118 protein-coding genes, 2 tRNA genes and 1 pseudogene (1 of these 121 only partly in view) are annotated in these 110,865 nt (G+C 68.7%); 62 read left to right on the forward strand and 59 right to left on the reverse strand.

Annotated elements, in window-relative coordinates; all coding sequences use genetic code 11:
* Positions 1–66: 66 nt before the first annotated feature.
* The 3 genes from QNO11_RS10860 to QNO11_RS10870 form a co-directional block, all read right to left on the reverse strand.
* Positions 67–564: an HNH endonuclease gene (locus tag QNO11_RS10860; protein WP_257508263.1), complete on the reverse strand. Its 498-nt coding sequence runs from the start codon at positions 562–564 to the stop codon at positions 67–69.
* A 299-nt stretch (positions 565–863) separates the two neighbouring features.
* Positions 864–1,787, reverse strand: a complete 924-nt coding sequence (locus tag QNO11_RS10865) for a M23 family metallopeptidase (RefSeq protein WP_257508262.1) — start codon at positions 1,785–1,787, stop codon at positions 864–866.
* A 230-nt stretch (positions 1,788–2,017) separates the two neighbouring features.
* Positions 2,018–2,719 carry an iron-dependent transcriptional repressor DtxR gene (locus QNO11_RS10870; RefSeq protein ID WP_257508261.1) on the reverse strand — a complete coding sequence of 234 codons (702 nt, stop codon included), beginning with the start codon at positions 2,717–2,719 and terminating at the stop codon, positions 2,018–2,020.
* A gap of 109 nt (positions 2,720–2,828) precedes the next feature.
* On the opposite strand from QNO11_RS10870, the gene serC reads away from it, so the two are divergent.
* A complete protein-coding gene (gene serC / locus QNO11_RS10875; RefSeq protein ID WP_257508260.1) occupies positions 2,829–3,941 on the forward strand; it encodes a phosphoserine transaminase in 1,113 nt (370 codons plus the stop codon).
* A 156-nt stretch (positions 3,942–4,097) separates the two neighbouring features.
* Here serC and QNO11_RS10880 read toward each other — a convergent pair whose 3' ends face one another.
* Positions 4,098–4,730 carry a TetR/AcrR family transcriptional regulator gene (locus QNO11_RS10880; protein ID WP_257508259.1) on the reverse strand — a complete coding sequence of 211 codons (633 nt, stop codon included), beginning with the start codon at positions 4,728–4,730 and terminating at the stop codon, positions 4,098–4,100.
* Between the two features lie 173 nt (positions 4,731–4,903).
* Here QNO11_RS10880 and QNO11_RS10885 point away from each other — a divergent pair, with 173 nt between their 5' ends.
* The 6 genes from QNO11_RS10885 to QNO11_RS10910 all read left to right on the forward strand — a co-directional run bounded on the left by QNO11_RS10885 (position 4,904) and on the right by QNO11_RS10910 (position 12,615).
* Positions 4,904–6,559 (forward strand): ABC transporter substrate-binding protein, encoded by a 1,656-nt coding sequence (locus QNO11_RS10885; RefSeq protein WP_257508258.1) that lies wholly within the window; start codon positions 4,904–4,906, stop codon positions 6,557–6,559.
* Positions 6,560–6,632: 73 nt separating this feature from the next.
* Positions 6,633–7,496 carry an ABC transporter ATP-binding protein gene (locus QNO11_RS10890; RefSeq protein WP_257508257.1) on the forward strand — a complete coding sequence of 288 codons (864 nt, stop codon included), beginning with the start codon at positions 6,633–6,635 and terminating at the stop codon, positions 7,494–7,496.
* A complete protein-coding gene (locus QNO11_RS10895) occupies positions 7,493–8,296 on the forward strand; it encodes an ABC transporter ATP-binding protein (RefSeq protein ID WP_257508256.1) in 804 nt (267 codons plus the stop codon). Before QNO11_RS10890 ends, QNO11_RS10895 begins: the two co-directional genes overlap by 4 nt.
* Complete coding sequence (locus QNO11_RS10900) at positions 8,293–9,276, forward strand: ABC transporter permease (RefSeq protein WP_257508255.1); 984 nt, start codon at positions 8,293–8,295, stop codon at positions 9,274–9,276. The genes QNO11_RS10895 and QNO11_RS10900 overlap by 4 nt, the downstream gene beginning before the upstream one ends.
* Position 9,277: 1 nt before the next feature.
* Positions 9,278–10,312 (forward strand): ABC transporter permease, encoded by a 1,035-nt coding sequence (locus QNO11_RS10905; RefSeq protein WP_374113800.1) that lies wholly within the window; start codon positions 9,278–9,280, stop codon positions 10,310–10,312.
* On the forward strand, positions 10,309–12,615 hold the full coding sequence (locus QNO11_RS10910) for an exo-beta-d-1,3/1,6-glucosidase (protein ID WP_257508254.1): 2,307 nt from the start codon (positions 10,309–10,311) through the stop codon (positions 12,613–12,615). The genes QNO11_RS10905 and QNO11_RS10910 overlap by 4 nt, the downstream gene beginning before the upstream one ends.
* A gap of 293 nt (positions 12,616–12,908) precedes the next feature.
* Here QNO11_RS10910 and QNO11_RS10915 read toward each other — a convergent pair whose 3' ends face one another.
* Positions 12,909–13,595: a DUF3027 domain-containing protein gene (locus QNO11_RS10915; protein ID WP_257508253.1), complete on the reverse strand. Its 687-nt coding sequence runs from the start codon at positions 13,593–13,595 to the stop codon at positions 12,909–12,911.
* Positions 13,579–13,962: a cold-shock protein gene (locus tag QNO11_RS10920; protein WP_257508252.1), complete on the reverse strand. Its 384-nt coding sequence runs from the start codon at positions 13,960–13,962 to the stop codon at positions 13,579–13,581. Before QNO11_RS10920 ends, QNO11_RS10915 begins: the two co-directional genes overlap by 17 nt.
* Positions 13,963–14,065: 103 nt before the next feature.
* On the opposite strand from QNO11_RS10920, the gene QNO11_RS10925 reads away from it, so the two are divergent.
* Positions 14,066–14,332, forward strand: a complete 267-nt coding sequence (locus QNO11_RS10925; protein WP_257508251.1) for a multidrug ABC transporter ATPase — start codon at positions 14,066–14,068, stop codon at positions 14,330–14,332.
* 1 nt (position 14,333) lies between these two features.
* Positions 14,334–16,088 carry a helicase-associated domain-containing protein gene (locus tag QNO11_RS10930; protein WP_257508250.1) on the forward strand — a complete coding sequence of 585 codons (1,755 nt, stop codon included), beginning with the start codon at positions 14,334–14,336 and terminating at the stop codon, positions 16,086–16,088.
* Between the two features lie 10 nt (positions 16,089–16,098).
* Here QNO11_RS10930 and QNO11_RS10935 read toward each other — a convergent pair whose 3' ends face one another.
* Positions 16,099–16,386, reverse strand: a complete 288-nt coding sequence (locus tag QNO11_RS10935; protein WP_257508249.1) for a DivIVA domain-containing protein — start codon at positions 16,384–16,386, stop codon at positions 16,099–16,101.
* A gap of 69 nt (positions 16,387–16,455) precedes the next feature.
* Here QNO11_RS10935 and QNO11_RS10940 point away from each other — a divergent pair, with 69 nt between their 5' ends.
* The gene (locus QNO11_RS10940; protein WP_257508248.1) at positions 16,456–18,114 is read left to right on the forward strand and encodes a DNA repair helicase XPB; all 1,659 of its coding nucleotides are present in this window, start codon (positions 16,456–16,458) and stop codon (positions 18,112–18,114) included.
* A 225-nt stretch (positions 18,115–18,339) separates the two neighbouring features.
* Here the strand turns inward: QNO11_RS10940 and QNO11_RS10945 are convergent, their stop codons facing one another.
* The 5 genes from QNO11_RS10945 to QNO11_RS10965 form a co-directional block, all read right to left on the reverse strand.
* Entirely contained in the window at positions 18,340–20,067 is a 1,728-nt protein-coding gene (locus QNO11_RS10945; protein WP_257508247.1) for a sugar phosphorylase, read from the reverse strand.
* Positions 20,068–20,080: 13 nt separating this feature from the next.
* A complete protein-coding gene (locus QNO11_RS10950; protein WP_257508246.1) occupies positions 20,081–21,001 on the reverse strand; it encodes a carbohydrate ABC transporter permease in 921 nt (306 codons plus the stop codon).
* The gene (locus tag QNO11_RS10955) at positions 20,998–22,014 is read right to left on the reverse strand and encodes a carbohydrate ABC transporter permease (protein WP_257508245.1); all 1,017 of its coding nucleotides are present in this window, start codon (positions 22,012–22,014) and stop codon (positions 20,998–21,000) included. Before QNO11_RS10955 ends, QNO11_RS10950 begins: the two co-directional genes overlap by 4 nt.
* The gene (locus tag QNO11_RS10960) at positions 22,011–23,405 is read right to left on the reverse strand and encodes an ABC transporter substrate-binding protein (RefSeq protein WP_257508244.1); all 1,395 of its coding nucleotides are present in this window, start codon (positions 23,403–23,405) and stop codon (positions 22,011–22,013) included. Before QNO11_RS10960 ends, QNO11_RS10955 begins: the two co-directional genes overlap by 4 nt.
* Before the next feature lie 301 nt (positions 23,406–23,706).
* Complete coding sequence (locus QNO11_RS10965; RefSeq protein ID WP_257508243.1) at positions 23,707–24,627, reverse strand: alpha/beta fold hydrolase; 921 nt, start codon at positions 24,625–24,627, stop codon at positions 23,707–23,709.
* A 111-nt stretch (positions 24,628–24,738) separates the two neighbouring features.
* Between QNO11_RS10965 and QNO11_RS10970 the strand changes: the two genes are divergently transcribed.
* The 4 genes from QNO11_RS10970 to QNO11_RS10985 all read left to right on the forward strand — a co-directional run bounded on the left by QNO11_RS10970 (position 24,739) and on the right by QNO11_RS10985 (position 28,202).
* Complete coding sequence (locus QNO11_RS10970) at positions 24,739–25,275, forward strand: TetR/AcrR family transcriptional regulator (RefSeq protein WP_257508242.1); 537 nt, start codon at positions 24,739–24,741, stop codon at positions 25,273–25,275.
* Positions 25,276–25,355: 80 nt separating this feature from the next.
* Positions 25,356–26,048 carry a response regulator transcription factor gene (locus QNO11_RS10975; protein ID WP_257508241.1) on the forward strand — a complete coding sequence of 231 codons (693 nt, stop codon included), beginning with the start codon at positions 25,356–25,358 and terminating at the stop codon, positions 26,046–26,048.
* A gap of 4 nt (positions 26,049–26,052) precedes the next feature.
* Positions 26,053–27,801 (forward strand): sensor histidine kinase, encoded by a 1,749-nt coding sequence (locus QNO11_RS10980; protein WP_257508240.1) that lies wholly within the window; start codon positions 26,053–26,055, stop codon positions 27,799–27,801.
* A gap of 113 nt (positions 27,802–27,914) precedes the next feature.
* Entirely contained in the window at positions 27,915–28,202 is a 288-nt protein-coding gene (locus QNO11_RS10985; protein ID WP_257508239.1) for a WXG100 family type VII secretion target, read from the forward strand.
* A 68-nt stretch (positions 28,203–28,270) separates the two neighbouring features.
* Here the strand turns inward: QNO11_RS10985 and groL are convergent, their stop codons facing one another.
* The 5 genes from groL to QNO11_RS11010 all read right to left on the reverse strand — a co-directional run bounded on the left by groL (position 28,271) and on the right by QNO11_RS11010 (position 32,241).
* On the reverse strand, positions 28,271–29,890 hold the full coding sequence (groL, locus tag QNO11_RS10990) for a chaperonin GroEL (RefSeq protein WP_257508238.1): 1,620 nt from the start codon (positions 29,888–29,890) through the stop codon (positions 28,271–28,273).
* A 143-nt stretch (positions 29,891–30,033) separates the two neighbouring features.
* The gene (locus QNO11_RS10995) at positions 30,034–30,234 is read right to left on the reverse strand and encodes a cold-shock protein (RefSeq protein ID WP_257508237.1); all 201 of its coding nucleotides are present in this window, start codon (positions 30,232–30,234) and stop codon (positions 30,034–30,036) included.
* A gap of 144 nt (positions 30,235–30,378) precedes the next feature.
* Complete coding sequence (locus QNO11_RS11000) at positions 30,379–30,951, reverse strand: LytR C-terminal domain-containing protein (protein WP_257508236.1); 573 nt, start codon at positions 30,949–30,951, stop codon at positions 30,379–30,381.
* A 9-nt stretch (positions 30,952–30,960) separates the two neighbouring features.
* A complete protein-coding gene (locus QNO11_RS11005) occupies positions 30,961–31,221 on the reverse strand; it encodes a DUF3263 domain-containing protein (protein ID WP_257508235.1) in 261 nt (86 codons plus the stop codon).
* A gap of 9 nt (positions 31,222–31,230) precedes the next feature.
* A complete protein-coding gene (locus QNO11_RS11010; protein WP_257508234.1) occupies positions 31,231–32,241 on the reverse strand; it encodes a DUF2332 domain-containing protein in 1,011 nt (336 codons plus the stop codon).
* A gap of 70 nt (positions 32,242–32,311) precedes the next feature.
* On the opposite strand from QNO11_RS11010, the gene msrB reads away from it, so the two are divergent.
* Together msrB and QNO11_RS11020 are read left to right on the forward strand one after the other, a co-directional pair.
* Positions 32,312–32,731, forward strand: coding sequence for a peptide-methionine (R)-S-oxide reductase MsrB (gene msrB / locus QNO11_RS11015; protein ID WP_257508233.1), 420 nt, complete (start codon positions 32,312–32,314; stop codon positions 32,729–32,731).
* Positions 32,732–32,745: 14 nt separating this feature from the next.
* Positions 32,746–33,282, forward strand: coding sequence for a nitroreductase family protein (locus tag QNO11_RS11020; protein ID WP_257508742.1), 537 nt, complete (start codon positions 32,746–32,748; stop codon positions 33,280–33,282).
* 5 nt (positions 33,283–33,287) lie between these two features.
* On the opposite strand, the gene QNO11_RS11025 is transcribed toward QNO11_RS11020, so the two are convergent.
* Positions 33,288–34,202, reverse strand: coding sequence for a DMT family transporter (locus QNO11_RS11025; protein ID WP_257508741.1), 915 nt, complete (start codon positions 34,200–34,202; stop codon positions 33,288–33,290).
* A gap of 98 nt (positions 34,203–34,300) precedes the next feature.
* Between QNO11_RS11025 and QNO11_RS11030 the strand changes: the two genes are divergently transcribed.
* Entirely contained in the window at positions 34,301–34,579 is a 279-nt protein-coding gene (locus QNO11_RS11030; RefSeq protein ID WP_257508232.1) for a putative quinol monooxygenase, read from the forward strand.
* Between the two features lie 537 nt (positions 34,580–35,116).
* Here the strand turns inward: QNO11_RS11030 and QNO11_RS11035 are convergent.
* Both QNO11_RS11035 and nhaA read right to left on the reverse strand, forming a co-directional pair.
* Positions 35,117–36,745, reverse strand: a complete 1,629-nt coding sequence (locus QNO11_RS11035) for an FAD-dependent oxidoreductase (protein WP_257508231.1) — start codon at positions 36,743–36,745, stop codon at positions 35,117–35,119.
* Positions 36,746–36,753: 8 nt separating this feature from the next.
* Entirely contained in the window at positions 36,754–38,559 is a 1,806-nt protein-coding gene (gene nhaA / locus QNO11_RS11040) for a Na+/H+ antiporter NhaA (protein ID WP_306817228.1), read from the reverse strand.
* A gap of 187 nt (positions 38,560–38,746) precedes the next feature.
* Between nhaA and QNO11_RS11045 the strand changes: the two genes are divergently transcribed.
* Both QNO11_RS11045 and QNO11_RS11050 read left to right on the forward strand, forming a co-directional pair.
* On the forward strand, positions 38,747–39,109 hold the full coding sequence (locus QNO11_RS11045) for a UBP-type zinc finger domain-containing protein (protein ID WP_257508229.1): 363 nt from the start codon (positions 38,747–38,749) through the stop codon (positions 39,107–39,109).
* Between the two features lie 10 nt (positions 39,110–39,119).
* Complete coding sequence (locus QNO11_RS11050; protein ID WP_257508228.1) at positions 39,120–40,124, forward strand: SDR family oxidoreductase; 1,005 nt, start codon at positions 39,120–39,122, stop codon at positions 40,122–40,124.
* 338 nt (positions 40,125–40,462) lie between these two features.
* Here the strand turns inward: QNO11_RS11050 and QNO11_RS11055 are convergent.
* From QNO11_RS11055 to QNO11_RS11065, 3 genes are all read right to left on the reverse strand, one after another.
* Positions 40,463–40,535, reverse strand: a tRNA-Thr gene (locus QNO11_RS11055).
* A 76-nt stretch (positions 40,536–40,611) separates the two neighbouring features.
* The gene (locus QNO11_RS11060; RefSeq protein ID WP_257508227.1) at positions 40,612–41,481 is read right to left on the reverse strand and encodes a site-specific integrase; all 870 of its coding nucleotides are present in this window, start codon (positions 41,479–41,481) and stop codon (positions 40,612–40,614) included.
* A gap of 175 nt (positions 41,482–41,656) precedes the next feature.
* Positions 41,657–42,346 (reverse strand): helix-turn-helix domain-containing protein, encoded by a 690-nt coding sequence (locus QNO11_RS11065; RefSeq protein ID WP_257508226.1) that lies wholly within the window; start codon positions 42,344–42,346, stop codon positions 41,657–41,659.
* A 90-nt stretch (positions 42,347–42,436) separates the two neighbouring features.
* Here QNO11_RS11065 and QNO11_RS11070 point away from each other — a divergent pair, with 90 nt between their 5' ends.
* The 8 genes from QNO11_RS11070 (at position 42,437) to QNO11_RS11105 (ending at position 46,084) form a co-directional block, all read left to right on the forward strand.
* Positions 42,437–42,649 (forward strand): helix-turn-helix transcriptional regulator, encoded by a 213-nt coding sequence (locus QNO11_RS11070; RefSeq protein ID WP_257508225.1) that lies wholly within the window; start codon positions 42,437–42,439, stop codon positions 42,647–42,649.
* A gap of 110 nt (positions 42,650–42,759) precedes the next feature.
* A complete protein-coding gene (locus QNO11_RS11075) occupies positions 42,760–43,371 on the forward strand; it encodes a hypothetical protein (RefSeq protein WP_257508224.1) in 612 nt (203 codons plus the stop codon).
* Complete coding sequence (locus tag QNO11_RS11080; RefSeq protein ID WP_257508223.1) at positions 43,368–43,895, forward strand: hypothetical protein; 528 nt, start codon at positions 43,368–43,370, stop codon at positions 43,893–43,895. The genes QNO11_RS11075 and QNO11_RS11080 overlap by 4 nt, the downstream gene beginning before the upstream one ends.
* Positions 43,896–44,024: 129 nt before the next feature.
* Positions 44,025–44,687 carry a helix-turn-helix domain-containing protein gene (locus QNO11_RS11085; RefSeq protein ID WP_257508222.1) on the forward strand — a complete coding sequence of 221 codons (663 nt, stop codon included), beginning with the start codon at positions 44,025–44,027 and terminating at the stop codon, positions 44,685–44,687.
* A gap of 1 nt (position 44,688) precedes the next feature.
* Positions 44,689–44,853 (forward strand): hypothetical protein, encoded by a 165-nt coding sequence (locus tag QNO11_RS11090; protein WP_257508221.1) that lies wholly within the window; start codon positions 44,689–44,691, stop codon positions 44,851–44,853.
* 33 nt (positions 44,854–44,886) lie between these two features.
* A complete protein-coding gene (locus tag QNO11_RS11095) occupies positions 44,887–45,273 on the forward strand; it encodes a helix-turn-helix domain-containing protein (protein WP_257508220.1) in 387 nt (128 codons plus the stop codon).
* Between the two features lie 11 nt (positions 45,274–45,284).
* Positions 45,285–45,827, forward strand: a complete 543-nt coding sequence (locus tag QNO11_RS11100; RefSeq protein ID WP_257508219.1) for a hypothetical protein — start codon at positions 45,285–45,287, stop codon at positions 45,825–45,827.
* Positions 45,824–46,084, forward strand: a complete 261-nt coding sequence (locus tag QNO11_RS11105) for a hypothetical protein (protein WP_257508218.1) — start codon at positions 45,824–45,826, stop codon at positions 46,082–46,084. The genes QNO11_RS11100 and QNO11_RS11105 overlap by 4 nt, the downstream gene beginning before the upstream one ends.
* Before the next feature lie 452 nt (positions 46,085–46,536).
* On the opposite strand, the pseudogene QNO11_RS16310 reads toward QNO11_RS11105, so the two are convergent.
* A pseudogene (locus QNO11_RS16310) lies at positions 46,537–47,689 on the reverse strand (IS30 family transposase).
* A gap of 260 nt (positions 47,690–47,949) precedes the next feature.
* Between QNO11_RS16310 and QNO11_RS11120 the strand changes: the two are divergent.
* The 3 genes from QNO11_RS11120 (at position 47,950) to QNO11_RS16285 (ending at position 49,939) form a co-directional block, all read left to right on the forward strand.
* Positions 47,950–49,086, forward strand: coding sequence for an FAD-dependent monooxygenase (locus QNO11_RS11120; RefSeq protein ID WP_257508215.1), 1,137 nt, complete (start codon positions 47,950–47,952; stop codon positions 49,084–49,086).
* A 58-nt stretch (positions 49,087–49,144) separates the two neighbouring features.
* A complete protein-coding gene (locus QNO11_RS11125; RefSeq protein WP_257508214.1) occupies positions 49,145–49,429 on the forward strand; it encodes a transposase in 285 nt (94 codons plus the stop codon).
* A gap of 183 nt (positions 49,430–49,612) precedes the next feature.
* Positions 49,613–49,939: a helix-turn-helix domain-containing protein gene (locus tag QNO11_RS16285; RefSeq protein ID WP_350338708.1), complete on the forward strand. Its 327-nt coding sequence runs from the start codon at positions 49,613–49,615 to the stop codon at positions 49,937–49,939.
* A 232-nt stretch (positions 49,940–50,171) separates the two neighbouring features.
* Here QNO11_RS16285 and QNO11_RS11130 read toward each other — a convergent pair whose 3' ends face one another.
* Both QNO11_RS11130 and QNO11_RS11135 read right to left on the reverse strand, forming a co-directional pair.
* A complete protein-coding gene (locus tag QNO11_RS11130) occupies positions 50,172–50,444 on the reverse strand; it encodes a hypothetical protein (protein WP_257508213.1) in 273 nt (90 codons plus the stop codon).
* 127 nt (positions 50,445–50,571) lie between these two features.
* A complete protein-coding gene (locus QNO11_RS11135; protein ID WP_257508212.1) occupies positions 50,572–51,522 on the reverse strand; it encodes a DsbA family protein in 951 nt (316 codons plus the stop codon).
* Between the two features lie 205 nt (positions 51,523–51,727).
* Between QNO11_RS11135 and QNO11_RS11140 the strand changes: the two genes are divergently transcribed.
* Positions 51,728–52,831 (forward strand): ABC transporter ATP-binding protein, encoded by a 1,104-nt coding sequence (locus tag QNO11_RS11140; RefSeq protein ID WP_257508211.1) that lies wholly within the window; start codon positions 51,728–51,730, stop codon positions 52,829–52,831.
* 72 nt (positions 52,832–52,903) lie between these two features.
* On the forward strand, positions 52,904–54,211 hold the full coding sequence (locus tag QNO11_RS11145; protein WP_257508210.1) for a DUF4032 domain-containing protein: 1,308 nt from the start codon (positions 52,904–52,906) through the stop codon (positions 54,209–54,211).
* A gap of 33 nt (positions 54,212–54,244) precedes the next feature.
* On the opposite strand, the gene QNO11_RS11150 is transcribed toward QNO11_RS11145, so the two are convergent.
* Genes QNO11_RS11150 through cysS form a run of 3 tightly spaced genes read right to left on the reverse strand, consistent with a single transcriptional unit; the run spans position 54,245 to position 57,298 of the window.
* Entirely contained in the window at positions 54,245–54,883 is a 639-nt protein-coding gene (locus QNO11_RS11150; protein ID WP_257508209.1) for an NAD(P)-dependent oxidoreductase, read from the reverse strand.
* Positions 54,880–55,875, reverse strand: coding sequence for a 23S rRNA (guanosine(2251)-2'-O)-methyltransferase RlmB (gene rlmB, locus QNO11_RS11155; protein ID WP_257508208.1), 996 nt, complete (start codon positions 55,873–55,875; stop codon positions 54,880–54,882). Before rlmB ends, QNO11_RS11150 begins: the two co-directional genes overlap by 4 nt.
* Positions 55,868–57,298 carry a cysteine--tRNA ligase gene (gene cysS / locus QNO11_RS11160; RefSeq protein WP_257508207.1) on the reverse strand — a complete coding sequence of 477 codons (1,431 nt, stop codon included), beginning with the start codon at positions 57,296–57,298 and terminating at the stop codon, positions 55,868–55,870. The genes rlmB and cysS overlap by 8 nt, the downstream gene beginning before the upstream one ends.
* Positions 57,299–57,377: 79 nt before the next feature.
* Here cysS and QNO11_RS11165 point away from each other — a divergent pair, with 79 nt between their 5' ends.
* Together QNO11_RS11165 and QNO11_RS11170 are read left to right on the forward strand one after the other, a co-directional pair.
* Positions 57,378–58,307 (forward strand): DMT family transporter, encoded by a 930-nt coding sequence (locus QNO11_RS11165; protein WP_257508206.1) that lies wholly within the window; start codon positions 57,378–57,380, stop codon positions 58,305–58,307.
* A 16-nt stretch (positions 58,308–58,323) separates the two neighbouring features.
* A complete protein-coding gene (locus QNO11_RS11170) occupies positions 58,324–58,785 on the forward strand; it encodes a GNAT family N-acetyltransferase (protein ID WP_257508205.1) in 462 nt (153 codons plus the stop codon).
* A 15-nt stretch (positions 58,786–58,800) separates the two neighbouring features.
* On the opposite strand, the gene ispD is transcribed toward QNO11_RS11170, so the two are convergent.
* Positions 58,801–59,997 carry a 2-C-methyl-D-erythritol 4-phosphate cytidylyltransferase gene (ispD, locus tag QNO11_RS11175; RefSeq protein WP_257508204.1) on the reverse strand — a complete coding sequence of 399 codons (1,197 nt, stop codon included), beginning with the start codon at positions 59,995–59,997 and terminating at the stop codon, positions 58,801–58,803.
* A gap of 22 nt (positions 59,998–60,019) precedes the next feature.
* Positions 60,020–60,502, reverse strand: a complete 483-nt coding sequence (locus QNO11_RS11180) for a CarD family transcriptional regulator (protein WP_257508203.1) — start codon at positions 60,500–60,502, stop codon at positions 60,020–60,022.
* Between the two features lie 144 nt (positions 60,503–60,646).
* Here QNO11_RS11180 and QNO11_RS11185 point away from each other — a divergent pair, with 144 nt between their 5' ends.
* Positions 60,647–61,132 (forward strand): DNA modification methylase, encoded by a 486-nt coding sequence (locus tag QNO11_RS11185; protein WP_257508202.1) that lies wholly within the window; start codon positions 60,647–60,649, stop codon positions 61,130–61,132.
* Between the two features lie 8 nt (positions 61,133–61,140).
* On the opposite strand, the gene QNO11_RS11190 is transcribed toward QNO11_RS11185, so the two are convergent.
* Both QNO11_RS11190 and QNO11_RS11195 read right to left on the reverse strand, forming a co-directional pair.
* A complete protein-coding gene (locus tag QNO11_RS11190; protein WP_257508201.1) occupies positions 61,141–61,824 on the reverse strand; it encodes a response regulator in 684 nt (227 codons plus the stop codon).
* Positions 61,821–63,026 (reverse strand): sensor histidine kinase, encoded by a 1,206-nt coding sequence (locus QNO11_RS11195; protein WP_257508200.1) that lies wholly within the window; start codon positions 63,024–63,026, stop codon positions 61,821–61,823. The genes QNO11_RS11190 and QNO11_RS11195 overlap by 4 nt, the downstream gene beginning before the upstream one ends.
* A gap of 188 nt (positions 63,027–63,214) precedes the next feature.
* On the opposite strand from QNO11_RS11195, the gene phoU reads away from it, so the two are divergent.
* Positions 63,215–63,901: a phosphate signaling complex protein PhoU gene (gene phoU, locus QNO11_RS11200; protein WP_257508199.1), complete on the forward strand. Its 687-nt coding sequence runs from the start codon at positions 63,215–63,217 to the stop codon at positions 63,899–63,901.
* Between the two features lie 205 nt (positions 63,902–64,106).
* Here the strand turns inward: phoU and QNO11_RS11205 are convergent, their stop codons facing one another.
* Complete coding sequence (locus QNO11_RS11205) at positions 64,107–64,856, reverse strand: phosphoglyceromutase (protein ID WP_257508198.1); 750 nt, start codon at positions 64,854–64,856, stop codon at positions 64,107–64,109.
* Between the two features lie 50 nt (positions 64,857–64,906).
* Here QNO11_RS11205 and QNO11_RS11210 point away from each other — a divergent pair, with 50 nt between their 5' ends.
* A complete protein-coding gene (locus QNO11_RS11210) occupies positions 64,907–65,743 on the forward strand; it encodes a class I SAM-dependent methyltransferase (protein WP_257508197.1) in 837 nt (278 codons plus the stop codon).
* Between the two features lie 32 nt (positions 65,744–65,775).
* Here QNO11_RS11210 and ygfZ read toward each other — a convergent pair whose 3' ends face one another.
* The 3 genes from ygfZ to QNO11_RS11225 form a co-directional block, all read right to left on the reverse strand.
* Positions 65,776–66,861 (reverse strand): CAF17-like 4Fe-4S cluster assembly/insertion protein YgfZ, encoded by a 1,086-nt coding sequence (gene ygfZ, locus QNO11_RS11215; protein ID WP_257508196.1) that lies wholly within the window; start codon positions 66,859–66,861, stop codon positions 65,776–65,778.
* Positions 66,861–67,460: a nitrobindin family protein gene (locus QNO11_RS11220; RefSeq protein WP_257508195.1), complete on the reverse strand. Its 600-nt coding sequence runs from the start codon at positions 67,458–67,460 to the stop codon at positions 66,861–66,863. The genes ygfZ and QNO11_RS11220 overlap by 1 nt, the downstream gene beginning before the upstream one ends.
* A 134-nt stretch (positions 67,461–67,594) precedes the next feature.
* Positions 67,595–67,885 (reverse strand): hypothetical protein, encoded by a 291-nt coding sequence (locus tag QNO11_RS11225; RefSeq protein WP_257508194.1) that lies wholly within the window; start codon positions 67,883–67,885, stop codon positions 67,595–67,597.
* Between the two features lie 114 nt (positions 67,886–67,999).
* Between QNO11_RS11225 and QNO11_RS11230 the strand changes: the two genes are divergently transcribed.
* From QNO11_RS11230 to pstB, 7 genes are all read left to right on the forward strand, one after another.
* Positions 68,000–68,698 (forward strand): response regulator transcription factor, encoded by a 699-nt coding sequence (locus QNO11_RS11230; RefSeq protein ID WP_257508193.1) that lies wholly within the window; start codon positions 68,000–68,002, stop codon positions 68,696–68,698.
* A gap of 52 nt (positions 68,699–68,750) precedes the next feature.
* Entirely contained in the window at positions 68,751–70,919 is a 2,169-nt protein-coding gene (locus QNO11_RS11235) for an RNA degradosome polyphosphate kinase (protein WP_257508192.1), read from the forward strand.
* The gene (locus QNO11_RS11240) at positions 70,916–71,863 is read left to right on the forward strand and encodes an NUDIX hydrolase (RefSeq protein WP_257508191.1); all 948 of its coding nucleotides are present in this window, start codon (positions 70,916–70,918) and stop codon (positions 71,861–71,863) included. The genes QNO11_RS11235 and QNO11_RS11240 overlap by 4 nt, the downstream gene beginning before the upstream one ends.
* A gap of 349 nt (positions 71,864–72,212) precedes the next feature.
* Positions 72,213–73,319 (forward strand): phosphate ABC transporter substrate-binding protein PstS, encoded by a 1,107-nt coding sequence (gene pstS, locus QNO11_RS11245; RefSeq protein WP_257508190.1) that lies wholly within the window; start codon positions 72,213–72,215, stop codon positions 73,317–73,319.
* A 73-nt stretch (positions 73,320–73,392) separates the two neighbouring features.
* Positions 73,393–74,349, forward strand: a complete 957-nt coding sequence (pstC, locus tag QNO11_RS11250; protein ID WP_257508189.1) for a phosphate ABC transporter permease subunit PstC — start codon at positions 73,393–73,395, stop codon at positions 74,347–74,349.
* The gene (gene pstA / locus QNO11_RS11255; RefSeq protein WP_257508188.1) at positions 74,349–75,458 is read left to right on the forward strand and encodes a phosphate ABC transporter permease PstA; all 1,110 of its coding nucleotides are present in this window, start codon (positions 74,349–74,351) and stop codon (positions 75,456–75,458) included. The genes pstC and pstA overlap by 1 nt, the downstream gene beginning before the upstream one ends.
* A 38-nt stretch (positions 75,459–75,496) precedes the next feature.
* The gene (pstB, locus tag QNO11_RS11260; RefSeq protein WP_257508187.1) at positions 75,497–76,276 is read left to right on the forward strand and encodes a phosphate ABC transporter ATP-binding protein PstB; all 780 of its coding nucleotides are present in this window, start codon (positions 75,497–75,499) and stop codon (positions 76,274–76,276) included.
* Positions 76,277–76,294: 18 nt separating this feature from the next.
* On the opposite strand, the gene QNO11_RS11265 is transcribed toward pstB, so the two are convergent.
* From QNO11_RS11265 to sigK, 4 genes are all read right to left on the reverse strand, one after another.
* The gene (locus tag QNO11_RS11265; protein WP_257508186.1) at positions 76,295–77,179 is read right to left on the reverse strand and encodes an aminodeoxychorismate lyase; all 885 of its coding nucleotides are present in this window, start codon (positions 77,177–77,179) and stop codon (positions 76,295–76,297) included.
* A gap of 329 nt (positions 77,180–77,508) precedes the next feature.
* The gene (locus QNO11_RS11270; protein WP_257508185.1) at positions 77,509–78,150 is read right to left on the reverse strand and encodes a DNA-directed RNA polymerase subunit beta; all 642 of its coding nucleotides are present in this window, start codon (positions 78,148–78,150) and stop codon (positions 77,509–77,511) included.
* 39 nt (positions 78,151–78,189) lie between these two features.
* On the reverse strand, positions 78,190–79,338 hold the full coding sequence (locus QNO11_RS11275) for an anti-sigma factor (protein ID WP_257508184.1): 1,149 nt from the start codon (positions 79,336–79,338) through the stop codon (positions 78,190–78,192).
* Positions 79,335–79,934 carry an ECF RNA polymerase sigma factor SigK gene (gene sigK / locus QNO11_RS11280; RefSeq protein ID WP_257508183.1) on the reverse strand — a complete coding sequence of 200 codons (600 nt, stop codon included), beginning with the start codon at positions 79,932–79,934 and terminating at the stop codon, positions 79,335–79,337. Before sigK ends, QNO11_RS11275 begins: the two co-directional genes overlap by 4 nt.
* Positions 79,935–80,089: 155 nt before the next feature.
* On the opposite strand from sigK, the gene QNO11_RS11285 reads away from it, so the two are divergent.
* The 5 genes from QNO11_RS11285 to QNO11_RS11305 all read left to right on the forward strand — a co-directional run bounded on the left by QNO11_RS11285 (position 80,090) and on the right by QNO11_RS11305 (position 84,476).
* Positions 80,090–80,740 carry a fasciclin domain-containing protein gene (locus tag QNO11_RS11285; protein ID WP_257508740.1) on the forward strand — a complete coding sequence of 217 codons (651 nt, stop codon included), beginning with the start codon at positions 80,090–80,092 and terminating at the stop codon, positions 80,738–80,740.
* Positions 80,741–80,927: 187 nt separating this feature from the next.
* Entirely contained in the window at positions 80,928–82,463 is a 1,536-nt protein-coding gene (locus QNO11_RS11290) for a serine/threonine-protein kinase (RefSeq protein WP_285169236.1), read from the forward strand.
* Between the two features lie 23 nt (positions 82,464–82,486).
* Positions 82,487–82,559: transfer RNA gene (locus tag QNO11_RS11295), tRNA-Lys, on the forward strand.
* A 553-nt stretch (positions 82,560–83,112) separates the two neighbouring features.
* Positions 83,113–83,490 (forward strand): PH domain-containing protein, encoded by a 378-nt coding sequence (locus QNO11_RS11300; RefSeq protein ID WP_257508182.1) that lies wholly within the window; start codon positions 83,113–83,115, stop codon positions 83,488–83,490.
* A gap of 314 nt (positions 83,491–83,804) precedes the next feature.
* A complete protein-coding gene (locus QNO11_RS11305; RefSeq protein WP_257508181.1) occupies positions 83,805–84,476 on the forward strand; it encodes a protein kinase family protein in 672 nt (223 codons plus the stop codon).
* A gap of 60 nt (positions 84,477–84,536) precedes the next feature.
* Here the strand turns inward: QNO11_RS11305 and map are convergent, their stop codons facing one another.
* Positions 84,537–85,307, reverse strand: a complete 771-nt coding sequence (gene map, locus QNO11_RS11310; protein ID WP_257508180.1) for a type I methionyl aminopeptidase — start codon at positions 85,305–85,307, stop codon at positions 84,537–84,539.
* Between the two features lie 65 nt (positions 85,308–85,372).
* Between map and QNO11_RS11315 the strand changes: the two genes are divergently transcribed.
* Complete coding sequence (locus QNO11_RS11315) at positions 85,373–85,648, forward strand: helix-turn-helix domain-containing protein (protein ID WP_257508739.1); 276 nt, start codon at positions 85,373–85,375, stop codon at positions 85,646–85,648.
* Between the two features lie 78 nt (positions 85,649–85,726).
* Positions 85,727–86,278 carry a DUF6578 domain-containing protein gene (locus QNO11_RS11320; protein WP_285169238.1) on the forward strand — a complete coding sequence of 184 codons (552 nt, stop codon included), beginning with the start codon at positions 85,727–85,729 and terminating at the stop codon, positions 86,276–86,278.
* A 109-nt stretch (positions 86,279–86,387) separates the two neighbouring features.
* Here the strand turns inward: QNO11_RS11320 and QNO11_RS11325 are convergent, their stop codons facing one another.
* The gene (locus QNO11_RS11325; protein WP_257508178.1) at positions 86,388–86,669 is read right to left on the reverse strand and encodes a hypothetical protein; all 282 of its coding nucleotides are present in this window, start codon (positions 86,667–86,669) and stop codon (positions 86,388–86,390) included.
* A 204-nt stretch (positions 86,670–86,873) separates the two neighbouring features.
* Positions 86,874–87,884: a hypothetical protein gene (locus QNO11_RS11330; protein ID WP_257508177.1), complete on the reverse strand. Its 1,011-nt coding sequence runs from the start codon at positions 87,882–87,884 to the stop codon at positions 86,874–86,876.
* A gap of 203 nt (positions 87,885–88,087) precedes the next feature.
* Here QNO11_RS11330 and QNO11_RS11335 point away from each other — a divergent pair, with 203 nt between their 5' ends.
* Positions 88,088–88,483 (forward strand): hypothetical protein, encoded by a 396-nt coding sequence (locus QNO11_RS11335; protein WP_257508176.1) that lies wholly within the window; start codon positions 88,088–88,090, stop codon positions 88,481–88,483.
* Positions 88,484–88,728: 245 nt separating this feature from the next.
* On the opposite strand, the gene QNO11_RS11340 is transcribed toward QNO11_RS11335, so the two are convergent.
* Together QNO11_RS11340 and QNO11_RS11345 are read right to left on the reverse strand one after the other, a co-directional pair.
* Entirely contained in the window at positions 88,729–89,583 is an 855-nt protein-coding gene (locus tag QNO11_RS11340) for an AbiJ-NTD4 domain-containing protein (protein WP_257508175.1), read from the reverse strand.
* Positions 89,584–89,951: 368 nt separating this feature from the next.
* Complete coding sequence (locus QNO11_RS11345; protein ID WP_257508174.1) at positions 89,952–91,691, reverse strand: zinc-ribbon domain-containing protein; 1,740 nt, start codon at positions 91,689–91,691, stop codon at positions 89,952–89,954.
* Between the two features lie 544 nt (positions 91,692–92,235).
* Between QNO11_RS11345 and QNO11_RS11350 the strand changes: the two genes are divergently transcribed.
* From QNO11_RS11350 to QNO11_RS11370, 5 genes are all read left to right on the forward strand, one after another.
* A complete protein-coding gene (locus QNO11_RS11350) occupies positions 92,236–92,670 on the forward strand; it encodes a hypothetical protein (protein WP_257508173.1) in 435 nt (144 codons plus the stop codon).
* Positions 92,667–92,960: a transcriptional regulator gene (locus QNO11_RS11355; RefSeq protein WP_257508172.1), complete on the forward strand. Its 294-nt coding sequence runs from the start codon at positions 92,667–92,669 to the stop codon at positions 92,958–92,960. Before QNO11_RS11350 ends, QNO11_RS11355 begins: the two co-directional genes overlap by 4 nt.
* Before the next feature lie 383 nt (positions 92,961–93,343).
* A complete protein-coding gene (locus QNO11_RS11360) occupies positions 93,344–93,559 on the forward strand; it encodes an AsnC family protein (protein WP_257508171.1) in 216 nt (71 codons plus the stop codon).
* 247 nt (positions 93,560–93,806) lie between these two features.
* Positions 93,807–94,715, forward strand: a complete 909-nt coding sequence (locus QNO11_RS11365; protein WP_257508170.1) for a serine hydrolase domain-containing protein — start codon at positions 93,807–93,809, stop codon at positions 94,713–94,715.
* Between the two features lie 149 nt (positions 94,716–94,864).
* Entirely contained in the window at positions 94,865–95,146 is a 282-nt protein-coding gene (locus QNO11_RS11370) for a hypothetical protein (RefSeq protein WP_257508169.1), read from the forward strand.
* A gap of 117 nt (positions 95,147–95,263) precedes the next feature.
* On the opposite strand, the gene QNO11_RS11375 is transcribed toward QNO11_RS11370, so the two are convergent.
* Positions 95,264–96,028 (reverse strand): class I SAM-dependent methyltransferase, encoded by a 765-nt coding sequence (locus QNO11_RS11375; protein WP_257508168.1) that lies wholly within the window; start codon positions 96,026–96,028, stop codon positions 95,264–95,266.
* Positions 96,029–96,368: 340 nt separating this feature from the next.
* The gene (locus tag QNO11_RS11380) at positions 96,369–96,977 is read right to left on the reverse strand and encodes a recombinase family protein (protein WP_257508738.1); all 609 of its coding nucleotides are present in this window, start codon (positions 96,975–96,977) and stop codon (positions 96,369–96,371) included.
* Between the two features lie 66 nt (positions 96,978–97,043).
* On the opposite strand from QNO11_RS11380, the gene QNO11_RS11385 reads away from it, so the two are divergent.
* Complete coding sequence (locus QNO11_RS11385; RefSeq protein WP_257508167.1) at positions 97,044–97,790, forward strand: alpha/beta fold hydrolase; 747 nt, start codon at positions 97,044–97,046, stop codon at positions 97,788–97,790.
* Between the two features lie 115 nt (positions 97,791–97,905).
* On the opposite strand, the gene QNO11_RS11390 is transcribed toward QNO11_RS11385, so the two are convergent.
* From QNO11_RS11390 to QNO11_RS11405, 4 genes are all read right to left on the reverse strand, one after another.
* Positions 97,906–98,382: a hypothetical protein gene (locus QNO11_RS11390; RefSeq protein ID WP_257508166.1), complete on the reverse strand. Its 477-nt coding sequence runs from the start codon at positions 98,380–98,382 to the stop codon at positions 97,906–97,908.
* Positions 98,383–98,657: 275 nt separating this feature from the next.
* Positions 98,658–99,353, reverse strand: a complete 696-nt coding sequence (locus tag QNO11_RS11395) for a hypothetical protein (protein ID WP_257508165.1) — start codon at positions 99,351–99,353, stop codon at positions 98,658–98,660.
* Between the two features lie 121 nt (positions 99,354–99,474).
* Positions 99,475–99,963: a DUF6326 family protein gene (locus QNO11_RS11400; protein ID WP_257508164.1), complete on the reverse strand. Its 489-nt coding sequence runs from the start codon at positions 99,961–99,963 to the stop codon at positions 99,475–99,477.
* Positions 99,964–100,056: 93 nt separating this feature from the next.
* Positions 100,057–101,070: an NAD(P)-dependent alcohol dehydrogenase gene (locus tag QNO11_RS11405; RefSeq protein WP_257508163.1), complete on the reverse strand. Its 1,014-nt coding sequence runs from the start codon at positions 101,068–101,070 to the stop codon at positions 100,057–100,059.
* Between the two features lie 115 nt (positions 101,071–101,185).
* Here QNO11_RS11405 and QNO11_RS11410 point away from each other — a divergent pair, with 115 nt between their 5' ends.
* The gene (locus tag QNO11_RS11410; RefSeq protein ID WP_257508162.1) at positions 101,186–101,860 is read left to right on the forward strand and encodes a TetR/AcrR family transcriptional regulator; all 675 of its coding nucleotides are present in this window, start codon (positions 101,186–101,188) and stop codon (positions 101,858–101,860) included.
* A gap of 116 nt (positions 101,861–101,976) precedes the next feature.
* Here QNO11_RS11410 and QNO11_RS11415 read toward each other — a convergent pair whose 3' ends face one another.
* The 5 genes from QNO11_RS11415 to dinB all read right to left on the reverse strand — a co-directional run bounded on the left by QNO11_RS11415 (position 101,977) and on the right by dinB (position 105,366).
* A complete protein-coding gene (locus QNO11_RS11415) occupies positions 101,977–102,564 on the reverse strand; it encodes a hypothetical protein (protein ID WP_257508161.1) in 588 nt (195 codons plus the stop codon).
* A 75-nt stretch (positions 102,565–102,639) separates the two neighbouring features.
* Positions 102,640–103,260: a hypothetical protein gene (locus tag QNO11_RS11420; protein ID WP_257508160.1), complete on the reverse strand. Its 621-nt coding sequence runs from the start codon at positions 103,258–103,260 to the stop codon at positions 102,640–102,642.
* Positions 103,260–103,826 (reverse strand): RNA polymerase sigma factor, encoded by a 567-nt coding sequence (locus tag QNO11_RS11425; protein WP_257508159.1) that lies wholly within the window; start codon positions 103,824–103,826, stop codon positions 103,260–103,262. Before QNO11_RS11425 ends, QNO11_RS11420 begins: the two co-directional genes overlap by 1 nt.
* A 166-nt stretch (positions 103,827–103,992) precedes the next feature.
* Complete coding sequence (locus QNO11_RS11430) at positions 103,993–104,133, reverse strand: hypothetical protein (RefSeq protein ID WP_257508158.1); 141 nt, start codon at positions 104,131–104,133, stop codon at positions 103,993–103,995.
* A gap of 36 nt (positions 104,134–104,169) precedes the next feature.
* Positions 104,170–105,366 (reverse strand): DNA polymerase IV, encoded by a 1,197-nt coding sequence (gene dinB, locus QNO11_RS11435; protein WP_257508737.1) that lies wholly within the window; start codon positions 105,364–105,366, stop codon positions 104,170–104,172.
* A gap of 94 nt (positions 105,367–105,460) precedes the next feature.
* On the opposite strand from dinB, the gene QNO11_RS11440 reads away from it, so the two are divergent.
* The 3 genes from QNO11_RS11440 (at position 105,461) to QNO11_RS11450 (ending at position 107,244) form a co-directional block, all read left to right on the forward strand.
* Complete coding sequence (locus QNO11_RS11440; RefSeq protein ID WP_257508157.1) at positions 105,461–106,297, forward strand: zinc-ribbon domain-containing protein; 837 nt, start codon at positions 105,461–105,463, stop codon at positions 106,295–106,297.
* A 71-nt stretch (positions 106,298–106,368) separates the two neighbouring features.
* Complete coding sequence (locus QNO11_RS11445; RefSeq protein ID WP_257508156.1) at positions 106,369–106,539, forward strand: hypothetical protein; 171 nt, start codon at positions 106,369–106,371, stop codon at positions 106,537–106,539.
* A 54-nt stretch (positions 106,540–106,593) separates the two neighbouring features.
* Entirely contained in the window at positions 106,594–107,244 is a 651-nt protein-coding gene (locus tag QNO11_RS11450) for a hypothetical protein (RefSeq protein WP_257508155.1), read from the forward strand.
* A 152-nt stretch (positions 107,245–107,396) separates the two neighbouring features.
* Here QNO11_RS11450 and helR read toward each other — a convergent pair whose 3' ends face one another.
* Entirely contained in the window at positions 107,397–109,535 is a 2,139-nt protein-coding gene (gene helR, locus QNO11_RS11455) for an RNA polymerase recycling motor ATPase HelR (RefSeq protein WP_257508154.1), read from the reverse strand.
* Positions 109,536–109,657: 122 nt separating this feature from the next.
* A protein-coding gene (locus QNO11_RS11460) for a D-alanyl-D-alanine carboxypeptidase family protein (RefSeq protein ID WP_257508153.1) crosses the window boundary here: on the reverse strand, positions 109,658–110,865 show its 3' portion. It continues 139 nt past the right edge of the window; only the last 1,208 of its 1,347 coding nucleotides appear in the window; the start codon falls outside the window, past its right edge; it ends in the stop codon at positions 109,658–109,660.

Genomic DNA, 110,865 nt, shown 5'->3' on the forward strand with positions numbered 1-110,865 from the left:
CGGCGCGCGAGGGGACGGATGCCGCGGGACGGCGACCCGGCGCCGGCGCCGCCGACCGACCCTGCCTCAGGCCGCGAGGGCCAGGTACGGCTCCCAGCGCGGGTCGGTGCGCTCGGTGCCGCGCACCGTCCACTGCGCGCCGCGCGGCGGGCGCGGGGTCAGCCGCAGCTCCCACCCCATCTCCTGCGGGGTGCGGTTGCCCTTGAGGTTGTTGCAGCGAACGCACGCCGCCACGAGGTTCTCCCACGTGTCGGCCCCGCCCCGCGATCTCGGCAGCACGTGGTCGATCGTGGTCGCCGCTTTTCCGCAGTAGCCGCAGTGATGCGCGTCGCGGCGCAGCACTCCCCTGCGGGTCACCGGGACCTGACGCCCTCCTGGCAAGCGCACATAGCGCGAGAGCAGGATCACGGCGGGCCGGTCATACGGCCCGCTCGCTCCCCAGACCGGATCGCCATCGACGTGTTCGACCACCGTCGCCTTCTCGTTCATCACGAGCACGAGAGCTCGCTTGAAGGAGACCACGGCAAGGGGCTCATAGCCCGCATTCAGCACCAGTGTGCGCATTTTCGCTGTCCTCCCGAATGGCCGGGACGGATTTCCCGGATATTCAGCCGACGCCGATCGATCTGCGCAGGGGCATGAAAAAAGGCGCTGTCTTATAGACAGCGCCTGGACGCGACGGTACGACCGCCGAATCCGCTCTCACGATGCCGGAGGACGAGCAGCCCGAGCGCATCCATGGTTCGGATGCGTGGCGTGCCGTCCATCGGCGTCCCTCCGCTTCTCTCTCAGCGTCGGGATTAGGCTAACGCACCCACAGGCCCGGGGCTCCGGATCTCAGCGTGCGGCGTTCGGGCGTGTCGTCAGCCGGCGTTGGAGTTCAGCCAGGCCAGCGGGTCGACGTACGATCCGTTCACCTGCACCTCGAAGTGCAGGTGGGGGGCGGTGGCCATGCCGGTCTGGCCGACCTGACCGATCATCTGTCCGGCCGACACGGTCTGACCGGCCGAGACCACGCGGGTGCCGTAGCTCATGTGCGCGTAGGTGGTGCTGACCTTCTGGCCGCCGACGACGGAGTCGATCATGACGACCGCACCGTAGCTGCCGCCGCCATCGGTCGAGGTGCGCACGACACCGGATGCCGCGGCGAAGATCGGGGTACCCGTGCCGCACATCATGTCGAAGCCCTTGTGCCCGGCATAGCCGCCGAAGAGGTTGTAGCTCTGGTAGTTGAACTCCGTCACCGGCCAGCGCACTTCGCCGGAGCCGGGTGCCGTGATCGACAGGTCGACCGAGGCGACCGCACCGGTGCGGGCAGCGGCCGTGACGGCGGAGGCACGCGCGGCGGCAGCGGAAGCTGCAGCGGCGGCGGCAGCTTCTTCTGCCTTCTTCTTTTCGATCTCTTCGGGCGTGGTGGCCGAGTAGCTGTAGCGCTCCAGGGAGTTCGGCGTGGCCTCCGAGGCGACCACGAGCGACTGGGCGTTGTCTGCGGCGACCTGCTGCAGGGTCTGGGCTTCGATGTCGGAAAGACCCGAGGTGGCCGCGTAGGCGGGCAGTGCCACGGTGGCGATGAGACCGGCGACCGTGGCGACGATGCCGAGGTTGCGCAGTGGCTTGGTCTTCTCGCGACGGCTCAACGCCGACGCGGATGCCGGGGCCGGCGCAGGCCGACGGCGGACGACCCCACGGGGTGCGGTGCGCACCGGGCTGGGCCGCGAACCGCGGCGCGTCACGCTCGTGGGAGCGATCTCATCGTCGGTGTGCGACGAGTCGAAGTTTTCGGTCAAATCACCCTCCGGCGCCTCTGCGCCGAGATGCACGCTGGCTCGTCAGCAATCGGTGTCGGGGCACAGATATGCGATTACCCACGAGAACGACGAGCCGCTGAGGCGATCCCCGTGGTATCCGTTGGCGGGCTTCTCGCCGTTGGACATTCCCGAGGCTACCGGAAGATAACGAACAAGTCACGCTCCTGTGCACAACCCGTTGCCGCACGTTCAGGGGAGTGTGCGAGAGCTCAACCGCGCTCGTCGACGAGGAAGATGTGGGAGGCCACCTCGACCGGCAGTTCCAGGGCTTCGTCGTAGTCGTCCATCTGCACCAGAACGTACCCCTCGTTGAAGCGGAAGTCGCCCCTTCCGCCTGGTACCACGCCCGCGGCGCGCAACTGCGTCAGCAGCTCGGGGTCGACCTGTGCAGGCTCGGCCAGGCGACGCACGGTGCCCTGAATCGGCGCATCCGCGGCGTTCATCCAGCGCACCAGTCCCACCACGCCCTGATCGAACGTGTTGGCCGGCACATCGCCCAGCTGATCGAGGCCCGGGATCGGGTTGCCGTAGGGCGACTCGGTGGGGTGCCCGAGCAGTTCGATCAGCCGGCGCTCCACCTGCTCGCTCATCACGTGCTCCCAGCGGCACGCCTCTTCATGCACGTACGACCAGTCGAGCCCGATGACGTCGCTGAGCAGCCGTTCGGCGAGGCGGTGCTTGCGCATGACGTCGACGGCCTTCTGCCGCCCGGCATCCGTCAGCTCCAGCCGGCGATCCTCGGACACCACCACGAGACCGTCCCGCTCCATGCGCCCGACCGTCTGCGACACGGTGGGCCCGGAGTGGCCGAGCCGCTCCGAAATGCGCGCACGCAGCGGGATGATGTCCTCTTCCTCGAGCTCGAGGATCGTGCGCAGGTACATCTCGGTGGTGTCGATCAGATCGGTCATGGCAGCCTCGATGTCGGGGGCGAGTTCAGCGGTGCCCAGCCTATCCTCTGGCTATCCCACCGACCCTGGACGGCCGGAACGGCGGCGGCGACGCCTCTAGAATCGGCACATGGCCCACGTGACGCTGCCCCGCGAGATCCTGCCCACCGACGGACGCTTCGGCTGCGGCCCCTCCAAGGTGCGCGCCGAGCAGATCCAGGCACTGGTGGGCCCCGGCCTGGCAGTGCTGGGTACCTCCCACCGGCAGGCGCCGGTGAAGAGCCTCGTCGGCAGCGTGCTGGCCAACCTCGGCGAGGTGTTCCGGCTGCCCGACGGCTACGAGGTGATCGTCGGCAACGGCGGGACGACGGCCTTCTGGGATGCCGCCGCGTTCGGCCTGATCGAAAAGCGCAGCCAGAACCTCGTGTTCGGGGAGTTCGGCGGCAAGTTCGCCGCCGCAGCCGCCGCGCCCTGGCTCGACGCTCCCGACGTGCGCAAGGCCGAGCCTGGTACCCGCGCCGTCGCGGTTCCCGTCGAGGGTGTCGATGTGTACGCGTGGACGCACAACGAGACCTCCACCGGTGTGGCCGCCCCCGTCGAGCGGGTGCACGGCGATGCCGGCGCCCTGACGGTGATCGACGCGACCAGCGCCGCCGGCGCCATCGACTTCTCCGTCGGCCAGGCCGATGTCTACTACTTCGCCCCGCAGAAGAACCTCGGCTCCGACGGCGGCCTGTGGTTCGCGGTGCTCTCCCCCGCAGCCATCGAGCGCATCGAGCGCATCGCGGCATCCGGGCGCTACATCCCCGAGTTCCTCAGCCTGAAGAACGCGCTGGACAACTCCCGCCTGAACCAGACGCTCAACACCCCGGCGCTGACGACCCTGTACCTGCTCGACAACCAGCTGGACTGGATCATCGGCAACGGCGGCCTGCAGTGGGCCGACGCCCGCACCCGCGAGTCGTCGTCGGCGCTGTACGACTGGGCCGAGGCCTCGTCGTTCGCGACGCCGTTCGTCACCGATCCCGCCGACCGCTCCCCCGTCGTGGTGACGGTGGACTTCGACGACGCAGTGGATGCCGCGGCGGTCGCGAAGAACCTGCGCGGCAACGGCATCGTCGACACCGAGCCCTACCGCAAGCTCGGGCGCAACCAGTTGCGCGTGGCCACGTTCGTCTCGATCGAGCCGGACGACGTGCGCCAGCTCATCCGCTGCATCGACTACGTCGTCGACCACCTCTGACCCGCGCCGGAGTCACGGGGTCGTTGCCGGGCCGGCTCCCGTCGGCCCGGCAGCCCTCAGTCGTCATGAATGTCCCCGGAACGCCCGACGGTGGGGCCCTTTGCGACGACCGAACCCGGCGGGGCGGCGCCGTCCCCGCCGGCGCCCGGCGGCGCGTCAGTCCAGCAGGGGCTCCGGCGGGTCCAGCACCGCGGCGACGATCGCCTCGATGCCGAACTCGGTTGCCCGTCCCAGGTCGACGTCGGCGGGATCGAGCAGCCACTGCACCTGCAGGCCGTCCATGACGGCCAGCACGGCGGCGGATGCCTGCGCGATCGTGTCCGGCGCGTCCACTCCCCGGTCCTCACAGAGGGCACGGAAGGCCTCGGCCACCTCTTCGCGCAGCGTGCGGTAGCGGTGGAGGAAGTAGTCGCGGCCGGGGTGGTCGTCGGTCACCGATTCGGCTGACAGCACGACGTATGCCTGCACGACGCCGGCGCGCTGCGCGTTGCGCATCGCGGTGCGCACGAGGTGGCGGAACAGGTCCACCCCGTCGGGGATGTGGGCGCCCTCGAGTCCGGCCACGTCGGTCTTGTCGCGGTGGGCGAGCATCTCCAGCAGCAGCTGATCCTTGGAGCCGAAGTGATGCAGGATGCCGGCGTGGGTCATGCCGACGCGGTCGGCGACGTCGGACAGCGTGCCGCCGCTGGACCCCTTGCTGCCGAACACCTCGACGGCGGCATCGAGGATCTCGTTGCGGCGGGTGGCGGTCTCTGGCCTGGAGCGAACCGGGCGGCGTTGCTGGCTCATAGGCAGAGTCTACTTGCACTACTTACTTACGCGACGGTAAGTTGAATTCGCCCTCGAAGTCGAGGCACGCACGACGCAGTTTTCTTCTCCGTCGGGCTTCAGTATCGACATCGCTGGCAGCCCCCCACCCCGAGGGCACGGCTGCGCCGTGGCCCCACTCTCAAGGAGAAGCAATGAGGCTCAAGACCTCTTTGGTCGCCGCCGGCGTCGCCGCCGCGCTGGTACTCACCGGATGCTCGGCCGGAAGCTCGGACTCGTCCGAGCCCGAAGCCGGCGCCGCGCTGACGATCGCCAAGCCGGATGGCCCGATCACCACCGAAGGCAACAACCCGTGGGTCGGCGACTCGTCCGCGATGCGCCTCGGCTACGCCAACGCGATCTTCGAGCCGTTGGGCATGGTCAACCTGGTCGACCCGAGCGCCGAGGTCGAGCCCTGGCTGGCCTCTGAGATCACCTGGTCCCCCGACTACACCTCCGTCGCATTCACCGCACGCGAAGGCGTCACCTGGAACGACGGTGAGCCCTTCACCGCCGACGACATCGCCTTCACGTTCTCGCTGATCAAGGACACCCCCGGTCTCGACACCGCCGCCCTCGGCATCACCGACGTCGCCCTCGATGGCGACACGGTCACCGTGAGCTTCGCGACGTCGATGTTCGTCAAGCAGGACAAGGTCGTTCACAAGCTCATCGTTCCCGAGCACATCTGGGCCGACGTTGAAGACCCGACCTCGTTCGCCAACGAGGAGCCCGTCGGCACCGGTCCCTACACGCTGTCCAACTTCAGCACGCAGAGCGTCGAGCTGACTTCGCGCGATGACTACTGGGGCGGCGAACTGGCCGTGCCGACGCTGTACTACGTCTCCTACGCGGACAACACGGCACTGACCACGGCGCTCGCCAACGGCGATGTCGACTGGGCGCAGGCGTTCATCCCCAACGTGCAGTCGGCGTACCTCGACAAGGACGAGGACAACGTCTACTGGGCGCCCGCTGGTCTGGGCATCGACACGATGTTCGTCAACACCCAGGAGAAGCCCTTCGACGACGTCGCGTTCCGCACCGCCGTCAACATGGTGATCGACCGCGAGCAGCACGCCGAAATCGCGCGCGAGAACGGCGTTCCGGCGCTGACTTCCGTGACGGGCCTGCCGACCCCCGCCGGTGACGAATACATCCTCGACGAGTACGCCGGCGAAGAATTCCCGGTCGACGTCGACGGTGCGAAGTCGGTGCTCGAAGAGGCCGGCTACACCTGGGAGGACGACACGCTGATCGATCCCGACGGCGCCGAGGTCACCTTCACGCTGTCGGTCCCGCAGGGCTGGAACGACTACGTCACCGGCATCAGCCTGATCTCCGACTCCGTCGCCCAGCTGGGCGTCGAGGCGGCCGTGGACACCCCCGACTCCGACTCGTGGTGGGAGGCGCGCAGCGCCGGCGAGTTCCAGGCGATCCTGCACTGGACCGACTCGGGCGCGACGCCGTACGACCTGTACAGCGACATGATGGACGGCCGCTTCCTCAAGCCGTTCGGCGAGCCGGCCGACTACAACTTCGGCCGCTTCGACAACGCCGAGGCCACCGAGGCGCTGAACACGTACGCCACCACGACCGATGAGGCGGCTCGCACCACGGCTCTGGAGACCATGCAGCGCATCTTCGTCGAGGAGGTGCCGGCCATGCCGATCGGCACCCGCCCGTTCATCAGCGAGTTCAACACCCGCAACTACGTGGGCTGGCCCGGTGAAGATGACCCGTACATCAACGCCGACCCGACCCAGCCCACCTCGGTGCTGATCCTCACCAAGCTCCAGCCCGCCGGCTGAGCCATCCCCCTCGCGGCATCCGGGCCGATCCCCCTCGGCCCGGATGCCGCCCGTCCCCCCGGAAGCCGTACGCATGACCGACGACGTTCTGCTGGAGATCACCGACTTCAGCGTCACCTACGACGTGGACCCGCCTGTTGAGGCCGTCCGCGACGTGTCCCTCCAGATCCGCCGCGGCGAGATCCTGGGCCTGGCCGGCGAGTCCGGCTGCGGCAAGACCACCCTCGCCTACGGCGTGCAGCGGCTGCTCAAGCCGCCGGCCGTGATCACCGGCGGCTCCGTCGTCTTCCACGATGCCAACGGCCAGAAGGTCGCCATCGGCGAGCTGACCGACGGCGAGATGCGCACGTTCCGGTGGGCGAAGGCATCCATGGTCTTCCAAGGCGCCATGAACGCCCTCAACCCCGTCATGACGATCGGCAGCCAACTGGCCGATGTCTTCACGACGCACCGCCCGAAGATGAGCCGTGCGCAGCGCACCGCTGAATGCGGCGACCTGCTCGACATCGTCGACGTCGGCCGCGACCGCCTGAAGTCCTACCCTCATGAGCTCTCCGGCGGCATGCGCCAGCGCGTCATGATCGCGATGGCCCTGGCGCTGCGCCCCCAGCTGATGATCATGGACGAGCCGACGACGGCCCTGGACGTGCTCGTGCAGCGCGACATCCTGCGCCAGATCTCGGCCCTGCGCCACGAGTTCGGCTTCTCCGTCGTCTTCATCACCCACGACCTGCCGCTGCTGCTGGAGATCTCCGACCGCATCGCCGTGATGCGGGAGGGCCGCATCGTCGAACTCGACACCGCCGAGAACCTCTACCACCACGCGCAGCACGAGTACACGCGCACCCTGCTGGGCGCCTTCCCCAGCCTCACCGGCGACCGCGGCGACTTCGTGCGCGGCGGCGACCGCGTCCCCACTCTGGAGGTCCCCCGATGACCACCCTCGAATTCCGCTCCGTCACCAAGCGCTACCGCGTACGAGGCGCCGGGCACATGCTCGCGCTGGACGACGTGAGCTTCCGCCTCGAGTCGGGGCAGACCGTGGCACTGGTCGGCCAGAGCGGCAGCGGCAAGTCCACGATCGCCAAGATCATCACGCAGCTCGAGCGCGCCACCAGTGGCGAGGTGCTGCTCGACGGCGCCCCGCTCCCCCGCGGTGGGCGGGCCCTGCGCAGCTACCGCCAGCAGGTGCGCATGGTGTTCCAGGACCCCTTCGCCTCGCTGAATCCGTACCACACGGTGCGCCACCACCTGGAGCGGCCGCTGCGGCTGGACAACGTCGTCCCGCGGGAAGAGGTCGAAGCCGAGGTGCGCCGGCTGCTCGAGCGCGTGCGCCTCGACCCGGACGGCACGATCGACCGCCGCCCGCATGAGCTGTCCGGCGGGCAGCGTCAGCGCGTCGCGATCGCGCGCGCACTGGCATCCCGGCCCTCCCTGCTGGTCGCCGACGAGCCCGTCTCCATGCTCGACGTGTCGATCCGGCTCGGCGTGCTGAACCTGCTCGCCGAACTGCAGCGGGAGTCGAACCTGGGTGTGCTGTACATCACGCATGACCTGGCCACCGCCCGCCACTTCAGCGACCGCATCATGGTGCTCCACCACGGTCGCGTCGTGGAGGAGGGCACCGCGGACGATGTGATCCTGCGTCCGCAGCACGAATACACCCGGGCGCTTCGCGACGCCTCGCCCGACCCCGACCGGCACTTCGCCGCACCCACAGAAGGAGCCCTGTCGTGAGGTTCGCCGCACGCCGCACCCTGTTCTACGCGTTCACCGCCTGGGCTGCGATCACCATCAACTTCTTCCTGCCGCGGATGATGAAGGGCGACCCGATCTCCGCGTATCTGCAGAAGAACCAGGGCAGGATCAGCCCCGAGGCAGCCGATGCCCTGCGCACCCTCTTCGGCCTCGACACTGACAAGAACATCCTCGAGCAGTACATCGACTACTGGGCGCTGCTGCTGCGCGGCGATCTGGGTCGGTCGTTCTCGCACGGTCTGGCTCCGGTGACCGACGTCATCGCCACCGCGCTGCCGTGGACGGTGGGCCTGGTGGGTCTTGCGACGATCATCTCGTTCTTCGTCGGCACCTCCGCCGGCGCGATCATCGGCTGGCGCCGCGGACGCGCATCGGATGCCGCCATCCCGATCGCGAACTTCTTCTCCTCGGTGCCGTATTTCTGGATGGGCCTCATCGCCATCGCCCTGTTCTCCACGGCGCTGGGTTGGTTCCCCGCCTCGCACGCGTACTCGAAGGGCGCCGACCCGGGCCTGACGCTGGAGTTCATCGGCGACGTGATCTACCACGGCACCCTGCCGGCACTGACGATCGTGCTGGCCTCGCTCGGCGGCTGGATGCTCGGCATGCGCAACATGATGATCACGGTGCTCGATGAGGACTACATCACCGTCGCGCAGGCCAAGGGCCTGTCCCCCGCCCGCGTGGTCACCCGCTACGCCGCCCGCAACGCGATGCTCCCGCAGCTGTCGAGCTTCGCGCTGTCGCTGGGATTCATCGTCGGCGGCACGCTCGTCATGGAGCTCGTCTTCAGCTATCCCGGGGTGGGCAAGCTGCTCCTGGATGCCACCACGTCGAAGGACTACCCGCTCATGCAGGGGCTGTTCCTCGTCATCACCCTCGCCGTCCTGATCGCGAACATCCTCGCCGATGTCGCCTACGCGGTCCTTGACCCCCGCGCCCGCCAGATGGAGGCCTGACATGACCATCCCCACCACGACTGCCCTCGAGGCAAGTGAGCCGGAAGAGGCCCGCACCCCGCCCTCAGGGCTGCAGCGGATGGGCGCATCCTTCGCGATGTTCCGCAACCGCAAATCGCTGACCGGGCTGATCATCCTGGGCATCTTCGTCCTGGTTGCCGTGTTCGGCGATCTCATCGCCCCCTATGGCCCGCTGGACAAGGACTACACCGCGCTGAAGCAGGCCCCCTCGTGGGCGCACCTGCTGGGCACCACCCACATGGGTGAGGACGTCTTCAGCCAGCTCGTCTACGGCACCCGTGGGGTGCTGCTGGTCGGGTTCCTCGCCGGCATCCTCGCCACCGCAGCCGCCGTCGCGGTCGGTGTGGCATCCGGAATGCTCGCCGGCTGGCGCAGCGAATCGCTGTCGGCACTGACCAACGTGTTCCTCGTGCTGCCGGGCCTGCCGCTGATGATCATCATCGCGTCGCAGTACGACGACCCCAGCCTGTTCCTCATCGCCGGTGTGCTGGCCCTCACCGGCTGGGCGTGGGGGGCGCGCGTCCTGCGCGCCCAGACGATGTCGCTGCGTGACCGCGACTTCGTGCGCGCCGCACGCGCCAACGGCGAGCCGCTGTGGCGCATCGTCACGGTGGAGATGCTGCCGAACCTGATGGCGATCATCGCCTCCAGCTTCGTCGGCACCGTCACCGCGGCCGTGCTGGGCCTGACGACCCTCGCCTTCATCGGCATCATCCCCATCACCAACCTCAACTGGGGCACGATCCTGTTCTGGGCGCAGCAGAACGGCGCATTCCCGGACTACTGGTGGTGGTACGTGCCCGCGGGCCTGTGCATCGCCATGCTGGGCATGGCACTGTCGCTGATCAACTTCGGCATCGACGAGTACGTCAACCCTCGGCTGCGCTCCGCCGGCGAGCGTGCCCGCGCGCTGCGCAAGAAGGGCATTGCCCCCACCAGCGGCGTCACCGCCGTGCGCCGCACGCCCCCCGCATCCCGCACCTCCCCGCACGACAAGACGGAAGTTCCCTCATGACGACTCCTCTGAACTCCGACGCCGCGTATCTCGACGCGGCCCTGCCGGTCTCCGAGCGCATCGCCGACCTCCTCGCGCGCATGACGCTCGAGGAGAAGGTCGGGCAGATGATGCAGCTCGACGCGCGCGATGACATCGAAGACCAGGTGCTGCGCCGCCACGTCGGCTCGATCCTGCACGCCTCGCCCGAGCGGCTCGCGCTGGCGCACGACCTGGTGTCGCGCACCCGCCTGCGCATCCCGCTGATCGTGGGCGAGGACTGCATCCACGGGCACTCGTTCTTCGCCGGCGCCACCATCTACCCCACCCAGCTGGGGATGGCGGCGTCGTGGGACCCGCAGCTGCTGGAGCGGGTCGCCCGGGCCACCGCCGTCGAGGTGGCGGCCACCGGCGTGCACTGGACCTTCTCCCCTGTGCTGTGCATCGCCCGCGACCTGCGTTGGGGCCGCGTGAACGAGACGTTCGGCGAGGACCCGTTCCTCATCGGTGAGCTCGCCTCGGCGATGGTGCGCGGCTACCAGGGTGGCGGGCTGAGCGATGACACCGCGATCCTCGCGACGGCCAAGCACTTCGCCGGGTACTCCGAGACGCAGGGCGGCCGCGACGCGAGTGAGGCCGACCTGTCGCGCCGCAAGCTCCGCTCCTGGTTCCTGCCGCCGTTCGAGCGGGTGGCGAAGGAAGGATGCCGCACGTTCATGCTCGGCTACCAGTCCATCGACGGGGTGCCGATCACGGTGAACGACTGGCTGCTCAACGACGTGCTGCGCGGCGAGTGGGACTACACCGGCACCCTCATCACTGACTGGGACAACGTCGGGCGCATGGTCTGGGAGCAGAAGGTGCAGCCCGATCACGCGCACGCCGCGGCTGCCGCGGTGAAGGCCGGCAACGACATGGTCATGACCACGCCCGGGTTCTTCCAGGGCGCGCTGGACGCGGTCGCGGCGGGCACGCTCACCGAGTCCGACATCGACCGGGCGGTCAGCCGCATCCTGAAGCTCAAGTTCGAGTTCGGGCTGTTCGAGAACCCGCGCCTGCCCAATGCCGTTCGCATCGCGAACGTGATCGGCAACGCCGCGCACACCGCGCTGAACCGCGAGACCGCTCGCCGCTCCCTCGTGCTGCTGCGCAACGACGGCCTGCTGCCGTTGACCGACGCGACCTCGTCCTCCGGGGATGGGCGCGCCGTGGCATCCGGACCCGCCCGCCGCCTCGCGGTTGTGGGTCCGCTCGCCGACGACGCGCAGACGCAGCTGGGCGACTGGGCCGGCAACTCCGGCCAGGCGGGGTGGCTGCCCGACGGTCAGCCGCGCGAGATGATCACGACGGTGCTGCAGGGTCTGACCGTGCACGCGCCGGAGTCGTGGAGCGTGGAATACGCGAAGGGTGCGGACATCCTGACCCTCGCCGACGACCCGGAGGGCGCATTCTTCCCCGACGGGCAGCCGCGGCCGCAGGTCGTGGTGCCGTGTGAACCGGATGCCGAGCTGATCGCCGAGGCGGTCGAGGCCGCCTCGCGCGCCGATGTCGTGGTGGCCGTCGTGGGCGACCGGATCGAACTGGTCGGCGAGGGCCGCTCCACCGCCACGCTGGATCTCATCGGCGGGCAGATCGCGTTGCTGGAGGCGCTGGCCGCCACGGGCACTCCGATGGTGGTCGTGCTGCTGGCATCCAAGCCGCTCGTGCTGCCGGCGGCAGTGGAATCCGCCGCCGCCGTGGTGTGGGCGGCGAACCCCGGCATGGCCGGCGGGCACGCCGTCGCCGAGCTGCTGCTGGGGCTCATCGAGCCCAGCGGCCGGCTGCCGATCTCGTTCGCCCGTCACGCCGGCCAGCAGCCGACGTACTACAACCAGATCCGCGGGCAGCACGGCTCGCGCTACGCCGACCTGACGCAGAGCCCCGCGTATGCGTTCGGTGAGGGGCTGGGGTACACCACCGTCGAGTACGCCGACCTCGTGGTGCAGGACGCCGAGCTCGGGGAGCTCGGGATTGACGACGTCGTGCGCGCGAGCGTGACGGTGCGCAACCTCGGCGATCGGCCCGCCCACGAGGTCGTGCAGGTGTACGTGCGCGACGTGGTGACCTCGGTGAGCTGGACCGACAAGGAGCTCAAGGCCTACCAGCGGGTCGAGGTGCCACCGCGCTCCGAGGTGACGGTGCAGCTGGAGCTGCCGGTCGCCGAGTGCACCATCGTGGATGCCGACGCGCGACGGATCGTCGAGCCCGGCGCCTTCGAGCTGCTGGTCGGCCCCTCATCACGGGACGCCGCGCTGCTGAGCGCGGGCTTCACCGTGCGGGGCTGACCCGCCGGCACGCGCCTTCGGTCGTCGCGAACGTCCCAGCCACCGTGGTTGCGGGGACGTTCGTGACGACCGAGCCCTCCGCGCCGGCCCGCGCCGGCATCCACGTGCCCTCAGTCGTCGCAAACGTCCCCGCCGAGCCCGTCGTCGGGGTCGTTCGCGTCCACCGAACCAGCCGCGCCGGCCCGCGCTGGCATCCACGTGCGCTCAGTCGTCGCAAACGTCTCCGCCACCGTGAGTTCCGGGGTCGGTTGCGACGACCGAGCGTCGCGCGCCACCGGACTCGGGCGGCGCGTTCAGTCGTCCGATTCGTCCCGGTCGGCGTCGTCGACGGGGACGAACGCGTCGTCCGAAGACTCGTCCTCGTCTTCGTCGGCATCCTCGTCGTCGTCGACGGCGCTCTCGTCGAGCTCGTCGAGCTCGTCGATGTCGACATCCTCGTCGTCGTCGACGGCGCTCTCGTCGAGCTCGTCGATGTCGACACCGTCCAGGTCGCCGCCGTGCAGGATCGCCGAACCGTCGTCGTCGAAGTCCGACGCATCCAGATCGTCGAGATCGTCGACGTCATCGCCGTCGTCTTCCTCATCGTCCAGGTCGTCATCGTCCTCGTCGTCGGATGCCGCGAGCTCGCCGGATTCGGCCGCCGCGGCCGCCTGCACCGCCTGCGCTGCCTGGTACTCGGCCAGACGAACCGCCCATGGCACCCACTCGGGGGCCAGCAGTGCGCCGTCGCCGGGGAGCAGTTCCACTTCGAGCACGGTCGGCTCGGAGTCTTCGACGGCGGCGATGCTGACGGTCCAGAACCAGCCGGGGTAGCCCCCGAGCCGGTTGTTGAACCGCAGCGAGACGACACCGTCGTCTTCGAGCTTGTAGCCGGCGGCATCGCCGATCGACGCCTCCGGGGTCACCTCGCGCAGCGCGGCGCGGGCGAGGTCGTGCGCGGCCAGCAGTCGTTCGTCGCTGGGGTCAGGCCTCGAAGTCATCAGCTACCTTGCGCAGCACTGCTGCGATCTTCTTCGCGTGCGGACCGCTCGGGTACCGGCCGTGACGCAAGTCGCCGCCGATGCCGTCGAGCAGCTTCACGAGGTCTTCGACGATGATCGCCATGTCGTCAGCGGGCTTGCGGCTGCGCTTGGACAGGCTCACAGGGGCCTCGAGCACGCGCACCGATAGCGCCTGCAGCCCCCGTTTGCCGTCGGCGACGCCGAATTCCAGGCGGGTGCCGGGCTTGAGCCCGGTGGTGCCGGCGGGGAGGGCGGTGGCGTGCAGGAAGACATCCTGGCCGTCATCGGCGGAGATGAAGCCGAAGCCCTTCTCCTCGTCGTAGAACCTGACCTTGCCGGTGGGCATGCGAACCTCGTTGCATCGGGCCTGCACAGGTGCAGGACGCCAAACGGGGCCGATCGGACCCCAGAACAGCCTACGGCACCGACCACCCACTAGTCTGGAGCCGATGAGCACACGCACCCCCGGCGAAGACATGCCGATCCGCCGAATCGACCGCATTCTTGCGTTCATGTCGTTCGGTCTGCTGCTGCTGTCGATCGTCAGCTTCGTGGCGATCATGATCGGCTCCGCAGCGGGTGGCGACATGCGCAGCGGCCTGTGGCCGACCGTGGGCGGCATCGTCTGGTTCGCTCCTCCCCTGGCCTTCGTCCTGCTGATCACGCTGGTGATCATGAGCTTCGTGCGAAGGGCTCGCGCCAATAGGACGAACTGACGTGCCCTACCCGGCTGATTCCCGTGCGCTGGCGACCTGGCTCGCCGCGCAGGACGACGCCGCGCTCAGCGCACTGCTGTCCCAGCGAGGCATCTCCCCCAGCGCGTCGTGGGCCGACTTCTTCGACGCCGCCGAAGCGATCCAGGATGCCGCGCCGCTCGCGCGTGCCCTCGCCGCACTTCCTCGGCCGCTGGCCGAAGCCCTCATCGCCGCCGGTGAAGGCACCGTCGCCGAACCGGCCCGGTCCGAACTGATCGCCCGGGCCCTCGTCGCCCCCGATGGCGAGGTGTACCGCGCCGTCGCCGAGGCCGTCGCAGCCCACCCGTCGGCACCGCAACCGGCCCCGGCATCCCCGGCCACCGCGTCACCGACCACCGCGTCACCGGCCCCCGCGTCAGCGACCCCGGCGTCCGAATCGGATGCCGCCGCGGCCGAGCGTGCCTTCACCGCCGCCGCCACCCTCGCCGACATCCTGCAGCTCGCCCTGGGGGCGCCGCTCGTGCGCATCGGCTCGGGCGCGCTGGGCGCGACGGAGCGTCGCCGGCTGCTGGAGGCGGGCATCGTCGACGACGCCGCCACCGCCGACGAACTCGTCGCACTGTCGGCGGTGACGGGACTGACCGCCCCCACCGACAAGGAGTGGCTCGTCACGTCTGCGGGCCTGGAGTGGCTGCGCGCGGGCACGGTCGATCGCTGGGGTGACGTGGCCCGGCGGCTGCGCGACGCACTGCCCTCGGCGCTGCGCACAGCCGACGGCGGCTGGACCGACCCCGCCGAGTGGCCCGCGGCCTACCCGTTCGACCCGTCGTGGCCGCCGCGCGCGGAGCGGTGGCGTGCGCTGATGCACCGCTGGGCCCTCATCGGCGCCGACGGCAACAGCGCGCCATGGGCGAAGGGACTGGCCGCCGGCGACGAGACCGACCTGGACGAACTGCGGGCACTGCTGCCCTCCGAGGTGGACCGCGTCTTCCTGCAGAACGACCTCACCGCGATCGCGCCTGGGCCGCTGGCCCCTCACCTGGACATGCGCCTGCGCACCATGGCGATCCGGGAGTCGCGCGCGCAGGCATCCAGCTATCGGTTCACACCCGATTCGATCGGCGCCGCCATCACCGGCGGCGAGACCGCCGAGTCGCTGCGCGAGTTCCTCACCGACCTGTCGCTGACCGGCCTGCCGCAGCCGCTGGCCTATGAGATCGAGCGCACCGCGGCCCGGCACGGCCTGATCCGGGTCGTCGACGACCCGGCATCCGGATCCACCCTCGTTTCCAGCGAGGACCCCCGGGTGCTCGACACGCTCGCCGTCGATCAGGCGCTGCGCCCGCTCGGGTTCGTCCGCCACCCGCAGGGCCTCGCGTCACGCTCGAGCGCCGACACCGTGTTCTGGATGCTCGCCGACGCCCGCTACCCCGTCGGAATGCAGGACGCATCCGGCCACACCCGCACCGTGATGCGCCACCGCCTGGCCGCCGACCCGGCCGAGGCGACCGTGCGCGCCTATGACGGGCTGCTGGCGCGGCTGCGCGCCGCGCACGACGCCGACGCGGATGCCGCGTGGCTCGGCCGCGAGCTCGAACAGGCCGTGCGGGCGAAGTCGCTGATCGTGGTCACGGTGCGCCTGCCCGACGGGTCGACCCGCGACTTCACACTCGAGGCCAGCGGCCTCGGCGGTGGGCGCCTGCGCGGACGCGATCGGGCCGCCGATGTGGAGCGCACGCTGCCGGTGGCGAGCATCGAATCGGTGCACCCGGTCTGAGTCCGCGGTTTCAGCCCGCGGGTTGTTCGTACGCGCGCAGTGCCACGACCCGGTCGAGGAATTGGTCGACGGCATCCGAATCGTAGGGTCCGCCGCGCCGCGTGTAATCGAACTGCTTCACCACGATGTCTTCGCCGCGCAGTCGCGTCCAGCCGCCGCTCTCCCGCGCTTTGAGGGCCTCGGCGCACTGCTTCAGGAACTCGTCGACGTCACCGGTGGCGTAGCCGGCGGGGCCGAACAGGCCGAGCACAGTCTTGAGCCTGGGGAACTGGACACCGCGGATGTCGGAACTGTGCACGACGTGACAGTAACGGATGCCTGCGCGGATCGACCGCACCCGCCGCGGCGCCGACTAGACTTGCTCGTTATGGCTGACGGCCCCCTCATCGTGCAGAGCGACCGGACGGTGCTGCTGGAAGTAGCCCACCCGGATGCCGAAACCGCGCGCCACGAGCTCGCGATCTTCGCCGAGCTCGAGCGCGCCCCCGAGCACATCCACACGTACCGCATCACGCGGCTGGGGCTGTGGAACGCCCGAGCCGCCGGCCACGACGCCGACGACATGCTCGGCACGCTGGAGCGCTGGTCGCGCTTCCCGGTGCCGGCTTCGGTGTCGCTGGACCTACGCGAGACCGTGAACCGCTACGGGCGCCTCGTCATCGAGCGGGCCGACGTCGAGGGCCACGGCGAGGGTGTGCTGGTGCTGCGGTCGACGGATGCCGCGGTGCTGTCGGAAGTCTCGCGCAACAAGCGCATCAACCCGCTGCTGATCGGCCACCCCGCTCCGGACACGTTCGTCGTGGACGCCTGGGCGCGCGGTCACATCAAGCAGGAGCTGCTGAAGATCGGCTGGCCCGCCGAAGACCACGCCGGATACACACCCGGGACTCCCCACCCGATCGACCTCGCCGAGGACGGCTGGACGCTGCGGCCCTACCAGCGCACCGCGGTGGACACCTTCCACGAGGGTGGTTCCGGAGTCGTGGTACTCCCCTGTGGTGCCGGCAAGACGCTCGTCGGTGCCGGCGCGATGGCCGAGACCAAGACCACGACGCTGATCCTGGTGACCAACACCGTCAGCGCCCGGCAGTGGCGCGATGAGCTGCTCAAGCGCACCAGCCTCACCGCCGAGGAGATCGGCGAGTACTCCGGCCAGGTCAAGGAGATCAAGCCGGTCACGATCGCGACCTACCAGATCCTCACCGCCAAGCGCGCCGGCCAGTACGCGCACCTGTCGCTGCTGGACGCGCTGGACTGGGGCCTGATCATCTACGACGAGGTGCATCTGCTGCCCGCCCCGGTGTTCAAGCTGACCGCCGACCTGCAGGCCCGGCGCCGGCTCGGACTCACCGCGACGCTCGTGCGCGAGGACGGCCGCGAGGGCGACGTGTTCAGCCTGATCGGGCCGAAGCGGTTCGACGCCCCGTGGAAGGAGATCGAGGCGCAGGGCTTCATCTCCCCCGCGATCTGCTACGAAGTGCGCGTGGACCTTCCCGTCGACGAGCGGCTCGAGTACGCGGCATCCGCCGACGAGGACCGTTACCGGCTCGCGGCCACCGCGCCGGTGAAGATCGACGTCGTACGTGACCTGGTCGCGCGCCACGAGGGCGAGCAGATCCTGGTGATCGGCCAGTACTTGGACCAGATCGACGAGCTGGCCGAGGCGCTGGACGCGCCCAAGATCACCGGAGCCGTGCCCGTGGATGAGCGCGAGCGGCTGTACCAGCAGTTCCGGGTCGGCGAGGTGCCGGTGCTGGTGGTCTCGAAGGTCGCGAACTTCTCGATCGACCTGCCCGAGGCATCCGTCGCGATTCAGGTGTCGGGGTCGTTCGGCTCCCGCCAGGAGGAGGCCCAGCGCCTCGGGCGCCTGCTGCGTCCCAAGACCAACGGCCACACCGCGAGCTTCTACACCCTGATCGCGCGCGACACCGTCGACCAGGACTTCGCACAGAACCGGCAGCGGTTCCTCGCCGAGCAGGGCTACTCGTACACGATCCTCGACGCGGACCAGGTCGCCGCGGCCTGAGGCGCGCGCGTCCCGGCGTCGGAATTCAGGCTGTCGAGCAGATTCGGCCCCGAAATCGCCGGTTTCCCGCCGCTCAGCCTGAATTCCGCCGCGGGGGCGGCGCGCACCCGGCCCGCGGCCGCGCCCGCAACCACCCGCCGCCGCGCCCGCCCGCTCGCCGAAATGCGGGGATCCGCCCGAATGCGGGCCCTTAGCGCGCCGGCATCCGCATCCCGGCAGATCTCCTCACCCCGGCAAGCCCGACCCCGGCGTGCCCCGGGCGCCGACGAGCCACGCATACCCGTGCGGCCCCAGCCGCAGGCCGTGGTGGCGGATGCCGGTGAGCACATCCGTCCCCGACAGCATCGGCAGGTGCACGGGGTCGCCGCTGACGTTGGTCACGGCCACGACCTCGTCGGGCGTCCCCGCGGCGCGGCGGATCACCACCACCCGCTCATCGAGCCTCTCCACGCGCTGCGCGGCGAACGGCGACAGCCCCGGCAGCCCTCGACGGGCCGCGAGCAGCCCGCGGAGCCCCTGAAGCATCCCCGTCCGTCGCGGCGACGAGCTCGCCTCGGCCCGCAGCCGGTCGGCATCCAGCACCTCACGATTGATGCGGCGCGGGATGCCGGACTCCTCCATCCCCGCGCGGTCCTGACCCGACCCCAGCAGCGAGTGGTAGTAGATCGCGGGCACGCCGACCACCGACAGCAGGATCGCGTGGGCCGCCAGACCGCGCGCCACGGCGTCGCCATCGGGGTCGGCGGACTCCGGCGACACGAGCGCGTCGAGGTAGTTCGTGTTCAGCTCGTACACCCCGCTCGTGCCGTCGGGGCGCCGCGCCAGCGACACCTGGCCGCCGCGGGCGAGAGTGCGCTCCACGAGCAGCGCGCGGTCGTCGTCGGTGAGCAGCCCCTCCGTCGGCCGCAGCCCGATGCCGTCGTGGCTCGCGAGAAAGTTGAACCACGTCGCACTGTCGCTGACCGGCCCGATGCCGCTCGCCCACTCCGTCAGCACCGTGGCGCGCCCGGTGACGAACGCGTGCAGCACGAGCGGCGGCAGCGCGAACTGGTAGACCATGTGCGCCTCGTCGGACCCATCACCGAAGTAGCGCACGTTGTCGGCGTGCGGCACGTTCGTCTCGGTCAGCAGCAGGATGCCGGGGGCCAGCGCATCCACGAGCGCACGCCAGATGCGGATGACGGCATGCGTCTGCGGCAGGTGGATGCAGGTGGTGCCGGGTTCCTTCCACAGAAACCCGATGGCATCCAGCCGCACCGTCGTCGCCCCGCGCGCGAGGTACCCGAGCAGCACGTCGGTCAGCTCCAGCAGCACCGCCGGGGTGCGCGGGTCGACGTCGACCTGGTCGGGCCCGAAGGTCGTCCAGGCACGCGTGGTGGTGCCGTCGGGTCGCGGATACTCGTGCACGAGCGGAGTCGTGCGCGGCCGCACGACCTGCGAGACGTCGAAGTCCCCACCGGGGTCGAGGAAGTACCCGGCGTATCGCGGGTCGCCGGCGAGCCACCCCCGGAACCACGCGCTCGCGGACGAGACGTGGTTGGCCACGAAGTCCAGCGCCAACGCGTGGTCGGTGCGCACGTCGGCGACGTCGTCCCACGACCCGAGGTCGGGATTCACCTGCCGGTGGTCGACGACCCCGAACCCGTCGTCGGACGTCCAGGGGTAGATCGGCAGCAGGTGCACGTCGGTGACGGCATCGCCGACGTGCTCACGCAGCACCTCGGCCAGCGTGTGCAGCGGCGCCTGGCCGGGCCGACGGAACGCATCCCCGTAGGTGATCAGGTAGGCACTCCCCTGATCCGGCCTGGGGCGTCCTGCACCGCGCAGGGCGGGCGCCCACCGCTCAACGAGGGAGAGCAGGCCCGCCAGCACCTCCGTGCCGTCGGAAGCATAGAGCTGCGTCACCAGCGGCGCGAGCCGGTCGCGCAACGCCGCGGCATCCACGTCGGTCATCTGCGCGCTCCCGCTAGCCCTTCTCGGCGCCCGCGGTGAGGCCGCCGACGAGCAGGCGCTCCGACGCGAAGAACAGCACGATGATCGGCAGCGTCAGGATGACCGACCCCGCCATCAGCACGGTCGTGGGCACCTCGATGCTGCCCGACAGCTGCGACAGCCCGAGCGACACCGTCCACGAGTCGCGCTTTTCCACCAGGAACAGCAGGGCGAAGAGAAACTCGTTCCACGCGATCATGAAGATGAACAGGCCGTTGGAGACGATCGCCGGCATCGCCAGCGGCAGGCTGATGCGACGCATGGTCTGGAGGCGGTTGCATCCGTCGATCGCGGCGGCCTCTTCGAGCGACACCGGGATCGTGGCGAAGTAGTTGCGCAGCGTGTAGATCGACACGGCCACCACCTGCGAGACGTAGACGATCAGCAGCCCGAAGAGCGACCCGCGCAGCCCGATCTGCGTGAAGAACACGAACAGCGGCACGGCGAGCAGGATGCTGGGGAAGAAGTACACCGCCAGGAACAGTCCCGACACCTGGCGGCGGCCGAAGAAGTTCAGCCGGCTGATGGCATACGCCCCGGGGATCGCCACCAGCAGTGTCACCGCGACGGTGCCGAGCGCCACCAGCAGGGAGTTGCGCATGAAGACGACGAACCCCTGGCCACCCTCGGACACCGGCGCCAGCACCTCGATGTAGCTGGCCAGGTTGAGCTCGTCGATCGAGATCCACAGCGCGCCGGGGTTCTGCAGCAGCGAGTCCAGCGACCGGAAGCTCAGCAGCACCATGTAGTAGAACGGCACGACGGCCGCCAGCAGCAGCAGCACGATGACGACCGGGCGCAGGATGCCGAAGAGGGCGATCTCGAACCGGTCGCGGCCGACGCCCCGTGCGTGGGCCTGCGTGGCGGCGGGCGGCTTGCCGACGGCGGTGGTCATGCCTGTTCCTCCTGCCGGCCGAACAGTTTCAGGTACGCCCAGACCAGTAGCGCCAGGATGCCGGCGAGCACGAGTGCCTGCGCCGCCGCGGCGCCGATATCGCCGCGCGCGGTGAGGTAGTCGAACACCCGCACCGACACGACCTCCGTGCCCGCGCCGCCGCCGGTGAGCAGGTAGATGTCGTCGAAGTTGTTGAAGGTCCAGATGAACCGCAGCACGCTGAGCACCGCGATGGTGGGCAGCAGCTGCGGCAACAGGATATGCCGGAAGCGCTGAGTGGGGGTGGCCCCGTCGATGCGGGCGGCCTCCTCGAGCACGGCGGGCACGGCCTGCAGGCGTGCGGTGAGGAAGAGGAACGCGAAGGGGAAGGAGCGCCACCCCTCGAAGCAGATGACGGTGATCAGCGCGATGGGCAGGTCCACCTCCCACCCGAAGATCGACACCGGCAGGGCCCGGTCGGACAGGAACGCCACCGGCTCCTCCCACCCGAGCACGGTGGTGCCGAACCAGTTGACGATGCCGTACTGCGGGTTCAGCGCGGTGGACCAGACGAAGGTGGCCGCCACGACCGGTGCGACGTAGGGCAGCAGCAGCGACGCGCGGATGAGCCCCCGGCCGCGGAACGGGGCGCGCAGTGCGAGCGCGGCGATGAGCCCGATGCCGATCGCCAGTGCCGTGCCGCAGACGGAGTAGACCACGGTGGTCCACAGCGCCTGCAGGAACCCGGGCGAGGTGAGGACGTTGACGAAGTTCTCCAGGGTGTATTCGCCGAAGAACCCGGTGCCACGGATGTTGATCAGGCGCACGTCCTGGAACGCCAGCGCAATGGCCCACAGGATCGGCAGCACCACCGCGACCAGCACGATGATGAGGGTCGGGGAGATCAGCAGCAGCCCGGCGCGGTTCTCCTCCGCACCCCGGCGCGTCCGACGGCCGCGTCGCGCCGGCGCGGGTGCCTCCGGTGGACCGGGGGCCGCGCCGACCAGGCCCGGCCCGCCGGCCACCTGGGTCACTGGATCGACTCCGCGACGGCGCGCACCGCCTCAGCGGCGGTGGCCGCCGCCTGGGCGGGGTCATCCCCCTGGGAGACCTGGCTGACAGCCTCGGCGACGGGCAGTTCGCCCTGCAGCGCGCCCAGCAGCGTGCCCTGCCCCTGGGTTATGCCCCAGCGGGCGAGGTCCTCCGGTCCGGCGGCGACGGCTTCGAGCACCTCGGGAGCGTAGAAGTCCGACAGCGGCGCCTTGGTGTCCACACCGGCGGGCAGCGTGCTCCACATGTCGGCGTACAGCGTGGGCTCGTCGGCGGTGCCGGTGCGCACCGGCACCTTGCCCTCCGGGGCGATCGCGATCCACGGCTCGTAGCCGTCGGTCATCATGTACTCGATGAACGCCTGCGACGACTCGGTCTCGGCGCCGTCGGTGATCGTCCACGACGTGATCTCGCCGAACTGCGCCGGCGCGTCGGCGTCGGGACCGGCGATCGCGGTGACCACACCGGTGTTCGCAGCGAGGAACGCCGGATCCTCCACGCACTCCGGGCACGACGGCTTGGCATCCTCGCGCAGCCCGGCCAGCTCGTCCAGCACGAAGCTCGACCAGATGAACATCGCCGCATCCCCGGCGAAGTAGGTCGCGCGCGTGGTGTCCACATCCTGTGCGCCGGGCACCGAGTAGTTGGTCACCAGGTCGCCGTAGAAGTCGAACGCCGCCACACAGGCATCCGAATCCAGCTGCGTCTCGCCGTCGGAGTCGACCAGCTCGCAGCCGTTGCCGAGCGCGATGTGCTCGAAAGTCTGCTCGGTGAACGCGTCGCCGGGGGCGGTCGCGCCGACGAAACCGGCCACCTCGTCGCTGTCCAGCGCCGCGGCGGCCTCGAGGATCGCGTCGTAGGAGTCGGGGGCATCGAGCCCGGCCGCCTCGAACAGGTCGGTGCGGTAGTACAGCATCTGCGTCCACGACTCGCTCGGCACGGCGAGCTGGGTGTCACCATCCGCGGTCAGCTCGAGGGCCTTCGCGGAGAAGGTGGCCGGGTCGAGCGTGTCGATGACGCTCGCGACCGCGTCGGGGTCGATCAGCTCGTTGGCCGAGAGCGTGCGCACCTGCGGCAGCGAGATGCCGCCGATGACGTCGGGCAGGTCGCCCGCGGCGGCAGCCGACGTGATGAGCTGACTGAACTGGTCCTCGGCGACCGAGACCAGTTCCACCTCGACGCCGCTCTCCTCCGAGAAATCGTCGACGATCGCCTGCGTCGCCGCGACCCGGTCGGGCAGGTCCTCCTGCACCCAGAAGGTCAGGGTCCCGCCGTCGCCCCCATCGCCGTTGTCGTCCGAAGCGGTGCACCCGCCGAGCACGAGCGCGGCCGTGATCGCCGAGATGGTCACTGTTATGGCACGAATCTTCACCATGCGCCTCCTTGCGCTGGATGCTGCCGAACACACGTCCCGGGACGCGTTATGCGTAGAAGCTAGGGGTGTCCGCCGCCGCCGTCAACGCCGCGCGCGACGCGTAACCCCCAGCCGCGGCCGTGCGTGCCGCGGCACGCCGAACGCCATGGACGCCCCGGCCCACCCTCGCCGAAACGAGGGGATCGGCCGGAACGCGGGCCCTCCCCGCCCCAGCATCCGCATTCCGGCAGATCTCCTCACCCCGGCAACAGTCCCGCGGCGCGCGCGGCCGACCGCACCGGCACCGGCGCCGCCCTCGCCGTCAGCAGTGTGCGGACTGCGGCCCCCGCTCGAACCAGTCGACGGCGAGCTCGACGACGGCGTCCGGCGCGTCGTCGGTGATGAAATGGGCGGCGTCGTCCACGAACGCCAGTTCGAACCGTTCGGCGGAGCGTTCGTGGTCGCGGCACATGCCGCGCACCGTCGGCTCGGTGAACGGGTCATCCATCCGGCCGAAGGCGACGAGGGTGGGCGGCTGCAGCCGCCGCCGCTTGTAGTAGGTCCCCACCAGCCGGGGAAGCTCGGGCGTGATCATGCCGAGCACCACGGCACGGCCCACACCACGGATCTCGGGCCGCTGCTCGACGCGCAGGTACCCATCGAGGGTCTCTTCGGTCATCGGCCGCACCGTGTAGGGCGGCGCGAGAAGCCATCGCAGCGAGCGGTCGGGGCTGCTCATTATCAGCGACGGGTAATGGCGGAACGCGGGGACGATCTTCGGGGTGAACCGCATGAACCCCGGCGGAACCGAGAGCTGCACCAGGGTGCGCACCCGCTCCGGATGGGCGTAGGCGAGATGCATACCCGTGAGGGCACCGAGGTCGTGGGTCAGCACGTCGGCGCGCGCCACGCCGAGCGCGTCCAGCAGCGCGAGGACGTCGTGCATGCGGGTCTCATGACGTATGCGCGGGTCGTCGGCTGACGTCCAGCCCGCACCGCGCAGGTCCGGACAAATGACGCGGTAGCCCCGCCGTGCTATCGCCGGCGCGACCTCCCGCCACTGCCACCAGTGCTGCGGGAAACCGTGCAGCAGCAACACCGGCGGCCCCTCACCGACGATGGCGACATGAGTTCGCAGCCCCGGTGTCTCGATGACGACATGCTCGAAACCCGCAGCCTGCGGCAGCGGCGGCACCCACGCCACCGTTCCGGCCGACGGCCCGCCCGCGTGCGACGCATCCATGGCGCGACTCCTCTCACGACGGTCCCGCGACGGGCGGAACCCCACTGTTCGCACGCAGGATACTACGTTCATAGTGCCCTGTCACTAGAAACGTCGTAGTACCCTCGCAGCGTGAGCAGCACCCGACTCCGTGCCCTGCACGCCGCCGTCGAGCTCGTCGGCGGTGAGGGGATCCGCGCCCTCACGCACGGACGGGTGGATGCCGCGGCAGCACTGCCGCCGGGGTCGACGTCGAACCACTTCCGCACCCGCACAGCGCTCGTCACCGGGGTCATCGAGTGGATCGCCGCCGAGGAGCGCGCCGACGCCGGTCTGCCCAGCATCCGTACGCGGGATGATCTCGTCGCCGGGTTCACCCGCATGATCGAGGTGCAATCGGGCCCTCAGATGCTGCGCACCCGAGCGCGGTACGCGTTGTTCCTCGAGGCGGACGCCGAGGCCGCGCAGCCGCTCCTCGAGCAGCGCGCGGTGTTCGAGGCCTGGATACGCGGGATCCTGCGAGACCTGGGCGGTGAGTCCGCCGAACGGCAGACGAGGTTCCTCATGGCTACGGCGGAGGGAGCGCTGCTGCACCGGATGACGGTCGATCCCGACGCACCGGTCGAGGCGGTGATCGCGCGGGCAGTGGATGCCGCGCTGGCCGCGTAGACCACCCGGACGGGTGCGGGATGCCAGCCGCTCCGGCCGACGTCCAGACAGCACGTGGGTTCGATGGCCATAATGAGGGCATGACCGCTCCGCGCATTCTTGTCGTCGACGACGAGCCGAACATCCGCGACCTGCTCATCACGAGCCTGCGTTTCGCCGGTTTCCAGGTGCGCGCCGTCGCCAACGGCGCCCAGACCATCTCGGCCGTCCTCGAAGAAGAGCCCGACCTGATCGTGCTGGACGTCATGCTGCCCGACATGAACGGGTTCAGCGTCACCAAGCGGCTCCGCGGCGCCGGCTACACCGCCCCGATCCTGTTCCTCACCGCGAAGGACGAGACCGAGGACAAGATCACCGGCCTCAACGCCGGCGGCGACGACTACGTCACCAAGCCCTTCAGCCTCGACGAGATCGTCGCCCGCATCCAGGCGATCCTGCGCCGCACGATGCAGGCCGACGAGGAGTCGATCATCCGCGCCGGCGAACTGACGATGGACCAGGACACCCACGACGTGCTCGTCGGCGACGTGTCGATCGACCTGTCCCCCACCGAGTTCAAGCTGCTGCGCTACCTCATGCTCAACCCCAACCGGGTGCTCAGCAAGGCGCAGATCCTCGACCACGTGTGGGAGTACGACTTCAACGGAGATGCGGGAATCGTGGAGAGCTACATCTCCTACCTCCGCCGCAAGATCGACCCGCACTCCTCCGAACCCCTGATCCAGACCAAGCGCGGTTTCGGCTACATGCTCAAGGCCGGCAAGTCCGCGTGAGCCGGTGGCGATAGCAGCCCACGCGGGTAAGAACGATGCGCTGACCAGTTGGTGGCGCAGCGTCAGCCTGCGTGCCAAGGTCACCGGGGTCACCGTCGCGGTGCTGGCCATCGGGCTCGTCTCGGCCGGCGTCGGCACGTTGGCGTTCCTACGCAACACGCTCGCGGCGAACCTCGACGCGCAGGTGCAGCAGCTGGCCGTGACGGATGCCGTCAGCAGCATGTTCACCGGAACGGTCACCGAGACCGGCCACGACTTCGAGGTGCGCTCGGATGCCACCGCCTACTTCGTGGCCATCTACGGTCCCGACGGCTCCTTCCTCACCAGCGGCGGCGGCAACGGCGCACCCGAGCCCGTCTTTCCGGCGAGCTTCACGCTGGCCGACGCCACGATCTACGGCCCCAACACGGTGTTCGACCTCGCCAACAGCGAAGGCGGCCCCGCCTACCGCGCCGCTGTCGGGGTGGAGGACACCGCCGCCGGCGCCTTCTACACCCAGCTCGTGGCCCTGCCCACGGCGCCCAACGAACGCTTCCTCGCGTCGTTCCTCGGGATCTACAGCTTCCTCGCGCTGATCACGGTGATCGCGAGCGCCTTCCTGGTGCGCTGGATCGTCACCCTCACGTTCCGCAGCCTCGGGCAGGTGGAGGCGACAGCGGATGCCATCGCGGCGGGAGACTTCAGCCTACGCATGACCGACATCGAACCGGCCACGACCGAGGTCGGGCGATTGAAGACGGCGATCAACGCGATGCTGGGCCGCATCGATGCCGCACTGTCCGAACGCGATGCGACCGTGAACCAGATGCGCCGGTTCATCGGGGACGCCAGCCACGAACTGCGCACCCCGCTGGTCACGGTGCGCGGCTACGCGGAGCTGTACCGCATGGGCGCGATCTCGGGCGAGGAGCAGGTCGCACAGTCGATGGACCGCATCGAGAAGGAAGCGATCCGGATGGGGGTGCTGGTCGAGGACCTGCTGGCCCTGGCCCGACTCGACGAGCGCCGCGACCTCGCGTTCGCGCCCATCGACCTGCGCCCCATCGCCCGCGACGCCGCGCTGGACGCCCGCGCAGCATCGCCGCTTCGCACCGTGACCGTGCTGGACACCACCGCCGCCACCGGGCCCATTCCTCGTCCGGCATCCGTCACCGAACACGACCAGCCACACCCGCATCGCCGGCGCGGCGCGACCGCTCCGGGCACCGGACTGGCCGGCGCGACGCTGTCGCTGCTGCGCCGCAAGCCCCGGCAGCCCAACCACGAGCAGGATGCCGCTACGGAGCCGGTGACCACCGTGCCGCTGGCCGGCGCTGTGCTGGCCCCGATCGTGCTGGGCGATGAGAACCGCATCCGGCAGGTGGTGACGAACCTGCTGGGCAACGCCCGCCGGTACAGCCCCGAGGACTCCCCCATCGAGCTCACCGTCGGCATTGATCGCCAGGCCGGCATGGGGTGGATCGCCGTGAGCGACCACGGTGAGGGCGTGCCCCCGCAGATCCGCGACAAGATCTTCCAGCGGTTCTGGCGTGCCGACACGTCGCGCACACGCGAGACCGGCGGCTCCGGACTCGGCCTGTCGATCGTCGCGGCCATCGTCGAGGCCCTGCACGGCTCGATCGAGGTGGGCGACACCCCCGGCGGCGGTGCGACGTTCCGCGTGGCGTTCCCCCTCGCCCGCACCCGCGACGCGGCGGAGCACCTGCAGGTCGACACGCAGCCGATGCCGCGGCTCAACGATCCCGAGGCCTGACGCCTCCTCCCCAGCAGCCGGGTCCCGCGACGGATCCCCGGTTCGGCCGATCGCGGCATCCGCGGTGCGCGTGGGCGCCGTAGCGTGGCGGCATCCGCTCGGAAGGAGCACCCATGCCGATCTATTCCGTCGACAGCGACGCCGTCCTCACCGCCACCGCGGCCGTCCGCGGCACCGCCGACCGCCTCGCGGGCGAGACCTCGGCGATGCTCGCCCAGCTCACCGCGCTGCAGTCGTCCTGGACCGGGACTGCCGCCCTGGGCTTTCAAGCCGTGATCGACCGCTGGCGGGCCACCCAGCGCGAGGTGGAGGCGACCCTCGCCGACATCAGCACTGCGCTGGCGACCGCCGGTCAGCAGTACGCGCAGACCGAGGCCACGACGGCGGGCCTGTTCCGGTAGCCCGCACGTACGACGAAAGGCCCCTCCACATGGGAGGGGCCCTTCGTTTACGTCAGACTCTGATCAGATCAGAAATCCATGCCACCCGACGGGTCGCCGGCCGGAGCGGCCGACTTCTCGGGCTTCTCGGCGACGACGACCTCGGTCGTCAGGAACAGGCCGGCAATGGATGCCGCGTTCTGCAGTGCCGAGCGGGTCACCTTGGCGGGGTCGATGATGCCCTGTGCGAACAGGTCACCGTACTCGCCGGTCGCGGCGTTGAGGCCGTGACCCAGGGGAAGACCTGCCACCTTGTTGGCGACAACACCGGGCTCCATGCCTGCGTTCAGAGCGATCTGCTTCAGCGGAGCCTGGATCGCGACGCGCACGATGTTCGCGCCGGTAGCCTCGTCACCGGTCAGCTCGAGGGCGTCGAGCGCCTTCTTGCCGGCCTGGATGAGGGCGACACCGCCACCGGCGACGACACCCTCTTCGACGGCTGCCTTCGCGTTGCGCACGGCGTCCTCGATGCGGTGCTTGCGCTCCTTGAGCTCGACCTCGGTGGCCGCGCCGGCCTTGATGACGGCGACGCCACCGGCCAGCTTTGCCAGACGCTCCTGGAGCTTCTCGCGGTCGTAGTCGCTGTCGGTGTTCTCGATCTCGCGGCGGATCTGGGTCACGCGACCCTCGATCTGAGCCGAGTCGCCGGCACCTTCGACGATGGTGGTCTCGTCCTTGGTGATGATGACCTTGCGCGCACGGCCGAGCAGGTCGGTCGTGGCGTTCTCGAGCTTGAGGCCCACCTCTTCGGTGATGACCTGGCCGCCGGTGAGGATCGCGATGTCCTGCAGCTGGGCCTTGCGACGGTCGCCGAAGCCGGGAGCCTTGACGGCAGCCGACTTGAAGATGCCGCGGATCTTGTTGAGCACCAGCGTGGCCAGAGCCTCGCCCTCGACATCCTCAGCGATGATGACGAGTTCCTTGCCCTCCTGGATCACCTTGTCGACGATCGGCAGAAGATCCTTGATGTTCGAGATCTTCTGGTTCGCGATCAGGATGTAGGCGTCCTCGAAGACGGCTTCCTGGCGCTCGGCGTCGGTGACGAAGTAGGGGTTGATGTAACCCTTGTCGAAACGCATACCCTCGGTGAGCTCGAGCTCGGTGCCGAAGGTGTTCGACTCCTCAACGGTGACGACACCTTCCTTGCCGACCTTGTCGATCGCCTCGGCGATGAGCGCGCCGATCGATGCGTCAGCGGCCGAGATCGACGCGGTGGCAGCGATCTGCTCCTTGGACTCGACCTCCTTGGCGGATGCGAGCAGCTCGGCCGTGATGGCCTCGACGGCCTTCTCGATGCCGCGCTTGAGCGAGATCGGGTCGGCGCCGGCGGCAACGTTACGCAGGCCCTCGCGGACCAGTGCCTGGGCGAGAACGGTGGCGGTGGTGGTGCCGTCGCCCGCGACGTCGTCAGTCTTCTTGGCGACCTCCTTGACGAGCTCTGCGCCGATCTTCTCGTACGGGTCGTCGAGTTCGATCTCCTTGGCGATCGAGACGCCATCGTTGGTGATCGTGGGAGCGCCCCACTTCTTTTCGAGCACGACGTTGCGACCGCGCGGGCCGAGCGTCACCTTGACGGCGTCAGCCAGAATGTTCAGGCCGCGCTCGAGGCCACGACGAGCCTCTTCGTCGAAAGCGATGATCTTTGCCATGTGTGTGTCGTCCCTCCCGGACGTAGGAATGTCTTTTAGCACTCAACAGGAGTGAGTGCTAAGCCATTCTGGCACTCACCCCAGGCGAGTGCAAGCCACGACGGGCGCGTCGACACACACCGACACACCAACAGGAGGGGGCGTCAGACGACGCGCACTGCTTCGGCCTGCGGGCCCTTCTGCCCCGACCCGACGGTGAACTCGACCTGCTGGCCCTCTTCCAGCACGCGGAATCCATCCATCTCGACGTTCGAGTAATGGACGAACACGTCCTGCCCGTCGGCGCCGGTGATGAAACCGAAGCCCTTCTCAGCGTTGAACCATTTGACGGTGCCGTTGGCCATGCGAATCTCCTGTTGCAGTGGGACGTCGTCAGCGTAACCAGCAGTTCAGGCGGCGATTCGCCGAATCGGCAACTGTTGACGCGCGTGCATCGAAGTTTTCACACGCGCGTAACACACGGCCCCGGATCGGCCGCGTGAGGGGGCTCAGGATGCCGGTGTCGGCGTTCCGGCAGCGGTGCGGTCCAGACCCAGCACGACGGCGAGCTGGCGGGCTTCGGCGTTGTCGAGCGGCTGGTACACCACGCTCTGGGCGACGTCGGCGCCGCCGATCACCTCGGCCAGCGCGAGGGCGGCGGCCTCGTCGGCGGGGAACGGGTAGTACACCGTGGTGGTGGCGAAGTCCTCCGACCCGGCGTCGCCGGCCAGCACCAGGTCCGCCGGCCACCCGGCGGCGATGATCTCATCGCGGGTGCGGCTGGCCAGCCCCGCCTCGGGCGTGGCGTTGAGCACCAGCACGTCGTAGGTCGTATCCAGGACCGGGGTCACCACCGGCGCCGGCGCCACCGTCGGCTCGGCAGTGGGGAACAGCGTCACGCGGCCCGTGAACACGAGGGTGCCGAAGATTCCGACAGCCACGAGCACCACCGTCGCGACGGCGGCCCACAGCAGCACGACCCAGCCGCGCATGTGGGGATTCTCGGCCCGGTGCGCGCCGACGCGGCCGCTCGACGGCGGCAGCTGGTCGAAGCGATCCTTCGGGTAGGTCGGTCTCGGCACCTTGGAATGCTACCTGGCCACTCGAGGGCTCATCGCGACGCGGGCGCGACGGGCCTGCTCCCGGGCGTCGCGGATGCGGCGCAGTCGGGCCACCATCATCGGGTCGTACTCGAGTGCTTCCGGGGTGTCGATGAGGCGCCCCAGCAGCTGGTAGTACCGCGCCGGCGACAGGCCGAGGTGGGCGTGGATCGCCTCCTCCTTGACCGGCCCGTGCCGGGACCAGCCCGACTCGAAGTCGAGGATCGCGCGATCGCGAGGAGTAAGGGGCACGCATCCACGCTAACGCGGGAGGGGTGCTTCCTCGGCGCGCCACTCCAGCCAGCCGCCGAGCGGGTCGGCGGCGGCGAGCACTTCCCCGTCCAGGGCGACGGCGAAGCCGCCCGGCCAGGCATCCAGGTCGATCGGCCGCGTCCACCCATCGTGCAGCCCGGGCGCGTCGATCGTGACCCAGCGGCCCGCCGCGCGCGCGGCAGCGATGGCCGCCTGGCGCCGCGCCCACGGGATGTGGGCGAGCACGCCGGGGGTCGTGACGACCAGGGTCGTCTCCGGCGGCGCCAGGGCCGCGACGCGGGCGATCGTGTCGGCGGCGTCCCCGGCGACGAGCATCGGCGGGTCGGATGCCGCGAGGGCGAGGGCATCGCGCACACGCGCGGCGCGCCCCGCCTCCCCCGGCCACACCAGACCGGTCAGCCAGGCCCCGGTCTGCGGGTCGCCCGGATCCAGCGGGGCCAGGTCGATGCCGGCCCGCCACACCACGTCGGGAAGCGCCAGCGGCGGCATCCGCTCCCCGCGCAGTTCGCACTCCAGCGTCACCGGCGACACACCGGCGATGGGGTCGAGGGCCGCCACCGTGCCGCCGGGGCGGCGGTAGCGGTAGCCGTAGCGGTCGGGGTACAGACACAGCCCGGCGCTCGCGCCCACTTCGAGCAGGGCGATGGGGCCGGGGATCAGCGCGAGGGCCGGCAGCAGCACGGCGCAGCGCAGCGGCTCGTTGGTCTGCAGGCTGCGCCGCCCGCACTCGGCGATGACATCGTCGGCGTGCGCGTGCAGCCAGGTCGCCCAGTCCGGGTAGCCGGATTCGGGTGCGCCCAGCAGCCGGGTCACGGCGAACACGAGCGGGGGCTGACGGTGCGTCGCGGGGATGCGGGCCAGCAGCTCCTGCGTACCGGGTTCGGCGGCGATTCCGGCGGCCCACTCCCGGTACAGCTCGGACCGGCCGGGCGCCTCGTCGCGAGCGAAGCGGGCGTAACGGTCGCGGACGGCGGCGGCGGCATCCGGCTCTGAACTCACCTCCCGATTGTGCCCGATCGGAACACACCGCCGCCTGGTCGGGTTGAATGGAGGGGAGAAGGAGCGACAAATGACTTACGCAGTGAGCAAGAACGACGACCAGTGGCGCGAAGAGCTCGCCCCCGAGCAGTACGCAGTGCTGCGGGAAGCGGCGACGGAGCGCCCGTGGACGGGTGAACTGCTCGACGAGAGCCGCGCCGGCCTCTACGCCTGCGCCGCCTGCGGGGCGGAGCTGTTTCAGAGCGGCACGAAGTTCGATTCGCACTGCGGGTGGCCGAGCTTCTACGAGTCGGTGCGCCCCGAGGCGGTCGAACTGGTCGAGGACAGCGCCCACGGCATGGTGCGCACAGAGGTGCGCTGCGCGAGCTGCGGCTCCCACCTGGGGCACGTGTTCCCCGACGGTTTCGGCACGCCCACTGGCGACCGGTACTGCATGAACTCCGTCGCGCTGCAGTTCAGCCCGCAGGAGACCCCGGAAGACCAGGGGTGAGCGCACTCGAGGCGATGCGCCTTCGTCGGTCCGTGTCGAAGGTGACCGACGACGCGCCCACCCACGATGAGTTGCTCGAACTCGTCGCCGCCGCCGGTCGCGTGGCCGACCACTCCGAACTGAAGCCGTGGCGGCTGATCGAACTGCGCGGCGACGACCGGGAGACGCTGGGCCGGGCGATCAACAAGGCCGAGGGTGAGAAGGGCGCGTCGTCCAAGCCGATGCGCGCGCCGCTGCTGGTGGCCGTGGTCGCCAGCTACCGCGAGAGCGAGAAGGTCCCCCGCTGGGAGCAGGAGGCGGTGGCATCCGGCGTCGCGCACGCCCTCAGTCTGCTGCTGGACGAAGCGGGCTGGGGCGTCATCTGGCGCAGCGGCCACTACACGCGCGCCAAGGCCGTCGCGAAGGCGCACGGGCTGAAGAAGAACGAGCAGCTGCTGGGCTGGCTCTACGTCGGCGGCAAGCCCGAGCGTTCGCGCGAGTCACGTGACAAGGTGATCGACGCGGCAGCGTTCGTCAGCCGGATGCCGCAGCGCAAGACCGCGGCGATGTGACGGTGTCACCTGGCGCGTCGACGCCAGGGCACCGCCGCGACCGCGACCGACGCGAGCGCGACGGCGACCATCGCCAGCGAGGCGCCGACGCTGGGACCGGCGGGAGCAGGCCATAGCGCGTCGAGCACGAGTGACGCCGCCAGCTGGCCCACGATCGATGCCAGGCCGAGCAGCAGCACGCCGGTGTGCACCACCAGCGCCGCGCCGAGGAAGATGTAGCAGACGCCCAGCGCGCCGCCCAGGTAGAGCCAGGGGTTCGTGGGGAAGGGCGCCGGCGGGCCCGCGACGGCGACGTGCACGCCCGCCACGACCGACAGGCACAGCGTCCCGCCGATGAAGTTGACCAGCGTCGCCGTGAGCGGCGTTCCCACCCGCTGGCGCAGCCGTCCGTTCGTCGCCTGCTGCCAGGCGATCCCGACTCCCGCCGCGAACGGCAGCAGCAGCATCCACAGCGGGACCTCGACGGTCCGCCCGGTGAGCGCGATGCCCACGGCGACGAGTGCGAGCACTCCCCCGGCGACCCGGCCCGGCGTGACGGCCACGACGCCGGAGGGGCCGTATCCGGCGCGATCCAGCACGAGTCCGCACACGGTCTGGCCGGCGACGACGCCGACGGTGAACAGCGAGACGCCGATGATGCCGACCGCCAGTCCCTGCGTGGCGACGGTGAGCGCTCCGGCAGCGCCGCCGCACAGCATCCAGAACGGGATACGCCGTTCCCGGACCCCGGATGCCAGGCGCGCGAACCCGCGCCGGCCCGCCGGAAGCGCCGCGGACAGCACGACCAGGATCACCAGCCCGGAGCCGAACGAGACGAGCGCGGCCACCAGGCCGTCTTCCAGCCGCACGCCGAGTTGACCGTTGACCCGGGCCTGTACCGCCGTCATCACCCCGATGAGCACAGCGCCGGCCAGCGCCATCCAGACGGGGAGGTGGCGAGGCTCGGGGGGCACCGCGGCAGTCTAGTGCGGCCGAGGATCCGGCTCGGCCACCGCCGCCGCTCGCCTACGCTGGCAAGGTGAGTACGGTGCGCTTGAGTGGTCAACTCGTCTGCGAGAACGAGGAGCAGTCGGCCATCGTCGCCGCCCACCTGCCGCTTCACCTGGCGCTGACCCGCGCCGAGGTGGGCTGCGTTTCGTTCGACGTGACCCCCACCGACGACCCGCTCATCTGGCAGGTCGATGAGTGCTTCGCCGATGCCGCCGCCCTCCACGCCCACCAGGAGCGCACCGCTGCCAGTGACTGGGGCCGTGCCACGAACGGGATCGAGCGCCGGTACACGATCGAGGGCATCTAGCCGTACCGACCTCGATATCGACCGACAGAGTTGTTGGATCGTACGACGCTGCCCTCGCGGCGTCGCGGCAGGGGTTGCCCGGGTGAGGAGATCTGCCCGGTTGCGGATGCCTGGACGCTGAGGGCCCGCATTTCGGCGGATCTCCGCGTTTCGGCAACCGCGCGCGGGCGGATTTGCCCGGGTGAGGAGATCTGCCCGGGTGAGGAGATCTGCCCGGTTGCGGATGCCTGGACGCCGAGGGCCCTCATTTCGGCCGATCCCCGCGCTTCGGCAACCGCGCGGTGAGGAAATCTGCCCGGGTGAGGAGATCTGCCCGGGTGCGGATGCCTGCACGCTGAGGGCCCGCATTTCGGCGGTTCCCCGCGTTTCGGCAACCGCGCGCAAGGCCGCACCCCGGCGCGCGCGTCGGAATTCAGGCTGTGGAGCGCGACGACGGCAATTTCGGGGTCGAATCGGCTCGCCAGCCTGAATTATGACGGGTTCTCGGTCATGCGTTTGGGGCGGGAGCGAGGAGATCCGACCCCTCGCCACGCCCCCTCACCCGGCGAGCGCGCGGTGCACGGATGCCACGGCGCTCGAGCCCTCGCCCACGGCGGCGGCGACCCGCTTCATCGACCCGCGGCGCACGTCGCCGGCGGCGAACACCCGCGGGATCGACGTCTCGAACGGCAGCGGCTCGCGGCCCAGCGACCGCCACTCATCCAGCGACTGCCGCGTCACGTCGGCGCCGGTGCGGATGAAGCCGGCGTGGTCACGGTCGACGGCCTCCAGCCATGACGTGGCGGGATCGGCGCCGATGAAGCAGAACAGGCCGCTGGCATCCACGGGGCCGACGGTGTCGATGTCGACCGCCTCCAGCGCCTGTTCCCCGTGCAGCCCCACGACGCGGGACCCGGTGTGCACCTGGATGCGTCCCTCCTCGGCGATGCGGTCGACCAGATAAGACGACATGCGCGCCCGCAGGTCGTCCCCTCGCACGACCAGGTGCACGGGGCAGCCGTGGCCGGCCAGGTACAGCGCGGCCTGACCGGCCGAGTTCGCACCGCCCACGACGATCACGGGCGACCCGGCGACCTGCTTGAGCTCCAGCGGCGTCGCCGCGTAGTAGATCGCGGAGTGCTCGAAGTCCTCCCAGCGGTCCAGCTGCAGCCGTCGGTAGGCGGCGCCTGCCGTGACGATCGCGGCGCGCGCCATCACCGCGCGGCCGTCGGCGAGTTGCACCGCCAGTTCGTCGCCGACCGGGCGCAGCCCCACCGCCTCGCACGGCGCGCACACCCGCACGCCGAACTTGATCGCCTGCAGCGACGCCTGGCCGATGAGCGTCCCGCCGCTGACCCCGAACGGAAAACCCAGGAAGTTCTCGATGCGTGAGGTGGCCGCCGCCTGCCCGCCCGGCGCGACGGAATCCAGCAGCACGGTGGACAGCCCTTCGGATGCCGCATAGATCGCCGCGGCCAGCCCCGCCGGCCCGCCGCCGATGACGACCACGTCGACGCCGCCCTCATCGGTCGGCTCGTAGCTCAGCCCGAGCTGCTCGGCCACGATGCCGGGGGTGGCACGGGGGATCGGCTCGCCCTGGATGAACGCGATGGGCAGGTCTTCCACCGGGTACTCGTGCAGCGGATGCGACAGCGGCTCCCCCGGCGGCAGCGCCACCGCGGTGTGCACCAGGTCCAGCCGCTCGGCGAAGCGGCGCAGCGCCAGGAACTCGCTCGACCCGCCCGACCCCACGAACTTCAGGGTCATCGCCGCCGGCCCCCGCCGCAGCGACTCCCGCCTGGCCCACAGCGCGTGCAGGATGATGTCGCCCAACTCATCGTCGTCGGCCAGCAGGCGCCGAAGCTCGCGACGGGACAGGCTCCGCACCCGGCCGGGACGCGTGGCCCGCGCCGACAGGAACGCCCGCTGCCCGTTGAGCAGGCCCAGCTCCCCCGCGAACGATCGGGGTCCGACAGTTGCCAGCACCAGCTCGTCGCTCCAGGCCAGCGCGTCGCGGAGCAACTCGATCTCCCCCTCCTCCACGAGGATCATCGGGTACTCCCGGTCCCCTGTGCGGAAGACGTAGTCCCCCGCCGCGACGTCGAACGCCTCCGCACGCGCCGTCAACCGCGTCCACTGCGCATCGGTGAGGCGGGGGGCCAGCTCCGGGTCGGTCACCTGCGGCATCAACATCCTCAACCTTCCACCCGGATCGCGCGCGTCTCGGCATCCGTCTGCTCGAGCGCACGGATCAGTGATTGGGCATCGTACGGCCCGGTATGACGGCGTCCGTTGACGAACAGCGTCGGCACGGACGTGATGTTCATCGCCTCGGCGTCGAGCATGTCGTCCTGCACGCGCGCGGCGACCACGGCCGATTCCAGGTCGCGCTCGAACCGCGGCACGTCCAGCCCGATCCGCTCGGCGAGGCGGATGATGTCGGCGGGCCGCTGGTTCTCCTGATCGGCGAACAGTGCCCGCTCGAACTCGAAGAACTTGCCCTGACGCGCCGCCGCCTCCGACGCTTCGGCTCCGGCGAGCGCGTTGGGATGCTGCCGGGTCAGCGGTGCGTGCCGCCACACGTAGCGCAGCCGGTCGCCCAGCTGCTGGTGAACCTGCTGGATCGATCCGGACGCCTTCAGGCAGAACGGGCACTGGAAGTCGCCGTACTCGACGATCGTGTAGGGAGCGTCGGCGGCGCCGAAGATGTGGTCGCGGGCGGGATCGACCGGCCGAACGAGCACCTGACCCGACTGGGTATCGGGGTGAACGGCGTCGGAGATGCGGAAGATCGCGGTGGCCAGCACGAACGCGATGACGGATGCCGCCAGCACGCCGACCCGCGCTTCGTTCTGTGCCATCGGCTCGGTGATGGCGAGATCGACGATGAACAGCGAGATGGTGAAACCGATGCCGCACAGCGCGGCGCCGCCGGCGATGCGGTCCAGAGTGAGGCCCGGTCCGAATTCCCCCAGCCGCAGCAGGCGCAGCACCGCCGCCGACCCGAGCACGCCGACGAACTTTCCCACCACCAGCGCGACGATGATGCCCCAGGTCAGCGGCGACACCAACGCGGCCTGCAGGATCTCGGGCGTGACGATCACGCCGGCGTTGGCCAGGGCGAACACCGGCAGGATCACGTACGCGACATACGGCGAGTACGCCGACTGCAGGCGCTCGTTGATGGAGATCGATTCGCGCAGGCTGTTGGCCGCGGCCCGGGCGTATTCGGTGTTCGGCGACTGCCGGAACGTGCGGGCCAGTTCCAGGGCGTGCTCGACGTCGCGGCGGTTGGGCCGGTAGACCGGCACCAGCAGCGCGATCGCGACGCCGGCGAGGGTGGGATGCACGCCGGAGGCGAGGAAGGCCAGCCACACGATGATCGCGAGCGTCGCGTACACCGGGCCTCGGCCGCCGCGCAGGTATCGGGTGGCGTAGATGCCCGCGAGGCCCACCGCGGCGATCAGCAGCGGCATCGGCACGAAGTTCTCGGTGTACACCAGGGCGATGATGCTGAGCGCGCCGATGTCGTCGACCACCGCCAGCGCGAGGAGGAACACGCGCAGTCGGCCCGGCACGCGCGGTCCGATCAGCGCAAGCGCGCCGACGAGGAACGCCGTGTCCGTCGAGATCACGACCCCCCACGCCCCGCCTTGCCCGCTGGGACCTGCGATCAGCACGAACAGCAGGGCCGGGACGGCCAGTCCTGCGATCGCGGCGATGACGGGGACCATGGCGCGCGACCAGCTCGTCAGCTCGCCGATCGCGAATTCGCGGCGCACCTCCAGCCCCACGGTGAAGAAGAAGATCGCCATGAGGGCGTCGTTGACCAGCGCATGCAGTGTGAAGTCCAGGTGCAGATCGCCCACCCCGATCGACAGGTCGGTCTCCCAGAACGACGCGTACCCGCCGCCGGCGAGGTTGGCCCACGCGATCGCGATCGCGGTGGCCAGCAGCAGCAGGAGCGCGCCCATCCGCTGCTGCCCCATCGCGCCGACCATCGCCGCGATCGACTCCTTGGGCTTGCGGGCGGCGCGCGGGTGCCGTGGCGGTGCTCCGATTGTGGAAAAGTCGCTCATCTGCTCTCCACTCCCACGATGTCAGCAGATAACCATCTCAGCACTCCTGGTTCAAGTGAGGGCCGCCGCGTAGAGTTCCAGGCGTGAGCGGACCGTCTGGAGGGCGCTGATGACCGAGTCACAGATCGATCCCACCGTGCCGCCGTCGGGCACCGGCTGCGTCGAGTGCGAGGAGACCGGCAGCTGGTGGGTCCATCTGCGGCGCTGCGCGGTGTGCGGGCACATCGGCTGCTGCGACTCGTCCCTCAACAAACATGCCACGGCCCACTTCCACAGCTCCGGCCACCGCTACGTGCAGAGCTTCGAACCAGGCGAGGACTGGTTCTGGGACTACCTCACCGAGGAGACGTTCACCGGTCCTCCCCTCGCGCCGCCGACGAGCAGGCCCGACGACCAGCCGTCGCCCGGACCCCGAGGCCGCGTGCCGGCCCGATGGCGCGAGCTGCTCGCGGCCGGTGGGGCGGCTGGCTAGGGTCGGACAGATGAGCTCCCTGCGTCTTCTCTTCCTCGGCGGTACCGGCACCATCAGCACCGCGTGCGTCCGCGCCGCCACCGCCGCCGGTCACGACGCCACCGTCCTGAACCGCGGCACCCGTGACTGGGAGCTGCCGGCATCCGTCCATCAGATCATCGGCGACGTCCGCGATGCCGCGTCGCTGCGCGCGGCCGTCAAGGATGAGCGGTTCGACGTGGTGGCCGACTTCCTGTCGTTCGTGCCCGAGCATGTCGAGACGGTGCTGTCCGCCGTGGAGGGCCGCGTCGGGCAGTACGTGTACATCAGCTCGGCGTCGGCCTACGAGAAACCGCCGCGGTACCTGCCGGTCACCGAATCCACGCCGCTGCGCAACCCGTTCTGGCAGTACTCCCGCGACAAGATCGCGTGCGAGCAGCTGCTCGTCGACGCGCACCGGTCGCGGGGCCTGCCGGTGACCATCGTGCGCCCGTCGCACACCTACAACCAGACGAAGATCCCGACCATCGGCGGATGGACCGACATCGCCCGGATGCGGGCCGGCAAGCCCGTCGTGATCCACGGCGACGGCACCAGCCTGTGGACCATCACGCACGCCGACGATTTCGCGGTCGCCTTCACCGGGCTGCTGGGCAATCCGGCCGCAATCGGCGACGCATTCACCATCACCGGCACCCACGCCCCCACCTGGAACCAGATCTACCGCTGGCTCGCGGATGCCGCGGGCGTCACCGACCCGCAGTTCGTGCACGTCGCGAGCGAGACGGTCGCCGCGTGGGCACCCGAAGTCGGCCCGACCCTGCTGGGCGACAAGGCCCACTCGGTGACGTTCGACGTGTCCAAGGTCACCCGGCTGGTGCCGCAGTTCCGCACCACGATCACCTTCGACGAAGGCGCGCGGCGCATCGTGGAGTTCTACGACGCGCACCCGGAGGAGCAGCGCGTGAACGCATCTCTGGATGCCGCGTTCGACGCGATGGTCGCCCACGCCCGCGGAGCCGGCACGCCGGCCTGAGTCCGGCCCTGGCCCCGTCGTGGCTCATGGAGGACGGGCGCGGGGTGGGCGCGGGTTTGCCGGGGTGAGGAGATCTGCCGGGCTGCGGATGCCTGGGCGCTGAGGGACCGCATTTCGGCGGATCTCCGCGTTGCGGCACGGGGTCGGGTGCGGCGGCGGCTGAATGCGGCCACGGCCGCGGGGCCGGGCGCGGGCCGGGCGCGCGACCCCGGGCGTCGGAATTCAGGCTGAGGGGCGGGAACCCGGCGATTTCGGGGCCGAATCTGCTCGACAGCCTGAATTCCGACGGCGGTTCGCGGTGGGCGGCCATGAAGCCATCACGAGCGCCAACGGAGGGGTGCCGGCTACAGGACTTGAACCTGCAACCCCCGTATTACAAGTACGGTGCGCTACCAATTGCGCCAAGCCGGCTAGGCCCGGGATTCCGGGCTTCTGCGGGTGCCTCATGCAGTTCGGGGGTAACCCACCCCGCACAAACCCCGCACATTCATTTCGTCATCACCGAGTCTAGAGCGTCCGCGGCGCGACTACCGCCCACCGTCTTCGACATGTAGGTGTTCATCGTCAGCGAGGGGTTCGCGTGCCCCAGGTACTCCGCGATGTCGCGCGCAGTGAGGCCCGCCTGATCGAGCGCCGTGGCCACCGTCTTCCGGAAACTGTGGAACGTGTAGTCGGGGAGCCCCAGGCGCTTGCGCGCCTCCTGCCACTCCGCCGCGGTGTTGCGCCGGTCACGGCGCTTCAACAATGGCGTGGGGAATACTGGGCCGTCACTCCGCTCGCGAGCAGACAGAACACCGAGCACGCGAGCAGGGACCGTGATGCGCCGCTCCCCCGCCGTCGTCTTCGACTTCCGCACCGTCACGACACCCGCGTCCAGGTCCACGTCTGCCCAATCGAGCGCGACCGCCTCGCTGATGCGAACGCCGGTGCCGGCGATGAACTCGATGAGGTCAACCATGTCCATCGCCTGCAACCGCTCGTCGCCGCGCACCTTCTCGAGCAGCCCCGGCAACTCGGCCAGCGGCACCGGCACCGCACCAACAGCCTTGGCCTCGATCGCAGCGAGCTCACGCACAGGGTTGGTCTTCACCGCGTCGGATCGGGCAGCGAGGCCCATCATTCCGGACAGCACAGCGCGCGCCTTCTTCGCCTCCCCTGGACCGTTCTCACGGGTGATCGTGTCGAGCAGGCGCTGCAATCGCTCAGAGGACGCCTCCGACACGGCCAGGTCGCCTATCCGAGGCACGATGACCTTGCGCACCGAATGCTCGTAGGTCTCGACCGTGCGTGGCGCCCGGCCGGCCTTCGACGCGAGGAACCGCTCGCCGAGGTCACGGATGCGAGTCTCCCGCTTCACATCACTCGCAGAGGTCGCTTGCACCTCCGTTAGCGCCTTCCGCAACGCCGTTTCGGCCTTCGCTTGGGAGGGGGCGAACCGCTCGACTTGGCGCAACTTCCCGTCGTCGAACCTGTATCGCGCCCGGGCCCGCCACTTGCCCGGCGCTACCTCTACGGCGCGGATCGCGCCATAGCTACTCAGCGGCGTCCGAGGGCGGGGCATCATGACCACCCCCAAGAACATTGCCAGTCCAGATCGTGTCGAGAATTGATCGCGTCCCGGAACCCATCTCCTCCAGAGCTTCTAGCTCCGCGAAGGTCACCAACGACGGCTCGATCGCCGCGCTCACCGCCGCCCGAACACCGTCGATATCGTCCGCGTGGGTGTACGCCACGAATCGATCGTGGCGCACCCGTTCACGCTTCAGATCGAGCTGCTTAGCGTCGAGCAAAGTTGCGTACCAGTGTGGAACATCGCGGCCCGAGGTCGGTTGACCAACAGCCTCGTCCCTGAGCATCGCGAGCTGATCGTCGTTTCCCTGGACCAAGTTCGAAAGTGCGAAGAGAGACTGCACGAACTTCGACGCCGCATCCGCGAGATCAGTAGTGCGCCATTCGACCTGATCATAGGCCGCGAACAACCGCTCCTGCAGCGTGCCAGAAGCCTCGAGCAGGTCGCCTAGATCACGTCCGAGCGCGCCAGCAATCACGTTCGCCTCCGCCAGCCTGACCGACCTCTGCCCCTTCTCGATCCGAGACACCGCCGAGGCGTCGACTTTCATGCCGCGTTCCGCCAGGGCGCTCGCGAGCTCCTTCTGGCTCATGCCGAGCAACGACCGCGCCTTCGCGACTGATGAACCGAACGACTCGTCAATATTTGCCATGAGCGACATCCTATGCTCCACGGCGCAATCTCGTGGTACGTTGTTGTCACCGACATTGATTGTTGAACACGACAACCGTAAGGACCGGCTATGGCCACCCACTCGCAGGACACATTGGCACTCGATCTACCGCCGCTGGCGACGAGGCAGCAGGTCGCCGAGTACACGCAGATCTCTGTCCCCACACTTGCCCGTTGGGCGATGCATGAGGAAGGCCCGAAGGTGACGAAGATCGGTCGGGCATGCAGGTACAAAAAGGCCGACGTGCTCGCGTGGATCGACGGCCTGGCGGAAACGTGCTGATGCCAACCGCGCAGCAGATACAGCGCCCCGCCCAAACGGAAAAAAGCCCCCAGGTTCAGAGCGCCAACTCTGCTGGGGGCAACGACCGAATCTCTACCAAAGGAACGATCATGAAAGACGCTATCAGCGTACGGCCCGTCCCCGACGTCGTGTCAAGCGCTCGCAGTCGGCTCGACGACATCCGCTCCCCGATCAACGACCTCGTTGAGCGGCGCAAGAACCTGATGATCACTACGCTCGCGGAGCTGATCGCGTCCGGAATCAACGCTCGCATCTGCCACGCGAACTACTCGCGCGTGCCCCAGGTCGGCGCCACAGGGTTCGTAGTCGAGAGAGTCGCGGCATACCCCGGCCGTGTCGAGCACGATCTCTCCATTCGTCCCGGGCATCCCGCTCACGGCCGGCTCCCCGGCCCGTACTCCGGGACCCTCGCCAACCAGTTCTTCATCGACTGGGGTCAGCACGAGGTCATCCTTGTCGATGATGACCACAGCTACCTCGTCGTCCCGACCCTCACCCCCGAGGACGAAGAAGCCGGTCACTGGCGAGCCATCGGAAGGCTCCGCAACATGGCCAAGTCAGAGTGCATGCGGGTACGCGTGCGCGGGCTCGACGTCGCGCTCATCGACCCGTTCAACAACGTCGTCCACGAAGGAGACATCGTTACCGCCTTCGCATGGATGCACGGCATCGACTACACGAAGGGTCAGGTGCAGTCATGACGTGCGCAACCTTCGACTGGTGCGATCAGGACCACAACGCGGATGACCCGCGCGACCCCGAATGGCACCGCAAAGAAGCCACCGTCAACAGCGGCGAGATCGACCTCGAGTTCGTGCTCGGTATCGAAGCCGGCAAACCGTACCTGTACTGGTCTAGCGCGGCGGAGTACGACGTTCCCGACGTCGGGGACACCACCCTGCTCGACCTGCAAGCGGCGATCCTGCGCATGCAGAACATGTACCTGGAGTTCGCCAAGGCGCACAGCGGTGCGACCGCAGAAATCACCCCCGATGCCGCTTGGAACGCCAACGAGGCAGCGGAGATCGTCGGAGTAACCACAGACAACACGAAGCTCTGCATCTTCGGCACGGACGGTGAGATCGCACTCGACCGCGACAGGAGCCTCGCCCTGGCGCTCGCGACCCGACTCACTATCGCCGCATCAGAACTCCGCGAGGCCCCTGCCCCCGCCCTCAAACGGCACCCCAGCGTCACCCTCGCACTCGCAGAGCGAGACGTTTGACGCCCCGCGGGTGGGTGGCCCAACAGTCTCGGGCCACCCACCATCACATGCCTGCCGCCGATGCGGGCACGGCGCTAGATACACGGGTAGGCCCCCGGAAGCCTGCTCCACATATTGAAAGGGGGAGGCGTGACAGCGATCGACGAACTCACCCGCTGGGCACTCTCCGCAACAGTCAGCGGCAATAGGCAGGTCGGAGCTTGGGCGAGCAAGTGTGTGCTCATCGCCCTATGCCAGTACGCGAATCAGGATCTCGAGGCGTGGCCATCTGCTGACAGCATCGCAGCGGACGTCGGCATGACTCGACGCGACGCACGCAACGCGCTGGACGCGTTGGAGCACAACCGACTCATCGAGCGGGCATCCCGCCAGGTCGGAAGGTCTACACGTTGGGTGATCCTCGCTGACCTGGCGGGATATCCCGCCACTAAACCGGCGGGCGACGTGGCGGGGAACCTGGCGGGCGACGTGGCGGGGAACCTGGCGGGCGACGTGGCGGGCTTCGTGGCGGGGTATCCCGCCACGAAGGGAAAGGAAGAGAACAAGAAGGGAGGGGCCAGCGACCTGACCCCCCTCTCCCCCTACTGCGCTATCCACCCCCTCGGGACAGACCAGCCATGCCGTCCATGCGGTGAAGCACGCAAGCGGGCCATGGCGAACACCGCTCGGCAGCCGGCAGCCGTTTTCATGCGCACAGTCCAGCCCGGGGTCCACTGCGCTCCCGGAACACACCGCACGGTCGCAGACGGCACCTGCATCGACTGTGACATCCGCGCAGACGAGGTGGCCTGACATGGGACGTCCAGCACCCAAGCCGTACAACTTCGACGCCCTCACCTTCGCATGGAACAACCCACACGAGTTCGCCAACCAGATCGCCCTGTACTACTCACAACTCGCCCGGGAAGGTCACGGCGAATCGGTCGACTGGACGGAGGCCCGCCATGACAGGAGCTAACTCCGGTCGCACCGAGTCGCTGGGCGGTGCCGCGTGACCTACCTACCCGACGAGCCCGTGATCATCCTCACGGCATCTGATGCCCGCATCCTCTGGCAGGCCGCACGCCTCAACGAGCTCCGATTGAAGCACCGCACAGGGGGCAACAACCGCCTCTACTCCCTGCTGGTGAACGTGTACCGCGTCGGGCTCGCAGTCTCCCCCGATGCCGCACCCGGCAACGAAACGCGGCAAGAAGCGGCATCGGAGGAACGTGAGTACTGGACAACACAACAACTGGCGAAAGCGACGGGACAAGCGGAACGAACCATCCGACTACACATCCAGGACAAGACGATCCCCGCAACCAAACCCGGCAAGAGCTGGCTCATCCACAAAGACGACGCCACCACCTACATCGCCAGCGGACGAAAGCACTGAAAGGAAACACCATGGCCCTCGACGCACTCGAGAACGAGATCCTCACCCTCCGCGACCGCGCCAAAGTACTGCAGCGCAGCCACGGCAACGCGACACGCGAGATCGAAAGCGACACCAGCCTCAGCGCCACCGGCAAGGAGGACGCCAAGAAGCGCAGCTACGACAGCCACCGCGCCAGCCTGCGCGAACTCCGCCAGCGCGAAGAGCAACTGATCAGCAACAAGATCCAGGAACTCCAGGGCCGCATCGACTCCACAAGCGGACGCACCGCCGCGGACATCATCGCCTTCCGCGACGCCCAGGACCGAGCCGACCGCATCGCCAAGCCCGAGCAGGCGCAGCCCATGCTCGAGCGCGCCATCCGGCAGAACGACACCTCGCTCGCCCACGCAATCTTCCGCCGCGCCATCGAGAACGGATGGCGCAGCGTCCAAGATGCGTTCACCGCGCACCGGCCCGAACTCACCGACGTGGTGCGAGACCTCAACCGCCTCAACGCGCTCAAGGAGAACAGCTTCGAGCGCACGATGCAGTACGCGTTCATCCTCCGATGACCGAAGACAACCGCGCGACCATCCAGATCGACGATCGCCGCCTCGACCTACCGCAAGCCGAAGCATGGGCAGTCTTCCGCGAAGCGATCAGCACAGCACACCGCGGAGGGTTCATGCCCATCTCCCAAGACACTGCGGTCTCGATCACTAAGAGCACACGTCTCTCACTCACCATTCGCGGCGAGTTCGCCGAGGCATACCAAGCACTGCTCACCATCGACCGAACCAACAGAGACAGAACCGGGCGGATCTCATGACGACCCCGCGCAGCACCCAGGGGAGGGTACCCCTCAGCCTCAGCCGCCCAGGTCTCCGGGTACTGCCGACGTCCCTCTCTGAGATTTTTTTCGACACCGGTTGAGCATCGTCTCGCCGGCTGACTGACAGGACTTCACATGGAAACGAACGAATTTGGGGGCGGTGAGGATGCGGTGGTGACGCCGTTGACGATCGTTCAGCGGCGAGAAGAGCGACTCGCCGCGGAAGGCGGGACGCGCCAACCGCTGCTACTTCTCTGAGCGCTCCATGTGAAGGCGTCCATGGCCGCTTTATCCTCAGCCCCGTAGGTCCGTAGATCGGACAGGCTCCATCGCTCGGTCGTGCCCGGGGCATAGTGGAGCACTCGAACGCGACATGCGCGCAACGGTGCCCGCCCACAGGGTCCCGGCTGTCGAGCACTGCCCGATAGCCGATCGGCGGATTCAAGCGGTCATCGCAACAGGACCGATTTGATGATCTCATTCGGGGTTTGGAACTCGAGCCGTTTGCGGGGTCGGTCGTTGAGTTCGTGGGCGACGGCGTCGAGCTGGCCTTCGGTGAACCCGTCGAGGTCGGTGCCTTTCGGGAAGTACTGCAGCAGCCCGTTCGTGTTTTCGTTGATGCCGCGTTGCCAGGGTGAGTGCGGGTCGCAGAAGAACACCTCGATGCCGGTATCGATGCGAACCTTCTCCCAGTCGCGCATCTCTGGTCCTTGATCCCAAGTCAGTGCGCCGCGCAGCTGCACCGGGAGCTGCTGGATCTTGCGGGTCAGTGCGGGGGCGACCTGGTCGGGCTTGTAGCCGTCGGGGAGGTGAACGAGCATCGTGAAGTTCGAATGTCGTTCCACGAGCGTGCCAATCGCAGACATGTTCCCCGCGCCGATGATCAGGTCGCCTTCCCAGCTTCCCGGGACGGCCCGATCACTCGCCGTCGGCGGTCGCTCCGAGATGTTGACCATGTTGGGGATCCGGTTCTTGCGCTGCCCGACCTTCCGACTGGGATGACGCAAGCCCGCGCCCGGTGCGTAGATGCCGGGTCAGCTTCTGTTTCAACGCGCCCCGCGACTGCACGTAGAGCGACTGGTAGATCGTCTCCACGCTCACCTGCATCTCCGGATCATCGGGGAGCTCTCGCCTCAGCCGGCCGGCGATCTGCTCCGGCGGTCGACGCTTAGCCAGGTCCTGCTCCACTCTCTCACGCAGTCGCAGGTTGGTCGCCGGCTTCGCCGGCTTCGGCCGGCACGCCCGCCCCATCGCCGTCATCTGCGCCATCGACGCCCGATATCGGCCACGCACGGGGTTCCGGGACAGTTCCCGAGACACCGTCGACGGCGCGCGTCCTAGTCGCTTCGCGATCGCGCGTACCGACTCGCCCCGCGCGACGCCGACCGCGATCTCTTCCCGCTCGGCGAACGACAGATACCGGCCCTGCAGGTCCCGTCCGCGTCGCGGCCGGACGCCGCCGGCAGCGACGAGCATCCGTTTCGCCGTCGTGCGGTCCACCCCAATCTGCTCGCCGACCTCACTCGCGAACAGCCCGGCCTGGAAACCGTCCCACGCCTGCTGCACTGCATCGAGCCGGAACCTCAACGCCAACTCCGCCACAACACTCTTCCAGTCGCGGCAGCGATGACACTCGGGGCGGTTGTGTTCGTACGTCACAGGGGCCCAGCACCCGTTGCACCGATGCAGCGAACCGCCGCCCCCGTGATGGGCCGCGTGGTGGTCAACACGCTCGTGAAAGCACGCGCCTGCGATGTAGTACCCCCACGTAGTGCGAATCGTCTGACCGGACGCGCCGACAAGGCGATGCTCCTCGCTGTACTGGCGTGAGACTCTCTTTTTGTAGAAGGTGAGGAGTGGTGATGCGTATCGCTGTAATCGGCGCAGGGATCGGCGGACTCGTGGCTGCTGCCGGGCTGCAATCTGACGGCCATGAGGTGACGGTCTTTGAGCAGAGGCAAAAGCCAAGCCCTGACGGTGCTGGACTGACTCTCTTCAGCAACGCATTCGAGGCGCTGGACTTGCTGGGCCTTGGCGATGTGGTCAGAAGCATTTCGAGTGGAGCAATCGCCTCGATGCGGTCCGGCCAGCGACACCCCTCGGGGTCGTGGCTCATCACCGTGCCTCAAAGCGCGGTCGCTTCGATGCGCAGCGTCCACCGTGTCGAACTGCACCGAGCACTCACCGGACAATTGCAAGCCGGAACCCTGCGCACGGGGAGCGCCGCACTTGTCGCGTCTGACGGCTCCCCGCATGTCACGGTAAACGCCCGGACAGAGCACTTTGACCTCGTAGTCGTCGCCGATGGTATCCGCAGCCGGAACCGCGTCTCGCTCGGCTTGGACGCCGGACTCCACTATGCGGGATACACCGCCTGGCGCGGAGTCACCAGCCGCCCTGTCGATATTCACGGAGAGGCCGGCGAGAGCTGGGGGCGCGGACAGCTTTTCGGGATCGTGCCTCTTCCAGATGATCATGTCTATTGGTTCGGAACGTTGACCACAGCAGCAGGCACGGTGTTTCGCGACGAGTACAAGGCAGTTCAACGTCAGTTCGACCAGTGGCATGATCCGATCCAAGAGTGCATCACCGCGACCCAGCCGGATGCGGTGATGCGACACGACATCTACGACCTTGCGAAGCCGCTCCCCTCGTTCGTGCGCGGACGTGCGGTTCTGCTAGGCGACGCAGCCCATGCAATGACTCCCAATCTCGGACAAGGCGCAGGGCAAGGCATCGAAGACGCCGCTACTTTGGCACTCTTGCTTCGCAATGCGGGCATCAACGAACTCGACTCGATGCTCGCGCGCTACTCCGACCTCCGCCGGAAACGAACCAGCACGATCCAGCAACGCTCGCGCATGGCAGGCCGAGTCGCGCAAGCTGCAAACCCTCTAGCGGTGGGACTGCGTAACGCTGCTCTGAGACTCACGCCGGGCAAGGTCATGGGTGCGCTAAGTCAACGCATCCACGCATGGCCGAAAACCAAGGGAGCTTGACCCGCTTTTCCGGACACCTGAGTTGAGGCGATGATCGTCTCAGAGAGGAGTCCGTGAGATGCCTGCTGCCCACCCGCCGGAGTTCCGGCGTCGAGCCCTGGATCTGGTCGCCCAGGGTAACCCGGTCGGCCAGACCGCCCGTGATCTCGGGATCAGCGAATCCTGTCTTCGGAACTGGATGAACCTGGACGCGGTCGACTCCGGCCGCAAGCCCGGCCTGACCACCGATGAGCATCAGGAGCTCGTCGAGTTGCGTCGTCGGTTGCGGGTTCTGGAGATGGAGAACGAGATCCTCAAGCGCGCGTCGGCGTACTTCGCCCGGGAGAATGTGCTCCCAAAATAGGGTTCCGGTTGGTCCAGGAGCTCGCCGCTGACGGTGTCCCTGTCGCGGTGGCCTGCCGGTTCCTGAACATCTCAACCTCCGGCTACTACGACTGGGCCAGGCGGCCACCGTCTGCGCGGGCCATCGCCGACGGCGAACTGACGGCCACGATCCGGCGCATCCATGCCGACTCTCGGCAGACGTATGGGGCGCCGTGGGTGCTCGCTGAGTTGCGGCTCGGGCTCGACCGTGTACTCCATGGCGCAGAGGGGAGACCTGCCCCACATCCGACTCGGAAGCCGCTATCGCTTCCGCGTCTCAGAGGTGATCGACGCGATGCGGCCAGAGCGCCCAGTAGCGGACACAAGCAGACCGGTCCCTCGCCGACGCGCGCAGCGCTTAGCCGATTATGAACGCGGACTGGAGAATATGCGTGCCGCGACCGCGTACATCGACCGCATCGACCCCCACGGGCGCATGACCCAGGACGAAAGCGTCGAAGCCCTACGGAGAGGCGGGTTCTTAGGGTAGAACCCCGCATTTACCCCGCAAATTCAGCGAGCGGCGAAGAGGCCCAGTGATACGACGGGAGCAGTCGGGGGTACGGGGGGCAGTGGGTCTGACACCCCGCACTAACCTCTGATATCGCCCCGAACTGTATTACAAGTACGGTGCGCTACCAATTGCGCCAAGCCGGCAGTGCTACGCCGTCGCCGACGAAGCCACCACAGAGTCTAGAGCGTCCAGTGTGCGCCAGCCGCCGTCACCCAGTCGTCGGCGGTGCGCTCCAGTTGCGGCCGTCCCAGTAGCGGCGTCCCGCTGCCGTGTCGTACCACCCGGCCGGCGCGGGCGGCCCGGTGCGGCCGGCGGCGACCGCGGCGCGCTCCTGATCGGCGAGCAGGATGCCGTTTTTCACGCCGGTGCGCACGATGAGGTACCCCACCCACAGCACGAGTGCGATCATCCCGAGGTACAGGATCACACCCACAAGGAAAAAGCCCCAGCCGAAGCCCCACATTCCGCGAAAGTCGCTCATGCGGTGAGCATACGACCCTCAGTGCGCGCGCACCGCCGAATTCCGGGCGCCGAACCTGCCGAAGAGCGGGCGCGGCATGACCAGTCCGGCCGCGGAATGCGCGACAGGCGAGCGCCGCCGGGGCCGATTACGGCGTGGCGGTGGGCGTGGGGGTCGGGGTTGCCGATTCCTGGTAGTACGCGTCGCTGGCGAGCGTCATCACGAACTGCGCGAACTCGGCCGGGTCGTCCAGCGCGCCGACATACGGCTCGCCGTTGACGAGCACGGTCGGCGTGCCGGTCAGCGCCAAATTGTCGGTGTGGGGAATGCCCGCGAGAGCGCCGTCGGTGGCGTCACGCGCCCAGGCGGCGAAGCGTCCCTCTTCGATGCAGGCGCGCACCGTCTTGGGATCCTGCACACCGGATGCCTGGGCGAGGTCGGCGAGCTCCTTGTCGGACATCCCGTCCGCATCCACCTCGGGCTGCTTGATGAGCAGCTCGTTGGTGTACGAGAAGAACGCCTCCTGCGAGTGGGTGGCCACGCACGCAGCGGCGCTGGCGGCCCGGAGCGAGTACTTGGTGCCGTTGGACTTGGCGCTGAGCATCGCGACCGGGTAGTACGTGAGCGTCGCCGAGCCGTCGTTGACCCACGTCGCCAGCTGCTCCATGTTGGTCATCTGGAACGTGCGCGACCCCTCCGACAGGTAGTCGACGTACACGCGGATGTCTACGGCCGACTCGCTCGCGGGCGTCGGCACAGCCTCGGGGGCGACCTCCGCCGGCGCCGGGTCGGTGGTTTCGTCGGTCGCCTCGGTGGCTTCGAGCGGCCCGGCGTCGTCGAGGCCGGAGACCGACGAGATCGCGAAGCCGTTGTCCACCTCGTTCGCGGGCGACATCTGCGGCTGCGACGCGTTGCTGGAGACGATCCAGACCAGCGATCCGGCGATGATCCCCATGACAGCGAGCGCGGCCACAGCCAGCACCGAGCGGCGGATGAGGCGCATTCGCGTCTGCTTCGCGTGCACCTGCTGGGCCTTCTCGCGCACGGCTTCGCGGGCGTCGCGCTTGGCGGGTGCGGTCGAGGGATCGTCGCTGGACATGGAACCTTCTGGGAGACGTGCGGCCGGTTGTCCGGCGGGGGCCGCTCGGGTATGCGCGGCGTTATCGATGCTAGTCAGAGTGCCTGGGAAAAGCCCAGACGTGACATACTGAACGCGCACCCGAAGGCGGGCGCGCGGGAATAAGCCCCGCTCAACTTCACTACGGATCGTCCGGCACGTACCTGCCGGTGAAGGAGAAGAAAACATGGCGACTGTCACTTTCGACAACGCAACCCGCTTGTACCCCGGAGGCACGCGCCCCGCAGTGGACAAGCTGAACCTCGAAGTCGCCGATGGCGAATTCCTCGTGCTGGTGGGTCCCTCCGGCTGTGGCAAGTCCACGTCGCTGCGCATGCTGGCCGGCCTCGAAGAGGTCAACTCGGGCCGCATCCTCATCGGTGACCGCGACGTGACCGACGTCCCGCCGAAGGATCGCGACATCGCGATGGTCTTCCAGAACTACGCGCTGTACCCGCACATGACGGTCGCCGAGAACATGGGCTTCGCCCTGAAGATCGCCGGCGTCGGCAAGGAAGAGCGCGCCGCCCGCGTGCTCGAGGCCGCCAAGCTGCTCGACCTCGAGGAGTACCTGACCCGCAAGCCGAAGGCACTCTCGGGTGGTCAGCGTCAGCGCGTCGCCATGGGCCGCGCCATCGTGCGTCAGCCCCAGGTGTTCCTCATGGACGAGCCGCTGTCGAACCTCGACGCCAAGCTCCGCGTGCAGACCCGCACCCAGATCGCGTCGCTCCAGCGCCGCCTGGGCGTCACCACCGTCTACGTGACCCACGACCAGACCGAGGCCCTCACCATGGGTGACCGCATCGCGGTGCTCAAGGACGGTCTCCTGCAGCAGGTCGGCACCCCGCGCGACCTGTACGAGAAGCCGAACAACGTGTTCGTCGCCGGCTTCATCGGCTCGCCCGCGATGAACCTGTTCGCCGCCGACCTCGCCGAGGGTGGCGTGCGCTTCGGTGACGAGGTCGTGCCGCTCGACCGCGACACCGTCGGCCGCGCCAACGGCAGCCAGGTCACCGTGGGTGTCCGCCCCGAGGACATCGTCGTCGGCCCCGCCGACGGCCGTGGCCTCTCAGTCATGGTGGACCTCGTCGAGGAGCTCGGCGCCGACGGTTACCTGTACGGCCACACCGAGATCAACGGCAAGCGCACCGACCTCGTCGCACGCGTCGACGGCCGCAACCACCCCAACGCGGGTGAGACGGTCACCCTCGCGGCCACGGCCGGTCACGTGCACGCGTTCGACATCGAGTCGGGCGAGCGCCTCAACGACAAGCCGGTCGTCTCGGCCTGATCAGACCAGATACAGCGCGGCGCGGGTAGCCTTAGGGCTCCCGCGCCGCGTCGTTTTCGCCAGGAGTACCCGTTGCCCTCAGCCCTCAGCATCACCGCGAGCTCGGTCGACCCAGGCCTGCTGACCCTGCCGTGGTCCACGCCGCTGGCCGACTGGCCTTCCCAGCACATCGTCTTCCTTCCCAAGGGCCTCTCCCGGCACCTGGTGCGCTTCGCGAACCTGTCCAACCGGGTCGTCGCGATCAAGGAGACCACGGTCGAGATGGCGCGCCGCGAGTACGAGATGCTCGGCAACCTCGCCCGGCTCGACGTGCCGTGCGTCTCCCGCGTCGCCGTCATCGACGGGCGCACCGATGACAACGGGGAACCGCTCGCCGCTGCCCTCGTCACGGCGCACCTGAAGTTCTCCCTCCCCTACCGCGCCCTGTTCACGCAGGTGCTGCGCCCCGACACGGCGTCCCGACTGGTCGACGCCCTCGCGCTGCTGCTGGTGCGCCTGCACAACGTCGGGTTCTTCTGGGGTGACGTGTCACTGTCGAACACGCTGTTCCGCCGGGATGCCGGCGCGTTCGCGGCCTACCTCGTCGACGCCGAGACGGGTGAGCTGCACGAATCCGGCCTCACCCGCGGTCAGCGCGAGCACGACCTCGACGTGGCGCGCACCAACATCGCCGGCGAGATCATGGATCTTGAGGCCGGTGGACGCCTGGAGGGCGGAGTGGATGCCGTGGCGATCGCCGACGGCATCGTCTCGTCCTACCACTCCCTGTGGGCTGCACTGACGGACCGCGAGACGTTCGCCGCGAACGAGTCGTGGCGCATCACCGAACGGGTGAACCGGCTCAACGATCTCGGCTTCGACATCGGCGAGATGTCGATCCAGTCCACCGCCGACGGCACCCGGGTGTCGATCCAGCCGAAGGTCGTCGACGCCGGGCACCACCAGCGACGCCTGCTGCGGCTGACCGGGCTGGACGTGGAAGAGAACCAGGCCCGCCGTCTGCTCAACGACCTCGACGAGTTCGCCGCCCGCGTCTCCCGCCTGGGGTCGGACGAGGACATGGTGGCCCACGAGTGGCTCACCCGTGTGTTCGAGCCGGTCGTGAAGGCCATCCCGTGGGACCTGCGCGCCAAGCTCGAGCCCGCCGAGGTGTTCCACCAGGTGCTGGAGCACCGCTGGTACATGTCACAGGGCCGGGGCCGCTCGGTGCCGCTGGCCGAGACGCTGACGTCCTACATCGAGAACGTGCTGCGTCACCGCCGCGACGAGGCGACCGTCGTCGGCCCCGAGACGGAGACCCTGTCGGTCCTGATGTCCACCTCGGCCATCCCGGTGACCGACGACGAAGAAGAATCGGTCGACTGGCGCGACCTGGTCTGAGCGGTCAAAGCCACTCACACGCGGGTTCGCGGGTCAGTACCCCACGGTGAAGCGGTCGCGCGGGTGCTTCGGCGACTCGATCTCGTCGAGCACCGCCACGCCCAGGTCGGGACCGGAGATGAACGACTCCCCCGCCTCGTCGACGACGAGCACGTCGCCGCCGTCGCGATAGGTTCCGGTGCGCTCGCCCACGTTCCAGGCGCCGAACGCGCCCGCGGGGTGCACGAAGAACCAGTCGCGGGCGGCATCCGTCGCCTTCAGGTCTTCCAGCACGCCGATCAGCTCGAGCGACTCCGCCTTGTACTCCTCGGGGAAGTCGGTGTCGATCAGGCGGGGACCACCGGGAGCGACCAGGCTCCCGCCTGCGCCGCCGATGACGCCGACCCGCACGTCTTCGGGCAGTGCGGCGACCAGCTGCGCGATGGCATCCCGCATCTTGCCGGCCATGTCGCCGCGGGGCGAGGTGGCCACCACGACGACCTCGACACCCTCCAGCGACGTGACGAGCGAGGGCACATCCAGGATGTTGCCCTCCAGGTACGTCGCACCCTCGATGCGGTCGCCCGGCACCGTGCGCGCGACCGAGATCACCGTGTGCCCGCGGTCGACCGCTTCGGCGACGATGTTGCGCCCGGCGTAGCCGGTGCCGCCGATGACGGCGATGCGGGTCATGCCCCGGCCTTCGTGGAGCGCATCGCGGACACCTGGTACAGCGCGACGGATGCCGCGATGCCGGCGTTGAGCGACTCGGTCGCCGCCGAGATCGGGATCGACACGATCTGGTCGCAGGTCTCGGTCACGAGGCGCGACAGGCCCTTGCCCTCGGAGCCCACCACGATGACCACCGGACGGTCGGCCAGCTGCAGGTCCGGCAGCGACACGTCGCCGGCACCGTCGAGCCCGAGCACGAACAGGCCCTGCTTCTTGAGTTCCTTCAGCGTGGTCGTGAGGTTGGGTGCCATCGCGACGGGGGTGCGTGCGGCGGCGCCTGCGCTGGTCTTCCACGCGGCCGAGTTGACGCTCGCGCTGCGACGCTGCGGGACGATGACGCCCTGCCCGCCGAACGCGGCGGTGGAGCGGATGATGGCGCCCAGGTTGCGGGGGTCGGTGATGCCGTCCAGGGCGACCAGCAGCGGGGTCTGCCCCTTCTCGAGGATCTCCTCCAGCAGGTCCTGCGGGTGCGCGTACTCGTACGGCGGGACCTTCAGCGCGACGCCCTGGTGCACGCCGTCGAACCCGGCCATGCGGTCCAGCTCCGGGCGGGTGACCTCGAGCACGGGGATGCCGCGGTTGGTGGCGAGCGAGAGCATCTCCTTGACGCGGTCGTCCATCTCCACCCGCTGGGCGATGTAGAACGCCGTCGCGGGGATCTTGGCCCGCAGCGCCTCCAGCACCGAGTTGCGGCCGGTGACCGTTTCGGTGTCTTCGTCCTTGCGCCCGGTGGCGCGACGGGGACCCGTCTTGGACGCGGGCGTGCCCTTGCCGCCGGCGGCGGCGTAGCGCTCCGCGGCGGCTTTGCGCTTGCCGGCGGGGTGCCAGGCGCGGTCCTCGGCCTTGGGTGTCGGACCCCGCCCCTCCAGGGAACGCTTGTTCTTGCCGCCGGTGCCCTTGGTGGGGCCCTTCTTGTTGCCCTTGCCTGCGCCGGGGCGTCCTGGCTTAACCATCGATACTCCAATGTGTTCCGTCCGGAGTGTCCTCCAGAGTGATGCCGGCGGCGGCGATCGCATCGCGGATGCGGTCGGCCGCTGGCCAGTCCTTGTCGGTGCGCGCCTGAGCGCGCTGGGTGATCATCGCCTGCACGAGCGCGTCGAGGGCGGATGCCGTCGGCCCGCCGTCGACGGCGGCCCAGCGAGGGTCTTCGGGGTTGAGTCCGAGCAGCCCCGTCATGCGTCCCACCTGCACCGCGGCTCGCGCGGCGGCGTCACGGTCGTCGGCGTCGAGTGCGGCGTTTCCGGCCCGCACGTGCTCGTGCACTACGGCGAGCGCCTGCGGCACCCCGAGGTCGTCGTCCATCGCCGCCGTGAAGGCGTCGGGCAGGTCGGCCACGGTGAGCCAGCTGCCGGCGCCGAGCGTGCGCGCCGCGCGGGTCTGGAAGGTGCGGATGCGATCGAGCGCGGCGTCAGCCTCGTCGAAGGACGAATCCGTGATGTCGAGGTTCGAGCGGTAGTGCGCCGCCGCGAGGGCGTACCGCACCACCAGCGGGTCGCGCTTGCCGAGCACGTCAGCGGCGAGCAGGAAGTTGCCCAGCGACTTCGACATCTTCTGGTCACCGACGGTCACGAGGCCGTTGTGCACCCAGTAGCCGGCGAACGCGTCGCCCGCCGCGGTGGACTGGGCCAGTTCGTTCTCGTGGTGCGGGAAGCGCAGATCCAGGCCGCCGCCGTGGATGTCGAACGACGATCCGAGGTAGCGCCGCGCCATGGCAGAGCATTCGATGTGCCAGCCGGGCCGGCCGCGTCCCCACGGCGACTCCCACGCGGCATCCGCGGGTTCCTCGGGCTTGGCGCCCTTCCACAGTGCGAAGTCGCGGGGGTCGCGCTTGCCACGCGGGTCGGCGTCTGCGGCCGGTTCCATCGCATCCAGCGACTGCCGCGTCAGCTCGCCGTAGGCGGGCCAGGAGCGCACGTCGAAGTACACGTCCCCGGAGCCGGCGCCGTCGCCGGCGGCGTAGGCGTGGCCGGCGGCGATGAGCTGGGCGATGATCTCCTGCATCTGCGGGATAGACGCCGTCGCACGCGGCTCATACGTCGGCGGCAGGATGCCGATCACCGAGTACGCACGCGTGAATTCCAGTTCCATGCGGTACGCCAGCGCCCACCAGGGCTCGGCGGGCGTGGCGTTGGCGAGCACCTTGTCGTCGATGTCGGTGACGTTGCGCACGAAGGTGACCCGCCCGAAGCGGTGGGCGAGCCACCGCCGCAGGATGTCGAAGCTCAGCGCGCCGCGCAGGTGCCCGATGTGGGGACCCGACTGCACGGTGGGACCGCAGACGTAGACGGTGACGTTGGCGGGGTCGGCGGGGACGAAGTCGCGCAGTTTCTGCGTCTTCGTGTCGTAGAGCTTCACGCCCGATCCCCGGTTCGTCACTGCACCAGCCTACCGGCGGCACCACCCCGCCCCGGGGCGCCGTGATCAGGCCGACACACCGATCGGCTAGAACTGATGCGTGCTTCCCGTTCTCGCCGTGCTCGCCGCCGCCGTACTGTTCGGCACGACCGGCACCTCGCAGGCGCTCGGACCGGACGACGCGACCCCCTTCGGCATCGGCGCGGTGCGCCTGGTGATCGGCGGTGCGGGGCTCGCCGCCATCGCCTTCTCCCTCGCGCGCCGGCATCGCCGCGTGACACCGGCGGCACCGCGCCCCACCCTCGACCGCCGCGCCCTGCTGCTGATGGCGGCGACCGGGGGGTGCCTGGCGCTGTACCAGCCGCTGTTCTTCGCCGGCACCGAACGCAACGGCGTCGCCGTGGGCACTGTGATCGCGCTGGGGTCGGCGCCGGTGATGGCGGGCGCGCTGGAGTGGCTGCTGACCCGGCGGCTGCCCAGCCGGGCCTGGATGGCCGCGACCGCACTGGCGACGACCGGCGTCGTGCTGCTCGCGTTCGGCGGCAGCGCGGGCGCCTCGGCGGGTGTGGATCCCTGGGGGCTGCTCGGTTCGCTCGGGGCCGCGGCGTCGTTCGCCGTCATCGCCAATGCGCAGCGACGGCTGATGGATGCCGGCTGGGACCCGTTCACGGTCGCTGCGGCCATGGGCGCCGGGGCCGCCGCCTGCGGCATCCTGATGCTGCCGTTCGTCGACCTGTCGTGGGTGCTCACCCCCACCGGCCTGGTGATGGCGCTGTGGCTGGGGGTGGCCACCGTCGCGGTGGCGTACACCCTGTTCACCTTGGGTCTGCAGCGGCTGACCGCGGCGACGGCGGCCACCCTGACGCTCGCGGAGCCGCTGACCGCCGGCATCCTGGGGGTCGCACTGCTCGGGGAACGGCTCAGCGCGCTGGCCGTGGGCGGGCTGGTGGTGCTGGCGGTGGGACTCGTGCTGCTGGCGTGGGGCTCCCGCGCACCGAGGGACCCGCAGCCGTATGCCGTGGAGGGATGACGGAGGGGATGCAGCCATGACGCTCGAGATCCGCAGCGACGACCTGACCGGGGCGGCTACGCGCGCCCTCGTGGCCGCGCACCTGGGTGACATGCACCAGCACACCCCTCCGGAGAGCGTGCACGCGCTCGGCGTCGACCAGCTGCAGGACCCGGCGATCCGGGTGTGGTCGGCGTGGGTCGGCGATGACCTCGCAGGGATCGGCGCCCTGAAGCGGCTGGACGACGCCCGCGGTGAAATCAAGTCGATGCGGGTGGCGCCGGCGCACCTGGGCACCGGCGTCGGACGCGCGCTGGTGCGCCACATCATGGCGACGGCGCGCGCCGAGGGCCTCACCAGCCTGTGGCTCGAGACGGGAGCCGGTGACGAGTTCGTCGCGGCTCGGAGCCTCTACCTCAGCGAGGGCTTCACCCCGTGCGGGCCGTTCGACGGCTACGTCGAAGACCGGTTGTCGGTCTTCTTCACGCGCGAGCTCTGACGCCGCTCACACCGTTCACACCGGAACGACGAGGGCGACCGCGAACGCCGAGACGCCGTCGCCGGTGCCGGTGAACCCCAGGCCGTCGGTCGTCGTCGCCGACACCGACACCGGGGCGCCGAGCGCGGCCGACAGCGCGGCCTCGGCCTCGACGCGGCGCGCGGACAGCCGGGGGCGGTTCGCCTGCACCTGCACCGACACGTTCCCCACGGCCCAGCCCGCCTCGCCCAGCAGCGCGCGGGTGCGAGCGAGGAAGGCGTCGGCGTGCGCTCCGGCGTATTCGGGACGGTCGGTGCCGAAGTGGGTTCCGATGTCGCCCAGCCCGGCGGCGGCCAGCAGCGCATCGACGATTGCGTGGGCGATGGCGTCGCCGTCGGAGTGGCCCGACAGCGCCTGCTCCCCCGGCCATTCCAGCCCGGCCAGCCACAGCGCCCCTTCGCCGCCGAACGCGTGCACGTCGGTGCCCACCCCCACCCGTGGGGCGCGCGGGGGCGCGTCGATCGCGCTGTGCGCCGCCGCGAGCGGCGCAAGCAGTCCGCGGGCGCGCTCGAGGTCGGCGGGGGTGGTGATCTTGAAACTGCGCTCGGACCCGGCGACGGTCACGACGCGGTGACCGGCGGATGCCACGAGCGCGGCGTCGTCGGTGAAGTCCGTGGATGCCGCGCGGTAGGCCGCCTCCAGCAGGTCACGGCGGAACCCCTGCGGGGTCTGCGCGGCAGCGAGCTCGGCGCGGTCGACGGCGGCGACGATGCGGTCACCCTCGACGCGCTTGAGGGTGTCGACCACCGGCAGCGCCGGGATGGCTCCGGCTGCGCCCTGGTCGATCGCCGCGATGACCCGGTCGAAGACCTCGGGCGGCGTGAGCGCGCGGGCAGCGTCGTGCACGAGCACGATCTCCACGTCGGGCCAGACGGCGTGCAGGCCCGCGGCGACCGAAGCCTGCCGGGTCGCTCCGCCGGTGACGACGTGCACGAGGTCGCGGCGATCGCCGGCGGCCTCGAGGGCGTCGGTGAGAGCGTCGCCTTCACGCCCCGCGGGCGCGACGACGATCACCTGCGCCGACGGCGCGGCGAAGACGCCGTGCAGACAGTGGCGCAGGATCGTATGAGCGTCGAGCCCGACGAACGCCTTCGGTCCGCCGGATCCCAGGCGAGTGCCTGAGCCGGCGGCGACGACGATCACCGCGACACGGGGAACGGGCGTGATGTTCACGCCTCGAACCTACCGGGCGGCGTCAGCTTGCGAGGACCTCGTCGAGCACCAGGCCGGCGCGCTCTTCGTCGGTCTTCTCTGCGAGCGCGAGCTCGGAGATGAGGATCTGGCGGGCCTTGGCCAGCATGCGCTTCTCACCAGCGGACAAGCCGCGGTCCTGATCCCGGCGCCACAGGTCGCGGACGACCTCGCTGACCTTGATGACATCGCCGGAGGCGAGCTTCTCAAGGTTCGCCTTGTACCGGCGTGACCAGTTGGTGGGCTCCTCCGTGAACGGGGCGCGCAGCACCTCGAAAACGCGGTCCAGGCCTTCCTGACCGATCACGTCGCGAACGCCCACCAGGTCGACGTTGTCCGCCGGCACCTCGATGATCAGGTCGCCCTGGGTCACGTTCAGTTTGAGATACTTCTTCGTCTCACCCTTGATGACTCGTTCTTTGACCTCAATGATCGTCGCGGCCCCGTGGTGCGGGTAAACCACCGTCTCGCCAACCTCAAAAAGCATGCAGCTGTGTCCTTTCGGCAACCTCTAGGATACCACAGCCCCCATACGCTAAGGTTCTCCGGCGGGCGGCTTCCCGCGGTTCGCGGGCGATCCTCGGGCACCGCGTAGACTGCTCAGATTGCCGTCTGCTCTCCAGGAGGAACCGTGAAATCGCGCCTGCTCGCGTCGCTCGCTATGGGTGCCGCCGTCGTCTTGGGAGCGACCGGCTGCAACATGATCGCCCCGCAGGCGACCACGATCACCTATTCCCCCTCTGACGGCGTCAACGTGCCCGACTCGGGCCCCGTCGACGTGCGCAACGCGATGATCATCGCGAACGAAGACGGCTCGGCCGGCAACTTCATCGCGTCGTTGGTGAACACCTCGACCGAGCCGCAGACGGTCAACATCGGATTCGAGAACGGTGACATCGGTGTCTGGCTGCTCGATGGCGGCACTGCCGTGACCCTCGGCGTCGACGAGGACCCGCTGCTGATCGCCGAGCTCGACACTCCGCCCGGCGCGACCACGCCGATCGGGGTGCAGTCAGGCGGCGCCGAAGGCGCCCGGGTGGAGATCCCCGTGCTCGACGGCGCGCTGCCGTACTACTCGGAGTTCGTGCCGGTCGAGGACCAGTTCATCACCGACTGACCAGGCGGTCACGCTTCGAAGCGGTACCCGAGCCCCCGCACGGTGACCAGCATCACCGGCTCGCTCGGGTTCTCCTCGATGCGCGAGCGGATGCGCTTGATGTGCACGTCGAGCGTCTTGGTGTCGCCGTAGTAGTCGCTCCCCCACACCCGGTCGATCAGCTGACCCCGCGTGAGCACCCGTCCGGCGTTGCGCATCAGCACTTCGAGCAGCTCGAATTCCTTCAGCGGCATGCTGATCTCCTTGCCGTCCACCGCCACCGCGTGCCGGTCGAGATCGACGGTGACCCGGCCCCCGGTGAGCACCCGCTCATCCAGGTCGACGTCCTGGGACGCGCTGCGGCGCAGCACCGCCCGCATTCGGGCGAGCAGTTCACGCGACGAGTACGGCTTGGTGACGTAGTCGTCCGCGCCCAGTTCCAGCCCCACGACGATGTCGACCTCGGCGTCCTTGGCGGTGAGCATGATGATCGGCACCGCCGAGGTCGTGCGGATCTGCCGGCACACCTCGGTGCCCGGGATCCCCGGCAGCATCAGGTCCAGCAGGACGATGTCGGCGCCGTTGGCCTGAAACAGCTCCAGCGCCCGGTGGCCGTCCTCGGCGATGTCCACCTCAAAGCCCTCGCGGCGCAACAGGTAGGCGAGAGGGTCGGCCAGATCCGGCTCGTCCTCCACGATCAGCACACGGGTCATCGGTGTTCTCCATTCGCCACGGGGGCCCGGTCGGGTGTGGACCTGGTCCTCTTCTTACGCTGCTGGGCATCGGGCGCGGGCGGCTCGGAACGCGGCAACCGGATCGTGAAGGTGGATCCCTGCCCCGGCCGTGACCACAGCCGCACGTCGCCGCCGTGGCGCTGCACGGCGTGCTTGACGATCGACAGTCCCAGTCCGGTGCCGCCGGTGCGGCGGGAGCGGGCCTGATCGGCGCGGTAGAACCGTTCGAACACGCGGTCCTGCTCGCCCTCGGGAATGCCGATGCCACGATCGGTCACCGCGATCTCCACGACGCCGTCGACCGCCTTCACCCCGATGCCCACGCGGGAACCGGCCGGCGAGTACGCGATCGCATTGGCCACCAGGTTTCCCACCGCTTCGGCGAGGATCTGCGCATCACCTCGTACGAACAGGCCGCGGTCGCCGCCGCGCACCAGTTCCACTTCGGCGGCCTCCGCCTGCGTCTGATGCGCGTCGATCGCTGCGGCGACCACCTGGTCGATGGCGACGTCGCGCACTTCGGCGAGTTGGTCGGATGCCTGCAACCGCGACAGGTTCAGGATCCTGCCGGTCAATTGCCCCAGCCGCGCCGCCTCCGCGTGCAACCGACCGGCGAAGGCCCGCACCTGCGCGGGGTCGTCGGCGGCGGACTCGATCGCTTCGGACAACAGCATGACCGCACCCACCGGCGTCTTCAGCTCATGACTGGTGTTGGCGACGAAGTCGCGGCGCATGTCCTCCACCCGCTCGCGCTCGCTGATGTCGCGCACGATCAGCAGCACCAGGCGCGGTGTCACCACGCTCGCCCGCGCTGTGACCAGCCGCGTGGGCGCCAGCGGGGCGCTGCGACCGAGCCGCAGCGTCTCGTTGTGGGGTCGACCGGTCGTGCGCGCCCCGCGCACCAGCGCACGCAGCTCGGGGCTGGTCACCGCGACGCCCTCCGTCATCCCGAACATCTGCGCCGCGGCGGACGCGGCGACGATCGTGAACGAGGCATCCACGATGACGGCGATGTCTTCCATGCCGCCGAGCACGGCATGTACGCCCTCGGGGATGTGCGAGGAACCCATCGCCAACGCGCGGTCCCGGGCGCGCAGCGCCAGCGCGATGAGCATCGCCACTGAAACGCCGACGATCATCCCCACCAGCAGGGCAAGCAGCGCAAGCTGCAGCGAGTCCATGACTCCAGCGTAAGCGTGCCCCGCGCCGCCGCTCCGTCGGCATCCGACGGTCCCGGATGCGCGCGAGATACAATTCACTCCCGCGGCACCGTTCGTTAACCTTCGCCGACAAGAATCGCCGAGCCCGCGAACGACGTCGGCCGCGCGGCCAGAGCGGTGCTGCGCACCGCGACAAGGAAGGTGCAGCCATGCGCGAAGTTTTCCATCAGTCCCTCGAGGACGTTCAGGGACGTCTCGTCGAGATCTCCGAGCTCGTCACGGTGGCCATCGACAAGGCGACGCGCGCATTCAGCGCCAGTGACGTGGGCCTGGCCGAAGAGGTCATCGAAGCCGATCAGGTCATCGACGACAAGGCGATCGCCCTGGACGAGCTGGCGATTCAGATCCTGGCGCGTCAGCAGCCGGTGGCGCGAGACCTGCGCATCGTCGTGGCGGCCCTGCGGGTGTCGGCATCGCTGGAGCGCATGGGCGACATCGCGGAGCACATCGCCCAGCTCACCCGCATGCGCTTCCCGGAGCGCGCGATCCCGCGCGGCCTGAAGAACACGTTCATCAAGATGGGCGAGCTCGATGTCGAGGTCGCCCGCCTGCTGACCGAGCTGCTGCGCACCGAAGACCTCGCACTGGTCGAGCAGATCCGCACCGCGGAGGACAAGCTCGACGACCTGCACATCTCGGTGTTCGAGAAGGTGCTGAGCGATAACTGGCAGGGCGAGGCGGCAGCGACGGTGGATGCCACGCTCGCCAGCCGCTACCACGAGCGGTTCGCCGATCACGCCGAGTCGGTCGCGAAGAAGGTGCTCTACCTCGCCACGGGCGACTGGACCCCCGACACCGAGACGCTGGAGATGCTGCGCGCGCAGCAGCACGTCTGACCACGCGGCCCCAGCACCTAGTGCGCGGGCGGAGAGCGCCTGCGAGCTCCGGCGCCGGGTCAGTCGCCTTCAGTCGTCACATCCGTGCCGTCCTCCGGGCGATCGAGGGACGTACGCGACGACCGAACCGTCCATTGCGTGAGGTCGGTGAGAAACAACGAGGGACGGATGCCACGCGGCATCCGTCCCTCGTCGTTTGTGGCTGTTACTTCTTGCCCTGCGCGGCCACGGCGGCTGCTCCCGCGGCAGCAGCCTCCGGGTCGAGGTACTCGCCCGGTGCGACCGGGGTGAAGTCGGCGCCGAGGCGGTAGACCAGCGGGATGCCGGTGGGGATGTTCAGCTGCGCGATGTCGTCGTCGCTGATTCCCTCAAGGTGCTTCACGAGCCCGCGCAGCGAGTTGCCGTGCGCCGTGACGAGCACGGTCTTGCCGGTCTGCAGGTCGGGGACGATCTCGTCGTGCCAGTACGGCAGCAGGCGGTCGATGACGAGCTTGAGCGACTCGGTGTCGGGGATGTCCCCGTCGATGCCGACGTAGCGCGGGTCGTTCGCCTGGCTGAACTCACTGTCGGCGGACAGGGGCGGCGGCGGCACGTCGAACGAACGGCGCCACAGCATGAACTGCTCCTGGCCGAACTCGGCGAGCGTCTGCGCCTTGTCCTTGCCCTGCAGCGCGCCGTAGTGACGCTCGTTGAGGCGCCACGAGCGCTTCACGGGGATCCACAGCCGGTCGGCGGCATCCAGCGCGATGTCGGCGGTCTGGATGGCGCGGCTGAGCACCGAGGTGTGCAGGATGTCCGGCAGCAGGCCCGCTTCGGCCATGAGCTCGCCACCGCGCTGGGCCTCTGCCTTCCCCTGCGCCGTGAGGCGCACATCGACCCATCCGGTGAACAGATTCAGCTCATTCCACTCGCTTTGGCCATGTCGGAGCAAGATGAGGGTATAGGGCTCGGTCATAGGGCAATCCTACTCGGGGGCCTCTCAACGGCACCTGAGATGATGGCCGTATGAAACCCAGCCCGGCCGGGCGGATCATGTCCACCCCGGTCGGGCAGATCACGCGCGGAACCACGAACACCAATCGCCTGCGCCGCGTCGACCGGTGGATCGCCCGCCACCCCTCGTTGCGGGCGTCCGCCGACCCGCTCGTGGTCGATCTCGGCTACGGCGCCAGCGGAGTGACGGCGTTCGAGCTGGAGGCCCGGCTGCGACTCCTGCGCCCCGGCGTCGAGGTGCTGGGGCTCGAGATCGACCCGGGCCGGGTCGCGCGGGCCAACGCCCAGCTGGCCGAGGTGCGGGCGGGGCTGGGCACTTTCGCCCCCGATGCCCGGGTGTCGTTCGCGCGCGGCGGTTTCGAAGTGCCCGCGCCGCGCCCGGTGACCGTCGTGCGCGCGTTCAACGTGCTGCGGCAGTACGACGAGGCCGACGTCGCCGGCGCCTGGCGCCGCATGACCGCGCGGCTCGCGCCCGGCGGCATCCTGGTGGAAGGCACCTGCGACGAAATCGGCCGGGTGTGTACGTGGATCGAGGTGGGGGCGGATGCCGCGCCGCGCTCCCTCACCATCTCGCTGCGCCTGCCGGGACTGCTGCAGCCGTCGATCGCCGCCGAGCGGCTGCCGAAGGCGCTGATCCACCGCAACGTGCCCGGCGAACGCGTGCACGACCTGTTCACGGCGCTGGACCGGCACTGGGATCAGGCCGCCGTCGTCTCCCCGTTCGGACCGGTGCACCGCTGGCGCACGGCGCTGCAGGCGATGGTCGATTCCGGCTGGCCGGTGCAGGCGCCGGGGCGGTGGCGTCTCGGCGAGGTCACCGTGCCGTGGGACGCGGTCGCTCCGCGTTGACGCGGGCTCGGGTCAGCTGACGCGGGCGCGGGTCAGCGGCGGCGCGACAGCCGCGGCAGGCGCGGCACGGCGGCGGTGGCGCCGGCGTCGGGCGGCACGATCGTCTCCTGCGCGGCGGCGATGACGCCGTCGGGGGTGTCGACGGTGAGTGCGGCATCCAGCGGCACCGAGCGCTTGACGAAGGCGAGCGCGATCGGCCCCTCTTCATAGTGGTGGGCGACCGAGGTGACCTCGCCGATCGCGTCGCCGTCGCGGCGGACCGCGGCACCGCGTTCGGGGAGCATCGCATCGCTGCCGTCCAGCTGCAGCGCGACCAGGCGCCGAGGCGGGTGGCCCAGGTTGTGCACCTTCGCGACGGTTTCCTGACCGCGGTAGCAGCCCTTGTTCAGGTGCACGGCGGTGCGGAGCCAATCGGCCTCGTGCGGCAGGGTGCGCTCGCCCCCCTCGTTCACGGCACGCGGACGCCACGCGGCGACCCGCAGCGCGTCGGCGGCCAGCGTTCCCGCCAGCGCGATCTCGCCTGCGATCGCAGCGTCGGCGAGCCGCTGCAGCGCCGCGCGGGGCACGATCGCCTCGCTCCAGTCGCGCTCGGCACCGGGGTGCGGTTCGGCGGGGGCGTAACCCCAGCCGCCGGCGCCCACCTGCGGCCACGGGTCCACCCACACCGCGAGGGCGTCGGGCACGGCCCGGGCCACCGCGGCGGCGGTCCCGCCGATGACGGCGACCTCGTCCGAGGCGTCCCGCGGCGCCACCCGCAACCGGAAGCGCATGCGCGTCAGCCAGGCCAGCAGCCCCGCGGCATCCGGGGCGTCGGCGATGAGCCACGTGGTCTCGCCGTCATCGACGACGGATGCCGCGTGCTCGACGTGACCCCGCGGGTCGAGGATCAGCAACTCGGTGCTCTCCCCCGCCGCCAGTGCGGTCAGTGCCTGCGAAGACAGCGAATCCAGCCACGACAGCCGGTCCTCGCCGGTCACGGCGAGCACGCTGCGGTCGCCCAGCGGCGCGACGGCGGTGCCCTGCGCGAGGGAACGCTGCTCCGTGGTGGGCGCACCGAGGTGCACCAGGCGGCCGTCGTCGACGACAGCGCCGGGGACGGCGGTGAACGGATCGGTCATCACTGCACCCTGGCCAGACGCGCCGACGCGTGGGAGGCCAGCGGGGCACCGAGCGCAGCGATGTCCCAGGCCCACAGCAGGTGGTTCTCGACCAGTCCGTACATGCGCGTCGCTGCGGCATAGGGCTTGGTGGATGCCGAACGCATCACGGCATCCGTCGCGATGTCGATGCGGGGACCGCGCACCTGCCCGAGGTACAGCTCGCTGACGCCGTCGGAGTGCACGATCGACACCTCGATGGCGAAGCCGCCCTCCTCGGTGCGCAGCGCCTCGACATCGTCGACGGTGCGCACGACCGGGTCCGCGGTGGCAGGTAGCAGCCCGGGGCCGGCGTCGGCGTCGCTCGCGGGGCGGCCGAGCCGCCAGAAACCGGTCTCCGCCACCAGCGGCAGTCGCACGTCGCCGAGCAGCCAGGCGTCGGCGGAGTAGTTGAGGTAGTCGCCACCGTCGTGGCTGAAGCTCACGCGGTGGGCGAACTCGCCCTCCAGGCGACGGCCGTCACCGGATTCGTAGTCGATGACCCCGGTGCCCTCCCAGACGCCGAGCAGCCAGGACAGCGGGACGAGGTCCGCTGGTAGATCGGTCGGCAGCTCGAGCACGGCGCCGCCGTCAGCGCTGGCCGCGGTAGAGGTTCTTCAGCACCACGCCGGATACGAAAGCGATCGCGAGGCCGGCCAGGCCGAGCAGACCGACGAAGAACATCTCGAGGGCGAAGAGATCCATAGGTAGCACTCTACGCCGGAACGAGGGTCGCCAGCCCGAACCCCAGGCCGATGAGCCCCATCACCAGCAGTGCGCCGAGGACGCTGACCGCCATGCGCTCGGTGAACTGCTGCGACCGGCCGTAGAACAGCTGCACGGCGAACGCGAGCACCAGGCATCCGCCCAGCGCCACCGTCACCCACGCCGACCGCCACTCCGGCGGGGACAGCACGCCGATCACCACGGCGGCAACGGCCGCGACCGCCCACACGGCGACGATGCCGCCGAAGGTGCGCCGCGGGGCGAGTTCGGGAATGGACATCTCACCATTGTGGACCACCGCACCCCCTTCTGGCTGTGCGTGCGATCGGTGCGGCGACGGCACCCTAAGATGGGGGCACGACGCGGCCCGCCGCGCCGCGGGGAGGATCCTCTGTTGGCCCAGCTACTCGTTCTGAGTTCCGCGCCTGGCGGCACTGCCGTGTTGCCTGCGCTCGAACTGCTGAGCCACCGCGTGCGCCAGATCCCCGCGGAGCCCGCGCAACTGGTGAACGCCCCCAGCGCCGATGTCATCTTCGTGGATGCCCGTATCGATCTGGTCGGCGCGAAGTCACTGTGCAAGATCCTCACCACCACCGGGCTCGACGCCCCGCTCGTGCTCGTGGTGACCGAGGGCGGCCTGACCGCGGTGTCCACCGACTGGGGCATCGACGACGTCATCCTCGTCACGGCGGGACCGGCCGAAGTCGACGCACGGGTGCGCCTGGCGGTGGGACGGCAGTCGGCGGAGCAGGTCTCCACCCGCATCCAGACCTCCGGCATCACGATCGATGAGTCCTCCTACTCCGCGAAGGTGCACGGCAAACCGCTGGATCTGACCTATAAGGAGTTCCAGCTGCTGCACTTCTTCGCGACGCACCCCTCGCGGGTGTTCACGCGCGAGCAGTTGCTGAGCGAGGTGTGGGGCTACGACTACTTCGGCGGCACGCGCACCGTCGATGTGCACGTGCGGCGCCTGCGCGCCAAGCTCGGCGACCTCGAGCAGCTCATCGGCACCGTGCGCAACGTCGGGTACCGCTTCAACGTGTATGAGGACGATCAGGTGCCCGCTCCGCGCGAGCGCTCGCAGGCGTGACGCGGCGGCATCCGTTCCCCCTCCTGCCGCAACGCCCTGACATGATGGGCTGATGATCCACACCGAAGCACTCGACAGCGGCCTCGGGGACGCAGACGACGACGACTTCGACCAGGCCGTCGAGACGTATGACCTGCAACTGCCGGAAAATCGCTACCAGGACCGGGAGATCAGCTGGCTCGCGTTCAACCGCCGAGTGCTGGAATTGGCGGAGGATCCGGCCATTCCGGTGCTGGAGCGGGCGAATTTCCTCGCGATCTTCGCCAGCAACCTCGACGAGTTCTTCATGGTTCGCGTCGCCGGCCTCAAGCGCCGCATCGTGACCGGGCTGGCCATTCCGACCAACGTCGGGCGCGCGCCGCTGGACGTGCTCACCGACATCTCCGCCGAAGCGCACGCGCTGCAGGTGCGCCACGCCGACGCCTGGACGACCCTCGTGCGTCCCGCGCTGGCGGATGCCGGCATCGACATCGTCTCGTGGCATGACCTGAGCGACGGCGAGCGCACCCTGCTGTACGACTACTTCCAGGGTCAGGTGTTCCCGGTGCTGATGCCGCTGGCCGTGGATCCGGCGCACCCCTTCCCGTACATCTCGGGGCTGTCGCTGAACCTCGCGATCCGCATCCGCAATGCCCGCACCGGGCGGCAGGAGTTCGCCCGGCTGAAGGTGCCGCCGATGCTCCCCCGGTTCGTGCAGGTCCGCGCCGACGGTCAGACGGTGCGCTACCTGCCGCTGGAGGACCTGATCGCGCACAACCTCAAGGACCTGTTCCCCGGAATGGAGATCCTCGACCACCACGCGTTCCGGCTCACCCGCAACGAAGACGTCGTGATCGAAGAGGACGAGACCGAGAACCTCATCCAGGCGCTGGAGGCCGAGCTGCTGCGGCGCCGCTTCGGGCCGCCCATCCGCCTGGAAGTCGGCGACGACATGGACGACCTCACGCTGGATCTGCTGATCAGCGAGCTGGACATCACCCAGCAGGAGGTCTATCGCCTGCCCGGGCCGCTGGATCTGCGCGGACTGTTCGACCTGTCCCGCATCGACCGGCCCGACCTGCACTACCCGCCGCATGTGCCCACCACGGCGGTGGCGTTCCAGCCGAACGAGCAGAACGGCCGCGCCGACATGTTCGCCGCGATCCGCCAGGGCGACGTGCTGGTGCACCACCCGTACGAGTCGTTCACCACGAGCGTGCAGGCGTTCCTCGAGCAGGCGGCCAAGGACCCGCACGTGCTCGCGATCAAGCAGACGCTGTACCGCACTTCCGGTGACAGCCCCATCGTGAAGGCGCTCATCGACGCCGCCGAGGCGGGCAAGCAGGTGCTGGCGCTGGTGGAGGTCAAGGCCCGATTCGACGAGGCCGCCAACATCGTCTGGGCCCGCAAGCTCGAGAAGGCCGGCGTGCACGTCGTGTATGGCCTGGTGGGTCTGAAGACGCACTGCAAGCTGCTGCACGTCATCCGCGACGAAGACGGGGCGCTGCGCAGCTACAGCCACATCGGCACCGGCAACTACAACCCCAAGACCAGCCGGCTCTACGAGGACTTCGGGCTGTTCACCACCGACGAGCTGGTGGGCCGGGACCTCACACGTCTGTTCAACGAGCTCAGCGGCTACGCGATCGAGAAGAAGTTCAAGCGCCTGCTCGTGGCCCCGCTGCACCTGCGCAAGGGGCTGCTGCGCCTCATCGACGCGGAGCGGCGCAATGCGCAGAACGGCAAACCCGCGTCGGTGCGCATCAAGGTCAACTCCATGGTCGACGAGCAGATCATCGACGCCCTCTACCGCGCGAGCCAGGCCGGCGTGAAGGTCGACGTGTGGGTGCGCGGCATCTGTTCGATCAAGGTCGGGCTGGACGGGGTGAGCGACAACATCACCGTGCGCAGCATCCTGGGCCGCTACCTCGAGCACTCGCGCATCTTCGCGTTCCACAACGACGGCGACCCGCAGGTCTTCATCGGCAGCGCCGACATGATGCACCGCAACCTCGACCGCCGCGTCGAGGCGCTGGTGCGGGTGACCGAGTCCGCCCATGTGAAGGAACTGGTCGACCTGTTCGACCTGGCCATGAGCGACCGCACCAGCTCGTGGCATCTGGAGCCGGACGGCGCCTGGGCCCGTCACCACCTGAGCAGCACCGGCAAGCCGCTGGCCGACCTGCAGGACAAGACCATGGCGTCCGTGCAGCGGCGTCGACGCGTGCGGGCGGTGCGATGACCGATACGGCGATCTACGCCGCCGGCGGTGTCGTCTGGCGTGTCGTCGACGGCAAGCTGCTGGTGCTGCTGATCCACCGCACCCGCTACCGCGACGTCACCCTCCCCAAGGGCAAGGTCGACCCGGGCGAGACACTCGCCGAGACCGCGGTGCGCGAGATCCACGAGGAGACCGGCATCCGTGTCTCCCTCGGGGTCGCGTTGGGGGTGTCGCGATACAGCCTGCCCAGCAAGAAGCAGAAGATCGTGCACTACTGGTCGGCGCAGGCGACGGAGCCGGCGATCCGGGCCTCCGTCTTCGTGCCCAACAAGGAGATCGCCGCGCTGGAGTGGGCGACCCTGAAGAAGGCGCGCGGGCTGTTGAGCTACCCGGTGGACATCGAGATCCTCGACGGGTTCGAGCGTCTGGTCGACGACGGGGTGCTGGAGACGTTCCCGCTGATCGTGCTGCGCCATGCCAAGGCGGTGGCCCGGGAGAAGTGGACCAAGGCCGACGCGAAGCGGCCGCTGTCGAAGAAGGGCGCCCGGCAGGCCGCGGCGCTGGTCGGGCCGTTGAGCGCGTTCGGGGTGATGCGGGTCGTCACCAGCCCCGCGGAACGGTGTGTGGCCACGGTCGCGCCGCTCGCGGCATCCCTGGAGCGTCGGATCGAACGCAGCGAAGCGATCAGCCAGGATGCGTGGGAGGAGGGCCGCTCCGACCCGCGTGCCGTCGTGGGGGCGCGGGTGCGGGCCCGCAAGCCCACCCTGCTGTGCAGCCACGGCCCGGTGCTTCCCGACATCCTGACCGAGATCGCGCTCGCGACCGGCACCATGCGGGGTTCGTACCTGGGAAGCGCGTCGGCGCTGGAGGTCGCGTCGTTCTCGGTCGTGCACCTGTCCGCGACGAACCCGGGCTCCGGCATCGTCGCGATCGAGACCCACGACCCGAAGCCGTCCCCCGAGTGAGCATTCGCGCCGCCGAGTGAGCATTCGTCGTCTCGAGTGAGTACTCGCGCTGCCGAGTGAGTATTCGTCGTCTCGAGTGAGTACTCGCGCTGCCGAGTGAGTATTCGTCGTCTCGAGTGAGTACTCGCGCGAGTGCGTACTCGCGCGCCTCCGAGTACTCACTCGGCAGCAGCAATACTCACTCGGCAGCGGCAATACTCACTCGGCAGCGGCAATACTCACTCGGCAGCGGCGGCGGGGGCGTTCACCTTTCGTTCACCCAGACAGCGCACTCTCGTAAGAGTCGCTCTCTAGCGTCGGGGCGTGCCCTGCACCGGGCCCGCCACTCCGACATCCGAAGGATCACACAGTGAAGCTCTCCCGTTTCGCCCAGGCCGGCGCTCTCGTCGCCGTCGCCGCTCTGACCCTCACCGCTTGCGCGGCCAACGAACGCGCGCCCGAATCCACGGAAAGCTCCTCGGCCCTCTCCGGCACGATCGCCGGCTCCGGCGCCTCGTCGCAGGAAGTCGCCGTGCAGGCCTGGACCGCCGGCTTCCAGCAGGCCAACCCCGACGTCGAGGTCACCTACGACGCCGCGGGCTCCGGCGCCGGCCGCGAGTCGTTCCAGGCCGGCGCGGTCGCGTTCGCCGGCTCCGACCGCCCGTTCACGACCGAGGAACTCGCCGACACGTTCGACGGTTGCGTCGACGGCACCAGCATCGTCCAGCTGCCCACCTACATCTCGCCCATCGCCGTCATCTTCCACGTCGAAGGCGTCGACAGCCTCGACCTGGATGCCGCCACCCTCGCGGGCCTGTTCTCCGGCAAGATCACGAACTGGAACGACCCCGCCGTCGCCGCGCTCAACCCCGACGCGACGCTGCCGGACCAGGCCGTGACCGTCGTGCACCGCGCCGACGACTCCGGCACCACCGAGAACTTCACCGACTACCTGTTCCAGGCCGCCCCCGACACGTGGACCTGGGAGCCGGACGGCGTCTGGCCCAGCACCGGCGGCGTCAACGAGGCGGCCCAGGGCACCTCGGGCGTCGTGTCCGCCGTCAGCGGCGGCAACGGCACCATCGGCTACGCCGACGCGTCGCGCGCCAGCGAAGAGGGCCTGTCCACGGTCGCGATCAAGGTCGGCGACGAATTCGTCGAGTACTCGCCGGAGGCCGCAGCCGCCGTCGCCGACGCCTCCCCGTTCGAGGACGGCCGCGAACCCGGCGACCTCGCCATCGCGCTGGACCGCACCACCCAGGCCGCCGGCGTCTACCCGATCGTGCTCATCAGCTACATGATCGCCTGCCAGGACTACGTCGACACCGCGGTCGCCCCGATCGTCAAGGGCTACCTGCAGTTCGTCGCCAGCGCCGAAGGCCAGGATGCCGCGGCCGCCGCCGCCGGCAGCGCACCGATCTCCGACTCGCTGCGCGAGAAGGTCAACGCCGCCGTGGACCTCATCGTCACGGAGTGACCACCCGCTGCCCGGTCCGGTGCGCGCACCGGACCGGGCAGCGCCCCGAAAGCTTGAACCGAGACAGGAAGCCATGACCACCACCCCCGCCCCGGTCACCGCGACCGCACCGGCCAAACCCCCGCAGCGCGTGGGCGACCGCGTGTTCTCGGGCACCGCACTGTTCGCGGGGTCGATGATCCTCGCCACACTCGCCGCGGTCGCGATCTTCCTCGTCGTGCAGTCCCTGCCGGGCATCGCCGCCACGAACGAGGATGCGTCACTGCTGAGCAGCAACTTCTGGGAGTACGTCGGACCGCTGGCGTTCGGCACCGTGTGGGCGTCATTCATCGCCCTGCTCATCGCGGTGCCGCTGTCGGTGGCCGTCGCGCTGTTCATCTCCCACTTCGCGCCCCGCCGCCTCGCGCAGGCGCTCGGCTACGCCGTGGACCTGCTCGCCGCCGTCCCCTCGGTCGTCTTCGGCCTGTGGGGCATCATGGTGCTCGCCCCGGCGGTGCAGCCGGTCTACAGCTGGTTCGTCACCAACCTGGGCTGGTTCCCGCTGTTCGCCGGCCCCGCCTCCTCGACGGGCCGCACCATCTTCACCGCGTCCGTCGTGCTGGCGGTGATGATCGTGCCCATCATCACCGCGATCTGCCGCGAGATCTTCCTGCAGACCCCGCGCCTGCACGAAGAGGCGGCCCTCGCCCTCGGGGCAACGCGGTGGGAGATGATCAAGATGGCCGTCTTCCCGTTCGGCCGCTCCGGCATCGTCTCGGCATCCATGCTGGGTCTCGGCCGTGCGCTGGGCGAAACGATGGCCGTGGCCATGGTGCTCTCGGCCACCGGCATCGTCACGTTCCGGCTGTTCACCCCCGACAACCCCAGCACGATCCCCGCCAACATCGCCCTCACCTTCCCCGAGGCATACGGAACCAACGTCAACGTGCTGATCGCGACGGGGCTGATCCTGTTCATCGTCACCTTCGCGGTCAACGCGCTCGCGCGCTGGATCGTCAGCCGCCGCAAGGAATTCTCGGGAGCCAACTGATGACTGTCACCACCGCTCCCGCCCCGGCGCCCGCACCACCGAAAACCGACGCCGACTCGATGCGCCTGACCAGCGGACGTCTCCCCCGCTGGGCGCCCTGGGTGCTGCTGGCGGTCTCCGCCGCCACCGTCGCACTGCTGTTCGGCGTCATCACGCTGGCCGCCGGCACCGCGTTCAACATCGCCGGCTGGGCCATCGTCTCCGCGCTGGTCTACCTCGCGCTGATCACGACGATCTCCTCGGTCATCGAGGGCCGCCGCAAGGGCGTGGATCGCCTGGTAACCGGGGTGGTGACCGTCGCGTTCCTCATCGCAATGGTGCCGCTGGTGTCGGTGGCGATCACCGTGCTCACCAACGGCATCGCCGGCCTGTCTGCGGAGTTCTTCACCCACTCGATGCGCAACGTCGTCGGCGAGGGCGGCGGGGCGCTGCACGCGATCGTCGGCACCCTGCTGATGACGCTGGCCGCCGCGATCATCTCGATCCCGATCGGCCTGTTCACCGCGATCTACCTCATCGAGTACGGCGCCGACCGGCGCCTCGCCCGCGGCATCACGTTCCTCGTGGACGTGATGACCGGCATCCCCTCGATCGTCGCCGGCCTGTTCGCGTTCGCCCTGTTCGCACTGTTCTTCGGCCCGGGCGTCCGCCTGGGCATCATGGGCGCCGTCGCACTGTCGGTGCTGATGATCCCGGTCGTCGTCCGCTCCACCGAGGAGATGCTGCGGCTCGTCCCCAACGAGCTGCGCGAGGCGGCGTACGCGCTGGGCGTGCCGAAGTGGCTGACGATCGTGAAGGTGGTGCTCCCCACCTCCATCGCCGGCATCACGACCGGCATCATGCTGTCGATCTCCCGCGTGATCGGTGAGACCGCGCCGCTGCTGATCACCGCCGGCATGGCCACCTCCATGAACTACAACCTGTTCGAGGGGCGCATGGCGTCACTGCCGGTGTTCGTCTACACCCAGTACATGAACCAGGGAATCCCCAGCTGGGCGTACCTCGACCGCGCGTGGGCCGGCGCCCTCGTGCTGATCGTCATCGTCATGGTGCTGAACCTCGTCGCGCGACTGGTCGCGCGCATCTTCGCTCCCAAGATGGGCCGCTGACGCGGCATCCGAATCTCCAACCCGAAGGAATACCCCAGGTGTCAAAGAGCATCGAAGTCAACGACCTCAACGTCTACTACGGCGACTTCCTGGCCGTGGAGGGCGTCTCGCTCGAGATCGAGCCCCGCAGCGTGACCGCGTTCATCGGTCCGTCCGGATGCGGCAAGTCCACGTTCCTGCGCACCCTCAACCGCATGCACGAGGTCATCCCCGGCGCGCGTGTCGAGGGCGAGGTGCTGCTGGACGGCGACAACCTGTACGGCCCCACCGTCGATCCGGTGCTGGTGCGCCGACAGGTCGGCATGGTCTTCCAGCGCCCCAACCCCTTCCCCACGATGTCGATCCGCGAGAACGTGCTGGCCGGCGTCAAGCTCAACAACCGGCGCATCTCGAAGTCCGACGCGGATGAGCTGGTGGAGAAGTCCCTCAAGGGCGCGAACCTGTGGAACGAGGTCAAGGACCGCCTCGACCGACCCGGGTCGGGGCTGTCCGGCGGGCAGCAGCAGCGACTGTGCATCGCGCGGGCGATCGCAGTGTCGCCGCAGGTGCTGCTGATGGACGAGCCCTGCTCGGCGCTGGACCCCATCTCGACCTACGCGATCGAGGAACTCATCGAGGAGCTGAAGGCGGACTACACGATCGTGATCGTGACGCACAACATGCAGCAGGCCTCGCGGGTGTCCGACCGCACCGCGTTCTTCAACATCGCCGGCACCGGCAAGCCCGGCAAGCTCATCGAGTATGCCGACACCAACACGATCTTCACGACCCCGTCGCAGAAGGCCACCGAGGACTACGTCTCCGGCCGCTTCGGGTGAGGTGCGGGCCTCGCGGGCTCAATCGCGGGGGCTCAGCAGGTACCGGTTGATGGATGCCGTCAGCTCGGCATCCACCGGGAGCGCGGCCCCGTCGATCGCGGTGATGGGCGCGGCCAGCCGCACGCTGGACACCAGCCACGCGGCATCCGCTGCCGTCAGATCCGCCAGCGGGATCGTCTCGTACGCGGTGGCGAACCCCTGCGCCTCGAGTTGGGCGAACACGCTCAGCTGGGTGGTGCCGTGCAGGATGCCGCCGTTGGGCGCGGGGGTGACGAACGTGTCGCCGCGGCGCAGGATGAGCGAGGCGGTGGGCGCTTCCAGCACGAACCCGTCGGAGCTGACGAAGATCGCGTCGTCGGCGCCGCGGCGGTGCGCCTCGCGGAGTGCGGCCATGTTGACCGCGTAGGACAGGGTCTTCGCGCCCAGCAGCAGCCACGGCGCGCGCGCGGGGACGTCCATCGCGTAGCCGCGGTCGAGGGTCACGACCCGCACGCCGTGCTCCCGGACGGCGCTGCGGCCGGGGGCGGTCGCGGCGGTGACCCACGCGGTGGGCGCGGGGCCGTGCTCGACGCCGCGGCTGAGGATGAGCTTGATCACCGACTCCCCCGGGCCGCAGGCTGCGGCGGCGCTGTCGATGGCCTGGCGCCACTGCGTCAGGTGGGGTTCGGGCAGGTCGCACAGTCGCGCGGAGTGGGCGAGGCGTTCCAGGTGGGCGGTGGTCTCCTGCGGGTGGCCGTCGATGACGCCGATGGACTCGAAGATGCCGTCGCCGCGCTGCGTGCTGAGCTCGCCGACGCTCAGCGCGGGTGCGGACGGGTCGATCACCGTGAACGTGTCGGCGAACGAGTCGCGGGGGTCGGAGGGGTCCGCGGGGTCGATCGTGAGCGCGAATCGCCAAGCCATGACGTGAGCCTAGCGACGTTGCGCCGTCGGAATTCAGGCTGAGCGGACGAGAACCGCGGCATCCGGGGCCGTTTGGTCCGCACAGCCTGAATTGTGACGGGGAATGCCCCGCCACCGAGCCTCGGTTACACTTGACCAGCCGGGCCGCAGTAACCCCGGGCTCCATCTTCTGCCGCTTTGAGCGGCCTCGCGCCGAGAGGCGTTCTGCGGCCCGGCACCTTCTTTCCCGGCCTCCCTCGGCCCGTGAGACCACAGCTGGTCGCCGAAACGATGGGAGGTTCCCACGGTCTCGGCGACCAGCTGTGGTCTCAGCGTCGGCGGATGTCAGGTCAGGTCAGCGAGTCGCGGCGCCAGAGCGCGGCGCACGAGGCGAGGTCGCCGGCGTAGGTCGACAGCCGCAGCGCGCGCGTGGTCAGGGCCGTGGCGCGGTCGGATTCGGTCGCGTCATAGTCGTCGGCCAGATGCGTTGCCCCGGTGGCCTGCACCCGGCAGAACGCCGCCGCCCGCTCCAGCGCCACCGCGAAGTCCCCGGTGAACAGCCCCCGCAGGATCGTGTCCACCAGCGCCACCAGCTCCTCCGGCCCGGCGGGCGTGGGCGCCCCGGCGACGACCGGGTCGACTGTGACGATCGCAAGCCGGCCCCGGTCGTACAGCAGCGCCGCCGTCTGCGGGTCGTCGTGGATCATCAGCTGCAGCAGGTACAGCCGCCACAGCGCACCGGGCAGCGAACGGGCGGGCGCGCGCGACCACAGCTCCGCAATGTCGTGGATGCCGTGGCTATCGGTGAATCCGACGAGACGCTCCACGACGTCGGCGTCCTGCTGCTCCCGCACCCGGGTCAGCAGCGCGTGCGCGGTGGCGTGCGCGACCCGCGACACCTCGGCCGGATCCTCCGCCGCGAACAGCCGGTCGAACGTCTCCGAGGGTCGCCGGACGGGCTTGTGAAAGTGGTTGCCGGCGTCGTCGGTCATCAATCCAGGCTACCCGCGCCCCCGGAGGGCCGGCCGGCGTCAGGCCGTGGGGACCGCGACGATCGGGTCACCCGTCGGGATGCCACCAGGCGCTCCCCCGGCAGGCTCCACCGTGATGGCGATCACGTCTCCCGGTTGAATCTCGCCCTCCACGGCTGCGGTGGCAGTCGCGCCTTCGGCCGCGAAGGTGCCCGCGGAGATCGGTTCGTCGTCCCGGATGAGCCACAGCTCGAACGTCTCGTCCTCGGTGATCGCAGGAAGCCCCTCCGAGACGACAACGGCCTCGCCGACCTGCTCCGACCAGTAGGCGGTGGCCGACAGCCCCTCCTCGGTGACGGTGACCGACTGCGCGTCGGGCGCGGATTCGATCTGCTCCAGCGCGACCAGCGCGGCGGGACGGTTGAGCCAGTTGTACAGCGCCCCCGCGCCGAGCCCGATCCCCACGAGCAGCGCCATGCACGCGGCGAGCGCGAGCAGCGCGCGGGTCCAGCTGCGGCGCACGATAGCCTGCGTCGTCGTGGTGGTGGGCACCGGCTCGTCTCGGCCGGTGCCCGGTGGCGGCACGGCACCCGGCGCGAACACCACCGTCAGCGCATCGGCGCTGAGGGGCATGGCGTCGGTCGGCCGGCCGGTCGTCCCTTCCCGCAGGAGCCTGTCGAGGGGATCCGTGTCGGTGGTCTCCGGCGAGGCGGTGGCGGTGTCGGTGTCGGTGTCGGTGGTCTCCGGCGAGGCGTCGGCGGTGTCGGGCTCCGCCGCGGCATCTTCGGCGTCGACCGCCGGCACCACGACAGTGACATCCGCGACCGGGGGCTCAGCCGCGACCGCCGGAACAACGCGCGTCGCGTCCGCATCCGGAGCCTCGGCCTCAACCACCGGAACAACGCGCGTGGCATCCGCATCCGGAACCTCCGCGTCGACCACGGGCGCGACCGCCGGAGCATCCGCCACCACCACCGCCTCCTGCGGCAAATGCGCGATGCGTGCCAGCAGGTTCGAGCGCATCGTCAGCGGCGGGACGGCATCGGCGACGCCGTCGGCGAGGGACGCCACGGCGGCGGCATCCGCCAGCGCCACGCTCTCCCACTCCGGCCGCTCCGCCAGCGCCTCGAGGTACCGCGCCTCATCGTCGGGCGACAGGGCGTGGAGGGCGTGACCGGCGGCGAGCTCGGCGAACTCCTGCTCGTTCATGCGGTCACCCCCATCGCCGTGCGCAGGCGCGACAGGCCGTCACGCATCCGGGTCTTGATCGTCCCCAGGGGTGCCCCCACCAGGGTCGAGATTTCGCTCTGACTGTAGCCGCCGTAGTACGCCAGGACGATCGCCTCGCGCTGCGGATCGGGAAGGGTCGACAGCGCACCGGCCACCTTCTCCCCCTCCAGCTTCAGTTCCACCTGCTCGGCGACACCGTCGTGGGCGACGTCGATGTCGCGCAGCCCCGCACGCACGTCACGGTCACTGCTCGACTGCGAGGCCCGCACCCGATCCACCGCGCGGCGGTGGGCGATCGTGAGGACCCACGCTCTCCCCTGTCCCTTGTTCGGAGCGAACCGCGCGGCGGATTGCCACACCTCCAGGAACACCTCCTGCAGCACCTCTTCGCTCTGCGCGCGGTCCACCAGCACGCGCACGATCAGACCGAACACGCGCGGCACGAGCAGGTCGTACAGCCGCGCGAACGCGGCCTTGTCTCCGGCGGCCACGCGAACGAGGAGGTCGGCGGCGCGATCGCGCGTCACGCCGTCCTCGGGCTCCTCCACCCCGTCGATGACCATCGCCCCCAGCATGCACGCCACCCTGCCTGCCGCCAGAGGGCTTGCCCTGCAGGGCGGGGACGAGTAGGCGATCGCGGATGCCGCGGCGTCGCATCCCATCCGATCCGGCGACCGCTCCGAACACCTGTCATCGCCGCAGTGAGGCGGTACCGACAACGGAGGACATGATGCTCAGCACCAAGAAGAAGATCACCGCAGCTCTGACTCTCACGCTGGCGGGCGCGTTCGCGCTGTCGGCATGCACGATGGGCGGCGACACCACCGACGAGGCGACGGACACGATGACGGAGGAATCCATGACGCCGGAGGCGATGGATGCCACGGCGATGCTCGTCGGAGCCGGCTGCGAGGACTACGCCGAGGCCGTCCCGGATGGACCGGGCTCGATCGAGGAGATGTCCCAGGTACCGGTGGCCACCGCGGCATCCACCAGTCCGGTGCTCACCACGCTCACCGCCGCCGTCAGCGGCCAACTGAACCCCGAGGTGAATCTGGTGGAGACGCTCAACGGCGGCGAGTACACGGTGTTCGCTCCGGTGGACGACGCGTTCGCGAAGATCGATGAGGCCACGATCGAGTCGCTGAAGACCGACACCGACACGTTGACGTCGATCCTGACGTACCACGTGGTCGATGGCCGGGTGGATCCTGCGGACATCGCCGGCACTCACACGACGCTGCAGGGCGCGGACATCGAAGTGACCGGCTCTGGGGATGAGTGGATGGTCAACGACGCCATGGTCATCTGCGGCGGCGTGCAGACCGAAAATGCCACCGTCTACCTGCTCGACACGGTGCTGATGCCTCCGGCACAGTGATCGACCCGGGTCGCGGCGGGGGGGCCGCGGCCCGTGGTGGGCGGTGCGGCCGCCGGCGCTCTGGGGGCGTCGGCGGCCGTTGCACCGTTGAGGGGCCCGCGTCAAGTGTGATATTGCGGCGTGGCGGCGGGGCTAACGTGTGAGAGGCGAGTGGGCGGCTCTGGGTGCCGCGACGGCAGGGGGAAGAATGATCGATTCTGGGGTGGACGGCGTCTCCACCGGAGAGCTGCTCGATCAGCGCTACCGCCTGATCGAGCACATCGGCGCCGGCGGGGCGGCGCGCGTATACCGGGCCGAAGACGAGCACCTGCAGCGCACGATCGCGATCAAGGTGATGCGCGGGCACGTCGACGGCCTGGGCTCGGTCGAGCGGGCGCGGGCGGAGACGCTGACGCTGGCATCCCTCAGCCACCCCTGCCTGGTGACGCTGTTCGACGCGCGCATCGCGACCAGCGAGGACGAACCGACGTATCTGGTGATGGAGTACGTGCCGGGAGTCACGCTGCGCGATCGCATGGCGCAGGGGGCGATGGATGCCGAAGAACTCGCGGGCATCGCCGTCGACATCGCCGAGGGTATGCACGTCGCGCACATCGCGGGTGTCGTGCACCGCGACATCAAGCCGTCGAACGTGCTGCTGTGGCGCTCGCCCCTGGACGGCGAGCGGTGGCGGGCGAAGCTGGCGGACTTCGGCATCGCGTACCTGCAGGATTCCACCCGGGCGACCGAGCCGGGGCTGGTTCTAGGCACCGCCGCCTACCTCGCGCCGGAGCAGGCGCGCGGCGAGTCACCCGCGCCGCCCGCGGACATCTACGCCTTCGGCATCATGCTCATCGAGGCGCTCACCGGCGCGCGGCCGTGGGCGGATGCCGAGGGGATCGGCGCCCTGATGGCGCGGCTCCTGGACCCGCCGCCGGTGCCCGAGACGCTGCCGCAGCCGTGGTGGTCGCTGCTGCGGCGGATGACGGCGATGCGGCCCGAGGATCGGCCCACCGCGCTGGAGGTGGCGACTGCCGCGGCGCAGCTCACGGGGTCGGCGCGCGGGGGGGCTCCGGCCGGTGCCGTCGGTGCCGTTGCTGGGGCCGCTTCGACTGTGACGGACCAGACGACGCAGGCGCTGGTGCCGGCGGATGCCTCGGGCAAGCCGGCGTCGGCGGATCCGCCGACGGCTCCGTTGTCGCTGATCCTCCCGCCGTCGGTGGCGGGTGAGACGGCGGTGACGCAGATTTCCCCGGTCGGGCCTGGCGGTGCTGAGGACCGCGTTGAGGCTCCGCCGGCGGATCGGCGCCGCCGCCTGATCTTGGCTGCCGTCATCGTGCTGCTGCTGCTCGCGCTGGCCGGAGCGGGGATCGCCGCACTGTCCACATTGCGTCCGACACCCACCCCCACCGCGCCCGCAGTGGAGGACCCCGCGCCCGTCGTGACCCCGACGGAGGAGGAGCCGGCACCGGTGATTGAGGAGGAGCCGGCACCGGTGATCGAGACCGAGGCGCCCGCGCCGGTGGTTGAGCAAGAGGCGCCCGCGCCGGTAGTGGAGAAGGAGTCGCCCGCCGGACCCGCGGACAAACCCGGACCCGCGGACAAACCCGGACCCGCGGAGAAACCCGACCCCGCGAAGGACGGCGGGCCGGGCAACAACGGGAACGGTGGCGGCCCCGGCAACAACAACCGTGGACCGGGCAACAACAACGGCAACGGGGGGCCTGGGAACGGCAACGGCTGAGGGCCGACTAGGCTAGATGTCGAGGGCCTCTAGCTCAGTCGGTAGAGCATCGGACTTTTAATCCGCGGGTCGTGGGTTCGAGCCCCACGGGGCCCACTCCAATCTTCGCCTCGTCAACCTTTTCGCCGTTGGTGCGGATTCCGCGCAGGTCGCCTACCTCCGAGCTTGAGCACCTGATCGCATGCCGTCTCCCGGTCGCTTTCGCGTCCGGATAGGTGCTGCCCATAGATACTCCCGCTCCTCGGCAGGGAGTGCGTCGCGCTCGATCGCTGTATTTCCGAAACGCAAAGCACCCATACAACCTGCCTGCGCGCGTTGCCGTCTTCGGCTTCGACCGGCCGGCTTCCACGGGCCTCAGAGAGGCTGTCAGGATGCTCGACATCACATAGGGTCCGCTCTTTGAGAATTCGTGCGGGCGGGTCCTCTGCGACGCGGCTGCCGCGACGACCATAGTTGACGACCGCGGACACGAACGCGCCCGATCGAGGACCGGCTTCCGCTCGCCGGGGCTCTCTGCTTGCCTCGTTGAGCCTGTAGCGGGGTCGGCCACAAGCCACTACTCGAGCCGGGGCGGCGCCGTCCTCGCGCGGTAGCCTGAGCGCACTGCGCGGCGTAGGGCCAGCGCTCGAATCACATGGGAGCTCATTTCATGGCCGAAACTGCCGCCATCCTTGCCTGGACACTGCAGAAGGAGATCCCGACACCTGCCGACGTGAACGAACTGCTCGTCGAAGGTGAGGCTCCCGTTGCGTCCTTCAAGACCTTCCGCGACTCGGCTACCTTCACAACCAAGCGGCTCATCGTCCGTGACGCGCAAGGCATCACCGGAAAGAAGATCGAGATCTACTCGCTGCCCTACAGCTCGATCCACATGTGGTCGACGGAGAACGCCGGCGGCATGCTGGACCGCGACGCTGAGGTGGAGTTGTGGACGAAAGCCGGCCACATCAAGGTGAAGCTCACCAAGGGCGCCGACATTCGACGAATCGACGGCCTCCTCGCCTGGGCAACGCTCCACAGCCACTGAATCAGCCCAGTACTGCCCGCACATCGCATCGCCACCTGCCGGGCCGAAACGCACGCACGCTGATCGACCGGCTCGCGATCGACCGTCGGTACCGGAAACCAACGCTCGCTCGACCACCGGCTTGCGCTCCGTGTGGTGCAGCCCCGAAGACCGTCGACCGCCGCGGGGATAAACCAGCGCTCGAATGTCGCCGAGCCTGATGAACGGCTGTAGAGAATCCACGCGTCGATCATCGCCGTGGCGTTTGGGCGCAGACGTAGAGGAGACTCGGTCGCATGGGATCTGCTCGTTATGAGTTCGAAGGAGTCCTCGGCGTGGACTCGCCGGACCCGATGGACGCACAGTGGGAACGCATCGCGCAGTGGCCGATCCCGGTGCTCGGGTTGGCTCCTCAGCCGACGATCGAGATGTTCGGCCCATCCTCGATCGGCAACGGATCGGACAGCGCCGGCTTGCGTAACGCGCAGGTCGGGTTTTCGTACATCGTGATCCGTAACCCTGCAGATCGGGCTGACCCTGCCAACCTGGCGGATCTCGACGAAGAGGTCACGCGCGCGCTGGACGAGGTCCCGCCTTGGCCGCTACCGAAATGGCTCATCGAACTGACCGAGCGGCAGCGTTACCCCATGCTCTGGGAGGCCGTGAGGACCAGCTGGTACCGCGACCCAGCGGAACGGCCCTCGATCGCCGAAGCGCTCGTCGATCACACCACCGAGGTGCTGAACACCAACTTCCGGCCAGAACGAGGACTCGACGGCAGGGCCGGCAGCCTCCCCCCGGCACCCGACATCACCACCGCCGCCGTGCAACACGATGCCATCCTCCGCATCGATGGAATCGACCACCCGGCGGTCCTGATCGACACAGATCCGCATGTCTTCGCCGCCGGAACCGAACTCGACGACTCTGCCCAAGTCACTGTCGTCCTAACCCGCGACGAACTCCCCTTCGTCCGAGTCGAACTGACAACTCACGCCAGCACCTAACCCGCGCGCTACGGGACCGACCTACGTTCGCATAGGGCTGTAGCGGGGCATGCCTTCCGATTAGCGCGGCGCGGTGAGAATCTCGGCGGTGCCCGTGGTGATCGCGATGGTGTGCTCGCTGTGCGCTGTGCGACAGCCTGTAGCGCTGCGAAGGGTCCATCCGTCCGGGTCAGTGATCAGAGCGTCCGTGTCTTCCATCACCCAGGGTTCGAGGGCGAGAAGCAGACCGGGGCGCAGCTTGTACCCACGGCCAGGGCGTCCAGTATTCGGTATGTGCGGGTCGCCGTGCATGACGGAACCGATCCCATGTCCGCCGAACTCCGTGTTGATCGAGTACCCGGCTTCCTCGAGCACGGAGCCGATGGCGTACGAGATGTCGCCGATACGGTTCCCCGGAAGAGCTGCGTCGATGGCGGCCGCAAGAGCGTTCTCGGTGGCCTCGATGAGTCGGATACTGCTTGCGGGTTTGGTCGGCCCGACGATGAAGCTGACTGCGGCATCCGCGGCCATCCCATTCTTGAGGACCGCGAGATCCAGGGTGACAAGGTCCCCATCCCGGAGCGCGTAGTCATGCGGCAACCCGTGAAGAACCGCGTCGTTCACGGCCAAACAGATGTAGTGCCCGAAGGGCCCGTTGCCGAACGACGGCGCGTAATCGACGTAGCAGGACTGCGCGCCAGCCGCCACGATGAGCTTGCGCGCCCACTCATCGATATCCAGGAGGTTCACCCCTACAGTGGACCGCTCGCGCAATTCGTGCAGTATGTTCGCGACCACTGCGCCAGCGGACCGGGCACGGTCGACCTCCGATGAACGGAAGATCTCGATCATCAAGCGCTCCAACCGGTTCGGTATTAAAGTACCGGTCAAACTATACCGATATGCTCGACCTCATGATGGTTCGCTTGCCACACACCCCGGAGGATATCGAGCGTGGCCGGCGCCTAGGCGCTCTTCTGCGGCAGGCGCGAGGGAGCCGCTCGATCCTCGAAGTTGCGTCCATGGCAAGGATCTCGCCCGAGACACTGCGGAAGATCGAGACCGGCCGCTTGGTCACCCCTTCCTTCGCCACTGTCACCGCAGTCGCATCCGCGCTCGACCTCTCACTCGACTCACTCGCCGAAGAGTCCAGCATGCCGGGCGCAGAAGAAGGTCAGCCCCTAACCGCTTGACGCTGACAGCCGTACGCAAGACGACTCATCTTCGGGCCGCTGCAGATGGGATTCGCCATCCTGGCTACTGTGGGCTGCATGACCCGCGTGTGGCTGACGGAGTGGGAGTGGGCGTGCTGCGGTGACGCCTTCGCGGTGGGCGACGATGTCGATTTCGGCGTCACCACACGAACCCCGGATCCATCATTGGTCGAACTGCTCGGTTCGGCACTGATAGCCACGGTGGACGCGGTCGAGTCGCACCACGAAGAAGAATTCGACGATCGAGTGCGCGGTCGCGTTACCGCCGTGCGCGCGGTCACGCATGAGGTCGAGGCGCGTCGGTCGTTGCGTCGTCCTGGCCACGGCGCTCCACCGGACGCCGTCATGCCCCCTGACGGCGAGGAGTGGCCGATGGTGCGCCGTGAACTGGGCGGCGGGGTGTTCGTTGGCTCGCAACCGTCGCGGTACGTGACTGAGATCGTTCCCCTACCCGGCACGACCACGCTGGAGCCCGCCCGCGGCGTGCGGCTGCCGTCATCAGAAGGGGTAGCCCCGCCACAACCAGAAAGCAACAGCATCAGCGATGCCCCCGGCGAACGGAAGACTCGATCACTCGCCGGGTGGCTGGTCGACATCGATGAGCGCTAATCGACCGCGAGCAATCGCCCGCATCAGGACCGCGTTTCGGGCGCCGAGCGTGCTTGGGTGCAGGCGGCGAAGCGGGCTCTCGATCTTCGCTGCGATACAGTCCTTCATCTCAACGCAGAATCTCATCGAGGGCAGCCTCGAGGGTACGCACAATCAATGGGGCTGCGCCGGCGCCTAGTAGTCGCGCCGGGATCGCGCCGTTCTCGTACTCGCCGTAGGCCGAGATGTAGCCGACCACCTTCTCACTCTCGCGCACGACGAGGTCCACCGCGATCAAGCCTCCTGGCCTGCCGTCGGCCCTGCTGAGCGCGAGCCTCCGTCCCTTGTGCTCTACGGTGATCGGCTGGCGCTTGATGCTAGCGATGAACTGGGCGGTGAGAGGCGTAGTCATGCGGGCTCCCGACTTCAGTGCTTGGTGCCGCAATGGCGGCTTGGACCGTGGAGTCTAGAGGACGCATGAGGGAGCACGGGGTGTCGAGGGAACCTGGTAGCGCTCTCTAATCGACGACCGAAGCACCATTGTTCGTGCGCCGGAGCATCAGCGAGAGGTTCGCGGCGGTCTGAGTCTGCTGCGCGGAGGGATTCGCGATAGCGTTCACCGGTCAACTCGATCGTCGATCGCGGCGCAAAGCGTGGCGGCCAGTTCGATGGCGCTCCGCGCATCCTGCGGCGAGACGACGATTCGTTGGCCGAGCTTGAGGGGTGAGTCGGGAACAGCGCGAAGGTACTTCTCATCCACGCGGCCGTCCGCGTGGATGTGCGCGTGGCGAGCGGCCCAGAGGCGCTTGAGCGCCGCCCAATCGATACCCGGGACGTCGCGCGGGTCGCTGCCGAGTGGACCGAACAGATCGGCCAGGTCATCGAGCCGCTGGAAGACGTTACCCCTGCCCTTCAATGACGCGGCGGCATCCGGCACGCGCCGGCGATACTCGGAGCACGCGAATGCTTCCACGATCCCGACCACACGTCCAAGCGTGTCAACCGCGATCCGGTCGTAGACACCCTGTTCGCGAAGCACAGCTCGCTGTTCGGTAGGAATGTCGTCGAGCGCGACCAGCTTTACCCGCTCGGCAGCAAAGGCGTCCTCTGCCACGACGGATGCGCCGAGCGCTCCACTGACCGGGCAAAACCGATGCTCCCCGAAGACGGCGTAGCGCACACCGCAATCGAGACACGTCCGTGCCCGCACGAGTCGCTCTTCGTCGATACCGGGAAGCGGCTGGGGATAGAACGGCTTCGATCGATAAGTGACCTTAACGAAGCGGCTATTCCGGGTCGAACGCGCCATGGAGCCGAAGCTCTTGTTGAGGGCGTCTGACACCAACTGCATCGCCGCGTCTTGCGCGACGCGTATCACGCGGTCGCGTTGCTGGGTAGTCATGAACTCGTTGTGCTCTTCGCGATGACCGCAGTAGGGGCACGTCAGAAGCAGGTCGTCGGGGAGAGCATCGTAGTCCTCGCCGTTCATGCGAAAGATCTGATCGCAGGCCGGGCACTCCCGTCCGAAGTAGCCATGGTCGTCGTACGGAATCGAGACGCTGAAGCGCTCGTGCCCGGAAGAGTCTCGGCCTTGGTACGAGGCGCCGTCTGCCGTTCTGAAGCTCACGCAGCGATTCTCGCCTAACCCTCCGACATGACCATGCCCGAAGCGCCCGGCTCCCGCGCGCGCTTGTGGACCGACTTCCGGGCTTGCCGCCAGGCGGTGGTATAAGCGAGGGACGGCAGCGTGAGTGTGTCCAGTCTCACCTCGGGCGGGGAACGGGAGATCCAGCTGCGCGACGGTGCAGTGCGTTCCGCTAACTTGACAGGGTGCCCTTCGCCCTCCTCTTCACGTTGATCCTTGCGCTGCTGGCCCTGTTCCAGATCGCACTAGCACTCGGGGCACCGTTTGGACACTTCGCGTGGGGCGGGCAAGACCGCGTGCTGCCTGCCCGCAAGCGCATCGGGAGCGTCGTTTCCATCCTGATATACGGGCTCATGGCGGTTGTGGCGTGGGACCGCGTGGGCGCGAACAGCATTTTCCCGGACCTGTTCTCCCAGATCGCGATGTGGGTGATCTTCGCGTACTCGGTGCTCGGGATCCTCATGAACGCGATCTCCCGCAGCAAGCCGGAGCGCTACACGATGGTGCCGGTGTCGATCGCGCTCTCGGTGCTGTCGTTTCTGATCGCCATGGGACACGGCGAGATGGCCCTGCCGATCTGACCCGCACCTCGAATAGGCCCACCGCCCGGGGTCCAGCGCCTCACCTGCGCAAGAACCCACAGGCACGGTGCGGCCCGGCATTCACGATGTATGAACGCCCGCACAAGGACCGGCTCGCGCGCCGATCGGCCGACGCGCGAGCGTCACTCGTCAGGCGATGGACTGCCGAGCGATCCGGCGGGCCACTCGGCAGGGATCCCCGCGACACACTCGTAGTTGAGTGGCCACACGGTCACCCGTAGCGACTACTTGAGCAGGCCTTTCTTGCGGCCTTGCTCGATCAGGTACGACACGAACGCTGAGCAGGTGACGAGCATGTACTTGGCGAGCGCCTGGTCGGCGTCTGCCGCGTCAATGTCGCCATGACGGATGCCCGAGCCGTCAGAAGTCCAGCCGTACATCTTCGACCAAGCGCCCTTGAGCGCCGGATGGATGGTCAGACCGGCGGCTTCGAGTTTGCTCAAACCAGCCCCCAGGGTGTGTTCCCCGGTGATCTTCTTGACGACAGCCTCGACCGCCGAGATCGACTCCTTCATCGAGTTCGCATAGTCAGGATTCTGGCGGTCGGCAAGGTGTTCGACGGCCCGGTCGAGGGCATGCCGAGCGCCAGCGATTGCATGGGCGTCGGTCTGCGCCGTGACCACCGCATCGGCTTCGGCAGTCGAATCGAGGGGACTGATCTTGCCGCCGATGAACCGGAACCCGACGAGGTAGTTCTCGAACTGCCCGTTCATCGCCTCGGCCACGGCGGAAGCGGCCTTCGAAGTGTGGAAGTCCTCGGACCTCTGGGTGTAGCGCACGATCTCTTCGATAAGGTCCAGCACGTCGAACCACTCGCCCTGGATGATCGATGCCTTGACGATCCTCCACACCTGGTAGTCGGGCGGCTCCTCGTCGGCGGGATTCTTGAACTGCCATCGCCACAGGGCGCTGACCAGTTCCTCTTGAGTCTTGCTCCCAGCCCGTTCGGCGCGGTCGAGCGCGTTCTGCAGGATGTGGAGCACATTCCATAACTCAGTCCGGGTGTCTTCATCGAGCGAATCCGTCTGGATCACGCTTCTTGTGGCGCGATGCCCCATGCGCTCAGCGAAAGATGCCATGGGCATAGGTTACTGAGACGGACCGACGCGGCCCCGCGAAGTGAAGCCCCCGCCGCTAGACCCGAGGCTGACGCGGAGAAGGTCTTCAAACGGCCAACCGAGAACGACCGAAAGCCACCGCCGAAGGGGAGACTCCCACTCGGGCTGAGGCCGGTGGTTCGCAGTGCGCGGGGGATCCGGCTGCAAACGTCGCGGCGAATCTCATATATCCGCGCTTGCCGAGGCGCGACGTCGTGAGAGTGCACGCTCACCGCGCCAATAACGCACGTCGCCCGCAAAGGGATCCGCTTTGGGGTGCGATTCCTCTGCTGTACGGGTAGGTGTTGCCATCTGTCCGTATCGGGTCACCGCGGCCCCGCCGTCCCGAACTACTGTCGACTGACCTCCGACGCATCAATACGAGCGGCGACCTGCTGCATCACCCCCGACGGATCCGGCGCCGAGGCGTAGACCGTGAACTCGGCGTACGACGGATCGCTGATCTGCAGCGGAGGCAGCGGATGCTCGCGCAAACGTATGACTCTGAGTCCAGCTGCGAGCAGATCGAGGGACTTGTCCGTGTCGAGGGTCACTTTGCCGGCGTGCCAATATGACCCGTCGTACTCGATTGCGACGTCACCGACCAGAATGTCCACTGTCCAGCTCCCTCGACGCTTGAACGCCGCGTGACGGACTGCGCGTCCGGAGAGCGCCTCGCCGAAGATGGCCGCGGCAGCATCCAGATAGAGCGCCTCCATCTTCGATTTCCCGGACAATCGACACTCCGGGCAGCCCGCACCGGCGACTCGCGAAGCGAGCGGTGCGGACCAGCGATGTGCCGGGTTCTCTGCGCACACCCATTCCGGTGTGAATGACATCCGCCCTGTCGGTAGAACATGGAATGGCGCCACCGGGTTGGTGTCCGCCCACTCTTCAGCTAGCGCCGGATAGTTCCATGCGAAGGAGTTCGTTCGCGTACGGCAGATCGGACAGCGCCAGACGGGCTGCTGCATCCGCTCCCGCGGAGAGGCTTCCCACTCGTGTCCGCAAACGGGGTCCTTCCACCATCGTGGCCTGGCTGATCCTGGTGTGACCTTTTCGAGCGGCGTCGAGTTGTTCTCGGCGTACTGGTTCGCGATCTCTGGTTCGAGTTGCACGACGCCGGCCTTCGAACTTCGCGTTTTAGCGGCGACACAGTGGTCGCATCCCGAGAGGTACCAGTGAGAGATCGACAGGCGCGGGTGATGTCCGGCTGGGCACTTCCAGCGGAACCCGTTCCCGACGAGCGGGCGATCCTCCAGGACCATCACCTCGGCCGGGTCGTGCTCCGGATCATCCCAGGACTCCGCAAGTTCCGGCACCTGCGAGATGGTCAAGTGCGCAATGGCCTGGATGCGCACCATGTCAGCAAGTCGGCGCTCGTCGGCACACTCGCCGCATCCCGGAGTCTCGCTCATGGTCCGTATCGGGGCGGTGAAGCGGTGTCCTTCGGGACAGACCCAACCCGCTTCGCGGTTGGCCCTCATGGTCGCTGTCGCGAGCAGGACTGGGTCGTTGTCCTCGGCCCACCAGTCAAGTGCCGTTGAGCCTGAGTCCTTGAACAGCTTCTTCCCCGGCGCCGCCGTGCGTGTGCGGCTCTTCGTGCATCCGCAGAAGAAGCCCATGTCTCCGACGCGTTGCACGCTGCGCACGCCGCACTGCTCGCACTCGGTGAGGTGCGGGTCGTCTGGCAGTGACGGGTCGGTGAGTGGGCCGAGATAGAGGAATGAATGATCGCCGGCGAACTTCGCGACAGCGTCGAGATCGTTCGGAGCGGTGTTCGCGTAGGCACCCGCCGTGGCCCTCGCCATCTCCGCCCACGCTCGCCACCTGCAGGCGTCGCATGTGGTGGCCTTGAGGCGCGTGCGTTCCTCGACCGTCACCATGCGGTAGTCGACCTCGACGTCACACGTAAGGCAGCGGCAACGCCGCATCTTGTCCGGCTTACCGAAGGTGCCGATCGGCTCGAGGCCACCTCTGCGGAAGATGTCGTCGACGTGGTGCAGGCAGTATGCCGGCTTCGTCCGGGTCCGATAGACAGCGGGCGCCACACAACCCGCGGCGCTGCAGGGCTGTTGCGTGTTCGGCACGGCGCCATCCTGCCAGAACGCACGGCAATAGCCCCATCCGCGTGGTCCTCCCCTTCCACGCATAGGAGCCACGGGCGACGATCGAACGGGACGGGCTCCTCCCCCCCGGGGGCATCCGATCGGGCGAGGATTCGATCGCGCATCCTACGATCGGTGTGCCGTCGGGGTTGCGCCGGAGCCCTGTCGCGATCTCCCTCGGTTTCGTTACCGCACGACGACGCCCGGTCACCGGGCATCGCCCGCATAGGGATCCGGGATGGAAGCCGGACCAAACGTAGCGACGGCGAGAGCGCGCCGAAAACGTCTGAGGAGCGTTTCGGCGGACCGCCGTTTCGGTGGGGGTTTTCGGTGGCCCGATCCAACGGCGTGTCGCGCGCCTATCGTGCCGGATGGTAAGCCCGCCGAAAACGATCGTTTTCGGCAGCCCCTGGGTGGCCTCAGTGTGTTCGGCTAGTCCCAGTTTCGCTCTCCGCATCTACTTGCGTGTATGCCAACTAGATGCCATGCTTGCAACTGCAACGTCCACACAGCAAGGAAGCGACGCATGAGTTCCCATGAAGTAGACCCGCAGGACGCCGCCGCCACGCTTGCGCAAACCGACCGGCTTGCCGCAAAGATGAGCAAGGACGTCTACGCGATGCGTGTCGCTATGGTGAGCCTGTCCGCTGCAACCGCCTTCGGGCTGCTCATCATCGGGCTGGTTCCGTCGATCGGGGCGATCATCGCCGGCACCGCCGCGATCGTCGCTGCAACCGTTCCGGTTTCGCTCGTCGGAGCAACCGCACGAGCACGTGACCGTGCGTTCTCTCGACGCTACGTTCTCACCATCGGCTGCTGGGGGCTGCTCTTTGCCGCGACGATCGTCATCGGCATGCTTCTCTTCCCCCATGTGTGGGGCTTCTGGATCCCCACGGCGATCCTGTGCGCAATCCCGCCGGTCGCCTTCGTCATCACAGGGAGCCGAGCGGTCCGCTCATGACACACCCACGATCCGAGCTCGACAAGGAGCTCCTCTCGCCTCTCCGCCTCTCGGTCCTCGCCGCTCTCTCCCGCGTGGGGGAGGCCGAGTTCGCCGCCATTCGGGATGCAATCGAGACGAACGATGCCGAGCTTTCGCGACAACTCACCCGACTGTCTGAAGTCGGCTACCTCCTGATCGATAAACAGCGCTCCGGCCGCTACATGAAGACATGGCTCTCCCTCACAGAGGAAGGTCGCGTCGCCCTCACTTCACATATCGCGGCGCTCAAGCGGATCACAGACATCTGAGACCTCTATCGCTGTTCAGCAACGCCCGGAAGCGGTTCGCCTGGGCGACTTCGGCGCCGCCACAGAGTGATAGCAGAACACCGCCTCGAAGCGATTTAGCTTTAGTGCGCACCGGGCGGTCGACGTCGGTCAGCCCACCGCTAACGATCGTTTTCGGTGAGAAGGCGTGCAACATCGAGGCGAGAGGCCGGTCGAAACGCATCGAGCCAACGTGCGCCCGCGTCACCTTCGGATCGTTCAGTGCCCGCTGAGGGATCCATTCATGCATCGCTGCAAATGCGGAGGGTGGTCGGGCTTCGACTTGTCGACACTTCGCGCTGGGTAACAAATCCTGACGTGAAGCTCTTCGCCGTCTGCGGATATCCGTCAACTATCTTTGACAGATGACCGCGGAGAAACTCTATGGGCTCGTCGATTCCCTGTCTGGCAAGGGTCCGGCCGCCGCACTACGGGCCGTCACCCAGCTCCGGGGCGAGGTCGCCCGCACCGAAGCTGGTCTCGTCCGCAGCGCCCGCCAGGCTGGCCTGTCGTGGGAGGCAATAGCGGAGTGTCTCGGCGTGACAAAGCAGGCCGTGCATCGTAAATCCGGCAAGCAGTAGGGCTGGCGGCGCAGCCGCCCATCGATGTCCTGATGGGCGCACCAACGCGACTCGTCAATGAATGTTGACGCAATAGACCTTCATGCACTACGTTCAGCGAAGAGGACGCGTCAACGTATGTTGACAGGCTCTTGGCATATACGGGCGTGCGGAGCGCCCCGAGGAGGATCTCATGCAGCCATGGGAGTGGACAGGGGACGCGGAGTTGCTCCGCCCGGCTAATCGGGTACTCCGGCCATCGTGGCCGGTGGCGATCGCGGTCGCTTCTCCGCAGCGGGTCTTCGTTGCAACTGCGGGGACCGAGGTGAAAGACACCTTCGAGATCGGGTCGGTCTCGAAGGCGCTCACCGGCATGCTGTATTCCGACGCGCTTCAGCGCGGCGTAGTTTCGCCGAAGACGACGCTGGGGGATTTGCTTCCTCTGAACGGGTTCGGACCCGTCGCCGCGGTGCCCCTCGGCTCGCTGGCCGTCCACGGATCTGGCCTCCCACGCCTGGCGCCCGGGATGCCCGTTCTACGTCGCAGTCTGGCGTTCTCGATCCGCGGGGAGAATCCGTACGGCGAGACCCTCGCTGAGCTCCTCGAGCAGACGCGGGACGTACGCGTAGGGTCGACGCGACCTCGGTACTCAAACCTCGGGTTTCAACTTCTCGGGCACGCGACCGCGAGTGCTGACGGGCGAAAGTACGGCCGACTCCTCCGTGAGGTCTTTGGCCCCGGGTATTCGACGCCGTCGCGTCAGGACGACCTTGATGACGCAGACCTCCGGGGAACCTCCCGGCTTGGCCGCCTGGTCCAGCCGTGGGTCGGCGAGGCTCTGGCTCCGGCAGGCGGCATCCGGGCAAACATAGGCACCATAGGAGACCTCCTGCGATCGATCCTGGATCACACTGCTCCGGGTGTCACCGCGCTCGAACCCGTTGCAGATTTCTCCTCAAGGGTCCGGATCGGCGCCGCATGGATTACTATGCCGTACCGCAGCCGCACAATCACGTGGCACAACGGCGCGACTGGGGGGTTCAGTAGCTGGATCGGTATCGACAGGGAAGCCCGCATCGGTGTGGCCGTGCTTTCCGCACGGCACGCAGCCGTGGACCGTCCGGGCTTTCGTCTTCTCGAGGAACTCGTAGCTAGTGGATCGGCAGTCCTCGACTGATGAGGCTGCACTCGATCTACCGATAGCCGGGGCTGCTTCTCGATGCGCAAGCGGATCCCATGCGGGCACGACTAGGGCTGAGTAACGGTGCTTGAACCCGTCAATCAGCGTCGCGGTGACGGATGCCCGTAGCTCGCTACGGGGAGCCCATGAACCAAGACCGCAACAATCTGCTAACGCGCCGACAGATTCTCCGCGATTACGTCACCGTCCTCGAGCGCACTGGTGAGCTGCTGCACGTCTGCGCCAGCGTCGACGGTGATGCCGCGGCAGCAAGGTCAGCGGTCGCCGAAGCTTTCGGCGTCAGCGAGATAGCGGCCGACGCCATCCTCCATCTGCAGGTACCGAGATTCACGCCGGCGGCCATGGTAGAGATCCGACAAGAGTTGGACGACCTCGACCGTCTTCTGCGCCAAATTGACGGGGCGTAGGAGGACCGGCAATTGCACCTCCGTGGTTACGCCGTTGACCCTCGGGAGGACGGGATCTGCGCTCTCCAGAGAATCCAGGGTCCCGCCTGCAGGGCATCCTGAGTTGCGCCTCTACGGCTACGCGGGCACAGTCCCCCGCGCTGTCCACGCTGACCCCGTGACTTCGAACGGGGCGGGCGGCATCTCGGACCGAAGCGTGTGTTGCAATCGCAGCCGTCCCGCGTCGTCAAGCGACGCGATGTACGCCCCGACCGGACCCACGCCGCGCTCGTAGGGTTGCCACCAGTCTTCGAAGGTCGGATGAAGCACGCGCACCGTCAATACGGTCTCGGCGATCTCACGGAGCCCGGCCGCAGCCAGGTAGCGGCCGAGCTGTCCCCGTCGAGTACCCGGGCGCTCGGATTCGGACGGCGCGTCCGGATCGACCGTGCTGAGCACCTCCCAGAATTGACTAAGCGGACTGGTACCCCCGGCGTGGTCCCATACGCACGCTGCAACCACGCCGCCGGGGCGGACCACCCGCGCCACTTCCCGAAGGTCGTGCACCGGGTCGCTCATGAAGTGGACCACCAGTTGCGCCAACGCGACGTCGAACTCGGCATCTTCGAAGGGAAGATCGCCCGCAGCCGCCATCTCGATTCGTGCTCCCGGAAAGCGCTCCCGCGCCGCCGCTGAGTACGAGACTGAGGGCTCGACTCCGGTGACGGCCGCCGCTCCCAGTCGAGCGACGAGCTCAGCTGTCAGCGCCCCGGGCCCGCACCCCACATCGAGCACGCGCTGACCCTGCTGGACACCCGCAAAATCCGAAAATGGGGAGCTCAACAGCTCGGAATAGCGACCCATGAAGCGGTCGTAATCGACCGCTGCGCCCTCGAATCCCATGCGCACACCGTACGTCCCCCGACCCATCGGTGGAAGGGACCGCCCGATCAGTGCAGGCAGCGGAAGCATCCTCCAAGATCGGTACGCGCGAATAGTACGCCGCGCCACGAATCCACGCCGACCAGCACCACCCATCCGTGCCCTTCGGGAGCGGGTTGGCCGACCGCATTCATTCACGATTCGCCGACCAAACGATCATGCATCGGCGCCGACCTTGTTTGATGGCAGGGAGTTCACGTCCGTCGCTGACCTCTCGAGGCCGCACGCAGGAGGATCTCCCAGCGGGCCGCGGCCGTGTCGGGTCGGACGCTCGAGTTGGGCGACCGCGGCTCCAAGGGCGCTAGAAGATGTGCGCTTCGCAGGATGCGAGGAACTTCTCACGGCGATGCAGAAGCTCGCGGTAAACGGTGGCGCGCGAGACGCTGAACAGTTCCGCGATCTCGGTCTGGGTGTACTCGCCTCGATCGTGCACCTCGAACAGCAGGCCGCGCTGCGTCTTCGACAGCTTCGGCTGTTTTCCCTTCAGCCTCCCTTTGGCGCGGGCGACCGCCATCCCCTCCCGGGTGCGCATGCTGATCAGGTCCCGCTCGAACTCCGCCACCATGGCGAGCACGTTGAACAGCAGTCGACCAACGGGATCGGTGGGATCGTATCGGTTCCCGCCGAGGCTGAGTGCGACGCCTTTCGACGTCAGCTCATCCGCGATCTCGCGCGCATCTCTCAGCGACCGGGCGAGCCGGTCGAGTTTCGTTACGACGAGGGTGTCTCCGCTTCGCACCGCGGCAAGCGCCTCCCGCAATCCCGGTCGGGCGCGATTCGCGCCGGTCATACCGTGGTCGACGTAGATGTGCGCGTCCTGAACGCCCAAACGCAGCAGTGCGTCGCGTTGAGCGGTGAGGTCCTGATCCGTGGTCGAGACCCTGGCGTATCCAATCTGTATTCCATCCATAGGCCCAGCGTCGTGCCGCGCTACTGACGCCACACGATGAGGATCCGCTCGCGGGATGATGGCCTGATGTACATAGACGTGGGCGATGGCGACGAACCGGTGCTGATGATCCATGGAGCCGGTGTCAGCGGGTGGATGTGGTCACCCACACGTGCGCTGCTGAATTCTGCAGTGAAAACGATCGTTCCCGACCTCCCCGGATTCGGCCGCAGTGCTTCCCATCCGTACGTTTCGCATAAGGCCACGGTCGAAGAATTGCGCGTGGTCATTGAACGTCACGCCCCGCAGGGAGCGCACGTCGTCGGGTTCTCACTAGGAGCACAACTCACGATCTTGCTCGCGTCGGAGGTACCCGACCTCGTACGGAGCGCCACGATAATCAGCGCAGAAACCAAACCCGCACCACTCCCCGGTCCCACGCTCGGTCTGCTGGCACTGGCTGCACCACTCTCCCGTCAGCGATGGTTCGCCGAAGCTCAAGCCCGCCAACTCGGCATCCCGAAGGACCTTTGGGCTGAATACCTGCGCGACAGCGCGACGACCTCACGCGAAACCCTCCTGGCCAGCGTCGGTGAGAACATTCGATTCACACTTCCCACAACATGGAGCGACTACCCGGGCTCCGCCAGCATCCTCGTGGGGGCACGGGAGAGGAAGTTGATGCACGACTCTGCCGGTCTGACCTCGTCAGCTCTACCCGGGAGCACCCTGCTCACCGTGAAGGGTGCTGCGCACGACATCCCCCTCTCAGACCCACGTGTCGTCGTGTCGGAACTCGATCGCCAGATGAGCGACTGGCGGACGCGTCCGTAAGCCCATGCCAGTCGGACCAGGTCATGCCTGCCCGCCAGGGGCGCTCCCGCGCAGTGCCCATTAGTGGATGACCTCTGAGAGCCGGCCAATTTGTTGTCCGCGGGATGGGCGTCGTTCAGAATTCGAAGATCGTGGCGAGTTCATCTGAGAACAGCACCGTGTGCGGGAGGTCCCGCAGCGTCTCGGCCTCAACTGAGATTCCGCGCAGCTTTGCGGCCTGCGAGTATTCTTCCCAGGGAAAGACCCCGGGGTCGGGCTCATCACCTTGCACCAGCGTTAGCACTTCTGAGATGACATCTGCCGAAGTTCGTTTCCACGAGACCGGTTCGGTGTACCCGTACTTGAAGGTGTTGACTCCGCGATCCATGTCGAGGCGAATCATCGATTCATCCGACAGCCGTAGAAATTGAGTCATTTTCATGCTCATGGTTGGCCTGGAGTTCCCCGGGGGCGGGTCATCGATCTCACAGATGATGACCAGACCTGTCACGGACAGTGTGGAAAGGTCAAACGGCAGACGTTTGGCGGGCTCGGTACGGGCCGCGTCGGGATCAAGCGGGACGTACCGAACACCCGCATCGCTGTCTTTCATGTCAGGGACAGCCTACGTCGGGGTCGCTTTTGCATGAGTAGACATCGATCCGGCTAATGGACGCGGCGCCGTTGCGATTTCATCACTGCGCCGGCAAGCCGGTCGTTTGAACGCGGCATCGTTGTCGCGCAGGTCGATGGGCTTACGGACGCGCCCGGTCGCTCATCTGGCACGGGGCTGAGGCTCGCACCCCGCCCGAGCCGGTACAAGAGGTTCGGTCGACGCGCGGATAACGCTCGGCCCCATCCAGCGCCTACTCCGCCGCCCTATCTTGGTCACGATCGGATAAGGCGCATGCCGGTCACGAGCAGCCAGACGAGCCAGGCGGCGAACCCCAGGAGCCCAACGAAGATCAGCGCCGAGCCGTCGGCGATCGCGAGATTGCCGAGCCCCGCGGCCAGCAGCAGGCTCCCGCCCCCCAGACCCAGCAAGCGCTGCCACGCCGGAGTCAGCCCGCTCGCGTGCGCGGCGAGGGCCCCGCCGATGCAGGTGGTGCCGATCATCGGCAGCGCCAGCCCGAACGCCGCCGCGTGAATCTGCCAGACGAGCTCGAAAGCGGGCGCCGGCTCGTCCAGCCCGCCGGCGAAGAGCGAGAGCCCGATCTGGGTCACGTTGAAAAGCACGAAGATGGCCGACAGCGTCGCGCCAGCGGCCATGGCGAGGCGCGACCAGTCCGCGCCCGCTCCTCCGCGTCGCTCCACCAGGCCGTGCAGGCCGGTCACGAACACGAGCAGCAGCGGCAGGTACAGGGCCACCAGACCGGACACGATCGCGACCGTATTGCGGTTGGCCGCGTAGTAGGCCAGCACTTCTTCGATCGGCGCACCGTAGGTCGGCGGGACCGTTGCCGCGAACAACGCGTTCTCGCTCACCCACAACAGCGCGAACCCGATCGCCGCGGCACCGACGAGCCGTCCTTGAGCGAACCCACTGCGGGCTGGGGCGGTGGCGGTGTTCTTCGGGGATGTCATCTCATACTCCTTGGTTGCGGTCGCTTGACGGGCGGATTGCGAGCAGTTGCGCGGTCTTTCTTTCACGAGCAGGTCCGCTGCGCAGCGAGGCGGTTTCAGGCCGTAGAGCTCCAACGGATACCTACTGTCGAAGGCCCTGTCGAAGGTCGGCCGTCGCAACACCGGCGGGAACGGCGACGGTGCGAGGCCACGTCCAGGCGGAGCGCAGGATGAAGGCCAGGATCAGCACCTCGACTCCGATGGTGAGGGCGTAATAGAAGGCATAGTCCGGGAGCGCCCCCAGGAAGTTCATCCCGACGGCGGGGATGTACAGCAATCCAATGACGAGGTTCGTGACGCGGTTCACCCGGGCGGGCAGCGTCATGGAGAGCATCACCATCAAGGCCGGGACCGCGATGATCACGAAGAAGATGGACATCAATGTGCCGCTGATGTCGAACTCGAAGATGATGCCACCCCGGATGTCGTCGATTTCGCCGGGCTGATAGAGGTGGAAATAGTCGATGTAGATGATGAGGAACATGAGGCTGGTCCAGGCTGCCGCGAGCTTGGCCTGGACGGGGATCGGCGGGTTGTCGAGCAGTTTCGGGGTGCTTGTTCGGGTGGTCATCGGTTCTTCTTCCTTCAGGAGCGGTCCGTGCCCCGGAGTGGGGGAAGGTCTGTGGTCCGTACGCACAAATGGGCGTTCTCGTCGGTCTGCTCGTCAGACGGTGATCACGACCTTCCCTTGGGTGTGGCCCGCCGCGACGTAGCGGAGGGCGTCGGCAGCTTCATCGAGGGCGCAGGTGCGATCGATGACCGCCCTGACCTGCCCCGTCGTGAGCAGGTCGGCCAGGGCGAGCAGGTCCTGACGCTTCCCGATCGACGTGAAGGGCTTCAGTCGCTGACGGGTGAACCCGGACAGCAGGCGCGCTTTGACGATCCGACGGATGGGGCCGAGCCAGCGGCCACCTCGTCCACTGTTGGGGATCAGGATGCCGGTGAGCGTCAGCGCTCGGCGGACAGCCGCGAGGGGCTGGGCTTCCACGTTGTCGAGGATGACGTCGTAGCGCTTCTCGCTCCGGGTGAAGTCGGTCCTCGTGTAGTCGACGACGTGGTCGGCGCCGAGCGATCGGACCAAGTCGACGTTGCGGGTGCTGCACACACCGGTCACCTCGGCGCCGAAAGCCTTGGCGATCTGGACGGCGAAGGAGCCCACGCCGCCGGACGCGCCCGTGACCAGCACCGTCTGGCCTGGCTGGACGTTCGCGATCTTGCGCAACGCCTGCAGCGCCGTCATGGCCGACGTGGGCACCGCTGCCCCCTGGACGACCGACACGTTGGCGGGCACCGGCACCAGGTTGTCCGCCGGGACGCAGGCGTACTCCGCGAGCGCTCCAGCGGTGCTCCATCCGAACACCTCGTCGCCGGGGCGGAGAGCGGTGACATCGCTTCCGACCGCCGCCACGACGCCGGCGAGGTCCATGCCGGGGATGCCGTGGCGTGGCCGGCGGAGCCCGAAGACCAGACGCACCATGTACGGCTTCCCGGTCATGACGAAGTAGTCGCCAGGATGCACCGAGGCCGCGCTCACCCGGACGAGCACACCGCCTGAACCCGGAACCGGGATCGCGACCTCGGACAACGCGAGCACTGAGGGCGGGCCGTAGCGGTGCTGGACGACGGCCCGCATGGTCGCCAGGTGTTCTCCCGCATTCAATTGCTGTTCGATTCCCACAGAAGCCTCCTCACACCGAGCCGCGACCCTCGCTGCTCGTACACCGTACGTCGTACGATGTACTATCGCCGTACGCTGTACGCTTGTCAAGCGGTTCTAGCCAGCGAGGAGACCTGTGTCTGCGAAGGAACAACGCCCGGTGGCATCAGACGCGGGGCTGAGCAAGCAGCGGGTGGTGTCCGAGGCGGTGCGGCTCGCCGACCGCGAGGGGGTCGACGGCTTGAGCATGCGCCGCCTGGCCGGCGCACTCGGCGCGGGCGCTATGTCGCTTTACCACTACGTGGCAAGCAAGGACGACCTGCTGGACGCCATGATCGACATCGTGTTCCAGGAGATCGAACCCCCGCTCGAAGAAGCCGACTGGCAGTCGGCGATGCGACGGGAGGCGGTATCCACACGACGGGTTCTCGCCCGCCATCCCTGGGCGATCGCCCTTATGGAGTCGCGGACCAGGCCCGGGCCCGCGAACCTTCGCCACCGCGAAGCGGTCACCGCCTGCCTGCGAAAGGCCGGGTTCTCAGTCTTGATGGCGACACACGCCAACTGGTTGCTCAACAGCTATGTCTACGGTCACGCCCTGCAGGAAGCCAGCCTGCCGTTCGACACCGCCGACGAACTCGCGGACATGACCGAGGACGTCTACCTGCCTCAGCTTCCTCCTGATCAGTTCCCCTTCCTCAACGAGTCCGCCTTGGGACTCGTCGCTGCCGGCTATGACCCGGCGGAGGAGTTCATCTTCGGCCTCGACCTCATCCTGGCCGCTCTCGAGCCTCTGAGAGCCTCCGCATAGCGGCGACGCTTACGGTTGGCGGCGAGGGCTCTGCACCGCCGCCCGAACCCGATCGTCAACCTCGCCGGCGACGCTGACGGTGACCGTGGAGTACCGGAGGCCATGTAGGACTGGCGTCAGAAGAATCCGCCCTCAGGATTAGGCGCCAGGTACACGTCGACGATTTCATCGTGAAGGACGAATCGGACGTTTGCCGCAGGTTCACCGGACGGCGCGGGTGGAACCAAGTTGGGGTCAATGTCGAAATCGGCAATTGTGTCGAGTGTCGGCGCGGCACAGTTGAACACCGAAATACGATTCTCCACGACCACCGCGAGGCACCGCTTCGCCTCCGGCGCTGTTGTACTCCAAATCTGCAAGTCACCGTACGAGCCGTGCGAGACGAAGTCAGCCTCCGTCACTCCCCAGTTGCGGGCGATCTCGTCGTCCAGCGGAATGGTGCCCTGGGCGGAATCGGTCTGCGGCGCGAGCTGTGCGACGGGTGTGGGTTCGCTGGCGTCGTCGATGAGGAGAGCGGCGATTGCGATACCCGCCACCAGCACGGCGGCCGCGGTGACGACCCACGGCAGGATCCGTCGAACCTGCGCCTTGTGCGGATCTCGTGGCTTGGTGTGGAGCGCCGCAGCCGGGGACGGATCCGAAACCCGGCCCGCTGCCTGCCAACCGGCCGGTTCGCTGTTCCTTGCACTTGTCGACTCGTCCATCGGCGTGTCCTTTCGGTTCGGCTCAGCCGGTTGACTGTTCGATGCCAGGAACCGGATCAGTGTCGCGGTACGTCCCTACCCAGACGACGAAATCGGATAGGCGGCCCTCACATATACGTAGACGTCGACGTGGTCGCCCTTGAGCACGAATCGAATCAGACTGCCTGTCGGCAGGCCGTCGAAGACGTCCGGGGCTGAGCACCCGGAGCACAGCGTCAGGTCAGCGATGGTGTCGAGGCCTTCCGGGGAACAGCGTGCGTCGCCGATCCCCTCCAGGAGTCCCTGCACGGGGTGGGCGACGAGCAGGCAAGCCGTGCCGTGGCGCGATTCCCCACTCCAGATGCTGAGGCCGCGGTAGTTCTCGTACTGCCGCAGCTCGCCAGGGCTGAGACCGAGCATGGTGAGCGTGCCGTGCGGGTCCTTCGGCTCATCCACGTCGGCGCCGACTGCCTGCAGCTCGAGTACGTACTCCGGTCCAGGCCCATAGTTGGGTACACGTGGCTGCACGTCAGCGGGTGCGAAGAGGCCAGCGGGGGCAAGAGCGGCCGCCGACGCCCCGGCACCGGCCAGTGCCCCAGCGAGCACGAGTCCCGCAGCCCAGAGGGCACGGCGCCGTCTCGGCCGTCGGTTCTCGGCAACGTGATTGATCAGGGCAGCCCTGATCGAGTCGGCGCGTCTCGGGGTGAAGTCGACCATCACGAGCCTCCTTCACGGATCGGTTGTGCAGTGACCGCACTCCTGAGCCGGGCACGGAGCCGACTGAGCCGCATCTTCGCGGCCGACTCGGAAAGTCCGAGCGCGGTCGCGGCCTCGCGGGTGGTGAATCCCTCCAGCGCCGTCATGGCGAGAAGCGTCGCGTCCGCAGGGCGCGCGGCGGCGATCGCAGCACGCAAAGCGATCAGGTGCACATCATCGCGATCAGCGATCGGGTCGGCGGGGTCGGGCATCACCGGTGGCGGGGGAAGTGCTGTGAGGAACCGCTGGTACCGGCGGGCCGCACGGGCGGCATTCCTCGAGATGTTCTGCGCCGTGACGATCAACCAGGGCAGCAGAGAACCATCCACGAACCTCACCGAGCCCCGCCGCCGCCACAGCTCGAGGAACGCCGCCGCCGTCAGATCCTCGGCATTGCTCGGGCTGTTCCCGCTCGCAACCAGGTGCCGGAAGATGCGGTCCCGATGCCGGTCCCAGATCATGCCGTAACAGCGGCTGTCTCCCGACAGCACCAGCCGCCACACCACCTCATCCGAGTCTTCCGACACACTTCATAATGTCCGGAGCCGGCCGAATAGTCACACGTCCTTCACGCGTTGAGCAATCCCCCGGCGAGTCGTAGGTCAACGATCGCGTAACCAGTGTCCGCTCAGGGATCCCGCGAGAGGCTCGACGCCTCGGGCCTGGATGCCAGATCACCTGCGCCGAGCCCCGTCAAATCGGCTCAGTCGTCCGGATGAGACCGCAGGTGACACACGACCAGGCGACGAGGAATCGCTCATCGTCGAGGATCTCGAACTTCAGCTGGTCGCCGCAGGTCGGGCAGCTCCACGTCTCTGAAGGGCGCATCTCCATGCCCCCAGCGTAGGGACGCGGTGGAGCACGCACCGGTCACTCGTGCTCAGGGAGCACCGGCGTCGACCACCCCGGGTCGCGCCCGAGCTGGGTCGCCCGGCCGAGCGACGCGGAACCGAAACGATCCCGGACCGTGTCGAACACGGCATCCAGGTGCGCGCCATCGCCCCAGTCGATGGGCAGCTCGGGCGGAAGCTCCTCCCCGCGCGCCAGCTGCGTGAACGAGATGCCGATCAGGGTGATGCCACGCGCCGCGATCTCGGGCTGCGAGGCATCCAGCAGCGCTCGGGCCACGGCCAGCAGCACCGCGGTGCGGTCGGACGGCGACCGCAGGCTGCGCGACCTCGTCGCCTTCGTGAAGTCCCCGAACCGCAGCCGCAGCACGACAGTGCGGCATCCGCGCTCCCCGTCGCGCAGGCGGCGCGCGACCCGGTCGACGATCTGCGTCAGGATGACGTCGAGCTCCTCGGCGGTGCGCGGGCGGATGCCGAGCGCACGCTGCGAACCGATCGAGCCCCGACGCCTGGTCGTGACGACGGGGCGCGGATCGCGCAACCGCGCCATCGCGTGCAGGTGCGCTCCGACGGCCCCACCCAGCAAGCGCTCGGCGGTCGCGGTCTCGAGTTCGGCCAGTTGACCGACGGTCCGGATGCCGAGCCGGTGCAGCTTGTCCGCGGTGACGGCGCCGACACCCCACAGTCGCTCGACGGGGAGGGGTAGCAAGAACGCCTCCTCACCGTCGGGCTCGACCACGAGCAGCCCGTCGGGCTTGCTGACGGCGCTGGCGACTTTGGCGAGGAACTTGGTGCGCGCGACGCCGACCGAGGTCGGCAGGCCGACCTCGAGGCGGACGCGCTCGCGCAGGCGCACCGCGATCTGCTCGGGTGTACCAACGAGGCGCCGGAGGCCCCCGACCTCGAGGAACGCCTCGTCGATCGAGAGTCCTTCGACGAGCGGCGTGGTCTCGTGGAAGATCGCGAACACGGCACGGCTGGCAGCGGTGTAGGCCTCCATGCGCGGCGGCACGACAACGGCATCTGGACACAACTCGCGCGCCTGCCGGCCGCCCATCGCGGTGCGCACTCCTCGCGCCTTCGCCTCATAGCTCGCCGCCAGCACCACGCCACCGCCGACGATGACGGGCCGACCGCGGAGCGCCGGCGCGTCGCGCTGCTCGACCGACGCGTAGAACGCGTCGAGATCGGCGTGCAGTACGGTGGCCTCGCCCCGCATGTCGTCCTCCCGCCGATCGTCCGTGATGTGGATCGTGCCACGCACGGCGGACACCGCACTTGCGATGTCGGGGGCGGGTCGTACCCTCCGTGACATGACGGAGCGCATCGAGGATTGGTGGGCGCGGCGGCAGTTCTCCCGCGGCCGCGCGGTGCCGTACGACGTCGGCACTTATCACGACGCGTGGGCGTCGTATCCGATGCTCGTGCGGCAGTACCACCCCGAGCTCAACGCCGGCATCGTGCTGTCGCAGATCCCGCCGGCCGCGGACGTGCTGCTGCTCTGGCAGTGCGAGGCCGGCCATCTGTTCGTCGCCACCCCGACGGAGCAGCGCGAGCGCCCCGAGGGCCGTCGGCGACGCTCGGCGTGGTGCCCGGATTGCACCGCCGGCGCCGTGCAGCAGCGCTTCGCCCCGGCCCGGGCGCGCTCCCCCGACGCGCCACAGCCACGTGCTCCCCGGCGCAAGCAGGTCTGCCCGAAGACTCCGGACGTCCCGGTGGGTACCGCCTTCGTCAGCACCTGTGCGCCGAAACCGGCGTCGGCCGCGGAGGAGAAGATCCGCGCCGCCCTCTTCGGCACGCTTGCCGTCACCGGCGGCATGAACGCTGTGCGCGTCTCCCGTCCCTTCTTCGAGCACCTCGAGGTGTGGCCCGACATGCTGCTGCCCGAGTTGCGCGTGGCCGTCGAGTACGACACGACCGGCAAGTTCGGTCTGGAGCACGTCGGACAGCGTGAGGAGACGGACCGCCGCAAGGACCGACTGCTGCGCGCAGCCGGCTGGGAAGTGGTGCGCCTGCGCGCGGGCGCGCTGCCGCCGCTCGGGCCGCACGACATCACCGGGGCCACGACGAGCCGCCGCACCGTCGAGCGACTGATCGAGGCGCTGCGTGACATCCGCGGCCCGCTCATGGTGGACGCTTATCGTGTCTGACCGGAGGGCGCCAGGCCCGGAGCGAGATCAGGGGTGTGGGTAGCCTGAAGTCGCCGAACAAAGGACTCCCCATGGCATCCGCGAATGAGCACCACTCTCCCGACCACGTTCCCGATCGGGGCGAGTCGACGATCCCCGAAATCGAGGACGACCAGACGGTCGCGCCGCGGCCGGAGGAAGAGATCGCCGACGTGCTCCGGGCCAAGCCCGACATCGACCACGGCGACTCCGGTCGGGAGTAGATCTCGGCGACACCGGTCTTGACGCGCGAGGTCATCCTCCCCCACAGTCAGACCATGCGTCGGACCCTGCCCAGCCTGCTCGGCCTTCTCGCCGTCGCCGCCGTGCTCGCCGGATGCACGAATCAACCGGCGCCGCAGCGCTCGGACACGGCGAGCTCGAACACGCCGAGTCCGGCGACCTCCCCGCCCGTGACCCCGACTCCGACGCCGACTCCGACTCCGACCCCAGCGACGGCGGAGGTCACGACGCTTCCCGACTGCGCGAACCTGCTCACGCTCGACCAGGTCAGGAACACCGCGCAGATGCCGAACGCCGAAGCCTTCGGTGACCTGGAGGAGTTTGACGGGAGCCACTTACCCGGTCCGGTTGCACGGCAGACCTTCGCTTCGGCATCCGCCACCGTCGCCTGCAGCTACGGCGTTCCGCAGACCGACTCCGGCGCGTACGTCTCCGTGGCGCTGATCGCTCCCGGCGCGAGCGAGAGCCTGGTTGACGCGCTGAGTTCCGCTGCCGTGTACACCGCGACCACCCGCGGCGGCATCCCGGTGTTCTCGATGTCCATCGAGGACGAACTCGGGTCGACGATCGCCTACGCCTTCGACGCGAATGTGTGGGCGATCGCCGACGGCACGGCTCTGTCACACGAGACCGCGGCGAACCTCGCCCTCGCGGCTGTCACCCGGGTCGTGGAGGGCTCCTCGTAGGAGCCTTCACCTGGGTCCGCGAGCGGTGACCCTCGCGCAGCGCGCGGCTTCTTGACCCGGCCACTCGCTACGATCCGGGCAAGCTCACCTACGTGCGCGGGCCCAGCGGCATCCTCGTGATGCTCGCCCAGTCGCTGCAGGCTTGAGCCCGGTCACCCCTCCAGCACGACGAGCTCCCGCGTCGCCCGGGTCATCGCGACATAGTGGTCGACGACCCCCTCGATCCCCTCGCCGAAACGGTACGGATCGACCAGCACCACCAGGTCGAACTCCAGCCCCTTCGACAACTCCGGCGTCAGCGACTGCACCCGCGCCGTGGATTCGAACGTAGGGTCGCCGATCACGCACGCCGTGCCCTCCTCGTTCGCCGCCAGCCACGACGCCACGATCGACCCAAGCTCCGAGCGCGTGCCCCGCCGCACCGGCACCCCGCCGGTACGCACCGACGTCGGCACGTTCGCGTTCGGCACGGCCGCGCGGATCACCTGCTCGGCCTCGGCCATGATCTCGGCGGGCGTGCGGTAGTTGATCGTCAGTTCCGACACCGTGATGTTCTTCAGCCCGGCCCGCGTCAGCCGCTCCGGCCACGACTGCGTGAACCCGTGCCGCGCCTGCGCGCGGTCGCCCACCACGGTGAAGCTGCGGGAGGGGCAGCGGCTGAGGAGCATCCGCCATTCGGCATCCGTCAGCTCCTGCGCCTCGTCGACGATCACGTGCGCGAACGGCCCGGCGAGCAGGTCGGGCGACGTGCGCGGCAGCGCGTCGTGATCGTCCAGGCTGTTCTGCACGTCCTCGCCGTGCAGGATCGACATCAGCCCGAGGTCGTCGTCGGACGACTGCATCAGGTAGTCGGCGATGTCGGCGCGGTACTCGCGCTCGGCGGCGATCGCGGCCTCGCGCCGGCGGCGCACGTGGCTGGCGCCGGGGTCGCCGATCCGTCGCTGGGCGGCGTCGAGAAAGGGCAGATCGGATGCCGTCCACGCGCGGCCGTCGTCGCGCTGCAGCAGCGTCAACTCGGTGTCGCTCAGCCAGGGCGCGCACCGGCGCAGGAATTCGGCGTCGGTCCACAGCGTCGCGACCAGCCCGCGCGGATCGAGCACCGGCCACACCCGGTGAAACGCCCGGGCGAGCGCATCGTTCTGCGCCAGCACCTGCCGCGTGTGCGCAGCGGGGATGTCGAACTTGGCGGTCAGGATGCCGAGCAGCGCATCCCAGACCTCGTCACGAGCGTCGTTGTGCGGCTGGCCGGGCTCGGCATCCATCGCATCCGCCCACTCGTCGGGGGTGAGCCGCACGTCGTCCCAGTCGGTCTCCACGACGATGGCGGTCAGCGGCGGCTGTTCGTACAGCCGGACGGCGTTGTCGATCGCGTCGACGAGGCGGCCGTCGGCCTTGATGCTCGCGACGCGGGCATCGGCCTCCGGCAGTGCGGTCGCGCCCTCGGCGACGAGGTCGCGCAGGGTGCACAACTGCACGCGGTCCTCGCCGAGGCTCGGCAGCACATCCTCGACGTAGGCCAAGTACGGCTGGTGGGGTCCGACGACCAGCACGCCGCCGCCGCTGCCGCGGGTGATGCGGGAGTCGGCATAGAGCAGGTAGGCGGCGCGGTGCAGCGCGACGACGGTCTTGCCGGTGCCCGGTCCGCCGTCGACGACGAGCGCACCGCGGGATCCCGCGCGGATGATGGCATCCTGATCGGCCCGGATGGTGGCCAGCACGTCCCGCATCCGCGACGTGCGGGCGCCGCCGAGACCGGCGAGGAACGCGGACTGCTCGTCGACCGCGGCGGTGGCCTCCACGCCGTCGGCGGTGAACACCTCGTCCCAGTAGTCGATCACCCGACCGCCGGCCCAGCGGTAGCGGCGGCGGCTGACGAGGCCCATCGGGTCAGCGTGCGTCGCGGCGAAGAACGGCTCGGCCGCGGGCGTGCGCCAGTCGACGAGCAGCGGGTGGCCGTCCTCCCCGGTGAGACCCATTCGCCCGATGTAGAGCGGGGCGGAGCCATCGGATGCCACGAGGCGGCCGAGGCACATGTCCAGACCGAAGCGGCGCAGCGTGGTCAACTGCGAGTTGATGCGGTGGATCTCGAGGTCGCGCTCGAGTGCCGCCTGACCCTTGCCGCCGGGGGCGTTGAGCATGGCGTCGAGGCGCGCGGTCGCGCGCGCCAGCGAGAGTTGCAGCGTCTCGGCGACGCGGGTGAAGTGCTCTTCATCGGCGGCGATGAGGGCGGCATCCGCCTTCATCGCGAGTCGTTCGGGGAGGTGGAAGGCGTTGACGGTGGCTGGACTCACGGGCGGCTCCGTTTCGACCGCGGCGCCTGGCTTCACGCGCGCGATCGCCCAGTATGCACCGCAACGGGGACCTTGCCGCAAGCCCCGGTCCGGGCGATAAACTGGAGCCGCGGACAGGGGCGTCAGCCGAGTTCGTCGGGGTGCGTGAGCTTCCACCAGTGATCCGGCGGTGTGATGCTCCCCTCGATCTCCACCGGAACGGTCACCGTGTTCGGGCCGCATGTCCACGTGACGCTGCCGACCAGCTCGCCGTCTTGCCACGTCGTGGGTGTCGTGGTGTCCATCGTCACGGTGATGGGTGTGTCCGACCAGCTGAATACCGAGGCGTCTTCGCTGAGGACCATCTGCGCGGTGCTCCCCCACGGGGTCGTGTAGGAGCCGACCTGCTGGCCCTCGTCCGCCAGCGGCACCTGGGTAAAGCCGCCGGCGATACCGTCGAGAAGGCTGGTCACACTGTGGTTGACCGCCTCGCGTGAGGAGCCGCCGAGCACGACACCGACGATCTCCAGCGGCTGGGCCGCGCCGACGTCGAGGGTCGCGGTGTAGAGCAGGTTCGAGCCGCCGGGGTCGAGCGTGCCGGTCTTGAGCCCGGTGATCCCGTGGCTGCCGAGCAGCCCGTTGGTGTTGGACATGGGGCCGGGGCCCGGCAGGGTCAGGCCGCGGGTGGACACGATCTGGGCGATCGTGGGGTTCGCGGCGGCGAGCCTGCCGAGCGCGATGAGGTCGGTGGGGGTGCTGGTGTTGCGCGGGTTGATGCCGGTGGGCTCGACGATCGTGGTGCTGGTCAGCCCGTTGGCGTCGAGCCAGCGCCGGGCCGCGCCGACGAAGCCGTTCTGCGACCCGAACGCCCAGCCGGCGACGGCTTCGGCGTAGTTGCTCGCCGACGGGATGAGCATCGTCGCGAGTGCGTCGCGCAGCGACATCGAGCTGCCCCGCGGCATCGCCGCGATGGTGGCGCCCATCAGGTAGTACTTGTCATACAGCGCGTAGTCGGCGCTGTCGAACCAGAGCGTGGGGCCGGGATCCGTGGCATCCGCCAACGGCACCGCGTCGAGCACGACCAGGGCGGTGATCAGCTTGCTGATGCTCGCGATCGGGCGGGGCTCGTCGGTTCCGCTGGTGGCCCACACGGTGCTGGCCGTCGCGCCGAGGTACTCGTCGGCGCCCGAGATCGCGATCGCCGAGGCACCCTCGGGCGGCAGCGGAATGCTGGCGGCGGCCGGGATGGGAACGGTGGGTGCCTGCGACGTGGCGACCGGGTCGCTCAGCGGCGCGGTCAGCGCCCAGCCGACGTAGCCTCCGCCGGAGGCCAGGATCACCGTGAGGACGA

The sequence above is a fragment of the Microbacterium sp. zg-B96 genome, from assembly GCF_030246865.1.
Classification (GTDB): Bacteria; Actinomycetota; Actinomycetes; order Actinomycetales; family Microbacteriaceae; genus Microbacterium.

Excerpts from the sequence above, each read along its gene's own strand:
- QNO11_RS10860 (WP_257508263.1), bottom strand. The coding sequence starts at position 564 with ATGCGCACACTGGTGCTGAATGCGGGCTATGAGCCCCTTGCCGTGGTC.
- QNO11_RS10870 (WP_257508261.1), bottom strand. The coding sequence starts at position 2,719 with ATGACCGATCTGATCGACACCACCGAGATGTACCTGCGCACGATCCTC.
- serC (WP_257508260.1), top strand. The coding sequence starts at position 2,829 with ATGGCCCACGTGACGCTGCCCCGCGAGATCCTGCCCACCGACGGACGC.
- QNO11_RS10880 (WP_257508259.1), bottom strand. The coding sequence starts at position 4,730 with ATGAGCCAGCAACGCCGCCCGGTTCGCTCCAGGCCAGAGACCGCCACC.
- QNO11_RS10885 (WP_257508258.1), top strand. The coding sequence starts at position 4,904 with ATGAGGCTCAAGACCTCTTTGGTCGCCGCCGGCGTCGCCGCCGCGCTG.
- QNO11_RS10890 (WP_257508257.1), top strand. The coding sequence starts at position 6,633 with ATGACCGACGACGTTCTGCTGGAGATCACCGACTTCAGCGTCACCTAC.
- QNO11_RS10895 (WP_257508256.1), top strand. The coding sequence starts at position 7,493 with ATGACCACCCTCGAATTCCGCTCCGTCACCAAGCGCTACCGCGTACGA.
- QNO11_RS10905 (WP_374113800.1), top strand. The coding sequence starts at position 9,278 with ATGACCATCCCCACCACGACTGCCCTCGAGGCAAGTGAGCCGGAAGAG.
- QNO11_RS10910 (WP_257508254.1), top strand. The coding sequence starts at position 10,309 with ATGACGACTCCTCTGAACTCCGACGCCGCGTATCTCGACGCGGCCCTG.
- QNO11_RS10915 (WP_257508253.1), bottom strand. The coding sequence starts at position 13,595 with ATGACTTCGAGGCCTGACCCCAGCGACGAACGACTGCTGGCCGCGCAC.
- QNO11_RS10920 (WP_257508252.1), bottom strand. The coding sequence starts at position 13,962 with ATGCCCACCGGCAAGGTCAGGTTCTACGACGAGGAGAAGGGCTTCGGC.
- QNO11_RS10925 (WP_257508251.1), top strand. The coding sequence starts at position 14,066 with ATGAGCACACGCACCCCCGGCGAAGACATGCCGATCCGCCGAATCGAC.
- QNO11_RS10940 (WP_257508248.1), top strand. The coding sequence starts at position 16,456 with ATGGCTGACGGCCCCCTCATCGTGCAGAGCGACCGGACGGTGCTGCTG.
- QNO11_RS10945 (WP_257508247.1), bottom strand. The coding sequence starts at position 20,067 with ATGACCGACGTGGATGCCGCGGCGTTGCGCGACCGGCTCGCGCCGCTG.
- QNO11_RS10950 (WP_257508246.1), bottom strand. The coding sequence starts at position 21,001 with ATGACCACCGCCGTCGGCAAGCCGCCCGCCGCCACGCAGGCCCACGCA.
- QNO11_RS10960 (WP_257508244.1), bottom strand. The coding sequence starts at position 23,405 with ATGGTGAAGATTCGTGCCATAACAGTGACCATCTCGGCGATCACGGCC.
- QNO11_RS10965 (WP_257508243.1), bottom strand. The coding sequence starts at position 24,627 with ATGGATGCGTCGCACGCGGGCGGGCCGTCGGCCGGAACGGTGGCGTGG.
- QNO11_RS10975 (WP_257508241.1), top strand. The coding sequence starts at position 25,356 with ATGACCGCTCCGCGCATTCTTGTCGTCGACGACGAGCCGAACATCCGC.
- QNO11_RS10985 (WP_257508239.1), top strand. The coding sequence starts at position 27,915 with ATGCCGATCTATTCCGTCGACAGCGACGCCGTCCTCACCGCCACCGCG.
- groL (WP_257508238.1), bottom strand. The coding sequence starts at position 29,890 with ATGGCAAAGATCATCGCTTTCGACGAAGAGGCTCGTCGTGGCCTCGAG.
- QNO11_RS10995 (WP_257508237.1), bottom strand. The coding sequence starts at position 30,234 with ATGGCCAACGGCACCGTCAAATGGTTCAACGCTGAGAAGGGCTTCGGT.
- msrB (WP_257508233.1), top strand. The coding sequence starts at position 32,312 with ATGACTTACGCAGTGAGCAAGAACGACGACCAGTGGCGCGAAGAGCTC.
- QNO11_RS11020 (WP_257508742.1), top strand. The coding sequence starts at position 32,746 with ATGCGCCTTCGTCGGTCCGTGTCGAAGGTGACCGACGACGCGCCCACC.
- QNO11_RS11025 (WP_257508741.1), bottom strand. The coding sequence starts at position 34,202 with ATGGCGCTGGCCGGCGCTGTGCTCATCGGGGTGATGACGGCGGTACAG.
- QNO11_RS11035 (WP_257508231.1), bottom strand. The coding sequence starts at position 36,745 with ATGCCGCAGGTGACCGACCCGGAGCTGGCCCCCCGCCTCACCGATGCG.
- nhaA (WP_306817228.1), bottom strand. The coding sequence starts at position 38,559 with ATGGTCGGCGCGATGGGGCAGCAGCGGATGGGCGCGCTCCTGCTGCTG.
- QNO11_RS11045 (WP_257508229.1), top strand. The coding sequence starts at position 38,747 with ATGACCGAGTCACAGATCGATCCCACCGTGCCGCCGTCGGGCACCGGC.
- QNO11_RS11050 (WP_257508228.1), top strand. The coding sequence starts at position 39,120 with ATGAGCTCCCTGCGTCTTCTCTTCCTCGGCGGTACCGGCACCATCAGC.
- QNO11_RS11065 (WP_257508226.1), bottom strand. The coding sequence starts at position 42,346 with ATGGCAAATATTGACGAGTCGTTCGGTTCATCAGTCGCGAAGGCGCGG.
- QNO11_RS11070 (WP_257508225.1), top strand. The coding sequence starts at position 42,437 with ATGGCCACCCACTCGCAGGACACATTGGCACTCGATCTACCGCCGCTG.
- QNO11_RS11075 (WP_257508224.1), top strand. The coding sequence starts at position 42,760 with ATGAAAGACGCTATCAGCGTACGGCCCGTCCCCGACGTCGTGTCAAGC.
- QNO11_RS11080 (WP_257508223.1), top strand. The coding sequence starts at position 43,368 with ATGACGTGCGCAACCTTCGACTGGTGCGATCAGGACCACAACGCGGAT.
- QNO11_RS11090 (WP_257508221.1), top strand. The coding sequence starts at position 44,689 with ATGGGACGTCCAGCACCCAAGCCGTACAACTTCGACGCCCTCACCTTC.
- QNO11_RS11100 (WP_257508219.1), top strand. The coding sequence starts at position 45,285 with ATGGCCCTCGACGCACTCGAGAACGAGATCCTCACCCTCCGCGACCGC.
- QNO11_RS11105 (WP_257508218.1), top strand. The coding sequence starts at position 45,824 with ATGACCGAAGACAACCGCGCGACCATCCAGATCGACGATCGCCGCCTC.
- QNO11_RS11120 (WP_257508215.1), top strand. The coding sequence starts at position 47,950 with ATGCGTATCGCTGTAATCGGCGCAGGGATCGGCGGACTCGTGGCTGCT.
- QNO11_RS11125 (WP_257508214.1), top strand. The coding sequence starts at position 49,145 with ATGCCTGCTGCCCACCCGCCGGAGTTCCGGCGTCGAGCCCTGGATCTG.
- QNO11_RS16285 (WP_350338708.1), top strand. The coding sequence starts at position 49,613 with ATGGGGCGCCGTGGGTGCTCGCTGAGTTGCGGCTCGGGCTCGACCGTG.
- QNO11_RS11130 (WP_257508213.1), bottom strand. The coding sequence starts at position 50,444 with ATGAGCGACTTTCGCGGAATGTGGGGCTTCGGCTGGGGCTTTTTCCTT.
- QNO11_RS11135 (WP_257508212.1), bottom strand. The coding sequence starts at position 51,522 with ATGTCCAGCGACGATCCCTCGACCGCACCCGCCAAGCGCGACGCCCGC.
- QNO11_RS11140 (WP_257508211.1), top strand. The coding sequence starts at position 51,728 with ATGGCGACTGTCACTTTCGACAACGCAACCCGCTTGTACCCCGGAGGC.
- QNO11_RS11150 (WP_257508209.1), bottom strand. The coding sequence starts at position 54,883 with ATGACCCGCATCGCCGTCATCGGCGGCACCGGCTACGCCGGGCGCAAC.
- rlmB (WP_257508208.1), bottom strand. The coding sequence starts at position 55,875 with ATGGTTAAGCCAGGACGCCCCGGCGCAGGCAAGGGCAACAAGAAGGGC.
- QNO11_RS11170 (WP_257508205.1), top strand. The coding sequence starts at position 58,324 with ATGACGCTCGAGATCCGCAGCGACGACCTGACCGGGGCGGCTACGCGC.
- QNO11_RS11180 (WP_257508203.1), bottom strand. The coding sequence starts at position 60,502 with ATGCTTTTTGAGGTTGGCGAGACGGTGGTTTACCCGCACCACGGGGCC.
- QNO11_RS11190 (WP_257508201.1), bottom strand. The coding sequence starts at position 61,824 with ATGACCCGTGTGCTGATCGTGGAGGACGAGCCGGATCTGGCCGACCCT.
- QNO11_RS11195 (WP_257508200.1), bottom strand. The coding sequence starts at position 63,026 with ATGGACTCGCTGCAGCTTGCGCTGCTTGCCCTGCTGGTGGGGATGATC.
- phoU (WP_257508199.1), top strand. The coding sequence starts at position 63,215 with ATGCGCGAAGTTTTCCATCAGTCCCTCGAGGACGTTCAGGGACGTCTC.
- QNO11_RS11205 (WP_257508198.1), bottom strand. The coding sequence starts at position 64,856 with ATGACCGAGCCCTATACCCTCATCTTGCTCCGACATGGCCAAAGCGAG.
- QNO11_RS11210 (WP_257508197.1), top strand. The coding sequence starts at position 64,907 with ATGAAACCCAGCCCGGCCGGGCGGATCATGTCCACCCCGGTCGGGCAG.
- ygfZ (WP_257508196.1), bottom strand. The coding sequence starts at position 66,861 with ATGACCGATCCGTTCACCGCCGTCCCCGGCGCTGTCGTCGACGACGGC.
- QNO11_RS11225 (WP_257508194.1), bottom strand. The coding sequence starts at position 67,885 with ATGTCCATTCCCGAACTCGCCCCGCGGCGCACCTTCGGCGGCATCGTC.
- QNO11_RS11235 (WP_257508192.1), top strand. The coding sequence starts at position 68,751 with ATGATCCACACCGAAGCACTCGACAGCGGCCTCGGGGACGCAGACGAC.
- QNO11_RS11240 (WP_257508191.1), top strand. The coding sequence starts at position 70,916 with ATGACCGATACGGCGATCTACGCCGCCGGCGGTGTCGTCTGGCGTGTC.
- pstC (WP_257508189.1), top strand. The coding sequence starts at position 73,393 with ATGACCACCACCCCCGCCCCGGTCACCGCGACCGCACCGGCCAAACCC.
- pstA (WP_257508188.1), top strand. The coding sequence starts at position 74,349 with ATGACTGTCACCACCGCTCCCGCCCCGGCGCCCGCACCACCGAAAACC.
- QNO11_RS11265 (WP_257508186.1), bottom strand. The coding sequence starts at position 77,179 with ATGGCTTGGCGATTCGCGCTCACGATCGACCCCGCGGACCCCTCCGAC.
- QNO11_RS11270 (WP_257508185.1), bottom strand. The coding sequence starts at position 78,150 with ATGACCGACGACGCCGGCAACCACTTTCACAAGCCCGTCCGGCGACCC.
- QNO11_RS11275 (WP_257508184.1), bottom strand. The coding sequence starts at position 79,338 with ATGAACGAGCAGGAGTTCGCCGAGCTCGCCGCCGGTCACGCCCTCCAC.
- sigK (WP_257508183.1), bottom strand. The coding sequence starts at position 79,934 with ATGCTGGGGGCGATGGTCATCGACGGGGTGGAGGAGCCCGAGGACGGC.
- QNO11_RS11285 (WP_257508740.1), top strand. The coding sequence starts at position 80,090 with ATGCTCAGCACCAAGAAGAAGATCACCGCAGCTCTGACTCTCACGCTG.
- QNO11_RS11290 (WP_285169236.1), top strand. The coding sequence starts at position 80,928 with ATGATCGATTCTGGGGTGGACGGCGTCTCCACCGGAGAGCTGCTCGAT.
- QNO11_RS11300 (WP_257508182.1), top strand. The coding sequence starts at position 83,113 with ATGGCCGAAACTGCCGCCATCCTTGCCTGGACACTGCAGAAGGAGATC.
- map (WP_257508180.1), bottom strand. The coding sequence starts at position 85,307 with ATGATCGAGATCTTCCGTTCATCGGAGGTCGACCGTGCCCGGTCCGCT.
- QNO11_RS11315 (WP_257508739.1), top strand. The coding sequence starts at position 85,373 with ATGGTTCGCTTGCCACACACCCCGGAGGATATCGAGCGTGGCCGGCGC.
- QNO11_RS11320 (WP_285169238.1), top strand. The coding sequence starts at position 85,727 with ATGACCCGCGTGTGGCTGACGGAGTGGGAGTGGGCGTGCTGCGGTGAC.
- QNO11_RS11325 (WP_257508178.1), bottom strand. The coding sequence starts at position 86,669 with ATGACTACGCCTCTCACCGCCCAGTTCATCGCTAGCATCAAGCGCCAG.
- QNO11_RS11340 (WP_257508175.1), bottom strand. The coding sequence starts at position 89,583 with ATGGCATCTTTCGCTGAGCGCATGGGGCATCGCGCCACAAGAAGCGTG.
- QNO11_RS11350 (WP_257508173.1), top strand. The coding sequence starts at position 92,236 with ATGAGTTCCCATGAAGTAGACCCGCAGGACGCCGCCGCCACGCTTGCG.
- QNO11_RS11355 (WP_257508172.1), top strand. The coding sequence starts at position 92,667 with ATGACACACCCACGATCCGAGCTCGACAAGGAGCTCCTCTCGCCTCTC.
- QNO11_RS11360 (WP_257508171.1), top strand. The coding sequence starts at position 93,344 with ATGACCGCGGAGAAACTCTATGGGCTCGTCGATTCCCTGTCTGGCAAG.
- QNO11_RS11370 (WP_257508169.1), top strand. The coding sequence starts at position 94,865 with ATGAACCAAGACCGCAACAATCTGCTAACGCGCCGACAGATTCTCCGC.
- QNO11_RS11375 (WP_257508168.1), bottom strand. The coding sequence starts at position 96,028 with ATGGGATTCGAGGGCGCAGCGGTCGATTACGACCGCTTCATGGGTCGC.
- QNO11_RS11380 (WP_257508738.1), bottom strand. The coding sequence starts at position 96,977 with ATGGATGGAATACAGATTGGATACGCCAGGGTCTCGACCACGGATCAG.
- QNO11_RS11385 (WP_257508167.1), top strand. The coding sequence starts at position 97,044 with ATGTACATAGACGTGGGCGATGGCGACGAACCGGTGCTGATGATCCAT.
- QNO11_RS11390 (WP_257508166.1), bottom strand. The coding sequence starts at position 98,382 with ATGAAAGACAGCGATGCGGGTGTTCGGTACGTCCCGCTTGATCCCGAC.
- QNO11_RS11395 (WP_257508165.1), bottom strand. The coding sequence starts at position 99,353 with ATGACATCCCCGAAGAACACCGCCACCGCCCCAGCCCGCAGTGGGTTC.
- QNO11_RS11400 (WP_257508164.1), bottom strand. The coding sequence starts at position 99,963 with ATGACCACCCGAACAAGCACCCCGAAACTGCTCGACAACCCGCCGATC.
- QNO11_RS11415 (WP_257508161.1), bottom strand. The coding sequence starts at position 102,564 with ATGGACGAGTCGACAAGTGCAAGGAACAGCGAACCGGCCGGTTGGCAG.
- QNO11_RS11420 (WP_257508160.1), bottom strand. The coding sequence starts at position 103,260 with ATGGTCGACTTCACCCCGAGACGCGCCGACTCGATCAGGGCTGCCCTG.
- QNO11_RS11430 (WP_257508158.1), bottom strand. The coding sequence starts at position 104,133 with ATGGAGATGCGCCCTTCAGAGACGTGGAGCTGCCCGACCTGCGGCGAC.
- dinB (WP_257508737.1), bottom strand. The coding sequence starts at position 105,366 with ATGCGGGGCGAGGCCACCGTACTGCACGCCGATCTCGACGCGTTCTAC.
- QNO11_RS11440 (WP_257508157.1), top strand. The coding sequence starts at position 105,461 with ATGACGGAGCGCATCGAGGATTGGTGGGCGCGGCGGCAGTTCTCCCGC.
- QNO11_RS11445 (WP_257508156.1), top strand. The coding sequence starts at position 106,369 with ATGGCATCCGCGAATGAGCACCACTCTCCCGACCACGTTCCCGATCGG.
- QNO11_RS11450 (WP_257508155.1), top strand. The coding sequence starts at position 106,594 with ATGCGTCGGACCCTGCCCAGCCTGCTCGGCCTTCTCGCCGTCGCCGCC.